Below are 115,343 nucleotides of genomic sequence, written 5' to 3'. Positions count from 1 at the left end.
AGCTATTATTGCAGCAATAAATACAACATATATACTTGAGATAATCATAGGGAATATTCCACCTTCTCTTCCAGCATCAATTGGACTTGAGAATAAAAACTCAAAGTTAATAACTGGAATTCCTTTAATAAGAATATATCCCAATATAATAATCAATATAAATAATGTAACAATACCAGATAATACAAATACACCATTCATTATTTTCTGAGAAGTTTTAGGAGAGCAAAAACTCTTCATTCAATCCCCTCCGCACCAATACCATATTTATTTTGAACATAATTTGCCACTAACAATAAAGCTGCAATTATAATAAACAATACAACAGCAGTACCAAACAATGCATTATAATGTAAACCAGTAGCATAACCCATTTCTAATGCAATATTTGTTGTAAGTGTTCTAACTGGAGCAAATATTGATCCAGGAATTTGAGCAACATTACCTGCCACCATAATCACTGCTAAAGTTTCACCAATTGCCCTTCCGATACCAAGAATAATTGCAGTAATTATCCCAGGTAATGCAGATGGAACAATTATATGGCGAATTGTTTGCCAATTAGTAGATCCCAAACCTAATGCTGCTTCTTTATACTCGCTAGGAACTGCTTTAATTGCATCTTGAGACACAGATATAATTGTTGGCAATATCATAACAGATAAAATTAAAGCAGCTGTAAATACACTAAATCCAGTACCACCAAAATTCTGACGTACAATAGGCACTAATACTGTTAAACCAAAGAACCCATAAACAACTGAAGGAATACCAGACAATGTTTGGATAACTGGTTTTAAAATCAATTTTATTTTATCAGGAGCAATTTCTTCCATAAATATCGCACATAATAAAGATAAAGGAACTGCTATTACCAATGAAAGTAACGTTACAAAAATTGAACCAACAATCATTGGGAAAACACCAAATTGACCTTCATTAGGTGCCCAATTACTACCAGTTAAAAATTGGAAAAATCCATAATCTTGAAATGCAGGAATTGCTTCACTAACAATAAATGCCAATATTATAAAAATAACAAGAATGGAAAAGATTGCTGTTATAAACAATCCTTTCTCAATTAAAAATTCACTAAAATTTTTAGTTTCCATCAAATCACTGTAAATCTATTTTGAAGATTTAATAATTTTTTCATCAGTTAATACTTTACCACCATCATCACTTAATACCCAATCGATGAAGTTTTTGGTTTCACCAGTAGGTTCACCGTTGGTTAAGAATAAAAATGGTCTTTGAAGTTCATAAGAACCATCTGCAATAGTAGCATCAGATGGTGCAACTCCATTAACATTAACTGCTTTAATATCATCACTTATATGAGCGTAAGATACAAAACCAATTGCGTTTGGATCTTGGGAAACTGATTGTTTCACTGCTTCAGTAGAACTTTGAACAACAGCATCATCTTTTATTTTACTGTCACCCATAACAATACTTTCGAATGCATCTAAAGTACCTGAACCTTCTTCACGAGTGATGACGTTTATTTCTCCATCACTTCCACCTACTTGATTCCAGTTAGTAATATTACCAGAGAAAATTCCTTGAAGTTGTTCATTAGATAAATCTGAAACTTGGTTTTGAGGATTAACAGCTATTACAATACCATCTTTACCTAATTCATATTGTTGTAAAGAACTATTATTGTCTAAAGCTTTGGAACACATACCAATATCAGCAGATCCGTCTTCAGCACTTTTGATACCTACACTAGATCCTCCACCTTGCACATTAATTTGAGCATCAGGATGGGATTGTTTGTAAACTTCGACTAACTTTTCAGCAACAGGTTGAACAGAAGTTGATCCTGCAACTTGAACCTTTGATGATCCTGCATCTGCAGAAACAATCAATGCACCTGCAATTATAACAATAATTGCGATAATACCAATTAAATATTTATTTTTCTTTTTCATTTTTCTCCTCACATAACTGTTTTAACAAACCACTATATAAATGTTGCTTTTTGTGAATTAAATTTCCTATTTTGTGAAAATTAGCTCCTATAGATAGACATATTTTATGAAATAAAATTCCTAAAATGTGAATAAAAATAGAAAAATAAAAAAAATAATAAGATTATCTAAACGTACGTGGAGTGGTAGATCTAGGTATATTCTTATGAAACTCAATAGCTACATCAATAATTTCTATAGAAATATCCCCAATTCTTTCGAAGGCTTTAACTACCCTAAATAAGTACATAAAGTAATTAGAACGTTCTTTTTCATCGAATGAATTTTCAGCCATTTGAGTCGCAATTATATTAATAGACTTACTTTGAAGCATATGCATTGATTCTTCAAAATCCATAATATCTTCTTTAAGATTTGTTTTACCTTCTAAAAATGCAAGCATAGCTGATCTAATCATTTTTTGAGCAGTTTTATTCATTTTCTTTAAATTTTTAAGAATAACTTCATCAACTTCATAAACATCCTCAATTACAAATTTTGCAATATGCCCACAATAATCACCAATACGTTCTAAATCATAAGCAACCTCATTATAAAGCATAGATTTTGATAATTCAGAATGCTGATTAATACTAACAATTGTTTCAACAGAAGTTCTTACTTTTTCAACCATATTATTAGTTGTATAATCCATTTCTAAAGCGGCATTTGCTTTTTCCTCATCATATTCATAAACTGCTGCAAATGACTCCTGCAATTGAGACTGCACATGCTGAGCCATATTAGATAACATATCATTAACTAAAACATAACCAGAATCATTTACTGGAGCATAATCTCCAAAAGATTCTGCTAATTTTTCATATGCTTTTAAATCAATCATGTATGCTCGTTTAACAGTACCTTCTTTCACAAGAGGTTGAAGTAGCTGAGTAACATAACGACGAGTTATTCCTAATTTCTCAGCTATTTCATCCTGAGTAGATGGATTTTCATATAAGATACAATCTAATATATCCTTTAATGTTTTATTTTTTTTACTCATATTAATCTACTTTTTATAGTCATCTAAAAACTCATTAGTTTCAAAGTGAATGTCCTCAGAAGATTTATTTATTTGATTTCTTCTAACATTATGTTTTACTTGTTTATTTCTATTATACTCCTCACGATTATTTCTTGAAGATACATGCATTTTTCTTGGATGAACCTGTTTAAATTTAATATTTTCCCTATTTTGAGCCATTGAAGCTGTTTTAATTTTACTTTTAGCACCATTAGCGGAGATTAATATTTTATAAATTACTCCAGACAACAATATAAATGCTATTAAAGCAATTGGGAAGTCAAAATAATGGAATATATAATATAATATTAAAAATCCAGAGTCACAAAATCCTTTAGCTAAAAATATTAATCCAATAAATGCAATTAAACCACCATGAGATTTTTTAATAAAATCAGGTGTTAGTACAAATGGATAAACACTCATAACTAAAAGAGAAAATCCTAAAACCCTATATAAATTATTATCTGCAACATTTTGAAGAGACAAATACACATTTAAAAATGTTGATGGTAACAAACCCATTTCAGACAACATAGCAAAAATTAACAATAGCTGAATTAAAGCCATAACAATTAATGGAAATGAATATGCTATTTCCCACTCAAAATTAGCTTTAAGCTTTGCATTATCTACTGGCTTTTGTAAAGCTTCTGAAAGTACATTATAAAGTACTGATGATAATACAGAACCAATAATAGTTCCTGCAACACCTAACACAGCAGTAGTAATAGCTACAAATGCTGAAATACAAGCTACCAAAATAATCTTTGAATGATTCAAATTTTCACCCTAATATAGTTAATTAATTAAAAAAAAATGTAATAAACATAATCACTTATTACATTATTATTTTTAATTAATTTATAACTTTAGGTTTATACTATATTAAATGCATTAGGAACTTTATCTAAAATTTTATTACTAATACCAGGTACAGTTGAAGAAATTATAGCGCTATCTGCTTGCTTAGCACTGTTTACATCACCATCACCAGAGATTACAGTTGCATTTAATGCATCTTGTAAATTTTCAACAGTCATACGTTGAACCCATGGATCTGCATCAGATATGATTATTTCATCAACATGTTTATCCAATTCATTAGCTATTACCCAAGAAAGGAATCTTCCACCAAGCAATGCTACACTATTTCCATTAACAGAACTTACAATATCATTCAAATCATTTTTTAAAGTAAGATTTTTATACATTTTTGAATTAATTAACGTAGCCCAATGAGCATCCCCTACAGTATATGCACCAATTTTTCTTGGATAAATATAATCTCTTCCAGCTATTTTAATAGCAGTTGTAAGTGGTATTAAATCTTCTTTCAAAACAGGAACCTGAACATTAGGATTATGAACTTCCTCTTTCATTATTTGCATTATTCTTGGAAGACCAAATTTACCTCTCCTAGCATTTCCCGGTTCATATCCACACATGTATCCATGATGATTTTTTGGAAAACCTGTTATAATAACATTTAATCCTGATCTAAGACCTATCCTACACTCATGTTCATATGCTCCATTTGTACCTACTACTTTACCAGGACATAAAATTCTAGATGCAGCTACTGCTTTTGCAAATGCTTCAGTTGGATTTTTAGCAGCATTATAAGGACCCCCTTCTAATACAAAAACATCAGCTCCAATCCCAATAGCTTTTTCAAATCCTGTAATAAGATCATCATAACCATCTCCAATAAACATAATTGCTTCAAGGCCTTTTTGATATTCCTTAGCTAAGTTAGCTATATCCTCAGCTTCCTTGTAAGGTGCAGCATGTCCTTCACCAGTTTGTTCACTAGTTAAATTAATAGCCACTGAAGAGGATAATTTCACCCATTCCTCTTTATCTGAAGCTTCTGCTTTTTCCTTATCAATCAATCTTTCATGAATCCTATCTCTCGGACATTCTTTATAAACAGGTCCTTTATTATAACATTCACCACCACAACCAACAATATTTGGAGGAAGTCTCATAGGACCATTTTCACCAAAATGATCCAAATCAAGAGGAACATCAACACTATCATATACTTTACGCATTACTTCAATTCCACGCATACCATGTTTTTCAGCAATGTCTGCAAATGCATATGCACAAATATGAATAGGCAAACCTAACATATCAGACAATCTACAATTTCCAAGCAATTCCATTAACTCTAAATCAGATGCACAAGTTCCAACTACAGCCTCAGTTAAATCACAGCCTAATGGGAATCTTTTAAACTTCATCCCTAACTTCATAGTGTCTTCTAAAGACAACTCAGAAATTGCATCAACAACTTCAACCACATTTTTATCTATTTTAGATAATTCAATAGCTGCATTGTCATCAACAATAGCTTCTTTAATTAAATCATACATTCGATTACAACCTCTAAATCTATATATAATAATATTATTTACTTAATATCCATTAAATAAATTTTGTTTTGAATCTTTAAAACAAATAAAATATTATTAAATTATATTAATAAAAAGTACGTGTTTACATTTAAATGTAATCATTGAAAAACAGATATAAAAGCTTATATATTGCTAAAAATTAAAATTATAATTGTTACTACTAATGCTGAATTCAGCAAAATTATTTAAAAATTAGGACTAATGAGCGTTTACTAAAAAACAGGATGTTCTTTTATATAATTAATAGGGAGATTATTAAGGCACATTTTAAATAATACCAATGTAGTAAATGTTTTTTAAGAAACTTAAAAAATAAAATATATATATGTTTTAAAGGAGACTAAAATAATGAAAGTAGCAATTTTAGGTGCAGGATGTTACAGAACTCATGCTGCAAGTGGTATTACCAACTTTGCAAGAGCTTGTGAAGTTGCAGAAGAAACTGGAAAAGAAAAAATCGCAATGACTCACTCTACTATCGAAATGGGTGCAGAATTATTACACCTCGCTGGAGTAGATGAAGTAGTTGTATCTGACCCAGTATTCGACAACGATTTCACAGTAGTAGATGACTTTGACTGCAAAGATGTTATCGCAGCTCACAAAGCTGGAAACCCTGAAGATGTAATGGTAGACATTAGAGCAAAAGTAAATGAGTTAGCTGAATCCCTCCCTAACCCACCTAAAGCAGCTATCCACTTTGTAGATCCAAATGATTTAGGAATGACAACCATGAGCGACGATGCTGCTGCTGTAGCTGACGCTGACTGGGTAATGACCTGGTTACCAGAAGGTGGAATGCAAAAACCTATTATCGAAAAATTCGCTGGTGAACTCAAAGACGGAGCAATCATTACTCACGCATGTACTATTCCTACCACTGAATTCAAAAAAATATTCGACGAATGTGGAGCAAACGTAAATGTAGCTTCTTACCACCCAGGTGCTGTACCTGAAATGAAAGGACAAGCATACATTGGTGAAGGATACGCTGATGAAGCATCTATCAAAACATTATTAGATTTAGGTGAAAAAGCAAGAGGATCCGCATTTACATTACCTGCAAACTTATTAGGTCCAGTATGTGATATGTGTTCCGCTGTAACTGCAATTACTTACGCAGGTATCTTAGCTTACAGAGATACTGTAACTCAAATTTTAGGTGCACCTGCAGGATTTGCACAAATGATGGCTAACGAAGCTTTAACCCAAGTTACTGCTTTAATGCAAGATGAAGGTATTGACAAAATGGATGAAGCTTTAAACCCTGGTGCATTACTCGGTACTGCTGACTCAATGAACTTCGGTCCATTAGCAGAAATCGTACCTACCGTTTTAGAAAACTTAGAAAAAAGAAGCTAAGTGAAACACTTAAAATAAGTTAATGTTGATTTTATATCAACATCCCCAACTTATTTTTTAATAATTAAGTGAAATTAGCTATTAAAAAATAAGTTCACTATTTTTATACAAATTTTTATTACAAAATTATATGCTCAACTGAGGGTGTAAAATTGATTGATGAAATTTTAAAAAAGGCTGAAAATAACAAAAAAATAAGTGATGAAGAATTTCTTCAATTATTACAAGTAACTGATGAAGAAAATTTAAAAAAACTATATTCAACTGCTGTTAATATTAGAAATAAACATTCCAAACTAATTAAATTAACATCAACAGTCCACATTACAAATAAATGCACAATTCAACCAAGATGTAAATATTGTGGATTTGCACCAAAAACATCAACTGACGGTTATTATGATTCCTTTTATAAAACAGATGATGAAATACTTAAAGCAGCAATATCCATTGAAGAAGCAGGAATTCCTAGAGTAAGTTGCTCTGGAGGATATGGATATAAAGGCAAACAAGGAGTAAATGCTACTGAAATTGTTAAAAACAATACTTCACTTGAAATTTTAGTAAATGTAGGTGGTGATTTAACTGAGGAATCAGTTAATCAGTTAGCAGATTTAGGTGCTGATACTGTTTGTTGTAATTTAGAAACAATTAACGAAGATATTTTCAACTTTGTAAAACCTGGAGAAACTTTAGAAGATAGAATTGAAACCTGCCAAATGGTTAGTGATGCAGGAATTGAACTTTCATCAGGATTATTACTCGGTCTTGGAGAATCATTAGAAGACAGAATAGCTCATTTACATTACTTAAACAAATTTGAAACATTAGGTGAAATTCCAATAATGGGATTCAATCCATATAAAGATACTCCTATGGCAAATCATCCTCCTTCACCTTTAGAAGAACAGTTGAAATTCATATCTGTAGTACGTATAATGTATCCTGAAATAAGAATTACAGTACCTACTCCAACAATAGGTCCTAAAAATGTAGAATATTCATTAAATGCAGGAGCAAATAATTTAGCTACTGTAATTGCAGATAATTATCCATTAGCTGTAAAAGGTGTAGGTTCTCCAACCTGCGGAAACTATGATGATGTAATTTCAGTTATAACAAAATTAGGTTTAACACCACAAACAATCTGAGGCAATATTATGGCTTTTGAAAAAATGATTAAAAAAGCATTAGAAGAGTCTAGAAATAATTGTCGTTTAGGAGATACATTAGAAGAAGTAACTGAAATCCAAAATTACATCAAAAATGCGAAAAAGATTTATATTCCAAATAAAAATGGAATTAAAGTCGATGTTTTAAATAAAGTTTTAAAGGAATATAATTTGCCTACTGCTAAAATACTCCAAATAAACACTAATGAAGCAGATAGTAATCGTAGCCCAGCATTTGCCAAAGCTATGATGGCGCTAGATGTATGTGATTGTGATTTAATAATAGCTAGAGGGCGTTTAGGTTTGCCAGGATCAGGGTCACTATTGCTTATTGTAGATAATAAAGGGAGAATATTAACTTGTGGAACTTCTCCATCTCATGCAGTTAGCCAAAAATCCCTTGAAGATGCAGTATATGAAGAAGCAAATGAAGCATTACAAAAAGTTGGATTTAAAAAAGAAGGCTAAAATATGAATGTTGATACTGGAATAACCTCTGAAGTTTTTACCATCAAATCTGAAACTAAGTTAATAGATATATTTAACGAAATAATCAATAAAAAATCTGATGCTTGTTTAAATTATATCAATAACTTAAATTTAGACAAAAATACTAAAATTGTTGTTGTTGGAACTTATTTTACAGGAGTAGGAATTGTTAAAAAATTAAGTGAAGAATATGAAAATATTTTATTAATAGATATTTATCCCCACTTAAAAGAATTGTTAAATACAGATATCGGTGGAAATTATAAAAATACAATTGATTTTTCAACAGATTTAACCTTAATTCACAGTGGTGATGTGGTTATAGATACTACTGGTTTTGGTGGATTAACTGTAGAACAATCATCTGAGATTAACTCTAAAGTATTTTTAATAGAAGATCCAGTAGCTGAAGATAATGATAATTTACTTCAAAATAAAAACAATATTCATGAAAGATTAAAAGTAGTAAATGCAGATAATAAAGCTATTTTAAAAACTAAAGGATTGAATACTAAAACATCTGGAACCATGACTCTTACTATTGGTGTTTTAACACAAGCTTTAACCCAATCACAAAAAAAAGAAGGGGTTCTTTACAGCGCATGTGAAATGGGATTTTTTGAAGAAGTTATTTTCAAACAAAAAAATATACAAAAATTCATAAATTTAGTTAATGTAAAAGCTATGAAAATATCTACTATCAATCCATTTAGTTGCGATGAATTAATAGACATGCAATTAAATAAAATTGAATCAAAAATGATTTAAAATGAAGCTTAAAGAAATAATTGAATTTATAGATAAAAATATACCTAAAACATTAGCTTTAAAAAATGATGAAATAGGTTTTAAAAAAGAATATGATTTAAATCAAAATATCAACTCAATTGAGATATTTATGGATTTATATCCTGAATTTGATATAAATAAATCAGATACATTAATTTTAACACACCACCCCCCACTATTTAATCCAAAAACTCCAACTTACACCATACATTCAAATTGGGATATTATCACAGGTGGTGCTAATGAAGCACTAGCTAAAAGTTTAAATTTAAAAGTTATTTCTCCTTTCGACAGAAATACAAATATAGGTAGAATCTGTAAAACTAATAAAAAGTTCAAAGAATTTAAAAACGATGTTTTAAATAAATTTGAGGAAATTAAAATTGTAAATAAACCTGATGACAATAAACAACTCAACAAAGTTGGAATTATATCAGGATTTGGCCTTAAAAACACTAATTATATTAAATTAGCTCATGAATTAAATTTGGAGTTATTAATATCTGGAGATTTAACTCAAGAAAGTGCCATTCTAGCTAAAAATTTAGATATTACTCTAATTGATTTAGGCCATCATAACAGTGAAGTTCCAGGGCTGTATAAATTAAAGGAGATATTAGAACCTCTTAATATAAAATGTGAAGTTATTAATATAAAACCTTGGAAAACATATAAGATATAATGGAGATATTAAAATGATACAAGATATAGAAAATTCAAGAATCCCAAAAGGCAGAATTGACTTAATTGGATTTGGAAGATTAGGATTGAGAGTTGGAATTAACTTAATACAAGTCCACAGAGGAGGTCCAAAAGAAATTGGAGTTTTTGATGGACAAAAAATAGATGGTGGAGACGTTATTTTCACAATGAAAGGTGCAAAAATAGGAGATTACAAAACAGACTTCTTAAAAAAACTTTGTACACATGAAGAAAATTTTAGAAAAGTAATAAGTGTTTGTGAAGATATAAATGAAAATAATTTAGATTTAATAAAAGGAGATGTAGTTGTAATACAAATAGCTGGTGGAAATACAATACCAACTGCAGCAAACATTATAAAACATGCTCATAAAAGAGGTGCAAAAACAATAAGCACTGCAGGAATATTCGGATTCGGTGATGAAAAAATAGAAGTAAAAGACATTTCAGAATTTGAAGACAATCCCGCAGTAGATGAACTTAGAAAACAAGGTATAACTAAAAATCATTTAATTGTTACAACTAATAAGTTGTTAAGAGATGAAGAACCAATTACCCCCTATACTTTAGAAGAAGTTGCAACACAAATAACCAAAACTTCATTAAAATTATTAAAAGATTCATATGATTAAAATAGCTACTGCCGAATGTTTTACACATGGGAAAATAGGAAGGGAGCTTCATGCAATAGCTCAAGGATATACTGGAAATTTTGGAAGAAATTATATAGATAACCCTAAAAAATATGGTGATTTCAACTACAATGAACTTAGTGTAACATGCAGTCTTTTTATACCCACTATTGAAGCTGTGAAAACCGTATTACAAGTTGAAAACCCACCAGAACCTACAACTTTAATTAAAGGAATTAAATGTTATGAAGAAAAAGAAGATAAAGAAGTTAGTAAAATCATGGCTGAAGCTGTAAGAAAAATAACTTCTTGCGACATAGCTATTGGAACTACTGCTGGAATCGGTAGAGGAGGAATAGCTATTGTAAGTAATAAATATACCATTATAACAACCAGTGATGTTAACAGTGATTTAAGACAAAATAATAGTGAAGAATTATTCCAAAGACAAGAAAATGGAATTGAAAAATGTGTAAAAATAGTCTTATTCCTTTTAAATAATGATTTTAATTCCATTAAATCTATGAATAATGTAGAAATTATAGAAAATTAAATTATTTTTATTAAAAATTAGTTTTAAAGAAGCCTTAGGGGGGATTCGAACCCCCGACTTCCACCTTACCAAGGTGGCGCTCTACCGGCTGAGCCACTAAGGCAAAATCGAGAAAAATACAGTTTTAAAGAATAGTGCAGGGGAAGGGATTCGAACCCTCGAAGGCCTATACCAGAGGATCTTAAGTCCTCCCCCTTTGGCCGCTCGGGCACCCCTGCATATGAGTTACATACAATATAAGATTGTATCTAATAGTATATAAATGTTATGTTTTACACATTAATTAAAACAAAACATGCAAAAAATCTTATAGAAAAGATATATTAATATTAAGTTAATTAAATATATAAATATTACGGTTTTATACAAATAATTAAAAAAGTTGGTTGATACATTGAAAATTGACAATGAAGAATGTGGAGTTTGTGAAGACTGTATTGACATATGTCCAGAAGAAGCAATAATAAAAAAAGCATTTAAAGTAGAAATTGACGTTGATAAATGTAATGATTGTGGAGAATGCGTTGATATCTGCCCAACAGGTGCTATTTTCGATGAATAAAAAAATGGTTTTGAAATTATGAAAAAAGGAATATTAAATAAACTTACAATTGTGGATTATATTATCATCCTTGGAGTAATATGTGCAATTGCATTTGCATTTATCCACATTACAACAGATGATTCAAATGATACAAAAACATCATCTTATGATTCATCAACAATGAATAAAATCGTGGAAAATTATTTAAAACTTTATAGAGAAGGAAACATAATTGAAACTAGTGTCAGCGGATACAATGCAACAACTGGTGAAAAAGTTGAATTGCATGGGAACATATCATGGATTGATGATGATAAAGGATCCAATGTAAAAGTATTAATTAATTCAAATGGAACCCAATACTTGGCAGGATTATATAAAGATATTCCATATGCAGATATTTATATAGATTCCATATCTCTTGAAAGTGATGGAAACAAATATAAAAACTTAACAGAAGTAACTATTAATCCAAAAAATATCACTTCATTAAATGAATTAATATCTGGAATTAAAAATAGTACAAATTATGAAATTACCACAACATTATCTGTAGATGAATTAAGTACTCTTGATTACCAAGAATTAAGTAATAGTCTCTACTCACATGATAAAAGAATCTCCATAAAAGGATCAAACACAGGATTATACAATCAATTAATAATAACTAGAGCAACCAGCGAAGAACTAAACCTTGCAAATGGAATTTTAGGAACTTTTGATGGTTCAACTAGCCCAATAACAATTAGAATTTATAATTGTACTGGTGAAGACTTACAAACTATTGAAAATAACTATAATGTTACAAATATCAAAACATTCTAAGATGTGTAACTTATGAGCTTAATATATACAAAATTAACTTCAATTGTAAATAAAATCTCAGATTTATTTCATGAATCCCTTTTATTTACAATTATATTTTCCATTTTGAATTTTTTTGAAAAAGAATGGGTAAATAGCTATTTTAAAGGACTCTATCCTAGTGAAAACTTTTTAGGATTTATTAAGAAAAATAAAATATTAAACTCACATGTGTTTCATCCATTAATGGTTCTTGTAGTGTTTGGTGCATTTTTAATATTATCCATAAACTCTGTTTCAAATAGTTTAGCTATTACACTAGCTATTGCATTTATTGCATTTTTTATAGGATCTACATTATTACCTAAATATTTTTTAAATAAAGAATTTAAAAAACCAATAATTCAATTTAAAAGTAAAGATTTATATTCAATCGGATTCTGTTTAGTTTTAATAAGTATATTATTCTTCTTTGTAAGTGTGGCTTCAGTTGGAGGAATTCCAATTCTTAAAACATCTTTAAGATATCAATTAAAGCCATTATTTACAATGCCCGTGTTTTTAATAATCCCAGGAGTTTGTATATTGGCCAGTGTTTATTTAAAACAATTTCAAGAACATAAAATTACCCGTTCACAAGCAAGATTTAGATTCTTAATTTTGATTGGGATTAGTTGTATGTTTTTATTAGCTTTAGGTTACAGAACACCACTACTTGCAGTTTTACTTATCATGATAATCATAGGTTACTATGGAAATATCCTAGCAGTGTGGGAAGTTGTAATTGGTGCTTTGTTTGGTGTATGTGCAATCATAGGAATTGGTTATTTTAGATCAATAGAAGAATATACTATCAGTTCAGCAACCAACCCATTTTATACTTTGGAAAGTAGAGCTGATTTCACATTAAATGTTTTAAATCTTTTAGATTTTATTGGAGGAAACTTTGGAGTAACCCATGGAAATTTAATAGCTAGTTCCATACCTGGAAGTGACTTAGGACCACGGATGTTAATTGGAAAATTAATAGCATGGAGAACAGAAGTTACTGTAACACCAACATTAATTGGACAAATGGTAATTGACTTTGGTAAAATTGGAGTAGCTATTGAAATGTGCGGACTTGGATTTATTTTAGGAATTGGATATAAAATAATGAAAAAGACCAAAGATTTTTTTTATATTGGCCTATATAGCTTACTTTTAACATATTCAATATTAGGTGTTGAAACAGGAATATTAGATATTCAGGTATTAATATACTTCATAATAGCCATATTTATCTATCTAGCATTTATTATAAAATCAAATAAATGCTAATTATTACTATTTTTCAAAATAATACAAAAAAGTATTACTTTAATAATATTTATATAACATGTTTTCCTATAATAAACATGTATCTCAAAGAATAACAATTTATTAAATACTTATTTATAAAATAATCCTTTAATAAATCATATTTTAACAGATAAAAAGAGATAAAAAGAAATAAGTAATACACATATATAAATTATTTTAAAAAAAGTATTACTTTATTTATGGAGGAAAATAAAATGCACATACCAGATGGATTTATTCCATGGAATCAATGCATAATTTATTATGTTATATTAATTGTAGCCCTTTACTTTGCAACAAGATGGGCAAGAAATAATCTTAAAGACAAACATATCCCCCTTATGGGAATACTTGCAGCAGGAATATTTGCCATAATGTCTATGAACATACCAATCCCATTTGGAACCAGTGGCCACATGGTTGGAGGATGTTTAGTAGCACTAGTATTCTGTGCTCCAGAAGCAACAATATTAATATTTACAATAGTACTATTAATACAAGCATTACTATGTGGTGATGGAGGATTTACTGCTTTAGGAGCTAATGTATTAAATATGGGAATTATAGGTGGAAGTATAGGACTATTCACATTCAAAGGTTTAAGAAAAATTATTGGAAAATATGCTGCTGTGGGATTTGCTGCATGGTTTGCAACTGTAGTATCTGCTATCGCAGCTGCTGTTGAACTCGCAATCGCAGGAACATTTCCTCTTGATTTAGGAATATACTCAATGGTATTATATCACGTATTTATAGGAATTATTGAAGCTATCCTAACTGTAATTATAATAAAGGCTTTAGAAAAATTTAGACCAGATTTACTTATGTGGAACCAAAAAGTTCAAGGAGGAAAATAAATGCATCTCAGTAAAAAAGATGGATACTTAATACTTGTCGCAGTTATCATATGTATTATAATTAGTTGTCTTTCACCATTTATTGCCTCTGGAAACCCTGATGGTCTTGAAAAATCTGCAGAAGATGCTGGATTATCTGAAGATTATAATGTTGACGGATTAAACGGAATATATTCTTCTCCATTTCCAGATTATACCTTTGAACCATTAGGATCAATTGGAGAAATTGGAGTTCTTATACTTGGTGTAGTAATAAGCCTAGCAGTTGGACTTGCTATTGGAAAAATTCTTAAAAAAAGAAGTTAAATTTATAACTTCTCATACTATATTTTATTATAGAAATTTAAAAATGGAGATTATTAATTGGTAGATATTACTCAAACTCTTAAGTTAGATGACATCGCATCTGGCGATAGTGTAATTCATAACTTAGATGGAAGAGTTAAATTAATATCTACAGTTTTAATAATTATTTTTACAGTTTTTTCAGACAAATTAATTGTTCCTATTATCATGGAACTATTTTTATTAATTATTTTATTTTTATCAAAAATACCTAAAAAAGAAATAATTAAACGATTACTATTATTACTACCTTTTGGTGGATTTATAATAATATTCCAACCTTTTATCCACTCAGGAAACATATTATGGACTTATTCATGGATGCAAATAACTGACACTGGTTTAAATTGGGGAATACTATTATTAGCCAGATTAATTACATCACTTACTGCAATTATAATTCTATCCTCAACAAGCCCTTTACAAGAAATTGTAGCTTCATTTAGAAAATTAAAAATGCCTAAAGAACTAGCAATGATTCTAAGTATTACTGTGAGATTTTTATTTGTATTTATCGATGAATTAACAACTATCAAAAATGCTCAAAAATCCAGAAATTTCAACATACACTCTAATTTAGTTTCTTACAAATGGAGATTAAGACAAGTTGGTTATACAATTGCTATGATGTTTTTAAAATCATATGAACAAGGCGAAAGAGTTCATAAAAGCATGGTTAGTCGTGGTTTTTCTGACATGTCACATTTATTTAATGAGAAAAGACACCTTGAAAAATCAGATTATATTTACATGATTTTATTAATACTTATTATGATTATTATTGAAGTTATTTTATACAAATACTCAAATCAATTAGGATATTTAGGATTAAAACTCTCAATTAACTAGACAGTGAATAACATGACAAATATACAATTATCAACTGAAAATTTAAGCTTTACATATCATGATGGTACTCAAGCTTTAAAAAATATTAACATTGAAATTCAAAAAGGGGAAAAAGTAGCTATTATCGGACCTAATGGTGCTGGCAAATCAACACTTTTCTCACACTTCAATGGTTTAAGTGAACCTACTTCCGGATGTGTTAAAATAGAAGGTAAACCTATCTCTTTTGAAAAAGAAGAGCTACTTAAAGTTAGACAAAAAGTAGGAATTGTATTCCAAAATCCTAATGACCAACTATTTGCACCAACAGTCAAAGAAGATGTAGCTTTCGGACCTATGAATTTAGGTTTAAGTTATGAAGAAGTGGAAAAACGAGTTGAAGAAGCTTTAAAAATGGTAGGTATGGAAAACTGTGAAAATAAAACACCCCACCATTTAAGTGGAGGTCAACAAAAAAGAGTAGCTATTGCTGGAATAATAGCTATGAAACCTGAAATAATGATTTTAGATGAACCTACAGCAGGTTTGGATCCAGATGGTGTTGAAAAAGTACTGGACATTATGAACCAACTTAATAAAGAAGGAGTAACTTTAATTATTTCATCCCATGACATAGATATGATTAGCGAATATGCTGATAAAATATTTATTCTTTACAATGGTGAAATAATTGAATCTGGAAATAAAAATAAAATATTTTCAAATAGAGAATTATTAAAAAAAGCTCATCTAAGAACACCTATAACTACAGAAATATTATACAATTTAAAAGAAGCAGGTTTTAATATTGATACTGAAAAAATAAGTGTCAAAGATACTTGTGAAGAGATAATAAAAGCTAAACAAATTAATGAGTAGCTTTTTTCCTGTTTTTAATTTTATCTTTAAGTTTTATAATAAAATCGAATTCTTCGTCTAATTCTGGTGAGTTACCAAATCCACAATTAGGGCAATGAACTGATTGACATCCATGTTTCCCACATCCAGAGCAACCTCTGTTAGGAACACTATTTTCGTCAAATTCATATCCACACATTCTACATTTCATAAAAATCACCAAAAAAATAATAAAAAAGGATTTATTCTACAATAATGTTTTTAGCTTCTTCTTTACGAAGGCAAACATCATATCCTTTAATTTTAAATTCAATAGGATCTCCTAAAGGTGCAACTTTTTGGATTTTAATTTTTGAACCTCTAACGAAACCCATACCTAATAAATGTCTTTTTAAATCTGTGCTTCCACCATCATTATATTTTACGATAGTTACTTCATCACCAGCATTTACATCTAATAAAGATTTTACCATTTTATCAACTCCATAGATATTATAAAAATTTAGGCTTACCTAAAATAAAGTTTTTTAGTTATACCTAATACAAGTCTAAATAATAATTTAGAATAAATAGTATATAAATATTTAGGTAATCCAAAAATTATAATAAAAAAAGGTTATTTGGAAGGAGATTTACCTTCCACTTTTTTATTTTTAGGGATTTTAATACCCCTAATACCACTGTTACTACGCAAAGTAATCACCTAAGCAAAACCTAGTAAAGAACCACCTTGATAGATTATAAGTGCAACAACATAACCTGTTACTAATGTAATAACAGACATAGTTAACGGCCATTTCCAACCATTAGTTTCCTGTTTGATTGTACCGATAGCTGCGAAACAAGGAACATACAGCAATACAAATGCCATAAATGCATATGCAGAAAGCGGAGTAAACAATTCATGAACTGCTGCATCAATACCTGCACCCTCCTCTTCTACACCGAACAGTGAACTGAATGTAGATACAACAACCTCCTTAGCAACTAAACCGAATAAAATTGCTACAGCCGGTTGCCATTCTCCAAATCCAAGAGGAGCAAATATTGGTGCTATTGCAGTACCAATTTGACCAATTGCACTTTCTTGAGATCCGTATTCAACACCAAATGGTACACTACTTAAAACCCATACAATGATGGATGCTGCAAGAATAATAGTTCCTGCTTTTCTAAGGAATCCTTTAGTTTTATCCCAAGTATGTAATAATACACCTTTTAAAGATGGAACTTTATAAGTTGGAAGTTCCATAACAAATGGGGAAGACATTCCTTTAAACATAGTTCTTTTAAGGATAGCTGCAACAACAAGTGCAACAACAATACCTAATATATAAATTGAGAATAATACTTGACCTTCATTTGCAGCGAAAAATGCTGAAATTAATAATGCATATACTGGCAATCTTGCAGTACATGACATGAATGGAACAAGCATCATGGAAAGTAAACGATCAGATTCATTTTCCATTGTCCTAGTAGCCATAATAGCTGGTACACCACATCCAAATCCTAAAATCATAGGAATGAAAGATTTACCATGAAGACCAACTAATTTATGCATAACCCTATCCATAACAAAAGCAGCTCTAGCTAAGTAACCACTGTCTTCTAAAATACTTATGAATAAGAACATGATGATAATAATTGGTAAAAAGGTTAATACTCCACCTACTCCTCCAATAATACCATCACAAATAAATGAAGATAATACAGAGTCGCCTAAAAGACCACCAATTGCTTCACCTAATAATCCAAAACCTTCATCAATCATGTCTTGGAAAGGAGCACCAATTGTAAACGTAAGTTGGAACATAATATACATAATGACTAAAAATATAGGAATTCCTAAAATTCTGTTAGTCAAATATTTATCAATTTTATCAGATACTGTTGGTTTTTCTACAGCAGGTTTTTTCACTGCTTCATTCATAAGTCCATCAATAAATGCATACCTTGCATTAGCAATTACTTCTTCAGCACCTTCATTATAAACATCTGCTAAGTGTGCTGCTACTTTATCAGTTTCTCTTAATATTTGAGAAGAGTTTTTAGATTGCTGAACTTTTTCAATTACAATAGCATCTTTCTCTAATAATTTTATTGCTGTCCACATTGAAGGAACATCAGTTAAACTACTATCTTTTTCAATTAATTGTTGGAGATCTCCTAAATGTTCTCTTAATTCATCACCATACACTAATTTTTTAGTAGTATCAATATGTTTATTAGAAACTTTTTTAACTGTATTTAATAACTCATCGAAACCACCTTTATTTTTAGCATTGATTTCGACAACAGGGAAACCTAATAATTCAGACATTAATTTAATATCAATAATATGATCTTTTTTCTTAGCAAAATCATTCATGTTAAGAGCCATTACTAAGTTTGCACCTAATTCCATCATTTGAACAGTCAAGTACAAATTACGTTCTAAATTAGCAGCGTCAACTACATTAATTATAACATCAGAATCATCATCTACAATGAAATCTCTTGAAACAATTTCTTCAATAGAATGAGCACTTAATGCATAATTACCAGGTAAATCAACAACATCGAAACGAGTATCTTCATGATTAAAATGACCTTCTGCTCTTTCAACAGTTTTACCAGGCCAGTTTCCTACATGCTGATGCATACCTGTTAATTGATTGAATACTGTAGTTTTACCCACATTCGGGTTTCCTGCTAATCCTACAATACATTCTTTCATTAACCATTCTCCCATTTTAGTTAGAAATAGATTTTTAAAACCTATTTGTATTAATTAAATAAAAATTTTGAATTTAGGTATACCTAAATCTAAGTTCAAAAATATATCATTTATTTTCAAACACAAGTACGAAAAATAAGGCTTACCTAAACCTACAGTTAGATTTGTTTTAATTCTATTTAAATGTTTAGGTAGACCAAAATAAAATACATTTATATATAATAACATAACAATAGTTATAATAATCCATTAATTATTATAATGTAATTATGTATGAAAAATTTAGGTTAACCTAAAAAAATGAAAACATTTATATACTACAACAATCAACTTAATACATAGTGGTGTAAAGTTAGGTCAGCCTAAATTACAACTACTTAAAAAACACATTATTAGTCAAAAAAAAGACAAACTCCAAAATTAAAATTATATTAAATTAATTTTCACAATTTTCTAATTTAATATAATAAAAAAAATACCCACATGGACAAAAAAAATCTGCCAAAAAAAACCTCCATGTGAAAAAAGGTGTTTAAAAAAAAATAGCTCAAAAAAAAACTTTAAACACCAAATATCTCTTTTTAAAAAAAAAACATCACAATAAAAAAATAAATTTTAGGCACACCTAAAAAAATGAAAACATTTATATACTACAACATCCAACTTAATACATAGTGGTGTAAAGTTAGGTCAGCCTAAATTTCATAGGATCCTAAATTACAACTACTTAAAAAAAAACACATTATTAGTCAAAAAAAAGACAAACTCCAAAATTAAAATTATATTAAATTAATTTTCACAATTTTCTAATTTAATATAATAAAAAAAATACCCACATGGACAAAAAAAATCTGCCAAAAAAAACCTCCATGTGAAAAAAGGTGTTTAAAAAAAAATAGCTCAAAAAAAAACTTTAAACACCAAATATCTCTTTTTAAAAAAAAAAACATCACAATAAAAAAATAAATTTTAGGCACACCTAAAAAAATGAAAACATTTATATACTAATACAATCTACAGTATAATTGGTGATGAAAATTAGGAATGCCTAAATTTAATAGGAACTTAATTTAAAATTACCTATATCAGTCAAATAAAATGAATATGGTCTCCAAAAGTAGATATTAAATTAAAATTAGTAACTCCCTAATTTAATATCAACCTCCATATTATTTTCCTCAATTAAGGTGTTTAAACTAGGACAAACATTATTTAAACACCAAATATCTCTTTTTAAAAAATAATTAATATTCAAAATATTTTATATTTTAGGTTAACCTAAAAAAACAAAACATTTATATACTATCATGACCTACACTATAATTGGTGATGAAAATTAGGTATACCTAAAAATATCTAATTTGAAATTACTAATGTGTTGTTGGTTTAAAACCATATTACTACACTCCGATTGTTATTAAATTAGTTTATACTCTCTTTCTCTAATTTAATAAAAAAGCATATAACTACTCTCACGAAATTAAATATGTATTATCATATTTAATTTCACCTATCAAAAACTAATTATTTTTATATAAATTATAGGAGATGATCTTTATGGGTGTAAGACCAAGTTGTTGTGAACCTCCAAAAGAAGAAACTAATAAAGCAAAAAAAAGCATTAAAAAAGTGTTCAACTTCTTCTTTGGATGTTGTAAAAATAAAAAATAAAAATCATCCTAATTTTAAATTTTTATAAAAGTTCTTATTTTAAACAAAATAATCTTTAATAACTTCTTCTAAAATAACAACTTAGAATAAAGATTAAGTATAATAAAAGAAATACATAAATTATAAAATTAATAAAAAATTCTAAGTAGGCGTAATATGAGAAGAAGAAAAAAACTGATTATCGTCATTTTACTTGTTATTCTAATTGGACTCATTTCAGTAATTGCTGGTACATTGTTCTTACCTCACGACAATGAATTATCCCAAGGAACAAAGAATATACTTGTATGTGCAATAGATGAAAGTGAACCAAGACCAGGAATGGGTGCTTGTGATATGGCATTTATTGTAACATTGAAAGATGGTGAACTTGTTAATTATACTGAAATATACCCTCATGGAATGACTCACCCTAATGCCTCTGAGCCCCAAATAGCTCAAGAACAAGGTGCTGGGGAAAAATTATTACTTCACGATTCTTTCTGGGACAATGACACTAAAAAATCCATGCAACTTGCAAAAGAAATTGTAGAATACAACACTAGTGAAAGTATTAATGCAGTTGTAGCTGTTAACAGTGAAGCATTAGACGCAATTTTAAGTAGTGCAGGAACTTTAGATGTTAATGGTACTCAAATGAATGCAAGTGGTATTGATTTAATAAGAGAAGAACAATACAATGGTGGTCAAACTAGAGGAGCTGCAGTAATGGATATTGTTAAAGCTGCAGGTCATGCTGCAAGTGACCCTATTAAAAAAGCAAGTATGGTTAACGCTGCATTAGATCAATATTCTAAAGGAAATATTGTAATGGATCCTGAAGGAGCATTTGTAGGTTTACTTGCTTCTAAAGGAATTAATAATTTAATATAATGGGAAATTACTTCCCAACATTCTTATTTTTTAAAAATTAATCAAAATTAAAATATTTATCAACTTTTTTATAAGAAATCTTTATATAGTATGTAAACTAATCTTTACATATGTAATGTATATATTACATTTTTGTTTTTTAAAAAATTAAATATTTTTAAATAAATAATTGCCAAAAATAATACACTCTACTTGACAGTAATGTAAAATATATATTACATTTATAATAAGCAATAACATGTTGGGCCCACATGTTATTAAAAAAAAGGTAATAACATGATTGAATATGCAATAGAAACAGAAAATCTAACAAAAAAATTCGGAAAAGATGTTGCTGTCAATTCTATCAATATGAACATTGAAAAAGGAAAAATATATGGCTTATTAGGTAGAAATGGAGCAGGAAAAACAACAACAATGTGTATGCTATTAAACCTAAGCAAACCAACATCTGGAAAAATTAATCTTTTTGGTGAACCCTATTTAAAACATCCCCAAAAAACTTATTCCAAAATTGGCTCAATAATTGAAACACCAGGATTTTATGAAAACCTCAATGCTTACGAAAATTTAAAAATAATTTCCAAACTAAGAGGAAATTACAACAAAAAAACAATAGATGAAGCTCTAAATCTTGTTTGCTTATATGATGCAAAATATAAAAAATTTAAAGATTTCTCATTAGGGATGAAACAAAGATTAGGAATAGCTGCAGCTATAATGCATAACCCTGATTTATTAATTTTAGATGAACCAATAAATGGCCTGGATCCTGTTGGAATTAAAGAAATAAGAGAACTTTTAAAAACACTAGCTCATGATTATGGAATTACAATCCTTATTTCAAGCCATATATTAAGTGAAATTGAACACATAGCAGACATTATTGGAGTAATGGATCATGGAAATCTTATCGAAGAATTATCTAAAGAAGAATTAGAAAATAAATTAAATAAATACGTGGATTTTGAAGTTTCAAATATCCGAGAAGCTTCAGAAATTCTCAAAAAATCTGGTTTTAAAGAAAACATGGATTTTATAATTAAAAAAACTCCTGAAAATGAATTGTTACTTCGTTTAATTAATCATTTAAATCTAAGAGATGAAATTAATGAAATATTTGTTAAATCTGGAATTAAAGTATCAAAACTAATTTTATGTGAAGAAAGTTTAGAAGAATTCTTTACAAGACTTATTGGTGATGAAATACGTTTCTCATAGGTGGTTATTATGATAAATTTTATTCAAAGTGAATTCTTAAAATTAAAACACTCAAAAATATTCTTATTAACTATTCTAGGAGCACTTACATTCCCATTTTTACTTTATCTAAGCCTAATTAGTGGAACTAGTGATAGTCTTGAAAGTATGATTAAGGCATGTAACCAATTTACAGGAAGTATGTTCAACATCATTTTATTTGCCATTGTAGTCTCATATATCTTCGGAAGAGAATATTCAGAACATACCCTTAAAACAATGATTACTATTCCATTATCCCGCGGAAAATTTATACTTGGAAAATATTTAATGTTTTTCATATGGATAATGATTTTAGTAACAGTCACATTTTTATCAACATGTTTATTTGGATACCTTGGAGGAGCTAGTTCTATAACATTAACTGGAGCTATTGGTGCTTGTAAAGATATGTTTATTACAAATATATTATTATTTTTAAGTTTTTCCCCATTTGTGTTCTTATCATTAGTTGTTCCAAATATGGTTGCTGCAATGGTTGTAGGAGCTGCATTTAGTATTGGAAATCTCATGATTAGTTCAACCAGTCATGCACCATATTTCCCATGGAGTAGTTCATATTTAATTGGATCAAACGAAATAGCTAATTTCAGTTGTTCATATACAACATCACTAGCTATAATATTAATTACATTTGCAATTGGACTTACAATCTCATATATCTACTTTACAAAAAAAGATGTTTCCCTCTAAAACATCTTTTTAATGGAAATGATTACAATGATAACATTTATTCAAACAGAATTTTTAAAACTAAAACATACAAAAATATTCTTATTAACTATTCTAGGAGCGCTTAGCATACCTACATTGCTATATATCGGTTTATTAACTGGAGAATATGCAAGTTTTCAAGGAATATTAGATTATTGTGCTATTTATGCTTGTGTACTATTTTATATATTATTATTTACAATCATGATATCTTATCTATTTAGTAGAGAATATATTGAACATACTTTAAAAACTATATTAACTGCCCCTACACCAAAAACAAAAATATTAACTGGAAAATATTTGGTGTTTTTCATATGGGGATTTTTAATTATTACAATCACATTTATAGGGACCATATTTTGTGCATATTTTGGTGGGGTTCAAGATATTAGTTTAACTGCTGGATTAAATAGTTACAAAGAAATGTTAATTTCAGGATTTTTACTTTGTTTAAGTTTCTCCCCATTAATATTTATTTCATTAATTATGCCAAATATGGTTTTTTCAATGATTAGTGGTGCAGTTTTCAGCATTATAAATTTATTCATATATTCAACTCAATACTCCCCATATATCCCATGGTGTAGTCCATACATAATAAGTTCAAATGAAATATTCAATTATTCATGTAATCTCACAACATCACTAGCTATAATATTAATTACATTTGCAATTGGACTTATAATCTCATATATCTACTTTACAAAAAAAGATGTTTCCCTCTAAAACATCTTTTAAATTTTTGGTTCCATTCTTTTAATAAATAACCCCATAAACATTACAATTAGTGGGAAAAAGAACATATACATAATTAATACCATGTCTCCAGATATTATATCTCCAACAACTGTTGATGCAGCCATTAACATAATCAAAATAATAACTGGTGCTAAAATAGCTACAAAAGTATAAATCAATATAAAACCATTTAATTTTTGAGAATATTCTTTTAATTTAATTTGCATGTCAAAAGAAAGATCATCAGCTATTACATTTAAACTATTAGCTAAATTTCCACCAACTCTTAAAGTCCCTACAATTTGATGGACCACTCTAGAAAGACCTTCAGATGAAACCCTATTTGACATTTCCATTAATGCATCTTCACTCGATTTACCATATTTAATTTCTTTTAAAACTCTTTTAAATTCTTTAGAAAGAGAACCATAATTTGCATTTGATATTGTTAATAATGTATCATGTAAACCTTTTCCTGCTTTTAGCTCTGTTGACATGTGTCTCAAACCATAGGGTAATTCAAAATTTAAATCATCATAAGTATGTTTTTCTTGAATTTTTGGAAAATACAACATGAAAATATATAACATGACAATTAATGTCAGATAAATTCCCGAAATTTCAAAACCCACAGCTATAAACAAAACGAAAAATATGGAAACTTCAACAAAAATTAATCTTTTATTTAAGAAATATCTCAAAAATATTTTTCTCAATTTATTAAATAATTTATTTTCAGAATTATTTTCTTTTTTAACTTCTTGAAAATTTAATTTAATAAATAATTTAGGATCAACTGCTTTTTTTGATTTATTTCGTTTATAAAATGTAATATTTTCAAAATTAAAATTCTTAAAAAAATTTAAAATATTTAAGAATATATCTGCCACAATTATAAAAAAATCCGTGAACATGAACATCACCTAGTTAAAAGGATTCTATTTAAAACCTTTTGAGGATCTAAATAATACATCTCCAACACTGCCCCGACATCTTTAATTGAGCGAATATTTTGATTAACCATATGCTGTAAAACAATTTCCCTATTTTTAATTTCATCATACAGATTATTCAATGAATTTCCACTGACATTAGCTATTTCTGTTAAAGTTTTACTTGTTATACCCACATTTTTGATAGTATCACTTTGAGGATCCCATTCAAATATTTTATTTAATTGAACTACTCCTTCTTCAATCCCTGAAACTTCAGCTACTTCACTAATCCTTCTAAAAGATACACCATTCGGTTTATAAATTCTATTTTGCATAATTATAAAATCAATAGCTGAAATCATAATATTTGGGACAGACATAGGCGCATTAGTTAATCTAGTTATTGTTTCTCTAGCATCATTTGAATGAAGTGTTCCAAATCCAGAATGTCCCGTATTTAAAGCTGTAAAAAGAGTAATAGCTTCACTACCCCTAACTTCACCAACAATTATCCTATCAGGTCTTTGTCTTAGAGAATTTTTAACTAAATCATTCATTGTTAATTCTCCTTTATTTTCAACATTTGGAGGTCTTGTTTCCATTCTAATAACATGTTCATGAGGTATTTGAAGCTCCAATGTATCTTCAATTGTAATTATTCTTTCTTTAGGATTTATAAATGAAGATAAAGCATTTAAAGTTGTAGTTTTACCTGAACTTGTCCCTCCAGAAATTATTGCATTAGCTGACCTTACACCAAGTCCATCAAAACATAACCAAAAAAATGCTGCAAGTTCTACAGAAACAGTTTTTGAATTTATTAAATCAATTATAGTTAAAGGATCTTTTTTAAATTTACGTATAGTCATCGATGGACCATCAGCAGAAATAGGAGGTATTGTTGCATTGACTCTTGAACCATCCAACAAACGACCATCTAAAATTGGAGATTCTTGATCAATTCTACGATTTATCTGCCTAGCTATTGTGTCAATTAACTTCATCAATTCATTTGCATCTTTAAAAACAATATTGGTTTTCATCATCCCATATTCTCTATGATAAACAAAAACTGGTTTATTTATACCAATTATCATTATTTCTTCCAGATTATCATCACGGATTAAAGGGTCAATTTCACCATAACCTACAAGATCCTGAAATAGTTTTCTTGCTAAGTTATCTAAATATTCATTAGAGACATTATTATTTTGAGAGTTAGATACTAATCTTGTAAATAAAAAGTTCTTAATATCATTTAATAACTTCTCTTCATTTACTTGAAAAGATTCATCAGAGGATATAGCTAAATCCACTAAATTTTCACGAAGTTCACTTAAAAGAAATTTTTCCTCAGAAGAATAATTTTGTTTAAAAACATTATATTGAGGCACAATCTCCAAATTGTTTTCTACATGCTTAAATTGCTTATCACTAACATTATTATTCATATTTATAACCTAAAACTATTTTTAATCTATTTTAGAAGTTAGTAATACTAATTAATATAATTTTTATTACTTTCCAAATAATAATTACCTACAAAAATCAATATACAAAAATATGAACCAAAAGTGCACATGTGGAAATAATTGCATTATAACAAAAGAAAATTTAGCTAAACGAACACTAAATTTAAAACCTTGTAAAAAATGTGAAGACATTACAATAAAAAAATTTAGTCCAATAAACCAAGTAATAGATCTTGACATGATAGATTCAAACTATAAAAAGTGTGAATGCGGAAAAAGACCTTTAGATATTGTAATGACACATATTTTAAAGATAATGATTGAAGAAGAAATAATTCCTCAAGATGCAACCTTAAGAAGACATAGCCCAATACCATTACCAAGTTTTTATTATTCCCATGAAGTTGAACAGTTTGTTGGAAAAGATTCATTAGTTTTAATTCACCAGAATTTCAATAAAAAAGTTGCAGACAGATTAGTAAATGAAGTAAACGAAGTTAAATGTGTTTTAAAAGGAAATCCAAATAAAATAAATGGAATGATAAATAAAAATAGTTCAATACAAAATTTCGAGCTATTGTCTGGTTGTGATAAACGAGCAGATGTTATGAGAACACTTATTAAAAATGATGATGGAAACCTTGAAAAAATAATCATAAACAAAAATCAGCACCTCCATCATATAGAAGTAGCTCCAACTACTGAAGAAAAATTAATTAAACTTCACAATTATCTTGAAAACAATAATGTGAAAAAAGGAGTGGCGATTGATGGAATGTGTGGAAACGGATCAATTGGAATTTATTTACTTAAATACGGATTTGAAAAAGTAATATTTAATGACATATATTCTGAAGCTATTGATAATTTAAAATTTAACCTTGAAATTAATGAAATAATTGGTAACTATGAAATATACAACAAAGCATTTGAAGATTTAAATATTGAAAAATGTGATTTTTGTGTAATTGACAGCTATCCTCAAACAGATCTCGAAGAAATTATCAAAAAAGCTGAAAAAATAGCTGACAATATATTAATAATCTAAATAAACATTTTCATATAAATTACAATAGCTGGAACAATTAAAACGCCCATTAAGTGAGATTTACCTACACCAATATAATGAGGTAACATTCCAAGAGCAGTTGATGTGATTAAAGCTAAAGACATGTAGAAAATTGGAGCTTTATAATAAAAAATAAAAACATATAAAATTCCAATTTGTAAAATAATCACAAATATTGATAATTTACGATAATCAACACCATCCATAATATTAGCAAATGAATCACCTAATTTTAAACATAATACTAACGATATTGAAACTGCAATTAATGATGCGAAAATAAAGATTATCAAATGATTTATATTCATATCTGAAATCAAATAAGACATATAAACTGCAATCCCACTTCTAGGATTTCCAATTATATAAATTGCCATTAAAGAAAAAAGACAATCTGAAATATTTAATCCTGAAGTAGCCAATAAAAAATTAACTGTATCGTCATCATCATTATCACTTGTACCACTAGCTGCCTGAGCAATTATAGTTCCTTGAGCAGGACCAAATCCAGGTAAAAATCCCAAAATAGCACCAGTAATTCCTCCTGCAAAAATACTTTTAAATTTATTAAAATTCAAATTTAAATCATAAAACTTATTTTGATGAGGAATTGTTGAATTATCATTTAAACTAAATAAAATAGTACTTATTCCAAAAAGACCTGAAAAAATACACATCAAAGAAACTCCTGATGAAACTGGTGTTTGGAAAATTGTCCAACCAAGAATTCCTGAAATTAAAAATAAAAACAAAGACCATAAAAAATCTTTTTTTGAATTTGTAAGCATATAAGTCAAATAAATTGAAGCTACAAGTAAAATAATCCAAGTATATGGCTTTGTAAAATTATGTAAAAACGGCAAAGTTAATGTAAAAATTGGCATCATCAAAATAGTAATTAAAATAGCTCCAAACCCACCAACAGCCACTATTCTTATAACTTCTTTTGATCTTCCCTGCAGAACCATCCTATGACCTGGAAGAATAGATGTTGCAGTTCCTTCCTGTGGAACTCCTAAAAGCATTGAAGGTACAAATTCCATTAATGCATGAGCTATAGACATTGAAACCATCAATACACATAAAAATTCTGGAGATAAAAATCCTAAAAGGAAAGTAGATGATGCAAAAAGAATTGCCCCAGCAGTATTAACATGAATACCTGGAATCATCCCAGTTAACGTTCCCACAAATATTCCTATAAAACAAGCAAATACTAATTCTAACATAGCTATTAATTGATTTAAACTTATTTATAATTTGTTTAAGTCAAATAATTATATTTATATCGTTTAAAATAATATAACTAAAATTAAAATTTTTATAAAAAAAGATAAAAATGGTTATGAGTTTAATCTTACATATTATACTCCACCAAATAATTTTGATTAATATTTAAAATTATCAATATTTTCCCTATCAAAATTCAAGGATTTTAAAGCTAATTTTTCTAAAGTTGCAAGTAATTCTTTTCTAGACATATTTATTTCACTTGCAATTTCATTTTCCCATTCAATTTCTTTATCATGTAAAAATTTAGCTAATTCCTTTCCTTTATCAGTTATATCTATCTTATATGCCCTTTTATTTTCTTCAGTATATTCCCTAGTTAAAATTCCATTTTTTTCAAGTTCACTAAATGCTCTTGACACACCAGACCTATCCATTAAACAAGCTGTTGCAATATCTGACTGAGTTGAACTTTGATTATAAAAAATATGCATTAACATATAATATTGATTTTTATTAATTTCAAGTTCTTTAAGATAATGATTGATGAAAATATCATGAAAAGAATGCAAACTAATTATATGACAAATCATATGCGGACACATCTTAATAACATCATCTGTTGTATACATTAAAAAAACACCTTCAGTTAAATAATTAATAATGCATTAACTACATCCATTATTTAATCTTATTAAAAAAATAGCATATAAATGTTGTGATGCACAACAATAGTTTTTAAAAAAAAGTAATTAAAAAGAAGATTTACATTAATCTTCTAGTATCAGTAATTTCTACACTAGCTACATCAGCTAATTTTGCCATAGCTTCTTCAGTAGATTCTGTTCCACCTTCACCATCTTCAATTATGAAAATAAGGTTTAATGCAACTAAACCAAATGCAATTGGTTCTTCTTCAATTTTATGGAATTCTGCATCAGCAGGCATAGCTGCTTGAACAGCTGCTTTTAAAGCTTCTAAATCTACATCAGGACTTTCTGGCATGATTTTTAAAGTTGCTACAACTTCACCCATCAACATTCCCCCATTAATAAAAATTTATGGTCCTTCAAAACCACATTCACATTTATAAGCATGACCGAAAGTACGGCATTTTTCACATCTTGCAATTTTTGCTCCACAAACAGGACATTCAAATTCAACGAAAGGTCCAGTTAATGGAATTTCTTGTTTACATGAAATACATTCTACTTCTTTCATCTAATCACCTATTATTTGTGTGTAATCGAAATTATAATTATCTATATTATCATCAATAAGAGATAACACCCTTTCAGGATACTTTCCATTTACAACAAAACAATTAGACCCGAATTCAAGTAAAAGAGAAGGTAACATTAAGTCAATTGATGTTTCATCAAAAGTCAGTAGTTTTTTTGCATCAATAACATTAATAAATTCAGAACCTTCTTCATTAGGTTCTCGGGTATATATACCATTTACATTTGTTACTATTAAAAGGTTTGCATTTAAAGAATGTGCAACATAAGCGGCAATTGAATCAGAAGTTACTTCCCAAGAACATTCAAAAGGATCTTCATTTCTTAAAAAATCAGAAACAATAAAAATAGGAGTGAAACCACTATTTACAATTTCCTTAGCTTCTTCAAGAGTATAAGCTAATTTAGTAGACTTAACTTTATCATTTACTAATTTAGATAAAATACCCATACACTCAATAGCAGTATTATGGCTGATTTCATCAGAAAAGTGATAATCTAAATCATATTTCCTTATTAAGTTAGCAAATTCTCCACCTCCCAAAATAATCATTGAATTCGTACCTTTCAATTTGTCAGCTAGTGATATTGCATGTTCTGGAAATAAACTTCCTCCAATTTTAACAACCTGTTCAATAATAATATCTACAACCTAAATTTCTATAGATTTAATTAAAAATAGCTATCATTAAAATGAATAAAACTCATAAAAGTTTTAAATCCCCAGTGATTTTATCAATTATTTCATCCTCATCAGGCCCAATGCCTAAAACTGTAGTGGTTGATGTAGGTAACTGAGTCCTTCCAGCATCAACTACCAAATAATTAGAAACATTGTTTTCATCAGCCTCTTTTTTAAGCTTCAATAAATCATCTAATGAATCAACTTTGCAAACAACTTTAGCATAACCATTCAATTCCCATTTTTTAATTAAACTAGAATTTGTTCTTTTATAGGAACCTATAGAACCATGACAACACTGTGCAGCTATTTTTCCTTTCCCCATTTTTAAATCTCTTCTTACAACCATAACCTGTTTCATATACACATTTTTCTATATGTCCATTTAAATAATTTTAGATTCCAGATGAAAACCCCAATTAACCAAATCTTTTAAAAATGAAAAAAAACTTATATAAAAATACTATTAATTTTTATTTTGATTATTATAATTAAGGAGATATAAATGAGTCGTATTTCTATTTTAGACAAAGATAAATGTCAACCTAAGAAATGTAATTTCGTTTGTATTGATTACTGCCCAGGAGTTAGAATGGATGAAGACACAATCATCATAGATGAGAATACTAATAAACCATTAATCTCTGAAGAATTATGTGAAGGGTGTGGTATTTGTACAAACAGATGTCCATTTGATGCTATTTCAATTATTAATTTGCCGGAAGCAATAGGGGAACCAATTCACAGATTCGGACAAAATCAATTTGAACTATTCGGACTTCCTAGTTTAACTGAAGGTAGTGTATTAGGTTTACTTGGCCCTAACGGAATTGGTAAATCAACAATAATGAATATTTTATCTGGAACATTAATTCCTAACTTAGGAGACTATGAAAACCCTCAAAAAAATTGGGAAAAAGTAATTGAACATTATAAAGGTTCAGCACTTCAAAATTACTTCACAAAACTAGCTAATGGAGAAATTAAAGCTATTTTAAAACCTCAAATGGTTGACCAACTTCCAAAGGTTGTGAAAGGTAAAGTTAGTGATTTACTCACTAATGTTGATGAAAGAGGAAAATTAGATTATGTTTGTGATGAACTAGATCTTCACAATGTTTTAGATCGTGAAATGAAAAATTTAAGTGGAGGAGAACTTCAAAGAGTAGCTATAGCTGCAACTGTTTTAAGAGAAGGAGATTTCTATTACTTTGATGAACCAACATCATGGTTAGATGTATCTCAAAGATTAAATGCAGTTAAAGTAATCCGATCACTTGCTCAGGATGGAAAAAGTGTTCTAGTTATTGAACACGATTTAGCTACTTTAGACGCATTATCCGACAATATCCATGTTTTATTTGGTGAACCTGGAGGATACGGTGTTGTATCTGGTAGAAAAGGTGTTAGACTAGGAATTAATGCTTACATCAATGGATTTTTAGCTGAAGAAAATGTAAGAATCAGAAGAAATCCTATTGAATTTACAATTAGACCTCCAACTCCAGAAGACGAAGGTGAATCATTATCCAGCTATTCAGATTTAGATAAAGATTATGGTGGATTTAAATTAACTGCAGACGCAGGAGAAATATTTCATGATGAAATTGTAACTGCATTTGGTTCAAATGGTATTGGAAAAACAACTTTTGCTAAAATGTTAGCAGGAGTAGAAGACCCAACATCTGGAGAAGTGGACAGCGAAGTTACAATAGCTTACAAACCACAATACCTAATTTCAGATTTTGAAGGCAGTGTTAGTGACTTTTTATATATGAATGCACCAAGCTTTGGAAGCAATATATTTAAAAGTGAAATTATGGAACCATTTAATTTAGGAGACATGCTTGAAAAAGAAGTTAAAAAATTAAGTGGAGGAGAACTTCAAAGACTTGCAATAGCTGCAACACTTTCAAAAGATGCTGAAATTTATCTTTTTGATGAACCTACAGCATTTTTAGATGTAGAACAAAGACTAATAGCTGCAAGAGTTATAAGAAAAATGGTAGAAAGTAGAAATGCAGCATCACTTATCGTAGACCACGATATTGTATTTATCGATTATATCTCAGATAGAGCTATGGTATTCAATGGTACTCCAGGTTTAGAAGGTCATGCCTCAAAACCAACAGATTTAAGAAGCTCAATGAATGAATTTTTAGGAAACCTAAATATTACATTTAGAAGAGATAAAGAAACAAAAAGACCAAGAGTTAATAAATTAGACAGTTATCTTGATCGTGAACAAAAAGAAAAAGGAGAATATTATTATTTATCAGATTAAATAATCTCTAATTCTTTTAAAATATAATTTTTCAAAGCCACAACGGCTTTTTCACCATCATCATCCAATCTTACTGAATCATTAGGATTTAAATCATGTTCTTTAACAATTGATTCTGCATCAATATTTTTTAACACATCAACATTTTTTTGCTTTAAAATAGTTGAAACACAATCATCCATACATCCAGTAATAGACACGATTTTTGCATCTTCCAAAATAGGATTACATTGATTAGGCTGTGCAGAATATTCGGTTATGCATGCTGCAACAATATTATCATTATCTAATGCTAATTCTACAGTAGCAGCTCTTACAACCAAACCTAATGGACTTAAACCACTACATGAAACTAAAGCTATTTTATCACCCATATACTCACCTACTTCTTTTATCATATTTTTCTTTTATATTAATATAACCTTTTTTATAAAATGGACATACCAACATACATTGACTACATCCTTCCCTATGAGCTGTACAAACTTTCTTTAAAACCAATTCCGAATCATCAAAAGCATTATAAGGACATTTTCTAATACATTTACCACAAGTTTTGCAAAATTCTTTAACCCACAACATATCATTTTGCTGTTTAACCGGCAAATTCTCAATTGAAGTATGAACCATGAAAAACCCTAAGTTCAATCCTTCTTTAAAAAGACACATATTACTTCTTGTAATAACCGCATCATTTGATTGAGTAGCTATTGCCCTTAAACTAATCTCATCATCCAAAGGATTAATAAAATCAGCTTGAAACCCTTTTTGTCTTAAAAAATCAGCAAAAGAATATACTCTGCGACCAATTTTTTGAAATTCATCATCAGTGAGTTTACATTTTAATTTTGATGGCTCCATTTCTAAAATTTCAGAAGATATCTCATATTTAAAAATAATAACATTATTAAAGTCAATATTCCATTCTTTTTTAAAATCATCACTTAATTTAGAATAACTAGTGCCTACACAATCATTTTCAATAGCTAAACTTGTTAAATCATCTAAAATATCCTTTTTTATAGTGTGTTTAGGATTAATAGGATTTGAAAATCTGTAAAAATTAGGTAAAGGATGATGATATTTAAATCTAAAATCATCATCTACAATATCAAAACTCATAATTACTTCCTTAATGCTTCAACAGCTTTAGGGAATTCTTCACAAAATACTTCTATTTGTTCAGTAGGGATAGAAAAACTTATACGTAAATATTTATCCCCAAATAAATTACTAGTATATTCCCCTTCCCTGGTGAATATTTTTCTTTTAAGTAAGTAATTTGACATATCTTTAGGATTAATATTTGCACCAGATAAATCAATAGCCATCATATTAGCATCAGATGGATAAACTGGTAAAAATACTCCATCAATTTTATCAACAACTTCTTTAATTAATTTCTGATTATGTGAAGTAATTTCTTTTATTTCATTTTCCCATTCATCTTTTGATTTTAAACCAGCTATTGCACCGTGTTGAGCAAGTATATTAACTCCCAAATCATTAACAACAGCATTCTTTAAGACATCCACAATGTCTGGAGTTGAAATTACAGCTCCAATTCTAATACCTGCCATTCCAAATATTTTAGAAAAACTATATATGGTTAATGTATGTTCAGGAGCATAATTTGCTGCCAAATAATGATCTCTTGCAAAATCTTTGTAAGTTATATCATCTAAAAGATAAATATCATTTTCAATAGCTATTTCAGCAAATTCTTTTATTTCTTCTTCACTATAACCAGAACCTAATGGATTTAATGGATCAATTAAAATTACCATTTTAGTATTTTCATCCATATTCTCACGAAGAAGATCAGGAGTTAACTTATAACCACACTCTTCATTATAAATTGGAACATACCTAACTTCCCCTGCAAACCTATTTGCAAAGTTTCCAATAATCAAATATCCTGGATCAGACAAAATTACATTATCCTCAGGTCCTAACAATGATTGCATACAAAGATATAATGATTCAGTAGCTCCAGCAGTTAATAAAACATCTAAATTTTCAAAACCTAAATCATCTAAAATCAATTGTTTAAGTTCTGAGAATCCTTCTGGAGGAGGATATTTACAATATTCTTTGTCTTTAGCACAACTAGCCATAGCATCCGCTATAACATCCCCATGCAAATGATTTGTGTTTTGACCCATCCAAATCATTTCTTTATCCATAAACACATCTTCAAAAAAATCATTTGAAGAATCATATCCTTCAGGAGGAACTCTTACAACCTTTTCATACTTTTTTTTAGGATGTTTTATATCAGTTCCCTCATCACTGCTTAAATTATCTTTCATAAGAATCACATAAAAATAAAATTCCAAAATAATTATTTATTTTAAGTTATTTATAAAATTAATGTTTAAATAATCCCATTAGAGGATATTTTAAAAGTAACTTGCTTACCTTCACCGATACTTCTATGTCTTTTTAAAGTAGCTATTCTTTTATTAAAATCGCCATTTCTTTCTAGTTGAATTATAATTTTACTCCAATACTGTAAAATAGTTCCACCAACTGCTTTTACACTATCTTTATTATCATCATCAAAAGAACTGTAAATTTGATTTGTTAATACAACAGCAACATCATAATTACGAGCTATTTTAGCTAAAATTCCCATTTGTTTACCTAATTCCTTATTAAGTCTTGAAGATTTCATGTCATCAACCCTGTACAGAGCAACTGCAGAATCCAGAACACATAAATCCACTTCTTCATGATGTTTCCTAATCCAAAGCTCGATTGTTCTGAGATTTTCATTTTGTTCTAAAAAAGAAGTTGGTTCAAAAACAATGATATTATTAACTACTTTATGAAAATCATCCCCAGATATTTGTTTGATTCTATCAATAGATATTCCACCTTCAGTATCAATATAAACAACTTTTTTACCAGTTTTAGCTACATTAACTGCTAAAACTAAAGCTATATTACTCTTACCAGAACTAGGAGGGCCAAATATCTGAGTAATAGTTCCTTTTTCTACCCCACCACCTAATAAATCATCAATAATTGAATTAGTTGGGATTTTATGATTATCTTCAAAATTAGCTAAAACTTTCATAATACTATTTAGTTATACAAGATATATATTTTTAAGTTTATCTTCTAAGAAAAATAGGTTCATCATTAGTTAAATCAATTATTGTTGAAGGTTTTTTAGAGTTTAAAGAACCTACATCAATTACAGCATCAATTTCACAATTTAATTGATTTAAAATTTCTTCAGGAGTATCTAATGTATTTTTATTTGAAATATTAGCGCTGGTAGTAGTTATAGGAAATAATTTTGCCAAATCACATGCAATTTCGCTTTTAGGAACTCTGACCCCTACATTTGTAGAACCACTTGTAAGATATCTTGGAACAATCTTAGATTTTTTTAAAATAAATGTATAAGGTCCAGGTAAATATTTATCTATAAAATTAAGCTGATTAATAGAAACTTTAGAAACCAATGAAACTGCCTCTTTTGAAGATACTAATAAAGAAATAGGCTTTAAATAACTTCTTTTTTTAATATTATAAACTTTTTTAACAGCTTTCCTATCAAAAATATTAGCCCCTAATCCATAAACTGTATCTGTAGGATATAATACTACCCCACCATTTGCCAAAATTTCTATAACCTCATCAATGATATTTTTATCTATTTTATTTTGATTAGCTTTAAATATTTTCATTAAATTACCCTAAAAATTTATAAATAATTATATATGAGTAAAATCTTTATATATAAATTATGCTTGAAAGTCTACGCCCTTTTTTAACAAAAATATTAAATCCATTAGCCAAACATTTAAATATAAATCCAAATATCGTGACAATAATTTCACCATTTATTGCAATAATTGCAGCCTATGGTTTTTCAAAACATTTATTAATAATTGGAACATTAGCTATTTTATTTAGTGGATTTTTAGATGTTGTTGATGGAGCAGTAGCAAGATACCACAATAGAACTTCCAAATTTGGAGCATTTCTTGACTCAACAATGGACAGATTTGCAGATGCTATAATATATATTGGAATAATATTTGGAGGATACTGTAACTGGTTCATTGGAGCTCTTGCAATACATTCTGCAATTACAGTTAGTTATGTGAGAGCTAGAGCAGAATCACAAGGAGTAGAATGCAAAATTGGAATAGCTGAAAGAGCTGTTCGTATGATAATTCTAATGATTGGAGCAATTATAGGTTATTTAACCACTCCTCTCTACTTTACATATACAATAATAATTTTAGTAATATTATCATACATTACAGTAGGACAAAGAATACACCATGTGTGGAGGCAACTTAAATGAATGATTTAGAAAGTGCAGAAAAAATTAGTATAGATATAAAAAAATTAGAACGTAATTTAAAACAGGTAGCTGATATAAATTTTGAAGGAAAAGAAAAAGAAGTTTATGATAGGGCTGTAGATTACATGAATGATTCAAAATATTATCTTGAAAAAAAGAAAGATATGCGTACAGCATTTGGATGTATTGAATACAGTCATGGATTATTAGATGCACTTAGAATGATTCATGGTTTAATTTAAATACCACTTAATAAACCATCACTTAAAAACAGTTAATCAAATTTTCCAAAAAAGTTAAAAAATAGAGATTAATTAAAATCTCTTAAATTTATTCCATATCCTCAAATCTGTCTTCGAGTTTGGACATTACACCAGGTAATGAAGTATATTCCATTTCTTCAGCAGGTAACCTATGAGGTTCAAATGGACCATGTCTTCTGATGTAAGATGCAATTCTTGCAGATTCTTCTCTAGTAGGATCAAATGCAGGATCATCAAATAAGTCAACAGGACCAATTAATTGAGCATCAGATACTTGGAAACCTAAACCAATTACTCTAGGTGGTCCATCAAATCTAATTGGATTTGCATCTTGTTCAGATACAGGCATCATAGGACCATTGTGAGAACCTCTCATCCATCCACTTACCATATGAGGGAATGCAAATGGTTCTACACATTCACCATTAGCTGGGAAACCAGATTGTGCTCTTACAATAGCTGCAGGGTCATCTTTACCAACATATTCTCCAGCCATTAAGTTTAATCTTTCAGTACTGATTGCTGCTGCAATTTCTCCATTTTTCTTCCATACTCTTTTAATTACATATCTTCCAGTAGAACCAATTAATGCAAGTAAATCATACATTTCTTCAGGACAGTTTAAGATAACTTTCCTGTGTTCAATTACATCAAATACTTCAAATTTGAATCCATCATGTAAACTTGGGTCAATAACGAGTCCTGCAGTATTAAATGGATCTGCAAACATTTTGAAAATAGGTAAGTTAAATGCACCAGGTTCAGTTTTGTCACAGCAGTATACTAAAACAGGGTCACTTGGCCTTTCTTTAAATTCCATTTCAGCAACACCTGGACCCATACCTTTAATATTTCCTGAGAAAGTGTCAGATAATAAATCTTGACCTGCACCATATAATTTTAATTCACGTGCTCTTTCGGTTGCTTTCATGAAAGCATCATAAGCAGTTTTGTGAACTTCTTCATTTTCTTCCCCATTTCTATGAGTCATAATCAAATCAATGTCATCTCCACAACGGGAGATGTAATAATCAGTTAAGATAGATGTGTCTACAGCTTCAGATAAAACTTCATCACAAATATCCATTAAATCAGGGTGTGCTACACAATGTCCAGACACACTTCCAATATCAGCTTTAATTACACTAACAGTTGTTTTCATTTAAACACCTCAAAATTGTATATTCTAAAGTTTAGTAGAAATAAAAAGTTAAGCAGATAGCTTAAAAAATTATTTAATATACATTGATATTTTTGGAGTGTATACTATTTAATAATTATGTTTTAAGAATTATAAAAAAAGAAAAAAAGATTAAGAAGTTATGTTTTAACTTCTTAAGCAATTACAATATTATTTGATGCAAAAGCTTCTTCATATGTTGCAGTAATGATGTATTTACCTGGCATTAACTTAATGTTCAAGTGAGCTACACCATTTGCATCAGTTGTTCTTTGATAGAAGACCCCATTAATATTAAATGTAATGTTTGCACCAGATAATGCATTTCCTTGTTTATCTACAAGAGTTGCATTAAATTGACTACCATCACCATATTTCATGGATAAATCATTTGCAGTCAATACTGGTAAAACAGTTACTTTGTTAGAAGTTTGTTCTTTATTAACTGGGTTGTATGCAGTTATAATATAAGTATCAGGCAATAAATTAATATTTAGTCTTGCTACTCCATTACTATCTGTCATACGTTGGTAGAATACACCGTTAATGTTGAATGTTACATTGGTGTTTGTTAATGCTTTTCCATTTGTATCGAGGAATTTTGCTTCATATTTGGTTCCGTTACGGAAGTATAATGTAGTGTCTTTTCCTACAATAGTGGATTTAACAATAACATTTGTATTAGCTGTTGCTTTATCTTGTGCAGCAGTTCCATTAAACACAGCAGATGCATTGTATGTTCCAGCTACTAAATTAATAGCCATAGATGCTGTACCATTAATATCAGTGATTCTTGCATAGGTTATTCCGTTTACTGTGAAGTATATTGTTGCGTTTGCTATTGGATTTCCATATGCGTCAACTAATTTAGCTGAAAGTCTTTGTGATCCACCAACATATTTTACAAGCTCTTCCATTGTTAAAGTAGTTCCAGTATTTTTATTAACAGTTATAGTTCCATTAACAATCATAGAATCATATTTATTGTCCCCAGTGTAGAATGTGACAACTTTATATGTTCCTTCTTTTAAATCAGGAATAATAACTTTAGCAACACCCTTATCAACACTACCTTTATACTCCTTACCATCAATAGTAATTATAACTTCACCACCACCATCATCAGGAACAACCACAGTCACAGTAGCATTCTCACCCTCAATAATATCCTCAATACCAACAGCCACATTATAATCAGATACTTTAGATACTGTAAGTTTAGCGGTGTTTTCACTAGCTAAGTACTTATTATCACCAGCAAATTTAACAACAACATCATAAGTTCCAGCAATCAAATTAGATACAATTAAAGTTCCTTTACCATCAACAATAGCCACATTATAAACAGCATCACCAATAGTTACACTTACAACACCAGAACTTATCTCTGGAACAGCAATACTAATAACAGCATCATCACCAACAATAATATCACTAACAGTCACACTAGTAGAAGAAGCAACCTTAGAAACACTAAACTTAGCATTACCTTCACTAGCTAAATACTTATCATCACCATCATACTTAACATTTACATTATAACTTCCTGCAGTTAATCCAGATACTTTTAAAGTACCTATTCCGTTTTTTATAGTAACATAATAATTTTTACCATCTAAAATAACCCCAGCAACACCATTTGCATCCTCTGGTAAAGAAATAGTGATTTCTTCATCCTCACCAACATTAATATTAGATGCATTTACTTTTAAAGCAGATTTAGAAGGTAATTTGCTCACAGTAAATGAAGCCATAGTATTAGAGGTATTATAATATTCATCACCATCATATTGTGCAAATACATAACAAGTTCCAGCAGGTAAATCAGTTACATTTAATACTGCTTTTCCATCAACAATAGCGACAGAATGTATTTTACCATTTATTACAAAGGTTACATTACCAGTTGCTCCAGAAGTAACAGTTGCAGTAATTACAGCAGTTTCACCAATGTTGATTTTTCCTACTTTAAGATCAATTTCAGAAACAAGTTTATCTACAGTGATTTTAGTTGAATTATAACTTTCAGTTACAATGGAGTTTCCATCATATTTAGCTTCAATATAATGTGATCCCGGAGCTACATTATCTAATTCTAATTTAGCTGAACCATTAACAATAGCAACTGTGTATTTATCTCCATCTACAATAATAGTAATATTACCAGTAGCTTTTCCATCAATTGTAACATCAATTAAAACTTTTCCTAAATCTTCAATAGTAATGTTAAATATTAAATCAGAACTTCTTGGATAGTTATTTTCAACTACATTACCAGATCCAGCTTTGATTTCAACAGCGTCATCTCCACCTAAATCACGAGTGATTAAAATATTGTCAGTTACATTACAGTTATCTGCATTTATAAATGAAACTGCATAATGTCCATCAACATATATGAAATTGTTACGTACATCAAATGAACGGTCTCCGTACATGAATTGAGCATAACTAATACCATACATATAAGCTGCAGGGTCGTAATCTCCTACATTATAAGTGTAAATAGTATTATTATATATTTTTGCATTACCATTTTGTATTTCAATACCTGAAACTAAAGCCCAACTACCACTACTGCTAGCCAAACCTGTCACATTTATGAAATTATCTGCAATGTAAAGCTCAGAACTTCCTCCACTCATACTTGCAAAGTAAATTCCTAAGTTAGGACCATTACTTACACTAGTTATATTATTTCCAGTTATATATATTTCACATTCTACTCCTTGTATTGCATATGCAGTACCTGCTGCATCTTTACCTCCAGCAGTAGACATTTTAAAGTCATTATTTGAAATTATTAAGTTTTTATTGTACCCTACATTAATTCCATAGAGGTAATTACTAGTGCCTTTTGGAGTAATTGAATCAATCATAGAGAATGTATTTCCATCAATTATACAATCATTAGATCCTACAATAAACATACATTGTAAAGTAGGGAAACTAGCACTTACATCATTAGCTGTAGTATTTACATTATTTTTAGAAAATGTTACATTTGTACATTCTTTCATTCTTACTGGATTTACAGTATTTATACCCATCATAAAGTACTTAGAATCATAATTAGATGCATATAAATAAGGTAAAATTGCAGTAATTTTATTTCCACTAATAAGTGAATTAGATACACTTTCTAAATTAATAGCTGATACTGTAAGTGAATCAGATGCAGGAGTTGCTTCAAGGAAAATATTATTGTTAACAACATTTAAATTTGAAACAGTATTTGCATTAATTACAATAGCATCAACACTTTGTTTAATAACGTAATTAATATCCATATTAGTAATATTTACATTATTTCCAGCTACTAAAATAAGTGCTCCACCATTAGTTTCGTTACTTACATTTGAAATTAAAGCCATATTATCTAATGCAACATTATCTGAAAGAATAGCAAATGCAATGTTTCTTAATATAGCATTATCTCCAGTGATTTTAAGTGCTTTATCAATAGAAATAACTCCTACAAGATTAGAGAATTCACCTTTAAAGATTAATTCATTGAAAGGAACTTCATTTCTTAATACACCATCTTCATCAAAGTAGATAAAGAATGTTTCATTAGTTACAACATTTCCATAAACTGAAACTTTAGAAGTAGCATTAACTAATGTATATGCTTTATTACTAGACACTACTTCAACATCATAGTTACCATCAGATAAACCAGAAACAGTTACACTAGCTTTTGAATCAACAAATGAAAGAACATAATCTTTATTATTAATTCTAACTGTGAAAGTTCCAGTTAAAGTGCTTGTTGAATTAATAGCTACATTGATTATTACATCATTACCTTCAAATACATTTGTCGTATTAATAGTAACATAAACGATTGCACCAGGTAAATTGTCTTTTACAGTATTAGTTTCTTGAGTTGAGTTAACTGCAGAATCACCAAGTTTATCTCCAGCTATTAAATAATTATCAGTAATAACATTAGTTTTACCAGTTGCTAAAATAGCATATTCTTCATCATTAAGAACTATATTGTTATATTTAATAGTATTTGAATCACTTTGAATGGTAAGTACATCACCAAAGGTAGAATTAATTAAAGTAGTGTTACTTGCAGCTGTTTTAATAGTTCCAGCACCTTTAATAATTACATTTTCAATAATTGTATTTTTACCATTAACATTTAAAGAATCAGCAGCAACATTAGTTATTTTTGCACCTGCTTGAACAGATAAACTACCAGTTGCAATACTATCATAAACAATAGAATTAGAACTTACACTTATAGATTTTGCAGTGTTGTTATAAGCAACTGAACCAGAACCAATACTTAAAGAACCTGAAACAGAGTTATTATAAGCAATTGAATTAGCAGCAACACTCATACTAGCTCCACCTATTAAAACATTATCACGGTAAGTGTTATTATTTGGAGAAGCTCCATATGCAGGAACAATACCTGATCCAGCATAATTAATTACATTTCCAGCAATTAAATTATTATTACCATTAATTCCAATACCATAACAAATTCCTTGAGCTGGACTTGGACCAGTAATTCTGTTGTTAATAATTTTATTATAATCATTACTTAAATCGCATCCTGCATCGTTAAAGGTATTTAAGTAAAGTAAATTACCAACATTACCTTCACCAACAATAGTGTTATTTTCAACAGTACAATTTTGAACATGAGTTAAAACAATACTACTAGATCCACCATTATTACTGGTGTAGATATAACTATTTTTAATGGTTACATTAGTAGATCCATGACGTATAGCAGTAGTTCCAACACCAGAACCAACTCTATGATCTTCTACAATTACACTAATATTATCTAAAACTACATTATGAGCATCATAAATCCAAACTTGAGTATTATGGAATATAATACCAGTTACATTAGATCCAGAACCACCATTATTTATTGTGAAACATGCTCCTGGATTTTCACCAAGTAAACTACCTGCAGTAGTGTTTAAATCAATAAATGCATCATTAGTAGTTGAAATCATATTAATAGGTTTATTAATAGCTAAATCAAATTTAACATCATCATGACTATAGAATTTACCTCTAAAATCTAAAGTGGCTCCTTCAGGAACATAATCAGCTAAAGTTCCATCAATAAAGTAATCAAAGAAAGTTCCATTAGTTACAATACCATCCAATACTTTGAATGTAGTACTATTAGTTGCTCCAGCGAATTTATCATCACCCGCATAATTTACAACAACAGTGTTAACTCCAGCAACAACATCAGATATTTTTAAAGTAGCTTTACCATCAGTTAAGTTGACAGTATAAGCTTTACCATTAACAATTATATCTACACTACCAGTTGCAGTAGAATTAAGAGTTACACCAATAATTGCATCATTACCTATCCATACAGTATCAACATCAATTAAAATGTCTGAAACATATACAACAGGCTTGTTATTTTTAATAACATTATTAGTCCCTGATTTGATTATTGCTGCATCATTACCTTTTAATTCATGTGCATATAAAGCGTTTCCAATTATCTGTGAGTCTTTAGCTGCATTTATTAATATTGCATATTGACCTTCAGAATAAATAGTGTTATTTTGAATATCAAATGTATGGTCACCGGAAGTTGATTGAACATAAGTTATTCCAGCAATATTATTAGCTTCGTTAAAACTGTTTGTATTATGAACATAAATAATATTATCATATGCTTTAGCAACAGTATCCTGGAATTCCATACCAGATACAAGTGCATAACTACCAGTTCCTGCAAAACCAGTTACATTTATCCAATTACCAATAACAGTAATATCAGTAGCACCATAATAGTTTTGTGAATATATTCCTAAATTAGGACCATTAGATTTAGTGGTTAAATTATTTTTAAGGATTTTTAAACCAGTGTAAGGTCCAGTAGCTTGAATAGCATAAGCTGCACCTGCAGCTTCCTTACCACCATTTGTATCAAGTGATACTGTATTATATTCAACAGTTACATTGTTAGATTCATATAAATCAATTGCATAAAGATAATTAGTAGTTCCAGAAGGAGTTATTAAATCTTTATGATTTACAGTATTGTTTGATACAAGTAAATTATTAGCAGTATGTGCAATAATAGCATCAAAAGTAGGGCTGGATGCACTTGTTCCTCTTGCATTAACTTCAGCACTCACTATATTATTAATGATTTTAACATCGCTAGAAGATTGAACACCAATTGCAAATACTAAATCAGTATCCATTGAACCCCAATGATTCCAATCACAATCAATAGCTGGTAAAAATGCATGGATTACATTATTATCAATAATAGCTTTATTACTTTTTTCAATTTTAACAGCTTGAGCAAATACTTTACCTGCAACATTATGACCTATAAAAGTAATTGTACTATTTAATAATTTAAAGTTATCTGCACCAGTAGCATAAACTGCAAATGCATTATTAGAACCATCTACAGCATCATAATTAATAGTTATGTTGTTTACAGTAATATCAGAAGCAATAGCCTTAATAATAGCACCATCAGTACCTTCAATATAACTAGAAACATCAAATTTCAAATTATTTAAAATAACATTAGGTCCTTCAATACTAAATGCCATATCTTTTAAAACAGAATTATTACCTGTGATAGTCATAGTTCTTGGAATAGTAATAGTATTAACACCAAGATTTGAGAATTCACCTTCAAATATTAATTCAGCAAATGAAACTGAACTTAATAAGTTCCCATTATTATCAAAGAAACCAAAGAATGTTTTATTAGTTACAACATTAGTTAGTTCTTTAACAGAAACAGAAATCCCAATAGTTTCATTACCTGATTTAACAGTGATTTGATCATTACCATTTACAGTATACTCAACAGTAGCAACACCACCAATAGTTGAAACATTATTATTTTGTAAAGTGCCCTTAATAGCAGTAAAAACAACATCAATAGTTGGAAGAGCTCTTGACAAATCAGCGATAGTTCCATAATTTGAATATTTATTGAAATTAACAGATATTGTTTTTACATCACCAACAACAGCATCATTTATAACAGTTGGATCTACACTCATAATTACCCAAGTATTTAAAGTTATCATAGAAGGTACTAAATTCTTAGGAGAGTTAGTTCCCCACCAATTATAATTAACATTGACTGATCCAGATACTGTATCTAATATAGATACTACATAATTATCTTCAGCAATATTGTTTAATAAAACTGAATAAGATACGTATGAAGCAACACTAGCTCTTGAGTATAATGCTGCACCAGCTTTAGCAGTATTATTTTTAAAAATAGAATCTGTAACATTAACAGCACCATTTAGTGAAACATAAATTGCTCCACCTTCACCACCAGAATATTTTCCAGCAACTGCAGCATTATTAATAAATTTAGATTCTTTTACTATACATTCACCACCAGAAACAAATATTGCACCACCTTGACCAGAATTTGCATTATTATTTTCAAAAGTAGTGTTAACTATTTCAACATTACCCACAGGTGCACTGGATGATTTAGTAGCATAAATAGCTCCACCATATTTAACAGAATTATTTCTAAATGCAGAATTAGAAATGTTTGTAATTGATCCCGCAGTGTAAATTATACCATAAGAATTAGAAAATGAAGTCATATCATTATTATAAAATTCAGATGCATCAATAATTGCAATTGCTGCATTTTGATTATTTAAAACACCACGAGCTGCAGAATTTTGAGTAAATTTAGACTTAATAATAGTTAAAGCATTATTGCTAGTAATAATAGTTCCACTACTACCAGTAGCTTTGTTTGAATAAAATTCAGAATTTAAAATAGTTAAATTACCATTATTTAATATAGCTCCTGCATAAGCCGCCTTACCATTTGTGAAAGACAAGTTATTTAACACAACAGCCGTATTAGCAGTTACTTCCATAATTCTTAAAGCATTACCATCAATTATTGTATTAGCACCACCTACAAAAGTTAAATTTTTAGAAATAGTTAAAACAGCACTATTTACATAAGTACCATCTGCAATATGAATAGTATAACCATCACCAGCAAGTTCAATAGCCTTAGCAATAGTAGCTACAGGATTAACCTCACTACCCTCATTTATATCATCACCAGTAGTTGCTACCCACACACCATCCGATGAAGAATCGCCAACTACCTGAAAACCATCTGAAGTTACTTGATTAGCAAATGAATCATCATCGACAGCCACATCTTCACCAATACTAACAGCATCAGATGAATTCATAACTATCCCATTACTATCTGCCGCATTTACATTAGACATAGACAATGCAATGATAGCTATGATAAAAATCATTAAAATTTTCTTATCCATCATAAACCTCCATTTTTTTATTTTTTGAAAATTTTAAATTATTTAAAAATTAATTAATACATTAAACCTCTTTAACCCTTTATATTTATCGAATCCCCCATTTTAATGAGTTAAACTAGATTCAAACTAGAAAAACATATATCCATAAATTCAAAATAACTTTATTAAAGTTAAATAAATTTTGAATATGATTTATACTATGTTATAAAGGTATATTTAATAGTTATCAAATAATTTTAAAAGTAAAAAATAGATTACATGAAACTTTAAAAAAAATAAAAGAAAAAATTAGTCAATAGAATTAAAAGCTTTTTCAATAGCTTCTTTTTGATTCATATCTTCACAAGCCTGTTCAACTCTCTCAACATCTGCTTTTGTTTCAGGATATCTTGGAACTGCATGACATCCACCATCATCTAATTTTGAAATTTCAAAAGTTCCAATGTCTTCAGCAATCCTAGTAATTTCTAATTTATCCAATCCTATTAATGGACTTAAAATAGGCATATCTACCCCATGACGAGTAGCTAATATATTAGATAATGTTTGGGAAGCAACTTGACCAACACTACTCCCATCCACAATAGCTAAAGCCCCATATTTATGAGCTAATTTTTCAGCTATTTGATACATTCCAGATTTACATAACACACATGTCATTTTCTCAGGAGCTTTATCTTTAGCTTGTTGTAAATATTCCCCATATTTAACAACTTTTTTAGTAATAGGAACGCCTTTTGCATAAGTTTGAAGTTGATTAATTATTTTATCAAAGTTTTCATGAACTTTTGGTCCAGTAAATGGAGAATTGTCACAATGAAGAGCTATAACTTCACAACCTCTTTTCATCATAAGATAAGTTGCTACAGGAGAATCAATACCACTTGATACTAAAACAACGACTTTTCCTTGTGTTCCTAAAGGAAGACCTCCAGGACCATCAATTTTTTCATGATAAATAAATGCCTCATCATCTCTTACTTCAACATAGATTTTGAGTTCAGGATTTGTTAAATCAACAGGACAACCTACTTTTTTAACAACTACAGAACCACAAAATGCAGCCATTTCTTGAGATGTGAAATCATGGTTTCCAACTCTCCTGCATTTTATTGCAAATCTTGTATTTTCACCTATAAAACCTTCTTCAACAAGATTATCAACATATTCATTTAACGTTTTTTCAATATCTTCATAATTTCCATAAGTTGAAACAGCAGGAGAATATGATACAACACCAAATACATTACTTAAATTTTCTAAACAATCATCATAATTTTTTGGGAAAATATATATTCTCCCCTGATTTCTATCAACTTCACAGTCAATAGCTGCTTTAATATTTTTAACTAATTTACGTTCAAAACGTGCCCTTACTTTTGAACTTTTTAAACCTATTTCACCATAACGTGCTATAACTACATCATAATTCATTTTATTAATCCTCTTTTAATACTTTAAGACGTCCAGCCATAAATTTAAGAGTAGATCCTTGTACCAATACAGATATACAAGTAACAACCATTACAATATCAAACATCATTTGAGCATTGAAAATATCATAAACCAATGGATAAAATGCAAATACAATAGGTACTGCTCCTTTAATTCCAGCCCATGAAATAAATGCTTTTGATGGGCGGTCTATGTCAAATGGAGCCAGTGATATATATACTGCAATTGGTCTTGCCACAAATGTTAAAATCAATGCAATTAATATTGCAGGAATAAATACTGGTATGAGTTCTTTTATTGATGAAAATGCACCAAGCAATACAAACATTACAATCTGCATAATCCATGCAATCCCTTCAAAAAAGGATAATTGAGTATATTTATATTTAATTTTACAATTACCAATAATTACTGCTGCGAGATATACTGATAAAAATCCATTTCCACCAATAACTTCTGCGACTGCAAATGAAAGAATAGCTGCAGATAATAGTAATACTGGATATAATCCTTCAACACTTAATTTAATTCTTGAAAGTAATTTTGAAAATCCTTTACCTAATATTAAACCTATTATTATACCTAAAATTAATGATTTAAAGAAATTAAGCACTAATAATACAATAGATGTTTCAGGATGAACAATTAAATAAAGTACAGATGTTACTAAAATATATGCCATAGGATCATTTGTAGCACTTTCCAATTCAAGCATATGATCCAAATTATCTTTAATACGAAGTTTTTGCGTTTTAAAAATTGAAAACACTGCTGCTGCATCTGTAGAAGATATAATTGAACCTATTAAGAATGAATCTAACCATCCTAACCCAAATAATATGTGAACTAATATTCCTACAACCATTGCAGTAATCAAAACTCCAACCGTAGATAACGAAATTCCTTCCCAAGTTACTCTTTTAATATTAACTAATTCAGTATCCAAACCTCCCGAAAACATGATAATAATCAGGGCAAATATACTTATCGATTGAATCAAACTATAATTAGTTATTGTTGATGAAATAACTGAATTAGTGTCTAATATTAAACCTACAATTAAAAAAATCAATAATGCAGGAACACCAATTTTAGCTGTGAATTTACTTAACAATACACAGACTAAAAGTAAAAATCCTATTAATAATAATACTAAATGAATATCAAACATATTATCTCAATTTCTAATTTTAACATGAAATATATTGTTAAAGGTCTTATAAATTAAATAAGACCCATAGCAACATTTAATGCTTCTTCCATGTTTTCATGTTGAGGACCTGCTCCTTGAGCAAGAGTTAAACGACCTCCACCGCCACCGCCAAGAACACTTGCGGCTTTTTTAATTATCTCATTTACTTTAATATCACAGTCAATAGCTTTTTGAGAAGCAGCTCCAACGATTTTACCTTCGTTATTACCCATTAAAACAACATCTGCCTTGTTATTATCTGTAAAGTCAGTTGCAATTTTTTGAAGTTCTTTGAAATCAGCATCGATTAACTGTTTAATAACTTTAAGACCATTAATTTCAGTAACATCATCAGTTAATGAATTCATTTTTAAACTAGCTATCTGTGATTTTAATTTATCAATTTCATTTTTCTGTGATTTCCATTCCATGAAAAATCTATCACAAGTTTTTGGAAGTTGATCATTATCTACTTTAAAGATTCCAGAACTTTCACGAAGTAATTTATTTTCATTTTGAATAGATTCAACTGCAGCAATACCTGCTGAGAAATCAATCCTTTCAACACCATCCTGAACTCTTTCAGTTTTATTAATTTTAATTGGACCAATATCCCCTGTTCTTAAGACATGCGTACCTGCACAAGCTTGAACATCAATACCTGGTATTTTAACTACACGGATTGATTTACCTGGAACAATACCTCCCTGATAAAGTTTAAATCCATATAATGATTCAGCTTCATCTCTTGTATGGAATTTAATATCTAATTCTATATTATCCATTACATATTCATTAGCTAATTTTTCAATTTCATTAAGTTCCTGTTGAGAAATACGTTTATAATGAGATAAATCTATACGGGATCTACTTACTCCTTTTTGAGCACCAGCTTGCCAAATATGTTCACCTAAAATTTTACGGGCTGCCGCCACTATTAAATGAGTTGCTGAGTGATGGCGAGCTAAAGTAATTCTTCTTTGCCAATCAATTTCACCTTCAACTTTTTTACCAACAAATTGGTCTAAATCAATGTCTTCATCTATATGATGTAAAACAACATTGTTAACTTTTTCAGCATAAACAATATTAAGCAAGTTACCATCGATAGAAATAGTACCTACATCAGAAGGTTGTCCACCACCTTCGGGATAAACTATAGTTTTATCAAATACTAATGTGTTTTTACCATCTTTATTAACAACACCTAAAACTTTTGCTTCAAATTCTTTTTGATTAAAATCTTTATAGAATAATAAATCAGTTTCAGGATAATCTATTTCAAAAGATTTCTTTTTATTAGTAGTATCTTTTTCATGAGCTCCAGCTACAAGAGTAAAGAAATTATCTGGAACATTGACTGTGAAATTATCTCCAGCTATTTCAACAACAGTTTCAGGAGGAATTCCATGAGCATCATATAAATCCATTAACATGTCTAAAGGCATTTCAGTTTCACCTTCTTTTTTAAGTCTTTTAATGGATCGTTTAACAATACTAGTTCCTTTTTTAATAGTAGATTGATATCTTTCCTCTTCAAGAGATATGATGTTCATAATATGTTCTTTAGAATCTTCAATTTCAGGATAGAATTTAGTTAAAAATTTAAGCTGAATTCCCATAACATCCTCCAAGGATTCTGTCATGTTTAATTCTTTCATAAAACGAATAGTTCTTCTTAAAACTAAACGAGCTAAGTAACCTTCTTTTACATTTGAAGGAATAATACCATCAGCTAACATGAAAGCAAGACAACGAGTATGATCAGCAATAATATAAATTGCTTCCATCGGTTCTGCAGATTCTAAAAGTTCATCTAAAGTAATGCCTAAACTATTAGCTACCTGTTGACGAAGTTCTTTAATATCACCAATATCTTCAATATCCATCATACCAGCTATTTGAGCATTACGTGCCAAAATATCAGTGTTGACTTTAACATTAGTTAAATCTTTTAATTTATCAACTACTGGAGCGAAACATGCATCGTAAGCAGTAGGAGTTCCTTGAGAAATCCAAGCAATTCTTTCCAAACCATAACCAGTATCTACAACTTTAATTGGGATTTCTTCTTTTTCACCATCGTCTAATGTTTTATATTGGATGAAAACTAAAGTAGCTAATTCCACACCACGAACACAAACTTCATAACAAGGTCCTTCATTACCTCCACCACTCCACCAAGATTTAATGAAGCATATTTCTTCGGTATTAATTCCTATATATTTAAAGAATTCATGGCAAAGTCTTATTGTCTCATCTTCCCAATAAACAAAATTATCCTCAGTATTTATTACCGTATGAGATCCCATTGTAAAACAAGTCATGTGTCTACCAGTTCTTCCAACATTATCTACATCGTTTAAACGAACTGAAGGTTGTTCTATTTCTAATGGGTTAGCTGGTGGTTTAACCATACCTGAAGTTACCCATGGTTGGAAACAAAATATTGAAGCTCCAACTAAAAATACATCATCTCTCCACCTTTTAGCTAAAATTGGATAACGTTTAATAGGAGTATGTCCTTCTTTTTCTAAAAATTCTCTGAAAACTTGTTGAATTTCATATAAAGTATAAGGTTTATCAGTTGCAGGGTTTCCAATAAATTCATATTCATCACATGGAGCATCCCCACAAGTATCCCTGTCAACTTGTGCGTAAAATTCATGTCCACAAGTTTTACATGTTTGTTTTTTATAACCAAGTTTATTGAATATTTCTAGCATTTCAATCAATTTTAAAAAATCTATTTATTATAATGTAATATTTATTTTTAATATAATAAATATATTTTTAGAAAAATTTTAAAAAATAATCTGTTAAAAACTAGAATTAATGAAATCTAAGTAAAAATAAAGCTTAATAAATAAAAATAGTTGTTTAAAAAAAGAAAAGAAAAAGATAGAAAAATCTATCCGAATAAAGCACCTAAACCTGCAGCTGCTTCTTCTTCTGCTTCTTCTTCATCTTCCTCTTCTTCCTCTTCTTCTACAGCTGCTTCAGCTGCTGCTGGAGCTGCTGCTGCAGGAGCTGCTGCCATTGCAGTAGTTTCCATTGCTTCATCAATGTCAACATCTTCTAAAGCTGCGATTAATGCTTTAATCCTAGCATCATCAGCTTCAATTCCTGCTGCCTCTATAATACTTTTAACATTTTCTTCGTTAATATCTTTATCTGCACTGTGCAAAATCATTGCCGCATATATATATTCCATGTTATCACCATTAGTTTATAATCTAATAATTTTGTAAGGTTTGTAAATAATAAAAAATTTTAATTAATTATTTTAACCGAAGAGAGCCCCTAACCCAGCTGCTACTTCTTCTTCAGCTTCTTCTTCCTCTTCTTCCTCTTCTTCTTCAACAGTTTCTTCAATAACAGGAGCTGCTGCAACTGCTACATTAGAAAGTTTATCAGCTAATTCATCATCTAAAGCACCCTCAGTATCAGATACTTCTGATGCTAAAGCTAACATTTTAGCTTGTGCAAGACCAATAATTGTTTCAGAGGTTTCAGAAGTCATTATTGCTGCATCAACACCAACATTGATTGCTCTGGTGTATGCAAGAGTAATGATTGTGGAAATAGTTTCCTCTGTAGGAATAGCTGCATTAACAGACAAGTTGAATGCATTTCTGAATGCACCTTGGATATCTGCTAAAGTTTGTTCTTCGTCGATTGCGAGTACGTCTGAAGTATAAATTGATTCATCTTCATATACTGCTCTTAAATCGATTCCAACTTCCATAGGATTAATATCCATTCTTGATAAAGTACTTGCAACAGCAGCAGATACTTCTTCACCTGCTTCTACAAGAACAGTTTCTTTAGAAACAACAATTTTACCTTTATCAATTTTAGCTGGAATTCCAACTTGTTGTAATTCACCAAGGAATGGACCTGGTTCAAAACCAGTGTCTCCTTCAGGTATAATAATATCATCAGTAGCAATAGATCCTGGTTTAGCAGGAGCTGAAGTTTTACTATCTTCTAATATTTTATACAATTTAAAAGGATTCATTTCAGTTGCGATAACTGCAACTTGACCTTCCATGTGTTCGGATAAATCAACAATGTTGTTTTTATTAGCATTACAATCTTCGAGAGCTAAATCAATAAGATTCTTTTTTGACATTCTGATTACAGCTTTATTATGAAGAGATTTCCTCATTTCTTGAAGCTGTTTTGCTGGAATGTTTAATAAATCAACAATCCCAATAACATCATATTTATCAATAAGATCTTTAAGCTCATTAACTTCTTCTTTTTTCCATTCAGCAACATGAGCCATTAGATCACCCTCACTATTGGACCCATAGTTGTTTTAATAAACATGGATTTAATTTGATTTCTTCCTTTATCTAAATGGCGGTCTAAGACTGTAAGAACAGTTTCAATATTTTCAGCTAAATCTTCATCTGACATGTCTTGGCTTCCAACAATAATCTGAATAGCAGGTTGTTGTTTGATACCAACTTTAACTGTGCTTTGTAATCTTTCTAAGAGAGGACTTAATTTGATACTAGCTGGCACTGGTTTTGGCATTTTATTACGAGGACCAAGAATTGGACCTAAAAATCTACCAACAAGTGGCATCATATCAGCTTGAGCTATAAAGAAATCAACAGAATTTGCTGCTTTTTTAGCTGCTTTCCTGTCTTTTCCTAACTCTTCTAAATCCGCTTTATTAATCACAAGAGCGACACCAGCATCTTTAGCTTGAACAATAAGTTCCCCATCAGCTATGACTCCGATTTTAACATCTTTACCACGGCCGTTAGGAAGAGTAACTTCCTCATTAAACCTATTTTCTGGTTTTTTGACATCTAAGTCGCGAATATTAATAATCATATCCACAGACTGTGTGAAGTTTCTCGGCTTTGATTGTTCTTTTGCCTCCTTCACCGCTTCTAATACTTCTTGTGTCATATTATCCCCCATGAACAAATAAGTGTTCATTGGATTAGTTTATTATTTTGGTTTCATGAGTAATCGATCAAGAAAAAATTCTTCTTCGATTGCATGAATTAAACAGTATATCAATTATAATCGCAATTATAACATCATATACACTGTTTTATAAGTTTAAATTTTAAATTTTGAATAGACAATGTTTATTCAACTAAAACATCATCATATTTTCCTGCATCAACATCTTTTTGTGCTTCTCTTGGGTCTTTACCATCAACAGAAAGTCCCATACTTACACAGGTTCCCATTACCTCTTTGACACCTGCTTTATAATCATTAGCTAATAATGAATCAAATTTCATTCTAGCTATTTTTAAAGCTTTGTCAATAGGTAAATCAGCTACAATATCTGCACCTGGCTCATGAGAAGCTTTTTCAATGCCGAGTTCTTCCATAATGAGAGAAGTAGTTGGAGGAGTACCAATTTCGATTTCAAATTCTTTAGTATCTCTATCAATACTAACTTTAACAGGTACTTTCATTCCTGCAAAGTCTGCACTTTTATTATTAATCTCTTCAACTACTTGCATCATGTTAATACCGAAAGGTCCTAATGCTGGGCCTAATGGAGGTCCAGGAGTTGCGCTTCCGCCTTCGATAAGAATTTCAACTGTATCTTTAGCCATCAGTCAGCCTCCTTTTGAATAATTCTAATTTGATCAGCTTTTACAGTAACCGGAATAGGTACTGCTGCTTCTATTAACTCTAGAACTACTTCTTCACGTGATTCATCAATACGAACCACTTTTGCTCTTTCTCCTTTAAATGGACCAGAAATAAGTTCAACAACACTTCCTTTTTGAATAGAAGAAATGATAGGTTCAGGTTTCAAGAATCTTTTAGTTTCTTCAAAGGTAATTCCATGTTTACCTTCCACAACCCCTCTTAAATGAGGTACTTTAAGATCTGGATTCCTTAAATCTATTTTTGTTGAAGATTCTACTAATATGTATCCTTTTAAAGATTCTGGGACAAGAATTGCAGAAATACCAATGCCTTCAACACTAATAGCTTTGTGAGCTAAAAGTCTAGCAACATTTCTTTCTTGGCCTGCAGAAGTTTTAAGAGCATATATGGAACTATTAGCATCTCCCATGAAAAAATCACCTATTTTTAAGTTAATAAAATCATATAGTTAAGTTAAAAGTTATTATAAAAACATAATTAAACAAGAAACGAATCATGAAATAATTAGATTCTTATAATATCTATATCTATATCAATAATAGTATTTAAAGTTTTCAAAAAAATGAAATTTTGAAATAAAAATTAATATTACAAATTAAATTTTATTATAAATTCAAGATTAAATTCGTAGCAACAATATTTATAATCCTATTAATTCACCAATTAATACTATTACAAAACCAACAACACCAATAATAGCAATTCCAATTGCTACAATTTTTGAAAATTCAAAATATTCTTCTTTATCTGGTTTTCTTGATACTTTCAATACTCTTTTACAATCTTTAATAGTCTTATTAAAACGTTCTTGAACATTCATATAAATACCCTTTTAATAAAAAACTACAGAATTTAATCCTATAGTAGTGAATTATAATAAAATAATAGTAATGAAATAATTTTTTGTTTTAATAATTAATAAAGTTTTCTATGAAAAAAAAGAAAATTTGGAATTTAAAATATTCCATCAATAAAATCATCTAATTGATCTTCATTAGATGTAGTTTCTTGTGATTCTTCAAAATCATCATCAACATCATTATCAGAATCAGATTCAGAAATACCAGAAACAACAATAGTAGTCCTAATAGTATTTTCTAAGCTTTCATCAATTTGAGCTCCCCAAATAATATTAGCTTCAGGATCTAATTTATCAGCAACAACTTGAACAATTTTTTCTGACTCATGTAAAGTCATATCTGAACTACCACAAATATTAATTAATGCACCAGTAGCATTTGAAATATCAATATCTAATAATGGACTGCTTAATGCTTCATGTACTGATTCTAATGCTCTGTCTCCAGAATCAGATTCACCCATACCAATCATAGCCATACCAGAACTACCCATGATACTTCTAATATCTGCAAAGTCTAAACTTACAAGACCACTTTTAGTAATTAATTCTGTAATTCCTTTAACTGCCCTACCTAAAATTTCATCAGAAACCATAAATGCTTTATTCAAAGGAAGATTTGGTGCTACTTCTAATAATTTATCATTTGGAATAATAATCACAGTGTCTGCAGCAGCTTTAAGTTTTTCCAAACCTTCTTCTGCATTATTTCTTCTTCTAATACCTTCTGCTGAGAAAGGCATAGTAGCTACAGCAACAGTTAATGCTCCTGCTTTTTTAGCTAATTTAGCAATAATTGGAGCTGAACCAGTACCTGTTCCTCCACCAAGTCCACAGGTAACAAATACCATATCTGCACCTTCAAGTTCATCCCTGATTTCATCTTCTGTTTCTTCAGCACATTCTTCACCAACAGAAGGATCTCCTCCAGCACCTAATCCTCCACATGTTTGTTTTCCTAAGAGGATTTTTTTACTAGATTGACTATAAAATAAATCTTGAGCATCAGTGTTTACAGTAATTGTTGTAGCTCCTTCGACACCTATTTCATTCAATCTAGAAATAGTATTATTACCTGCTCCTCCAGCACCAACAACAAAAATATTAGTTTTATTTTGTTTAAATAATTCTATTAAATCATTGTCAATATCTGAGGAAATTTTTTCAGGTGCTTTCTTTTCCATTCTTTGTTCGGATTCTTTGATTGCATCATCTATAAATTTCACGGATTAACCCCACATACTCTTTAAATATGTTAACTATTTTTGTAACAACTAATATTTAAATACCACTACTTGTCAAAAAGTAATCAAAATATAATCTATTTTTTAACTTCAATATTATTTATAATAATTTCAAAGCTAAAAATTCTAAAAAATACGTTTAATTTATTGAAAATAAAAATATCCAACTAAAACAACTATTAAGATAAAATAATAAAATTAATTTAATTTATTAATTAAACTATTTCATATAACTACTTTAAAATCAGATATTACTAAAATTAACAGAGTTTTAATTATTAATCATGATTAAATATTAACTTATTTTAAAATACCTAAAATAACCACTATTTTTTAAAAAAAATAAAATAAAAAGTTATTAAGTTAATAAAATTGAAAAACAATCAAATCATTAAAAAAGAAAAATAGATAAAAAAAATTAAATAAAAATAAACAGTTAACAAAAATTAAAACTAATAAATGAATAGTGATACAATACTTTTATATATAATTAAACATGAAAATAACAAATAGTCTCAAAAAATTATTGAAAAGACTAAATTCAAAAATAAATTTTATTGAATATTATTTAATAAAATTAAGATATTTTTATTAAATTAAAATAATATCCGAAGTTTTATTAAATAATTATTACAGAAAAATGTAATTTTGTTAAAAAATATTTGATAAATAACAAAGTACTTTTGAGATTATTAAAAATTAAATAAGGTAATTTAAATGTTTAAATTTGATAAAGAACAAACCGTATTTGACTTTGCTGGGGTAAAAATGGGTGGTCAACCTGGAGAATACCCAACAGTATTATGTGGTACTATCTTTTACGGCGGACACAACATCGTTAATGATGAATTAACTGGTGACTTTGATAAAGACAGGGCTGACAAATTACTTACTGACATGATTGAAATGTCTGATGTAACTGGAAATCCTTGTATTGCTCAAGTTTTCGGACAAACTGAAGAAGCAATTGTAAAATACCTCGAATTTGTAGGAGATAACTACGATCTTCCATTCCTTATAGATTCTACTTCTGGTGATGCTAGAGTAGCTGGTGCAAGATATGCTAATGAAGTTGGTTTAACTGAAAGAGCTATTTACAATTCAATTAATATGTCTGCAGAAAAATCAGAATTAGAAGCACTTAAAGAAACTGATATTGACTCTTCCATTATCTTAGGATTCAACCCAATGAACAGTACTGTTCAAGGAAAAATCGCAATGTGGGAAGATGGAGACGATGGATCTTATGAAAAAGGTTTACTTGAAGTAGCAGAAGATTGTGGTATTACTAAATTTATGATGGATACTGCAGTAACTCCATTAGGACAAGGAGCAGGTATTGCAGGTAGTGCTACTTTTGCAGAAAAATCTAAATGGGGATACCCAGTAGGATCTGGTATTCACAACATCCCATCAGCATGGGACTGGTTAAGAGACTACAAAAACGAAAGTGGAAACAAAACTGCATTTACTGTTTGTGATATTGGAGCAAACATCCTCCAAGTAATGGCTGGTGGAGACTTCGTTTTATTTGGACCTATTGATAACGCAACCATCTGTTTCCCTGCTATTGCACAAACTGATATGTTTATTGCAGAAGCAGCTGCAGAACTTGGTACTGAAGCTATCGAATCACACCCAATTAACAATTTATTATAGATTTAACTTAAATTAAATCAATAACCATCACCATTTTTTTAAAAAAAAAAGAATAAAAAAAGAAAGCTATTGACGTGGCATAGCTATAATTTCATGAATATTTAAATCAAAAACATTAGTCATATTAGCTGGTGTTAAAACAAGTGCAGTATCTACACCATGTGCACGACCACCAATAGCAATAATTTCTTCATCTACAGGAATTAAACCAGCATCTGCAGCCATGATAGAAATTTCTGCAGCTACTTTTACTCCATGTGAAAACATACGAAGAGTATCAGCTATAATATCTGGAGGATTAATACCACCTAATTTATTAGTTATTCCACGACCCACACCACTAAACGCATGTGAACCAATAAAAGTATCAACACCTTTCTCTTCAAGTTTATCAATCATATCATCAGATATATCTATTTCATTAGGTCCACTAAATCCTGCATGATGACTTACATTAATTATTTCTGCATCACCATCAACAGCCTCAGCTAATTTTAAAGCAGATTCACCAGAAGCTGATGCAATAAGAATATACCTAATATCATCAGATTTATCCAATCTTTGTTTAACAAGAGAAATTAATTCATCAGTATAATCTTCTCCTTCTTTTTCAAAATAGGTTATAGAATTTTCCATTGAAATCACCTTAAATAATAATAAATACAATATATTATTTATATTAAATAGTTGAAGGAATTTTATGAGCAAAAATTTAAAAGACATAAAACACGTGATAAATGGAGAATATATTGTAATACCTATTGAAACAGGATACATTAAACCTAATGAAAATTTAAATTCAATAATTAATCCTGCAAAAGAAATTATGGAAAATGGAGACTATTTAGTAATAGCAGAAACACCAATTTCCGTTTCACAAGGAAGATTAATTGATGAATCAAAATATAAACCATCACTAAAAGCTAAATTTCTTACAACTATTTGGAGCAAATATCTATGGGGATATATTTTTGGACCAATTTTAGGAATTAAAAAAAGAACTATTAAAAACTTAAGAAGACTTCCCAAAGAAACTTATGCGCATAAAGAAGTAGTTTTACAATTATATGGTTTGAAACATGCACTAAAACCAGCTTCAGAAGCAGGTATTGATTTAAGTAATGCTCCCGGAACCTGTGTTTCTTTACTTCCGGAAAATCCCAAAAAAGTAGCTGAAAATTTGAAAAAAGAAATTGGAAAAAATGTTTGTGTAATGATTATTGATACTGATGCAACATACAAAAAAAATGGAAAATACTTTACTGGATTACCAATAGCTATTGAAGGCATTGAATCTAACAAAGGAGTTTTTGGTTATGTTAAAGGACAATTAGGAGAAAATATGGGTTCAACTCCTTTAGGATGCAGTGAAGATATTAGTGTTGAAGAAGGTTTAAAAATAGCTAATATTGCTGAAGATTATCAAAAATCATTAGCTACAGAAATGTCCACCATACATAGTGTTAAATCTGTTTTAGGAACTGACGAATCTAATGTAACAATAGAAGCTTTAGATTCTATAACCCACACTCCTGCAGTAATTATAAGAAAGAGATAATATTTATATTAGAAAATACAAATCTAAATCATTGATTATTAATATTAATTATTTTTTGAAAAGCATTTTTAGGAGAAATTAGATGATAGATGACCCCTTAGTAAAGTCCTTATTAACAAATGTTGTAGAAGATGAAAGCAATTTACCTATTGTTCAAGCATTGATTGATGGTGTTGAAACCGACGAAGAAATTGCTGAAAAAACTGGAATTAAACTAAATATAGTTAGAAAAATTCTTTATAAACTTTATGATATAGGATTAGCTACATATAAAAGAAGCAAAGATCCTGAAACACAATGGTTCACATATTCCTGGAAATTTGAAGAACAAGAAGTAATTAATCATATAAAAAATGATTCAGAACAATATCTAAAAATGCTTAATGAAGAATTAGAAAAAGAAGAAGATACCATGTACTTTGTATGTCCACAAGGACATATTAGACTTGACTTTGAAAAATCAACAGAATATGATTTTATCTGTCCAGAATGTGGTGAAGAATTAGAATTCTTTGACAATACCAATTTAATTAAACAGCTAAAAGATGATATTAAAACTGTTGAAAGCAATTATAAATCATTTACTAAAAAAGTTGATGCTTAAGATAACATGGAAATTGAAATTTTAAAAAAAGAAAAAACACCTGAAAATGTAATAGCTCACTCAAAAGCAGTTTATAAAAAAGCTATGATTATTGCATCTAATTTTGAAAATGCAAATAAAGATCTTATTAAACAAGGAGCACTATTACACGATATAGGTCGTTCAAAAACCCATGGAATACATCATGCTGTTGAAGGAGCTAAAATAGTTAAAGAATATGGATATCCCAAAGAAGTTCAAAATATAGTAGAAAGACATATTGGGGCAGGACTTAGTGAAGATGAAGCTATTAAACTTGGACTTCCTAAAAAATCATATATTCCACAAACAATTGAAGAAAAAATAGTTGCACATGCTGATAATTTACTTAGTGGAACAAAAGAAGTAGATATTGATTTTGATATTGCTAAATGGAAAAGAAAAATAGATGAACCTGAAGAAAATATTAAAAGATTAATTGAACTTAATGATGAATTAATTAAACCATTTGAGGAAGATTAATATGAAAGTAATTTGTTCAAGTGAAGAATCATTATACCGTCCAGAAGCTATGAGATGGCGTCAAAGAATGGAATTAATGAAACCAATTGGAGATACAGTTGTTTTATTACCCTGCAGTATGAAAAAACCTTATTCTAATTCTAAATCACATCAAAAATTTAGAAAAGTAACAAGATCATTTCAGGAACTTATAATAACCTCTCCTTTTGGAATTTGTCCAAGAGAATTAGAAAACACTTTTCCAATTCAATCATATGATGTTGCAGTTACTGGTTCATGGTCTCAAGATGAAATTGATGAATCTGGAAAATTACTTGCAAAATATGTCAAAGGTAAAAATGTTGTAGCTAATGTCCATGGAGGATATGAAGAAGTTTGTAGACAATATCTTGATGAATGTACATATACCTGTAAAGATGGTCGTCCAACTTCCCCAGATTCCATTTACAATTTAAGAATGGAACTTAAAAATCATCAAAAAATAAATCGTAGAGATAAAGTTTTAAGTGAACTTAAATCTATTGCAGTTTACCAATTTGGCTCAAAAGCTGCCGATTTTATTCCAGAAAATGTTAAAACAAAAGGAAGATATCATAAAAAAATCATCTCAAATGGAAAACAATTAGCTTTATTAAATAAAGATACTGGATTATATAGACTTAATTTAGCTGGAGGAGAACTTTTAAAAGATTTAGGTGTTAATATTGTCAACATTGATTTTGACTTAGAAACAAATACAGTATTTGCTCCAGGAATTAGAAAAGCAGATCATAATATTATACCAAATGATGAAGTTGTTGTTGTTAAAGATGATGAAGTTGTTGGTGTTGGAAAAGCTATATTAACTGGTCATGAAATGGAACAATGTCAAAACGGAATTGGAGTTAAAATAAAACACAGACTAAAAAACAATTAAAGAGTTTTATTTTTTAAAATTTAAATTATAATCTTTTAAAATCAAAAAAGATATTGAAAAATTTAGGCTTATCAAAATATAGAAATTAATTGTCTAAATTTACTTATTTTCTTATTAAACAAACAGTATAATCAAATAACTATCTATAAATATAACAAATTTAAATAATATAAACAAGTTCTAAAAAATTTTAGGAGAACAATTATGTCAGAAGATTTAGTAAATGATATTAAAAATGCTGTTTCTGTAATTAATGATCCCCACATGGGAGTAAGTATTGTAGAAATGGGTATTGTACAAGATATTACTGTTAACGGTGATGAAGCAAAATTAACTATTAAACCAACAAATCCTGGTTGTATGAGTATCGTACGTATTGCTGCTGATGCAAAAACTGCAGCAGAAAATGTTGATGGAATTAACAAAGTAAAAATAGATGTTCAAGGACATGCTATGGCAGATTCTATTAATGAAATGTTAAACAAATAATCTTAAAAAAAACTATGTATAACCGAAAAGGTTATATATAGTAACAACCATAAGTATAATTGTTGCTTACATACAAGCGACATAATATCATAGGCTAGTGGCACAGCTTGGTTAGCGCGCTCGGCTGATAACCGGGAGGTCATGGGTTCGAATCCCATCTAGCCTACTTTTAAACTAATTTTACTAACAATTAATTTTCTTATTATTAAAATACTAATTTTTATATATCATATTCAACTAAAAAATACATCAATGTACAAAAAGTTGGAATAATGATTAAAATGTGGGAAAATATTAATGAAAAATTCAAAAAATATCCAGCACGTATGAGAGTAGCTGAAAAAATGATTGAATTAGGATTATCATTAAATGATGATGGGAAAATATATTGTGGTAATCTTAAAATAAGCGATAAAGCATTAGCTAATGCTGCAGATGTTGACAGAAGAGCGATAAAATCAACAATTGAAGTAATTCAGAATGACGAAAAATTATACAATATATTTAATAATGTTTTACCTGCAGGAACACTTCTAAAAAATATTGCTAAAAACCTAAACTTAGGAGTTATTGAAATTGAAGTAGGATCTCAAAATGAAGGTATCTTAGCTGCAATAACTAAAATAATTTCAAAAAAAGGCATAAATATAAGACAAGCTTATGCAGAAGATAATGAGCTTGAAGAAAATCCTATTTTAACAGTAATTACCGAAAACCCAATAGAAAATGAAGTTATAAATGAATTTTTAAAAATAAAAGGAGTCAATAGAGTATCAATCTATTGATTTAAATCAGCCATTTTAGCTTTTTCCATTTCTCTATCTTCTTCTTCAAGAACTTCTAAAAGTTCTTCCCAAGCTTCTAAAGATTCTTTAGCTGCTTCTTCAGATAATTTTTCTATTGCATAACCCGCATGAATAAGAACATAATCACCAATCTTCACATCAGGTAAGAGATTAATTTTTGCTTCTTGTCTTACTCCTCCGAAGTCTGCAAACAAACTTTCTTTTTCTTTGTTGATTTCAACAACCTTTGCAGGTGCTGCAATACACATAATTTTCTCCCTCTTCTTAAATTAATTCAAAAGAATAATATATTATCTATACTAAATTAAACTATATATAATTATCTATAAAAAGGTGTATACATGAAAAATATAGTTATTGGATCAGGTCCTGCAGGCAGATTAGGGTCATTAGAGCTTGGAAAGCTAGGTGAAGAAGTTACTTTAATTGAAAAAAACCATATAGCTGGAACATGCTTAAACGAAGGATGCATGGTTATATGTGCATTAACTGACATTACTAAATTTATAGAGACAAATAATACATTTAATAATCATGGATTTATTAAAAGTCAACTTGATATTTCTTATGAAAAAATAGTAGAAAAAATTACTGAAACTCAAAAGAAACTCAGAAAACTAAACGAAAGTGAAAATAAAAGTGTTGGAAATAATATTATTTATGGTGAAGCTAAAATTAACGAGTCTCATGTTGAAGTAAATGGAGAAAGTCTAAATTGGGATAATTTATTAATAGCTACTGGAGCACGATCATTTATTCCAGATATCCCCGGTAGCGAATATGGTTTAACTAACCAAGATATTTTAAAAATAGACAAAATTCCTGAAAAATTAAATATTATTGGTGGCGGAATAATTGCTGTTGAAGTAGCTAATATATATTCTACTCTTGGAAGTGAAGTTAATATAATTGCAAGATCCAAAGCATTAAAAGAAATTGATAATGATACTAAAGATTATATCTTTAAACATGCAATTCCTAAAATAAATTTAATAGAAGACACTAATGTTATAAAATGTGATAAAAATAAAGTTATTACTGATAAAAATGAAGAATTAGAAGGAATTCCATTTTTTGCAACAGGCAGAACACCTAACAGTGAAATTGTTAAAGACATTGTTGAATTAAATTCTGATAATACCATAAAAGTTAATGAAATGATGGAAACTAGTAAAGATAATATATATGCTGCAGGAGATGTTACTGGAGGATATCAATTGACACCAGTAGCTAGAATGGAAGGCATGACAGCTGCAAGAAATATGGCAAACTATCCAAATAAAATTAGCTATCGTGCAATTCCTCAAACATTAAGCTTGAATACAGAAGTAAGTTTTGTTGAAGATGAGAAAAATAACTGTTCAAATGAAGACATAGCAAATATTGGAATTCCTGGAATAGCTGGTCCTGGAATGTTTTGGGATATATTAAACGGAAAAACTGGATATACAAAAATATCCTTTGATAAAAAACAGAACAAAATTAAAAAAATAAATTCTATCTCACCATCTTCTGTAAGCGATGTTGCATATTTATCTTATTTAATGAGAATAGATTCACCATTAGATAAATATGGTGATTTCCTTGAAATACATCCTTCAACAGATGCAAATTATAAAATTATAAAAAATATGTGGTTGTAGTTTCTATTTAACCACATCAATTATTCTTTGAGCTAGTTTAGATTTAGCTTCTAAAGAATCTTTTGAATATTTAATAGCATTCTTTTTAAGTTCATCAAACTCATCAAATGCTTTGAAAATATTATCATTTAAATTATCAATATCAGATTCAATGATAGCACCTTTAAAAACACCAGCCATATTATGATATCTTCCCCATTTAACTTTAGTTACTGTTACAATTGGAAGTTCTGACGCTAAAGTTTCTTCAAGCAATACTCCATCATCAGTTAAAACAGCTAAATCAAGATAAGTGAGTAAATGATTCATCCAATCAATATAACCTAAATAAATCACATTTTCATCTAATTCATCTAAGTAATCTTCTTTTAAAGGCAAACCAACTAATAAAATATTATAATCATCTGTGATTTTTGAAAAATTATTAGCTCCTTCAATTATTCCTTTAAATATTGAAGAACCAGAAGAGAATAAAATTGTTTTTTTATTTTCATCAAATTTTGAAGATTCTTTTAATTTTTCAAGTGCAACATTAGGATTTCCGTCACCTACACCTTCTTTTAAAGGATATAATGTTTTATCCAAATTTTTTGGAAGATTTTCAGGTAATAAATATGACATTTCAGGCAATGCAAAAGATTGATTAAATTTAGGGCATATTTTAGAATCTAATGGAGTAGCAACAATTGAAACCGCAGGTTTTCTAGCTAATTTAGCACCAACAGAACCTACAATAGCTCCACCACCAATAACTCCTACAACAAAATCAGCATTTAATTTTTTAATAAGACGTCTTGCTTTAAAAGTTGCAGATATCATTTTAAATGCTGCTTTAATAGCTGTAGCTTTTGTTGCTGCGTGACCTCCAGCTTGAGGAATTTTTATTTTGTGCCAAGTCCTACCTTTTTTCTTAAATAATAAACCTGGAGCAGATTCATCTAAAGCTATTTCACATTGAATTCCTTTAGCTTCAAGACCTTCAATTATATTATTTGCTATGACTGCATCACCACCAAGGCCCCTACCAGTAATTATAACTAATGCTTTCATAACTATTCTAACCTCCATCGATTCTTAATTTATATGATTTATCATGATTATGACTACCATGAGTTGGAGAATAAGGATTATAAAGAAGTCTTCTAAATCCTAATTTTATTAAAAATGGGTTTTTTACCTCATATTGATTAGTTTTTAATAAAATTCTCCTGAATAAGTCTCCTAATCCTCCTCCAGTTAAAACATCCATAAAGAAATCCCCAAATGTAGGATTTAAAATACCCAATCTTTGATTAAAGAATATTTTAAGTGTACTTCTCCTAACGAATGCTGTAAGGCATACAGTAACTATAGATAATCCAATTAACCACCATAAACCTCCAACTAGATAGAAACAAATTCCTAAAGCCACTGCAAAGGAATGATTTCCAACTTCTCCCAACATGATTTTTCCAGCAAAATCCAATGGAGAATATGCTATACAAACAATTATTAATAATAATGGAGTGTAAATTGCAGGCAATTCTGAAACTGGAAGAGATCCAACAATCAACATACAAATTATAGTTATGACAGACATGATGACTGTAACCATACATGCTGATCCAGGTTGCATATCAGATATATTAATTGGTTGAACTAATAATGCAATGAAAACTGCAGATAATCCTAATCCTTCATAGAATCCTGCAATCATAACACACAACATTCCAATACCTCTAGAAAGTTGGCCCCATTCAATACCGATTGGAGAAGGAGTCCTTCCTAAAATATCATCAACAAGTGCAAAAAGACCCATGATTAAAACTAGTGTATTATATCCCGGTAAGAAAAAGAAACACAATATAATCCATGGAACTAAACCTATAGCACGAGGAATTCCTCCACGTACATTAGGATATAAATTTCCCAAATAACCTTTTCCACCAAAAAATCGAAATATTGCATTTAAAGCTAGTGAACCTATTGCTGATAAAATAAATACAATAATAAATGCATCAATCATCCCTGTATACAACATATTAATCACAGTTAAATTAAAAATTCTTCTTAGTTATAAGTTATAATAATTAATGTTATATATAATTTTATTAAGCTATTTCATATCTCAAAATAGCAGCCATACTTCCTAAAGCTTTAAGTTGCTCTCCACCTTCATGTTGGCTACTAATAACCATCACTTCACCATTCATATTCTCAACCATATCCATTAGATTTCCCATATCATTATTTGCTATTGCTGTATCTAATATCAATAATTGTTTAACTGCTCCAAGGTTTATTGCATTGATAGTTTCTTTTTCACCATAAGCTACTTTAGATGAATTTTTACCAATTTCTTCAAGAAGTTTATTAATAGCAACCATTTCACTGGCCACCCTATTTTCTACAGTTAATTTTTCAACTGTTCCTTTTTTAAGAACTTCATGAATACCAACTCTTCCTCCAGAACCTGTACTTTCAATAATAGCTTTAGAAGCTAACTCTTTATGTTTATTTTTTATATAATCATAGAAATCATTCTTAACAAATCCCGGGCCAGCTATTACAATATTTTGAATATCCTTAAACTTATCAATAGATTCTATGACTTTTTCATAAAATTGAGCAATTGCTTTTGAACGATTCTTATCAACGATACGTTTTCCAGAAACTGCCCCTTTAATTGGACCATAATATTCAATACCAAATTGCCTCATTAAACCTAAAGTAGCAGTATCATCTTCAAGAAGAACAATAATTGCAGCTAATTTTTTAGAAGCTTCAATAGCTTGATTGAGCCTTTTTAAAGCCCATTTCGCCCATTTGTCTTTTTTAATAGTAATTGGAGTATTCATTTTAACTTCAACTGTATGGTACGAACCTAAAGGAATAAGATCTTCAGGACCTTTTGTAATTACTCCTGTAAGTCTTAGTTTTCCAGTAAAAATATGAAATGCAATAGATTCAACATCAATTCTTAATGTGAATGTTTTTTTAATTCCCCTATCACTTCTTAATTTATCTCCAGTATTATCTTGAATACGTCTAGTAGTTTTAGAAGATATACTGTCTCCAACTTCTATAATATGAGATAAATGCCATAAATCATCAAGGGTTTCTGGAACTAATGTTACAATTCCTTCTTTTTTATCTTGTTTTATAATTTTCATATTTTCACATCTTAATTATTTATATAACTGATAACTTAAATTATTAATGATTAAAATGAAAGTTGGAATAATAGGTGGAAGTGATGGTTTAGGAAAAACCCTTATCTACTTTTTAAGGGATGATTTTGATGTAATTATCAGTGCCAGAGACCATAAAAAAGGAAGAAATGTAGCTAATGAATTAGATATTGAATATGTTGAATCAAACACACAATTAGCTGAAATGTGTAATGTTGTAATAGTATCAGTTCCAATTCATTATACACCTAGTGTTATTCGTGAAATAGCACCATTTATGAGAAAAGAATCATTAATGGTTGACGTTACATCTGTTAAAGAAATACCAAGTAAAACTATGAAAGAAGAATTAAATGAAGATGTAGAATATCTCCCAACACATCCAATATTTGGTCCCAGAACAACAGAATTAGATAACCAAGTAATTGTTTTGACTCCTGATAAAAAAGGAAAGTGGTTTGATAAAGTTTATAATTATTTAGATAATAAAAATATGAGAATAATCGAAACAACTGCCAAAAAACATGATTATATGATGAGTATTGTTCAAGTATTAACTCATTTCTCATTTATTTCAACTGCTTCAGCTATGGAAAAATTAAAAGTAGACATAGGCGAAACTGAAGATTTTGAAAGTCCAATTTACAATCTTATGATTGATATGATTGCAAGAATTGTAGCACAAAATCCATATTTAACTTATTATATCCAATCTATGAATAATAATGGTCCAAAAATAAGAAATACCTTTGCAAGTGCAGTTAATGAACTTAGGGATGTTATCAACGAAGAGCAAGAAGATAAATTTGTTGATATAGCAATTAAAGCTACCAAAAATATGGGAGACATTAAAGGAGCATTAGGTAGAAGTGATAAAGCGATTAATTCATTAAATCATGAACATAGTTTATTAAACCAATCTATAGGAAAAGAAATCGGTTTAAAACATATTTATTCTGGAAAAATTCATGTAGGGATTTTAGAAAAAGTTGATAAAGACACAGCTATTTTAAAAGATGGGAATAAAACTAAAAAATTAGTTGTAGCAAATATTGAAGTTTTAAGTGATAATGAACTTTACAATTGGAAAGTTGAAAACCTAAATAAAAAAACAGAATCAATAAGCTGTGTTTTCCCAGTGCGTGTCGATAAACATGTTATACTAAATACGATATCCCATATGGACAATATAATTGATGTTAAAATCACTGATGTTTATCAAGGCCCCCAAATTGAAAAAGATAATGTTAGTTTAACATTTGAAGTTACTGGACTTTATAAAAAAAGTATTGAAAATGTTAAATCATTATTAACTGGTTTTGGTGGAATTATACGATAAATTAGTTCGTTTGAATATATACGAAATTAATTTTTAAATTCAAAAAGCAATTATAATAAATATAATATTAAAATTAAGAATTAATTTTCTTAATTTTTTAAATTAACTCTTTAAAAATATGCAATTAAAAATTATAATTACATGACCTTATTTTTTATAAAAAAACAAGTTTTAGTAAATTTTAAATTTTACAGTTGAACCGAAACCTTTATATATTAGAACATATTAATATATAATTGTTTCCAGAAAACGAAACATAAAAAAGACAAACAGAAATTTATTTTATTATTTTTATTATTTAGTGAATTTAAAGGAATTTATCCTAGTAATATAGTTTTTAAAACTATATAATACGCCATTTAAAAAAGGAGATGATAATATGGCAAAAAATGAAATTACTTTAAAAGTAGCTGAATCTCTTTCACAAAGAGAAATTGGTCAAGGGATTGCTAGATTAGACCCTAAAAGTATGACTGAACTTGGTATCAATGAAAGAGACCTTATCGAAATTATTGGAGATAAAAAAACTGCAGCAATTGCTCTACCTTCCCAGACAGATATAGGGCTTGGAGTCATTAGGATTGATGGATTAATCCGTAAAAATTCAGGAGCAACTATTGGTGGTGAAGTAACCATTAAAAAAGCACAAGCTGTTGAAGCTAAAAAAGTTGTCCTTGCACCAACTGAAAACAATATTCGAGTACAAGGAAATGTCAATGGATTATTCCAAGGAAAAGCAATGGTTCAAGGAGATATTATTGGATCTCAAATTAGAACTAGACCTAGTATGGGAATGGGATTTAACAGCATATTTGATGACTTCATGGATTTTTCACCAATGCAAGAGATTAAATTTGCGGTAGTATCAACCAAACCTGCAGGAATTGTTGTAGTTGGACCAAACACCGAAGTAGAATTACATGAAAGTCCAGTAGATGTATCTAACATTGAAGGTGTAACTAACTTAGTTGATGTAAGTTATGAAGATATAGGTGGTCTTAAAGATGAAGTTAAAAAAGTTAGGGAAATGATTGAAATCCCTCTTAAAAGACCAGAACTCTTTGATAAATTAGGAATTGCACCTCCAAAAGGAGTGTTAATGCATGGTCCTCCAGGTACAGGTAAAACATTACTAGCTAAAGCAGTAGCTAGTGAAAGTGATGCTCATTTTATTGCAATAAATGGGCCAGAGATAATGAGTAAATATGTAGGTGGATCTGAAGAAAATTTAAGAGAATACTTTGAAGAAGCAGAAGAAAATGCACCATCAATCATATTTATTGATGAATTAGATGCAATTGCTCCAAAAAGAGAAGATACTCAAGGAGAAACTGAAAGAAGAACTGTAGCTCAACTTTTAACTTTAATGGATGGACTTAAATCCAGAGGCCAAGTCGTAGTTATTGGAGCAACAAACAGACCAGACTCTCTTGACCAAGCATTAAGAAGGCCTGGAAGATTTGATCGTGAAATTGAAATAGGTGTTCCAGATGCTGAAGAAAGAGAAGAAATTCTTGAAATTCATACAAGAAACATGCCACTTGCAGAAAATATAGATTTACATAAACTAGCTAGCACCACCCATGGATTCGTAGGGGCTGACTTAGAATCATTATGTAAAGAAGCTGCAATGAGAGTTGTTAGAAGAATCATTCCAGAAATTAAAAATGATGAAGAAATTCCAGAAGAAGTTCTTAAAAAAATCATTGTTACATCTGATGATTTTAAATCAGCACTAAAAGAGATACAACCTTCTGCATTAAGAGAAGTACTTGTACAAGTACCAGATGTTAAATGGGATGATGTTGGTGGACTTGATGATGTTAAACAAGAATTAAAAGAAGCTGTTGAATGGCCTTTAAAATATCCTGAAAAATTCGAAAAATTTGGCGTAAGACCACCTAAAGGAACTTTACTTTATGGAGTCCCAGGTACTGGAAAAACATTACTAGCTAAAGCAGTAGCTAGTGAAAGTGAAGCTAACTTTATATCTATTAAAGGTCCAGAATTACTTTCTAAATGGGTTGGTGAATCCGAACAAGGAGTAAGAGAAGTCTTTAGAAAAGCTAAACAAACAGCACCTACAGTTATATTCTTTGATGAAATAGACTCAATTGCAAGTAGCCGTAGCGCAAACGATGCAGACAGTGGAGTAACTAAAAGAGTTGTAAATCAATTATTAACTGAAATGGATGGTATGGAAGAACTTGAAGACGTTGCAATTATTGCTGCAACAAACAGGCCAGACATACTAGATGCTGGTTTAATGAGGCCTGGAAGATTTGACAGACATATCAAAGTGGATTTACCAAATGAAGAAGCTAGATTATCTATATTTAAAGTACATACTCATGATATGCCATTAGCTGATGATGTAAATCTTGAAAAATTAGCTAAACAAACTGAAGGTTATGTTGGAGCAGATATTGAAGCAGTATGTCGTGAAGCAGCAATGTTAACATTAAGAAATGATATCAATGCTGAAAATGTACCTAACAAATACTTCAAAGAAGCTCTTGAAAAAGTCAAATCATCTAACGACACTCCAGACCAGATTCAATATATGTAGATAAGAAAGAGTTTTCTTTCTTATTTTTATCTTTTTTTCGAAAATTACTTATTTTAATATTATATTATGAACAATACATATTTAATTGAATTAATTCATGACATGGTTAGATAAAAAATCTATGGACAAAAACATAGTGTATGATTCAAAAAACTAAAACAGTTACATCAGACATTGTAAATTCCAAAGAATTTATTGAAATAACTCATGTAAATTTAATTGTCACAAGCCTATCTAGGGATTTAATCTTCAACAACACCATATAATCAATTATCAAGATATCCTCAATAATACGAATCATCATAGTAAAACTATTATTATACAAAATAGTAAATTTTAACCTATTGACTAACTAATATAAAATTATGAGTGAACATATTATTGAAGCAATCGGATTAAGTAATATAACCATCAAAGATGGTAACGTAATTGATGTTACAGAACCTAAACTTGATTATTGCCCATTATTTCACCATCACAGAGGAATGGAAAAAATAACTAAAGAATCTATCTGGGATAATATACAATTCAGAATTGATGATTTTGGAATGTGTACTCCAAATAGAAAACTTAGAATGAAAGATTTCCTTTCTTTTGGAATTTCTGAAATTATGTCCACATTAGTTGAAGAAAATGTAATAGACTGTGTAGTAATGGTCTGTGAAGGTTGTGGAACATTAATAGTAACTGAAAGTGAATTAGTTCAAGGTATTGGTGGAAGAGTTTCAGGACTTGTTAAAACTGAACCTATTCCAGAATTATTTGACCAAGTAGGAAAAGATAATATCTTAGAACCAGAAACTGCTAAAATTGATCAAATAGCTGGAATCGAATTAGCTATCAAAAAAGGTTACAAAAATATAGCTGTAACAATAGCACTAGCCCAAGATGCTCTTAAAATCCAAGAACTTAAAAAATTAAATCCTGACACAAATATTTACACATTTGTTGTACATACAAGTAACAGAACAAAAGAAGATGCTAAAATTCTCTTTGACAATTGTGATGTTGCAACTGCTTGTGCATCTAAATATATTAGAGAAATTGGAGATGCTGAAAGTTTGAAAACAGTAGGCCAATCAGTTCCAATTTATTCTAAAACCAAAGAGGGTAAAAAATTCTTAGAAATGAGATTAGAAAAAATTGGGGGAGAAAAACCTAAAAAAGAAAATCCTGATATACCTAATCCATTATTATAAATATATAATGAGGGAAAAACATTGACACAAAAAAGTGAAGCTCAAAAAGGCAATATTACTTCAGAAATGGAAGTTGTTGCTCGTGATGAAAATATATCTGTTAACAAATTAGCTAACTTAATTGCTGAAGGAAGAGTTGTAATTCCTAAAAATATAAATGGCCATTCAAAAGCTTGTGGAATTGGAGACTGTCTTAAAACTAAAATTAATGCAAATATCGGTTCTTCAAGTAAAATTGATGATATTGAATTAGAAGTTAGTAAAGCTAAATTAGCTCAAGAATATGGTGCTGATGCATTAATGGATTTATCTACTGGATCAGATTTAACAACATTTAGAAAAAAAATCATGGATGCTGTAGATATAACTATTGGAACTGTACCTATTTATGAAGCTGGAGTGATTACTCTCAATAAAAACAAGGAAATTATTGATATGGATCCTGATGACCTTTTTAAAGCTATTGAAAATCAAGCAAAAGAAGGTGTGGATTTCATGACATTGCATTGTGGAATCACTAAAGATTTAGTTGAAAAACTAGAAAAAGCTAAAAGAATGATGGGAATTGTAAGTAGAGGTGGAACTTTCCTTGCATCATGGATTAAACATAATGATCAAGAAAACCCATTATATGAGAATTACGATTATTTACTTGAGTTATCCTATGAATATGATATAACATTATCCTTAGGAGATGGTTTAAGACCAGGTTGTCTAAGTGATGCTAGTGATATTCCACAAATTCAAGAATTAGTTAACTTAGGTGGACTTGTCAAAAGGGCCCAAGATGCAAATGTTCAAGTAATGGTTGAAGGTCCAGGACATATGCCATTAAACCAGATAAAAGCAAACATGGAAATACAAAAAACCATTTGTTATGGCGCTCCATTTTATGTGTTAGGTCCTCTTGTAACTGATTTAGCACCAGGTTATGATCATATCACAGGAGCTATTGGTGGAGCAATAGCTGCAAGCAGTGGAGCTAACTTTTTATGTTATGTGACTCCTGCAGAACATTTATCACTACCTTCACTTGAAGATGTTAAAGAAGGCATAATTGCATCTAAAATAGCTGCTGAAGCTGCTGATGTTGCTAAAGGTCTTGAATCTGCATGGAGTAGAGAAAAACAAATGGGCGAAGCTCGTAAAAACTTTGACTGGGAAAAACAATTTGAACTTGCTTTTGATTCATCAAAACCACGTAGTTATAGAAACAAATGCGAACTTGACGACGATGAAATGTGTGCAATGTGCGGAGAATATTGTGCAGTAAAAATAGCTAAAGGCGATTTTTAAATGAAATATCAAGAATTAGTAGATGTATATTCTGCTTTAGAAAATACAACTAAAAGGTTAGAAAAAACAGAAATCATATCTGATTTTTTATTGAAATTAGATAGCACCACTTTAGAACAAGTAGGATTAATGATTTTAGGTAGCGTATTTCCTGCTTGGAGTGATGAAGAAATAGGAATAGGGAATAAATTAGTTATGCAAGCTGTTAGTGAAGCAGTTGGTGTCACACCAGACAAAGTAGAAGATGCTGTTCGTGACGAAGGAGATATTGGTCTTGCCTGTATTAAATTATATGCTAACAAAACCCAAACTACATTTTTTTCTAAACCTTTAACAATAGATTTTGTATTTAACAGCTTAAGAAAACTTTCTAAAATAAATGGAAACAGATCAACAAAACGTAAAATTGATATACTATTAGAAATGTTATCTCAAGCATCAGCTAGTGAAGCAAAATATTTAACACGTACGATTCTTGAAGAACTTAGAATAGGTGTTGGAGAAGGTGTTGTAAGAGATGGGATAGCTCAAGCATTCAACATTGAAAAATCAGTAGTTGAACGAGCTATGATGCTTACAAATGATTTAGGTTTAATAGCAGTTGTTGCAAAAGAAAAAGGATCATTCGGACTTAAAGAATTAAATTTAACTCCAGGAACTCCAGTTAAACCTATGCTTGCACAACTTGCTCCACCACTTCCAGAAATTATTGATGAAATGGGCGTAGCTATTTGTGAGACAAAATATGATGGTATTCGTCTTCAAGTACATAGAAATGGCGATGAAATAAAAATATTCACTAGAAGACTTGAAAACATTACTCAAGCATTACCAGAAATTGTAGATTTATTTAATGAATATTTACCTCATGAAGATTATATTGTAGAAGGTGAAGTAATAGCTACAAGAGATGGAAAACCATTATCTTTCCAAAATATACTACATAGAGTTAGAAGAAAACATAATATTGATGAAGCTGTTGAAAATGTTCCTTTAAAAGTATTCTTATTTGATTTATTATATTACCAAATCCCAATGATTGATGAACCACTACTTAAAAGAAGGAAAAAACTTGAAAAAATTGTTGATACAACTCCTGATGAAATTAATTTAAGTAACATGGTTTATGGAACTCCAGATACTGTTAAAGAAGTAGAAAATTTATTTGAACTTTCACTTTCACAAAATCATGAAGGAATCATGATTAAAGATGCTGGTGAACCATATATACCAGGTCTTCGAGGTAAAAAAATGCTTAAATACAAAGCAGAACCTGAAACTTTAGATATGATTATTGTTGGTGGAACTTATGGAATTGGTAAAAGAGGAGATTTTGTTGGATCTTATTTAGTTTCCCTACGCGATGAAGACAACAACTTAAAAACAGTTGCTTATGTAGCTACTGGTCTTGATGATGCTACATTAGAATACCTTACTAAAAAAATGAAAGAGTATGAACTTTCCACAAAAGGCAGAGAAATTATTGTAGAACCAAAAATAGTACTGGAAGTTGCATTTAGTGAAATTGTTGAAAGTCCAGAATATGAAACTGGATACTCTCTACGTTTCCCTGTTGTTAAGAATATTAGAAAAGATAAAGGTTTACAAGACATAGATACTGTTGAAAGATTAATTTCAATGTATAAATCTCAGTAATCTTCTAAAGCTTTTACATCTTTAATTACTCTTCTTGTTAATGGATATATAACAATTTCATATGCTGTTTTGAATAATGCTTGTGCCACAATCATGGTAAAAAGTGTGATTACAGGCATTGTTCCTAAAAATCCGATTGTAATAAATATAAGTGCATCCATTCCTTCCCCTGCAAATGTAGATGAGATACATCTGAAAAACAACTTATTTTCATATTTTTCTTTTAAATAAACCATTAATTTTGCATTTATCAAAGAACCAATTAAATAAGCTGCAAAACTAGCTATTAATAATCTTAAAGTACTTCCCAAAACTACTTGAAAAGCTTCATCCCCAACAAAATATGATGGAGCCGGCAAAATCATAGTTATATTATAACAAATTACAGCTACCAAATTCATAAAAAATCCTAAAAGAATTGCTCTTCTAGCTTTTTTAAAACCATAACATTCAGCAAGCACATCATTAACAATATAAATTAATGGAAAAATTATAACTCCACAAGGTAAAGTTATCCAAAAAAATTCAAATGTTTTAGTTGCAATTATATTAGAAATAATTAATCCTGCACAAAATATCCCCACAAGAATTGCATATAAATCTGTTTTTGTCAAATCTGTGTTTTTAAACATATATATTAAATTATACTTCAATATAAAAAAAGATTATCCATAACAATATTTTAAAATAAAATCCTATCGCCTATTTTTAAAATGAAATTTAAGATATTTACATGGAAATTACAGATGAAAAATTATTAAAAATAGCTTTAATAACTTCACTGATTGGATTAATAGGATTAATTATATTTACACCATCAATTGAAGTTAAAAAAGTAGAAATCAAAGACATAACTCGTGGAATGATAGATGAAGAAGTTAGTATTGAGTGTGTTGTTGAAGATGTACAATCATCACAAAGTAAAAGTAGCTATTTTTTAACTATCAATGATGGAACTGGACAGATGTCCTTAATACTATTTGAAAGTCAATTAGCTAATTTAGAAGATAATGGAATAAATATTGAAAATTATAAAGGTAAAAAAGTTAATGTTGTTGGAAAAATTACAGAATATAATTCTCAATTAGAACTTATTTTATCAGATGAAAACAGTCTGAGAATAATTTAACACAAGTCTTTAATATTATTTGAAACTAAAATTAAGATAACTGGTGAAAATATGAATGTGAAAAACAGAATTGAGTATTTAGACAACTTACGATTTTTTGCAATACTTGGAATAATAGCATTTCACATTAGTATGCTATGGTATAAACCAGAAGTCTTAGGAGTAAGTATTGTAGATATTTGTGCAAAATTAGGTAAATCTGGAGTGCCTATATTTTTAATGATAAGTGGAGCTCTTCTTTTAAAGAAAAAACAATATTCTATAAAAGATTTTTACAAAAAAAGGTTTCCAAGAGTTACAATTCCTTTTTTATTCTGGATTGCAATTTACATAGTATCCATTTTATACATACATCAAATGTACAGTAATTTATTTTATGATATTGCAAAACACTTTTTTGACACTTACATGTGGTATTTTTATCTAATTGTTGGTGTTTATTTAGCACTCCCATTTATAAATGATTTTATTAATTCCAGAAATTTAAATGATGTCAAATACTTTGTAATTCTATTTATATTATCTTCAATATTTTATTTTGGATGCAGATACTTTAATATAAGCTCTTTTCTTGATTTACGTTTCTTTATAGGGGGAATTGGTTATCTAGTACTTGGTTATTATTTAGCTAATGTAAACATCAAATCTCCAAACAAAACAATAATATTATCCTTAATTTTACTTATTATTTGTTTAGTTATAAAAGTTAAATATGATAATCTAGCTATACTGGATTATATAAATGATGCATTATTCTTAAAATCAAATTTAGATATAAGTTTCTTAGAAATAGGATTATGCAGTTCAATATTTTTAATTTTTAGAAGTATGGAACTTAAGAAAATAACTACCAAAAAAATAATTAAAAAATTTGTATTGTCTATAAGTAAAGCCAGTTATGGAATGTATTTGATTCATGTAGTATTATTCATGTTTATTAAATCATGGTGGACAAAATTACCTGGAAGTGGCACTCAAATTCTTATATATTATATTGGTATAACTTTAGGATTATTCTTAATTAGTTGGATTTTAACAGTTATTTTAAGTAAAATACCTTATTTAAAAGAAATATCTGGATATCATTAACTTTTTATTTGTTGAAAATAAAAATAAATGTAATATAAAAAATTATGAGGCAATTAATAATGTCAGATAAAAAAAGATTATTCGGGACTTTTGGAGTTAGAAGAGTAGCTAATGAAGTTTTAACTCCAGAATTTGCATCAAGACTTGCAGCATGTTACGGATCAGTAGTTCAAGGAACTGTAGCTGTTGGTGGAGATACAAGAACAAGTAGTCCTATGTTAATGGAAGCTGTAAAAGCTGGACTTTTATCTTCAGGTTGTGATGTTGTAGATTTAGGAATATTACCTACACCAGGAGTTCAATATGGTGTTCGTAAATATTATGATGGTGGAGTAATGATTACTGCTTCACATAACCCTCCAAAATATAATGGAATTAAATTTTTAGATGAATTAGGTATTGGAATTCCTGATGACATGGAATTAGAAATTGAAAAGTTATATTTTGATGAAGAACCAAAAAGAGCACATTGGAGTGAAATTGGAGAATTATATCACAACGATAAAATTATTGATGAATACATCGAAGAAGCAATCAGTAAAGTAGATGTTGAAGCTATTAAAAAAGCTAACTTAAAAGTTGTTGTTGATTGTGGTTCTGGAGCAGGATCCTACACTGCACCATATTTAATTAGAAAATTAGGTTGTGATGTAACTACTCTTAATTGCCAAGCTGATGGATTTTTCCCAGGACGTGACCCTGAACCAATTGAAGAGAACTTACAAGAATTAATTAGTGTTGTAAAAGAACTTAATGCAGATATTGGTCTTGCTCATGATGGAGATGCAGACAGAACTATTTGTATTGACGAAAAAGGAAACTTTGTTCTTGGAGATAAAACATTTTCACTTGTTGAAAAACAGATGCTTAAAGAAAATAATGGTGGTACCATAGTCACAACTGTTGCAACTTCACAAGCTATTTATGATATTGCTGAAGAGTATAATGGAAATGTAATAGCTACTGCAGTTGGAGATTTACTTGTAGCACGTAAATTGAAAGATGAGGATGGGTTATTTGGTGGAGAAGAAAATGGCGGATTAATATTTCCAGACTTTGTTTATGGAAGAGATGCAGTTATGACTGTAGCTAAAATACTTGAAACAATAGCTAAAGAGAAAAAACCACTTTCAAAATTAGTTGAAGAACTTCCAGTTTACTATGCAACAAAAACAAAAATTGAATGTGCTGATGAGTTAAAAGAAGAAGTTATGAACAACATAGCTAATGAAATAAAAACCACTACAGATTTTGATCTTGATACTACCGACGGAGTTAAAATTTTAAAAGAAGATGGATGGGTAATCATAAGACCCTCAGGTACAGAACCAATTTTTAGATGCTTTGCAGAATCTGATTCACAAGAAAAAGCAGATGAAATGACCCAATGGGGTTTAAGTTTAATTAAAAAATATAAAAATTAAGAAGTATTAATTTACACCTAAAATACTTCTTTTAACCTATTTTTACTAATTGATGAGGGAGTATCCTCATTTAACCAATGTCTTGCACATGCTACTTTTTCAAGTAATACACATTGAGGAGGCATGCCCACTGTTAGTGCTTTCCATCCTCCAGAGATTAAATTTAAAGGACATGCAACACCAATAATAGCTAATTCATCTTTATCTTCAGCAGATGCATTTTGAAATGCTGAAGATTTATGTGAAACCAAATATACTTCACAATCATATTCTTTATTAATTTTAGCTATTTCACATTTATCATTACACTGGATACATACTTCCCCAAGTCTTTTTTCAACAGCCCGGCAAGTTTTTTGATTTATTTTCATACATGTTGGAAGTATTATTGCTTTTCTTTTTCTAGATTCATAATCACTTCTGGAAATTCTACCCATTATTTCAGAAGAAAGCATGTTTAAATAATATAATTCTTTAGGACTATTAAAAAATATTTTCTCTTTATTTGATTTAGGCTTATCTTCATATTTTTCTAAATAATTGTCTAATTCTAATGTATATGTTGATAAATATTTTGATGCATTTTCACAAAACCAGTCCCCCAAAATTAAATATTTAGAAAAATCAATGCTTTCCCATTTTCTTAAATAAGGAAGTTGATCATTAAAATCTCCAACATATTCCAGATAATCAATTATTTCTTTTAGAGATGAAAATTTATCACAGCAAAGATTCCAATAAACACTAACAATCAAACCTTCAAGAATAATTTCATTATCATCAAAATAAGAGTGAGCAAAATCTAAAAAATCGTCAGTTAAATGTTTAACATCTACATAATATTCATCATTAACATAATATGGAGAATCTGATTCAATCATTTTTATCAATCCTCACACTATCTAATAAGAAACTATGATACTCTTCAACTTCATCAAACATACTTTCAATTTCCTCTTTAGGAAATTCTTCATACTTTAAAAATATTTCCCATAACTTAAACATGGAAAATCCAAAATACATATTAGCTAATTTGCTAGGATTACAATCTTGTTTAATTACCTGTTTTTTTATTAAAATTTCAAAAATATTACTCCAAAAACCAATAGAATTCTCTAAAATAGTTTCTAAGAAAAATTCCTTAACTTCTTCAATTTGATACATTTGAACAAATATTAATTTTAAAATTTTCAAGACTTTACCATGGAATAATTGTTGTTTAAACATTTCTGAACCTTGATGATAAAACATTTCAGGATTTTTTTCCAAGAAAGATTTAGCCTGATTATTATCTAGTGGACTACTTTCAAAATACTCTTCAAAATACTTTAAAATAGACATTAATATTTCTTTTTTACTTGAATAATGATTATAAATTGAACTTTCTTTGATTCCTACTTCAAAAGCTATTGCTCTAATAGATACAGAATCATAACCTTTTTTAGAAAATAAATCTAATGCTGCATCAAATATTTTCTCTTTTGTTGATGTTTTCATAATACCACATAAACTAACAGTCGTTAGTTATACTATTGTTTTAATAATATATAAAACTAACAGTTGTTAGTTAAAATAATAAAAAAAATAGGAATTAACTATTCAGATACAAAGATTATAAATTTTCCAAACATTCTTCTTTTAAGAAAAATGCATCTTCATTATCAGGAGATTTAAGTAAAACCTTATTGAAACTTTCCACAGCTTCTTCAAATTTTCCTAATTCCATTAAAACTACTCCTTTATTCAATAAAAAATCAATATTATTTTTTTCTAAAGAAATAGCAGTATTAAAACATTCTAATGCTTCATCTAATTTTCCCAAATCAATATAAGCATTACCCATACGATTAATAGAACCTGCATCCAATTCAGAATCATCAAGGCAAACTTCTAAAGCTTTATCAAAAGATTCAATAGCCTCATCCAATTTACCCATATCTGACAATAAATTTCCTCTTGAGTTCCACACTTCAGGATTTTCACTATCTATCAAAATCAAATGATCATAAACATCCAATGCTTCATCAAATTTACCTAAAACTTCTAAAATAAATCCTCTCCAATATAAAACAATAGAACTATTTGGATTCACAGCAAGAGCAATATTACTAACATCTAATGCTTCATTTAATTTTCCAGAGTTAAGTAAAGCTATTGCTTTATTATTTAAAATATATTCATTATGAGGCTCAATTTCCAAAGCTTTATCATAACAATAGATTGCTTGAGTAAACCTACCTAATCTTGAAAGATTATCCCCCTGTTTATTCAATAAATAAACATCTCCAGGATCTATTTTTAATGCAGCATCATAACACATTGTAGATTTATCAAATTTTCCACTATCAAAAAGAATATCTGCTCTTTGTGTTATCATAGCTTTTTCATCAATTTTATCCCCTTTCCACTCATCAACATCCAATTTTTCAAAGTAAATAATTTGAAATTGCTCAGAATCATCAATTTGTCCAGCATACATCTTTTTAAAATCTTTTACCATTTCTTTAGCATCTTTAAATCCTTCTTTACGAGCTAAATCATCATTATCCTTCAAATCCAAATAAGGAATAGTTTGTACATCTACAACTTTAGCTTCAAAAATTTTCTTTTTTTCTTTAGATACTAAATTCCAATAGCAATAAAGCCTGTCACCTTTTTTAAGAGGAGTTTTCCAAAGCTTACGTATAGTCATAGTCTTTTTTCCAGTGATTATATCAATATCTTGACTTGAAAATGATAAGATTGGCATTTTTCTCCTCCTCGTTATTTAAATTATTTCTTCTCCAAATTCTGCAGATTTAACTTTTACAACACCATCAAAATAAGGTTTAATCATTTCAGCTAATTTCCTCAATTCATGAGGATTAGGAACTTCAACTTTTTCTAATTTAGGATCTAAAACATCCTTATTCCTAAATTGTTGAATAGTGTAAACTTCAGACTCAATGTCCATTACCAAATTAAAAATATCTTTTTTAGTATGTAAAGTTGGAACATAAGTTGTTCTAGTCTCTAAATGAACCCCATATTTATTTATTAAATTCATAGATTTATGAACTTGAGAACCTATATTAGCTCCTGTAACTTTCTTATATTTCTCAAATGGAGCTTTAATATCTAAAGATATAAAATCCAAAAGATTAAGTTTCAAAATTTCCTCAAGTTTATCAGGATAAATCCCACTAGTATCCAATTTAGTTTTAAGTCCTACTTTCCGAACATACTTCAATATTTCAATAACAGCATCATATTGAACTAATGGTTCACCACCTGAAATTACAACAGCATCAATAAAATCTGCAGATGAATCTATTTCTTGTTTAATTTCTTCAAAAGTTTGTTGAGTATTATCTTCCAAAAGTTCCACATTATGACAATAACGACAAGCTAAAGGACATTTTGACATGAAAATAACTAATGACATGTTTCCATGAAATTCAACAGAAGAAATCACAGTTCCTCCCACGTACATTAAGATAATACCTCTTTCATAATATTAATAAATTTTTCATCCTCTTCTAAAGTACAGATACTTATTCTAATCCAAAATTCATCCAAACCTTTAAATGAAGTGCAGTCTCTTACAATAACTCCGTGTTTCATGAGTTCCAACGCTAATTCAGATGCTGTAAATCCAGTATCTTTTATACCAATTAACATGAAATTAGATTTAGATGGAAAAACATTTAATGAATCTATTTTTGATAATTCATTATAAAGATATTGCCTGCTTTCAATTCCTTTTTTAATAGATGATTTTATATAGTCTTCATCTCTTAAAGTATTAAGAGCAGCCACATAAGATAACCTTGTTAATGAAAATACCGGTTTAATCCTATGCATGTATTCAATTATTTCTTCACAAGCTAAACCATAACCCACTCTCATTCCAGCAAGCCCCATTACTTTAGACATTGTTCTGATAATAAAAATATTATTAAATTCATTGATTAAATCCTTATTAGTAATTTCAGCATACTCAAAGTAAGCTTCATCCACAATAATTAAAATATCTGGATTTTGACTTGCAATTCTTTTAATATCTTCTTTGTCAATTAAAGTACCTGAAGGATTATTTGGAGTGCATAAAAAAATCATTTTTGTTTTACTATTTATAGCATCTACAATAGAATCAATGTCTAATTTATTTTCATCTAAATTCCATTTAGCATAAACTGGACGGGCACCGTACTGTTGCAATAAGTATTCATAATACATGTAAGAAGGAAGAGGTACAATAAACTCATCACCTTCATCAATAAATGTTTTCGCTAAAACATCAATTATTTCATCAGCACCATCCCCACCAACAATAACTTGAGATTGTTTAACCCCAGAGTAATTAGCTAATTCTTGTTGAAGCTCATTTAAAACAGATTCAGGATATCTATTTATATTTTTACATTCTTTTTCAATAGCCTCAATAGCTTTAGGAGAAGGGCCAAATGGATTTTCATTAGATCCTAATTTAATGATGTCTTCTTTATTTAAATTAAATTCACTAGCTATCTCATCTTGAGATTTACCTGGAACATAAGAATCCATTTCACTAACTATCATCCTTGGTTTCATTGTTTAACCTTATTTATATTGTTTTGAAAGTTCTTTATAATTATCAGCGTTTTCTTGAATATGTTGAATTTGTTCAGGAGAAACTTCTTTTATTAATTTACCTGGAACTCCTAAAATTAAACTGCCTTCAGGGAATTCTTTACCTTCACTTACAACAGCTCCTGCACCTACAATAGAATTTTTACCAATATGTGCTCCATTTAACACAGTTGCATTCATTCCAATTAAAACATTGTCTTCTAAAGTACAACCATGAACTACAGCTCCATGACCTATAGATACATTATCTCCAATTGTTATTGGAAAATCCTTACTACAATGCAACACGCAATTATCTTGCACATTAGAATTATTACCTATTTTAATAGAATCTACATCTCCCCTAAGTACTGCACCATGCCAAATTGATACATCTTCACCTAATTCAACATCACCGAATACTTGTGCACCTGGACATATTACAACAGAGTCTTTTTTATTTTCCATAATATCACCATTTAATTAATTTTTTTTCTTTTTCTTTTGAATAATATGAGTTTGTTTTTCTAATACTCTTGTATCTGAAGGTAAATCCTCATATAATAATACCCCTGATCCAATAGTAGAATTATGACCTACTTTTACACCAGGAGAGAAACTTGAATTAATACCTGTTTTAACAGAATCACCAATGATAGCTCCTAATTTACGCCTTCCACTATCAATTTTTTGATTTTTAATTTTAGTTTTAATAGTTGCATTATCAAAACGTAAATTAGCTATATTTGTTCCAGCTGCAATATTACAGTTAGAACCTATAACAGAATCCCCAACATAACTTAAGTGACTGACATTTGTATTTTCCATGATAATTGAATTTTTAATTTCAACAGCGTTACCTACATGAACATTGTCACCAAAGTAAGTATTTCCACGAATATAAGAATTAGGTCCTATGTCACAGTTTTTACCAATATATACATTTCCTTCAATATATACTCCTGCTTTAATAACACTGCCTTCATCTAAAAATACTTCACCATGAATAAATGCACCCTCTTCAATTGTTCCTTTAATTTCTGTTTTGAGTTTGCCAATTAATTCTTCATTTACTTCAATTAATTCCCATGGCCTACCTACATCAATCCAATCTTTAGATGTTTTATGTCCAATAACAGATTTACCTTCCCGGATTTGTAAAGTTACTGAATCTGTAATCTCATATTCTCCTCTTTCAGAGATTTCTGTTTTATTAATTTTATCAAATATATCTTTATTAAATATGTAAATCCCTGCATTAACAAGATTACTTGGTGCTTCTTCACGTTTTGGTTTCTCTACAATGCTTTTAATATTTCCATTTTCTATTTCAACAACACCAAATGCAGAAGGATCCTCCACTTCAGTTAAAAGCATTAATGTATCTGGTGTTAAATAATTATATTTTTTAATTATTTCATGAATAATTTCATCATCAAGAATAATATCGCCATTTAAAACTATTAAACTATCATCAATAAAATCTTCACCATATGAAATAGCATTAGCTGTTCCTAAAAAGTCTTTTTGAGTTTTATAAGAGATATTAACTCCAAATTCACTTCCATCACCAAAGTAATTTCTAACCATGTCTTCTTTATAACGTACAATAAGCAATATATCTTTTATACCATTATCTCTTAAAGACTCAATATTATACTGAATAATTGGTTTACCTGCTACTGGCAACATTGTTTTAGGTTTTGTAAGGGTTAATGGTCTCATCCTAGAACCTTCACCAGCACTTAAAATTATAGCTTTCAATTTTATTACCCCTTAAATTATTAATTTAAACTATTATACTATGTTAAGTTTATACTTATTAATTAATTTTTTTAATTGATGATGAAATCTGTCTAAAAAAAAAGATTTAAAAAAAACATGTAGAAGTATCCACATGGAAAGAAATTAAATATTTTCTTTTATAATTTTAACACAAGTTTCTTTAATAGAATGAGCTCTTGACTCATCTTTAGATTCTAAAGTTATTCTAATATAATCTTCAGTTCCAGAAGGTCTTACTAAAACCCAACTATCATCTTCAAAGGTTAATCTAACCCCATCAATTGAATTAACCTCTTTAATATCATCAAAGTTATCTTTTAACAATTCTTCCATATTTTCCATAACTGCAAATTTAGCTTCTTTAGAACAAGTTATTTTTTCACGTATATTTGGATAAGATGGAATATCTGCAAGTAATTTAGATAATTTACCTTTATTTGATACAATTTCTGCCATTCTTAAACCTGAAAGTATGCCATCAGGACACATGCAAAAATCAGGATGTAACCATGTTCCAGAAGGTTCCCCACCAAATGCAGCAGATTCTTCAATAATAACTTCAGCTACGTTAACATCTCCAACTTTAGTTCTTAAAACTCTACCATTTACTGATTCATCCATACATAAACCTGCATCTACAGTAGTAACTATATCTCCATCAAATTCTTTAGAAATTAATGCAAGTAAAGAATCAAATGGGGAAATATTACCATTTTCATCAATGGTAATCATACGATCAGCATCACCATCATGAGCAATTCCCAAATCTGCTCCAATAGATACAACAGTTTTCATCAAATTTTGTAAATTTTCAGCATTTGGTTCAGGATTTCTTCCTGGGAAAAATCCGTCAGGCTGAGAATTAAGTGTTGTTACTTCACATCCTGCTTTTCTAAAAACTAACGGAGAAATTTCACTTCCAGCACCAGAAGCACAGTCGATTACAACTTTTAATCCTGGTTTAATATCAACCATTTTAACTAAATCATCAATATATTTTCCTTTAATTTCTTCATTAACTTTTAAAGTACCTACTTTATCCCAAGTTACTGAAATATAATCCTTATTTGCATAAATTTCTTCAATTTCACTTTCTTGAACTGAAGTATATGCCATACCATTTGCATTCCAAATTTTAATACCATTATATTGTGACGGATTATGAGATGCAGTTAACATTATTCCTGCATCCGCCCCTAACTTGTTAGTTGCATAACCTACTAAAGGAGTTGGAACCATACCTATTTTAATTACATCAATCCCACTTTCAAGCAAACCTGCACAAATAGCTTGATCAAGCATTACATTAGTAGTTCTAGTATCATAACCTAAAACTACAGTTCCATCATTACCTAAATAATAAGCTAAAGATTTACCAACATTTAATGCAAGTTCACAAGTAACTTCAGAATTTATTTTTCCTCTAATTCCAGAAGTTCCAAAAAGTTTCTTAGCAACCATTAAACCAACTCATTTAAGCTCCGAATTTATGAGCATAATTCATTAAATCCATCATAATGTTCATAACATCTGATCCTCTAATTCTGCAAAGACCACCTTTTGCAACAGCTACTTCAGAATATTCACATACATCATCAACTCTTACTTCAGGACCAGTTATAATAACTGGAACTGGATCTCCAGAGTGATTCAAAACAGAAATTGGAGTTGAATGATCAGCAGTTAAAAATATATATACATCTTCAAGTTTTTTAAGTTCACTCATAACAACTTTATCAACTTTTTCAATGAAATCACGTTTCTCAATAGCTTGTCCATCATGACCTGCTTCATCTGCACCATCAATATTTATTAAAAAGAAATCATGGTCAGAATTTTTAACTTGATCAATGATTGTATCTCTAATATTTTCTAAATTAGTATCAATTCCACCAGTAACATCTTCCATTTCAATAATGTCCATACCTGCAAATCTACCAATACCCATAATAAGACCTGTTTCAGCGATACATGCAGAATTAACTTCATATTTATCATTTAAAGGTTCTACTACTGGCACTTCCCCAGCTCCACGAGGAATAATAATATTTGCTGGAGGTTCATTGTTTTCTATTCTTTTTAAGTTAACAGGATGATCTTTAATCATTTCATAAGATTTAGCTACTAATTTATTTAAAACATCTGCAGTTTTTTTAGCTTCATCAGAATCATCTAAAGCTAAAACTTCCTTAGGTTTATTTCCTTCTACTTTAGGATCAGCATCACTTACTTTATCTGAGAGACCTTCACCTCTTAATACTAAAACTGCTCTGTGACCAGTTGATTCTTTAAAAATAATTTTAATGTCAGGATAATCTTCCAAAACCATTGTATTTAACACTTCAACGATTTCATGAGTTCCCTCTCTGATTCTTCCTGCACGCCTATCAGTAACTATTCCATTTTCATCAGCTGTTGAGAAATTACATCTAAATGCAATATCTCCAGGAATAACATCTACTCCAACACCTGCTGCTTCAAAAGGACCCCTTCCAGTGTATACTTCATATGGGTCATAACCTAAAATAGATAAATGTGCAGTATCACTACCTGGTATGATACCTGGAGCTATTGAATCCATAATTCCAGTTATACCATTTTTAGCCATTTCATCCATATTTGGAGTGTTAGCTGCTTGAAGAGGGGTTTGATTATCAAATTCTTTAAGTGGACGATCCCCCATACCATCCATTACTAAAACTATTCCCTTCATAATGTCACCTTATTATAATATTTTTAAATATATTTTTCAATAGTTATAAAATTATTTAAAAAATTAGTTTAGAAACCTATTAACGGTTTAATCATAACTTTAATTAAGTTTGCAACAGAAAACAGTACAATTATCTTAACCCAAGTACGTTTATCCTTAAAAATCTCATCACCATACTTACGTTTATAATACACTACAATAATTACTGCAATAATTGCTGAAACAGCAATATCATAATTAAACTCTGCCATTGACATGATTTTACTATCTGTTTTAACTTATTAAAATAATTAATCAAACAAGCAAAATACCAATTAAAGCACCAGTAATAGTAGCTATAAGATTTACATGTTCATTAGTTAACAAATCTTTTCTTTCAAAAAGAGCTCCAAGAAAACTATCCATAAAACAACCTAAAGTTCCAGGAATAACTGCTAAAATAATAGCTAAAATAGGATCATGAACAATTCCAAGGAAAAATGCACAGATACCAACAATAGCTGCACCAACCATACCTGCAACAGTTCCTAAAACAGATACTGCACCATCAGTTCCAGGTTCTACCTTTTTAAAAGTAGTGATTAATCTAGGTTGATGTAAAACACCAATTTCACTAGCTAAAGTATCTGCTGTTGCAGTAGCTATTGCTCCAATAAATCCTCCAACAAAAGAAAGATAATAACCGCCAAATGCAGCCATCATAACTGCTACAATACCATTTGAAATAACATTTTTAGTTGTTCTCCTACCTTCAAATTCTCCTAAAGATCTTTTATAAGATTTTGAGAATTTTGTAGCTACCAAGCTTAAAATAAGAAATATTAAAATTAATAACAACCAATTAAATCCCGCTGAAAAAATAATGATAATACCCATTACAATCATGACAATTGAACCTAGAGCATCCAATGATTTTCTTTTGTATGTTAAAAATCCCAATAAAAATAGTATTAAAACATAACCCCAATTAATCATTATTAATTTTTCAACCATAATATCAACATAATAGTATTTCTAATGAATAATATAAAAATATACCTAATTTTAACCATATAATTAATATAATATATTAACCATATTCCATTATATGAGAACATTATACAAAATAATTATTATAATAGCTATTTTATTTGTAAGTTTTGAATTAAGTAGTCTATTTCAAGGTAGTTTCTTCTATATTTTAATTACATTAATTCTCCTTGCAGGTATCAGTAGTTACACAATTTCAATTTATAATGATTTAATAACTAAAAGAAATCAAGTTAAAAGTTCATGGAGTAAAATCGATGTTCAATTAAAAAGAAGAACTGATTTAATTCCAAATTTAGTGGAAGTTGTTAAAGGTTATGCAAAACATGAAAATGATACATACGCTCAAATAAGTTTAGCTAGATCATCATTAATGAATGCTAAAAGCATTCCTGATATGCAAGAATCTAATGCCCAATTATCTAGAGGTATTGCTAATTTATATGCAATTGCTGAAAGATATCCTGAATTAAAAGCAGATGCAAACTTTTTAAATCTACAAGGACAATTAACTGACACTGAAAATAAAATTGCAATTTACAGAGAAAGATTTAACAATTTTGTTTTAATTTATAATAACAGTTGTGAACAATTTCCAAGCAATATAGTTGCTCAATTATTTGGATTTAATAGTGCAAACTTTATTGAAGTTCTTGAAGAAGAAAAAATAGTACCCAAAGTTCAATTTTAATTAAATCCGTTTTTATTTTTTAGAAAAAGAAAATTTAAGTAAAAGTATTTAATTTAATACTTTACTTTTAATAATTTCCACTCTTTTAAGAGGGTAGATTTTTTTAGCATTGTGGTAAACTTCAGATGCTAATTTACCATTTACTACAAGTTTAATTAATTCATCAAATGATTTTTCAGCTGCAGTTTCAGTTAATAAATCATTGATAACTTGTCTCATGTATTTTTGTTGGGAAGATTTAGCTCTTCTTGTAGTTACTGCAAGTACATGGAGTTTAAGTTTACGATCATCTTTAGTTTTAACAACACAAGAAGCATCGATTCTACTGGTTCCTCTTCTAATCATACTTCTTACATAATCAGTAGTAGTTTTGTGACCTGTAAATTTAGTGTTTGCAGTATCTCCTGCTACATTATCAATTTCAAATCTGAGTTTAATATATTGTTTAGAGAAGTCTCCAGATAATTCCCTCATAGTAACTTCTACTCCTCTACCAATAAGGTAATCAGGATCTCTTGCTGGAGTTTCTCCAATTTCTTTATCTTCAAAGTTAACTGGTGTTTTAATAGTATACCAAGATTTTTCTTTCCATGTATCACGTACTCTACGCCTTGTTTTTGCTTTTGCCATTATATCAACCTTTTAATATTTTCCGTAATTTTTATTATCATTAAAATATAGCTATCGCTATAGTAAATTTAAAAATAGTCCACTAAATACTGCATTTGCTAAATTAACACTATACAGAATGTAAAATAAGATTATAATTAATTATAATTTTATAATCTGTTAATCGACTACTGTGAGCTCTACTCACTTCTTTTAAAGAATAATTTGTTATAAAGTTTTAAATTATTAAAACCCGCCCTTAAAGGTTATTATTACTTTTTTTCTTCATGATATATAAAACTTATCAAATAAGTAAAGATTTATATACTATAAAATTTATAACAATTGTTATTAATATTATAACTCGTGTTATTTAAATTATAGGTAGGAGGACTGAAAAAATGTGTGAAATATTTTGTTTTAATTCAAATAAAGCTACAAAAGTAAATGAATGTCTTAAATGTTTTTATGAACATTGTGATGAACATCCACATGGTTGGGGATTAGCAAATATGCATCCCAATGGAACAAAAATAAGTAAAGAACCAATTAAAGCAAAATGTAGTAAAAACTTAAAAAATATTTTATCTAACCCCATTGTTGGTAAAAATATTTTTGCACATATCAGACTAGCTACAATAGGAGAATTAATAACTCCAAATTGTCATCCTTTTACTCAGGCAGATGATAATAATAGGAGTTGGATATTAATACATAATGGAACAATCTTTGATTATCCACCATTAAACGAATATAAATCAAAAGAATATGGTGATACTGACTCTGAAAGAATTTTACTTTATATTATAGATAAAGTGAATGAAGCAGAACTTAAAAAAGGTGAACCTTTAAATACATATGAACGTTTTAATCTACTTACCAACATCCTATCAGACATGTCATTGAATAATAAATTAAACCTAATGATTTGTGATGGTGATCAAGTATACATCCATTCAAACTTAGAGGGTTCATTATATTACTTAAAAACTAATGATGGGTTGCTTTTTACAACAACTCCAATATCTAACAATGAAAACTGGGCAAAACTTCCAATAAATATATTATTTTGTCTAAAAGATGGTGAAATACTTTACAAAAGTGAAAGACACGACAATGAATATATAGAAACTCCTGAACAATTAGAATATTTAAATAAGTTTATTGATTCCATTGAAAAAAATGATGGTGAGGAAGTATGGTAAACTCTAAAATCACACCAGGAATGGTCAAAAATAAATTATATCAAGAATTTATAAATCCCACACTTCAAGGAGAAAAAGATTACATAGGCATCGAGATTGAAATTCCTATACTAAATCTTAATAAAAAAGCAGTAGATTTTAATATCGTCCACCAGATAACAGATAATTTCCAAAAAGAATTTAATTCTTTTAAAATAAATGGAATAGACTACGAAGGAAATACATACTCCCTCAAGAATAAAACCAGTGAAGATATTATTTGTTATGACTGCTCATACAATAATATTGAATTTGCAATGGGGAAACATGAAGATTTATTTGTTATTAATGAAAGGTTTTCCACTTATTATAAATTCATTAAAGAGAATTTTGAAGAATATGGGTACACATTAACTGGAATGGGGATAAATCCATATAGAAAATATAACAAAGAAATACCAATACCAAATGAACGTTATTTAATGTTATATCATCATTTAAATTCTTATCCAGAATATAAAAACTGTCAAATGCATTTTCATAAATATCCCGGATATGGAATGTTCTCTAGTGCTTCACAAGTTCAATTAGATGTTTCATATGACAATCTTGTAAAAACAATTAATGTATTTTCTAAAATAGAACCAATAAAAGCATTATTATTCTCAAATTCGATTTTACTTGAAGAAAATAATAATATAATTTGTTATAGGGATGCTTTATGGGAATACAGTACCCATGGAGTAAATCCCCACAACATTGGAATGTATGATATTAATTTTAAGAATGTTGAAGAATTAGAAACATATCTTGAATCATTGAATATTTACTCAATAATGCGTAATGGGAAATATATTAATTTCCCAACAATGAATTTACAAGATTACTTTAAACAAAAAACCGTAAAAGGAGAATTTTATAATGGGCATGATTATGAAAGTATTGAAATAAAACCATCCCTAAATGACATTAATTATTTAAGAGCATTTAAATTTATTAATTTAACATTTAGAGGAACAATTGAATTTAGAAGTGTGTGTACTCAGCCAATTCAAGATTCTATGAGCGTAGCTGCTTTTCATTTAGGGCTTAAACATAATCTTGATAATTTAAATGAATTAATTGAAACTGACAATATACTTTATCATAAAGGTTACACAGCTAATGAACTTCGTAAATTATTAATTAAAGAAAACCTACCAAGCTTTATAAATAAAAATGATGCTTATAAACTAGCTAAAGAAGTTCTTGATTTATCTAAAGAAGGTCTTGAAAAACGTGGGAAAGGTGAAGAAAAATTCTTAAAACCTTTATATAAACGGTTAAAAATCAAACAAACCCTGGAAAAGATATGTTAAAATCAATAAAAAAAGGAATCCATTTAGAAAAACTTATAAAAGAATATGGTAGATTAAGAGGTACAGCATGAATCCCTTTTGTTTAAGTAACATTAACAAACATTTAACAAGTGAAGAATTGTTAAAAGGCTCATTTGGTATTGAGTGGGAAAGCCTAAGAGCATATTCTGATGGAAAATTGTCTCTTAGGCCCCATCCTTCTGTTTTTGGAGATAAATCTAGTAATCCTTTTATCACAACAGATTTTTCAGAAAGTCAAATAGAAATCATAACTCCAACCTTTGATTCTATTGATGAAGCCTATGAAATTTTTACATTACTATCTGACCTTGTAAATATTTCACTTCCTGAAGATGAATATCTATGGTTTCAATCTCTCCCATGTATTCTTCCATACTTCGATAAAATCCCTATTGCAAAGTATGATGAAACAAATAAAGACAATGAAAACTATAGAAAAAAATTAGCTAGAAAATATGGTGTTCAAAAACAGTTGATCTCTGGAGTACATTTCAATTTTTCATTTAAAGAAGACATAATAAAAAAATTATACAAAAAAACAAAAACAAACTATACATACAAAGAATTTAAAAATGAAGTCTATTTAAAAATAGCCCGTAATTATTTAAGACATGTGTGGCTTATAATTTATCTTACAGGATGTTCAATAGGTGCTCATAAGACATTTTCTCCCGAATGTATACACCTAATGAATAAAAAAGACTTCAAAGGTAGTTTTTATAGTAAAAATGGACCTTCATTTAGAAATGCATCATGTGGTTATAAAAATAAAAAGCACTTATATCCCTCTTACAAAACAGTTGAGGAATTTACTCATGATGTTCAAAAGTACATAAATACTGGAATACTTTCAAAACCAAAAGAATTATATACACAAATCCGATTGAAACCTAAAAATCCTTTAGATTTATTAGAATCTTTAAAAAAGGATGGTATTGAGTATATTGAAATAAGAACTTTAGATATAAACCCTTTTTATAAATGGGGTATGCCGAAAATTGATATGAAGTTCTTACATTTATTCATTTTATATATGCTCATTAAAGATGAATCAGATTATGTAAATTGGCAAAAAGAAAGTATAATAAATGAAGAACGAAGTGCTGAACGAGCATATGATGAAAATATGAGATTGATTAAGGATGGTGATGAAATAACCTTAAAAAAATGGGCTTTAGAGCTAATTAATGAAATGGATTATGTACTCAATCAATTAAACATCAATGAACATTTTCTTTTAAATCAAATGAAAGCAAGAATTGAAAATCCTCACTTAACATATGGAAAAAAATTGTTGAAAATGATTGAAAAAGAAGGTTATATAAACAGTCAAATGAAATTATTTAAAAATAATAAAAAATCAAGCAAAAACTCATTAAAACAAAAAGAGTTAATTGCAAAATATGCTCCAGTAGCACTAGCTGGAAAATAAGGAGTGTTAAAACTCCTTATCCCCATTTAATACATAGTAGGCAAATATTTTTGGTCTGAACTGTAAGAAGATCCAATTAAATTTCCACTAGAAGTATTATACTGTCTAGAACCCCCATCAGAATAAGTTACTTCACGATAATAACTACCATCATCAGCTTGATAATTATATTTTACTACCTCACTTACAATATAAACTCCAGAGTCAGATTGTGATTCTGATTGAGAATCCTCATTCGTAGTACTTGCAGTCGTATCATTAACTACATTTTCAGCAGTACAATTAGTAGATACCATGTCTTTTGTATCATCATGCATATCACCAACAAAAACCGTTATTAATGCTATAATACATGCTCCAGCAATAATTGCACAAACTATTATAATTAAATCTTTAGATTCCATACTAAAACCTCAAAATTAATTATTTAAAAAAAAGCCCATATGGGGAGTCGAACCCCAGACCTATTGATTACGAGTCAATCGTTCTACCATCTGAACTATATGGGCCTAATCAGTTTCATGTTCTATATTTATAATTAAATAATATACAAACATTCCTATAAAATAACATAAAACATCCCACCAATCAGAAACACTACCTGGCCTTAAATAGATAGCAACATATTCTCCTAAAAATGCCAATAATATAGTAATAAAAATTAAATATTTTAAAGAAGTTACCTGTTTATTTGTATTATACAAAGAAATAGTATTTATTAATGCAAAGAATAATGGTACAGCTAATAAATCATTTAAGTGATTATTAAAAAATAAAATCCCCAAATGTTTTAAAAATAGCTGATTCAATATATAAATCGTTAATACTATAATTAATATCCAAATATTCTTTTTATTCTCCATATTATCCACAGATAGAAAATATCACCAGTGCAATAAGCACCCCTAATACAATTGTACATAATTCATTCATAATATTAATATAGGTTAATAATATATAAAAGTTGTTAAAAATGAAGAAATTTAACTATTCATAAATTTATAGTGAGCAAGATATCTTTGTAAAACATCTTCAACAGGACCTTCATCACCAACCAATTTAATTCCAGCATCTTCTGCTTTAATTTTAGATTTAAAACCATACTGAGTAGCTATTATAACATCACAATCACTGCATTCATTAATAACCTCTCCACCCTGATGTTTGGCTTCTTTATCAATATTTATATTTCTTGTTTCAACAAAATTAGATTCATCATCAAGTATATCATAAATAACTAATGATACAGCTTTTCCCAAATGTAAATCTACAGTTTTTCCATTTGAAGATGCAAGAGCAATTCTCATTTTAATCAACTAATTTTTTAATTATTTTAGCAACATTTTCACCAAATAAACGAATAGTATTTATTCCTTCATCATCATTTAAAGCTGTGCCTTCAGGACCTGCAAACACCATATTCCAATAAGTACTTCCAGCCATTATCATATTATTAATTGGGAAGAACATTGCCATTTCCTGTAATGTTAAAGTTTGACCTCCACGCCTTGCAACAGCAATTGGGCCTCCAACCATCCATTCCAAGAATTTATCTCCACCTCTTGAAACTTTACCAATTCTTTGAAGGGCAGCCATTATATCTCCTCTTGCTGTTCCAAAGTAAACTGGAGCTGCTGGAATAAATCCTTCAGCATTTCTAATTTTTTCAATGATTTCAGCCAATCCATCATCTAAAACACAATTTCCAGCTTCACTACATGCATTACATGCTATGCAAGATTGAATTTGTTTTCCTCTCAATGATATGATTTCAGTTTCAACACCATTTTTTTCTATCTCTTTAGCACAAATTTCCAAAACATCTTGAGTATTACTATTAACTCTCGGACTAGCATTTAACAATATAACTTTCACCATAATACCAACTCCATAATATTAATTTAAACTTCAGCACCATTTAATGCATGATGACAACTGCAGTCACAATCATCTAATTTTTTAATAACATCATATATTAAATCCAATAATTCTTTTTCTTTTGCTTTAACTGTTTCAAATACTTCATCAATAGTTAAATTATCTTCAGAAATACCTGATGCATAATTTGAAACTATACAAATTGAATTATAACAAATCGCCCTTTCACGAGCAAGAGTTACTTCAGGAACCCCCGTCATACCTACTAAATCCCCACCAAGAATTTTAAACATTTTAATTTCAGCAGGAGTTTCAAATCTAGGACCTTGAGTACATACATAAGTCCCACCAACAATAACTTCACCACAACTAGATATCACTTCTTTTAAACGATTACAGTATGGTTCACTCACATCAATATGAACCACTTGATTTTCATAGTATGTTTTATCCCTATTTTCAGTGAAGTCTAAAAAGTCATCAGGAATAACAAAAGAACCTGGAGACATATCTAAATTCATGGATCCTACAGAATTAGTAGCTATTATTTGTGTAACTCCAACTTCTTTAAGTGCATCAATATTAGCTCTAAAATTGATTTTATGTGGAGGAATACTATGTCCTGCAGCATGTCTTGGAATAAAAGCTACTTTTTTATTGAAAATATCCAAAATAGAAACTTCAACATCCCCATATTCTGTTTTTATTAATTTTTTTTCAAGACTATCTGCTTTTTGAGTTATTTCATAAACTCCACTTCCACCAATAATTCCAATCATATTATCTATCCTTTTGTAACTGCTAATGGTTTTACTTTTGCAACAAGTTTAGCTATTCCAGTACTATCAGATACTCTAACTACACTATCAACATCTTTATATGCTCCAGGTGCTTCTTCAGCTATTACATTTTCAGTAGTTGCTCTGATTTTAACACCATTTACAGCTAAATCATTTTTGATATCTTCCGGAGCATAATCTTTTTTAGCCTGTGATCTTGAAAGAACTCTTCCAGCACCATGTGCAGTAGATCCAAATGTTTCATCCATAGCTTTTTGAGTTCCATGTAAAACATAAGATGCAGTTCCCATAGTCCCAGGAATTAATACTGGCTGTCCAACTTCCCTATATTTTTCAGGGATTTCATCTCTTCCAGGACCAAATGCACGAGTAGCTCCTTTTCTGTGTACAACTACTTTCATATCATTGCCTTTGAATTTATGTGTTTCCTGTTTAGCAATGTTATGAGCTACATCATAAACAATATTCATTTTCATTTCTTTGGCAGATTTACCCAATACATTTTCAAATGTTTCTCTTATCCAATGAGTCATCATTTGTCTATTTGCCCATGCATAATTAGCAGCAGCATACATAGCTTTTAAATAATCCTGAGCTTCCTTTGAATCAAATGGTGCGCAAGCTAATTGTCTATCTGCAAGGTCAATGTGATGATTTTTATAAGCTTTATCCATTACTCTCAAATAATCAGAACATACTTGATGTCCACAGCCCCTAGAACCACTGTGAATCATAATTACAATCATTCCTTTTTCAAGACCATATACTTTAGCTACTTCATCATCATATATCTCATCAACAACTTGGATTTCTAAAAAGTGATTTCCAGAACCTAAAGAACCTAATTGAGGAATTCCTCTTCTTTTAGCTTTATCACTGACTTTAGTAGAATCTGCTTGCTTAATTCTCCCATTTTCTTCTAAAACTTCCAAATCTTCCTGCCAGCCATAACCATTTTCAACAGCCCATTCAGCTCCAAAGTTTAAAACATCATCAATCTCATTTTCTTTAAGTTTAATTTTTCCTTTACTTCCCACACCAGAAGGAATATTTTCAAATAAAGCTTCAATTAATTCATCTAATTTATCTTCAATATCTTCTTTTTTAAGATTAGATTTAATTAATCTAACTCCACAATTAATATCAAAACCAACACCACCAGGAGACACAATTCCATTTTTTTCACTAAATGCAGCTACACCACCTATTGGAAATCCATATCCAAAATGAATATCAGGCAATCCTATTGCATATCTGTGAACTCCTGGAAGACAAGCAATATTTACAATTTGATCAATAGCTCCATCTTCCAAGTTTTCAAAACTATCATCATCAATATACAATCTTCCAGAAGCCCTCATTTTTTTATTAACGCTTCCTGGAATTTCATAAACATTATCCCTAATTTTTTTAACTTTATCTTTAATACTCATAGAAATCACAAACTAGTTTATACATTTATAATATATGAAATAAATAATTTTTTGGTAAAAAATAGAAATTTAAAATAAAAATTCAAAGGATATTAAGAACAATAATTGTCCCTAATCATTAATCAGCAATTCCAAACTAAAAATATGTTTAAAAGATTATTTTCTAAATAATGCAGAAATTCCTGCAACAAGTAATAACAATGCCCCAACAACCCCATAAGATGATGTGAAACCAATCAACACTAATATTGTAGACACAATAAATAAAAATCCACCAACATCACTATCTTTAAACACATGAATTGATGCAAAAATACCTAAAAATGAACCTATAATAGCTACAATCCCTAAAAAGGATGTTGCTTCAAATCCAAAATTCCCTATTAATAAAATAAATGAACTAGAAAATAAACTTATAAGTGAACCTAATCCACCTACAATTAGTTCAAATATTCTTGAAACTGATCTTCTTCTTTGCATGTGTACTTATATAAAGAATATTTATTTATATATGTTTTCATAAATCTACAATAGTTGAAAGTTGTACAATTTTTTCTTCAATAACATTCATTTTGTGAAATGTTATTGCTTTAACTTCATCACCACGATAATGTTTATCCCAATTTATTTCTTCGCCTTTAATAACTGCATTTAACTGATAACCATTATTAATTTTATCAATAGTTACTTCAAATTGTGAAAATAACATGAATTCAATTTCATGCAAAAATAAAAGTTCTTCTAAAAAATCATATAATAATGATACTTTATCTTCAGATTCTATTTCAAATGATTTGACTATTATCGGTTCTATATTGTCAGTTCTAGAAATTATATTAAATAAAGCCAAAGCAGCATTTTCAAAAGCTTCATTTAAATTATTACCATATGCATAAAAACCAATATCTGCAGTTACATCAAAAAATTCAAATTTTTTCATAATTATTTTTCCTATAAATTACTTTTCAAATGGGGTCTTTCTCTTTCTTTATATTACACTTTTAAACAATATTAACTTAGCGATGTGATAGAAATGTTAAAAAATTCAGATACTTCAATAAAAGCTGATTTAAGAAAGAAAAGTTCTATATTAGATGAAATACAATATAGTGATTATAATATTCAAGCTTGCATGGCGATACTTGTTATAATGATAGTATTGCTTTTATCAATAATATCTGTTGTAACTGCGCAAAATCCCAATTTAGTATAATTGATTTTTTCTAATTATATGCTACCAAACCCTTAGCGCAGAAAAAAGCATTAGATTAAAAAAAGCAAGTTGAACCATGCAAATCTAATGTTATGAAAAGTAAGTGATTTATATGGAATTTAATGAAAATACAAAATTTTGCCAATCTTGTGCAATGCCAATGACTGAAGAATTATATAGTAACAATAAAGATGGAAGTAAAAACGAAGATTATTGTGTTTATTGTTACAAAAATGGAGAATTTACAGCAGATATTAATATGGACGAAATGATTGAATTTTGTGTTCCAAAAACTGTTGAAAATACCAGTATGGATGAAAAAACAGCTAGAAAAATGTTAAATGATGTATTTCCACAACTTAAAAGATGGAAATAAAAAAAATTAAATATTAAAATCACAAGGGTTGAAACGTAAGATAATTTCTCTGGAATTTCCTCTAGACCCTTTTCCTGTAAATTTTGTATCAATTAATCTTAAAAATTCTAATTTTTCAAGAGTTCTATTAAAGGTAGCATAACTTACATTTTCTTTTTGTTTAAACAATTCAGATAATTCGCCTGCTGTGAAAATTTCATCTGAATCTACAATTATTTTTAATAAAGATCTTTCAATATCATTTAATGATTTTAAAGTTTCAGATATTTGTACTGAAACTAAAGAATCCACTGCTTTTTGAAAATGTTTTTCAGTAATCTCTCTAGATGCATTAGCTTCAGCAATATTACCACAAGACCTTAAAAGATTAATACCCACTCTTAAATCTCCAACTTCATAAGTATGACTAGCTACTAGTTCCAATATATCATCACTCATTACTCCTGGGAAAAATCCTGCATTAACTCTGTCTCTTAAAATATCTTCAATTTCAGAGTAAGTATAAGGTTGAAATGTTATATCCTGAGGAATAAAAACTGTATTTACATTTTTATCAAAAGCATATCTAAATTCTAAATCAGACAATATTGCAAAAATTCCTGTTTTAACTCCAGGATATTCTTCATATGCTCTTAATAGATCATAAAATACTTTATTTGCTGTTTTACTCTGGAATAAATAATTAACATCATCCAATGCTACAATTAATGCTTTTTTATCTGATTGAAGTTTATGCATGATTTGATCATAAATTCTTGAAAATGGAACTCCTGTTTCTGGAGGAATATGTCCAAATAACTTTTTATAAATCTGAGAAAATATTCCAAAACGAGTTGTGTGAAGTTGACAATTTATATAAACACAAAGAACTTTTTCAGTGCTTTTTTCAACTAAAGTAAATACTTTTCTAATAGCTGTTGTTTTCCCAGTTGCACATGAACCTAAAACAACAGAATTTGATGGTTGACCACCACCCATAGCTGGTCTAATCGCCATAGCCATTGCTTCCATTTGTGTGTCTCTATAATTATAGTTTGGAGGCACATAATCTGGATCAAAAGCATTTATATTTTGAAAAAGACTTTCATCATGCATTAAAATATCTTCAATTCCCATATTATTATTTATATTAAAACTATTATAAAAAAATTATTATAATTTTAAATTAATAATTTTAACATCCTTATTTTCAGCAATCCAACTTGTAAAAGCTTCAGCATACTCTAATTTTTTTAATTTAATATCATCTGCTTTTGCAGTTTCGTTTTCAATATTTGGTCGTGAATATTTAGTTACTCTATCCCCAAAATCCATTCCAGCCAATATCAATTCTTTAGCTCCAAGTGCAATAGCTAAAAACATAGCTCTATCCCCATCGGTAAATCCTCCAAAATTATAAAGGTTTCCATGTGCTTGAGATTGTGTTGTTCCCAAAACATTGTCAAAAAATGGAGTGTATTTCAATATTGCTTCTAAGTTATTCCCATGCCCATGAATAACTAAATTTGCACCCATTGTATTTGCATATAAAATATCATCTATTTTACCATCTAAATCTGTAGCTATTATATCCGGAATTATTTTTTCTTCAATTAAAGCTGTTGTTGCTCCATCAGCTGATACCAATACATATTTTGTTAAGTCATATTCTTCTTTTATTTTTTTAATATGCTTTTTTAAAGAGGGTCCTGCTCCAAATATTATAAATCTATTAGAAAAATTTATCTTTTCATATAAATCTTCCAATGTCAAACAACCTTCATCAAAAAGAATATCATCAAGTACCTGAGCTGTTTTTTCATCATCCTTTCTTTCAAATCCAAAATCATCTAAAATTTGTTTATAATAATTTTCCCAAAGCCCAAAATCCATTTAAATCACCATACATATGATTTTAATTATAAATCATTAATATTTTTTATTCTTTATTAACAACCCTAATATCTTTACCTGTGAAATATTTATATAAATCATGGAATTGCCGTACAACAAAACCTGTAGAAGCTGCAGAAATCACTGTTCCTATACTTACACTTCCTAAAACATCATTTAAAAAAATCCAACATAAAATAATTGTTATTATAACCATTGATGAATCAATACAAATTTTAACTGATGAAAATTTCTTATCAAGAGTTATAGCTATTGCTTCAATAAGTCCTTCTCCTGGAAGTGGCGCAATATTTGCTGGCATCATTATTAAAATTCCAATAGCTATAAGAACTATACTTAATGCCAGCATCAAAAATTTACATATCATTGAAAGGTTCTGGATTGGAGATAAAACCCACAATGAAAAATCAACAAAATATCCGAATAAAAAAGCACTAGCTAATTGAAGAAGCCTTTTTGGATGATAATTATTGCCTAAAATAGGTTTTTGTATAAAAATAACCACCAAATAAAATAAAACTGAGGATAATCCTACATTAATATTTGTAATTAATGCAATTGCATAAGGAATAGAATTAATTGGAGTAACACCCAATTCAGACTTAATTGAAACTCCTACAGCAAAAGATAATAAGCATACTCCGATTACATAATATATTATTCTTTTAATTAATTCTTTTGTGATTTTAATTTTTTCATACTCCTAATTTTCTTTATTAACCACAGTGATTGCTTTTCCAGTTATTTTTTCATATAAATTATTAATATGTTTTATAATAATTCCTATGAATATCGCTGCAAGAATTGTACCTATGCTTACACTACCAAAAATATTCTCTGTAAAAAATACACAGATGATTAAAGATAATACAACCATTGATGTATCAAAACATACTTTAACATTTGAAAAACGTTTATCTGATACCAAAGACACAGCTTCCACAACCCCTTCTCCTGGAAGCGGTGCAATATTTGCTGGCATATATATTAAAATACCAATAGCTATTAAAAACATACTTACAATTAAAAGTAAGAAATCAAAGCCTAAAGATAATTTAGGAAAAGGAGATAAAATCCACAATGAAATATCTGTAAAATAGCCAAACATAAATGCATTTATTAACTGTAAAAGCCTTTTTGGATTGAATTTTTTTCTTAAAATTGGTATCTGCAAAAATACAAGAAATGCATTGAAAACAACCGTTGTAATTCCAATATTTACATTTGAAGCCAATGTCAATGAATATGGAATCGAACTAATGGGAGTAACACCTAATCCAGATTTAATTGATAATCCTACCCCTACAGACATTATGAATAAACCACCTACAAATAAGACAATTCTTTTAATCCACATTTTAAACACCCCATAATTGTTTTAAATCTACATAACAACCAGTTAACATTTTAAATCCTTTTACTATATGCTCTAAAACTGTACCTACCAAAACTGCTATAATAATCATTCCAATTCCAACACTAACTAAAAGATTTCCAATAAATATCCAACATATAATTACATAAGTAATTACCATAATTGTTGTATCAAATAAGGAAAATGCAATACCTACAGTCATTACAAATAAATCATAAACATATATAATGAAATTTTTTTAACCATACTCATATTTATCATCAATCTACATTTGTTTAAAATCTACAGATTCCCCTGTCAAATAGCTATTAATTTTATGAATATACTTTAATACAACTCCAACAAAAATAGCTGAAAGAATTGTTCCAATACCTACACTACCTCCAATTACTCCTAAAAAAACAAAACATGAAACTAAAGAAATTACAAGCAAACTACAATCCTGAAAAATCTTTGTTTTTGAGAAATTCGTGTTAAATGCAATAGATAAAGCTTGTGTCAGTCCATCTACAGATAGTGGAATAATATTTGTAGGCACATAGAAAAATAATCCTAAAGCTACAAAAAATATACTTATAACTGTTAAAATTAAACTTAAAACAAAATTTGCAGGATCAGGAATAAAATTCATTAACCCTACTGAAAAACTTGTGAAATATCCAAATAATACTCCAACAAAGACCTGTAAGAAATGTTTAATTTTAAAATCTTTTCTTAACAAGATTAATTCTATTAAAACTAAAATTGCATGGAATAATATTGTAGCCTGACCTATTTCAATCCCACAAATTAAATTTAAAGTATAAGGAATTGAACTAACAGGTGTTGAACCTAAATTAGATTTTATTGAAAAACCTATCCCTAAAGTTATAAACCATAACCCTAGAATATAGTTAAAAACTCTTTTTAATGTTAATTTATCATTTCCAAAAAAATCCATATTATACTATATGTACTACACAATATTTAAAAACTATAAAAATAAGAAATTTACATAGCTTTATCATAAGCTAAATCATAAAAATTTTTTTAGATATGGAGGAAATTTTAAATGGATGAAATTTTATTAATGCTTCCAGGTCCAACAACAGTACACCCAAGAGTACTTAATGCAATGTCTCAAGCTGTTGTAAATCATAGAGGAGCTAAATATGGAGAAATCTTAACAGAAACTAGTGAATTAATGTCTGATGTTTTCCAAACCTCTAACCAATCCTATTTATTAACTGGATCTGGAACTGCAGCAATGGAAGCAGCTATAAGTAATGTGGTAAATTCCGGAGAAAAAATTTTAAATGTAGTAGGTGGAAAATTTGGAGAACGTTTCATGAAAATAGCAAATGCTCATGGAATTACCACCGAAGAATTAGCAGTAGAATGGGGAACTGCAGTAACTCCAGAAGCTATTAAAGCTGCACTTGATGCTGATGAAGACATCAAAGCTGTGTCTGTTGTTCATAACGAAACTTCAACTGGTGTAGCAGCACCTATTGAAGCAATCGGTAAAGTAATGAAAGATTATGATGCATTATACATCGTAGATACCGTATCTTCTCTTGGAGGAGACTATGTAGATGTAGATAAATTCGGAATTGATGTATGTATCACAGGATCCCAAAAATGTATTGCAGCACCACCAGGAATGGCTGCTATTACATTAAGTGACGATGCATGGGCTGCTGCAGACAAAGTAGATTCACATACATTCTACTTAGATATGCAAGCTACTAAAAAAAGTGGAGATAAAAACCCACCACAAACTCCATACACCCCTTCTGTATCATTAACTTATGCAATGAACGAAGCATTAAAAATGGTTATGGAAGAAGGATTAGAAAACAGAGTTGCACGCCATCATAAAGCTGCTAAAGCTAGTGTAGATGCTGTAAAAGCATTAGGTTTAGAATTATTTGCAGATGAAAAAGTATCCTCAGCTACTGTAACTGCAGTTAAAATGCCAGAAGGTATAACTGATGCAGACTTCAGAGGAACTACTCGTGACAAATACGGAGTAGAATTAGCTGGTGGACAAGATCACTTAAAAGGAAACATATTCAGAATAGGACATATGGGAAATATTTCCTACAAAGAATTAGTACAAACCTTTGCAGCTATTGGAATGACTTTAAAAGGTCTTGGTGCAATCGAAGATGCGGGTGCTGGAGTAGCATCCATTACAGAATCATACTTATGATTCTACTTTTTTCTTTTTTTAAATATATGTTATATTTTTCAACAGCTATTAAAATTTTATCGAATATACTCGATAAATTTTAAAAAATAGTAAAAATTTCTTTTATACTCGATAAAAATTAATCATTAAATAATCTCATTTTTTAAAAATTCAATTATATTCATATGTTTTATACCTTTATTTGAAAAATCTAAATTATCCATACTTAAAACATATTTTTCATAATCATCCCCAATTGCACTTAACGAACCAAATTCACGTTTAATTGTTTCATTACCTGACAATAAATAAGTAACCTGAACATAAACCTTCCTATCTGCTTTAGTACAAACAAAATCCACTTCCTTACCATTTATATCTCCAACTTTTACATCATAACCTCTTCTAAGTAATTCAATATAAACTATATTTTCCAGTATCTGACCAGTATTTTCCATGTCTTTACCAATGATAGCTTGATTAAATCCATGATCCACTAAATAATATTTTCCATTGGTTTTTAATATTTTTTTACCTTTTAAATTCTCTTTTTTAGCTTCATGAATAAAGCATGCATTTTGAGAAAAAGACAAGTAATTTAAAACTGTATCTGCAGATACTCTTAAATTTTCATGCTTTAAATATTTGGATATTCCATTAGCTGAAACTGGTTGGCCGACATTTGAGATTATGAATGTTAGAATCCTGTTTAAAATTTCCACATTTCTTAAATTATGTCTGGAAATAATGTCTTTTAAAAGTATAGTACTATAAATATCTCCCAGATATGAAAATTTATCAATATCATGCACCTGCTGTAAAGAAGGCATTCCCCCATATTTTACATATTCATTAAACAATTGCAATTCTTTACTTTTAGTATCCATATTGTTTATTTCTTTTTTATATTGTAAAAACTCTTTAAATGAAAATGGATAAACATCTATATGAAAATATCTTCCTGCAATTAATGTAGCCAATTCTCCAGAGAGTAATTCAGAATTAGAACCAGTTATATAAATATCACAATCAAAATCTACCCTATATGAATTGATACTTTTCTCCCAACCATCAATATTTTGGATTTCATCAAATAATAAATATATTTTACCAAAAGTGTTTTTTATTAAATTATTAACACATTCATCCAATTCTCCAAAATTTTGGATTTTATTGTATTTTTGAGATTCGAATGATATTAAAAATATGTTTTCTTTAGAAATACCCTGCTCAACAAGTTCTTCTTTTATACTATGCAATAAATAGGTTTTACCGCTTCTTCTAACTCCAGTAATGATTTTAATCGGTTCTGTGTTAATTAATCTCCTGATTTTTTCCAAATATAATTCCCGTTTTATCATCTGAAAACACCTATTTTTAAGTTATATATTCAAAATATATAAATTTTATCGACTATACTCGATAAATTTTAAAAAATAGTAAAAATTTCTTTTATACTCGATAAAAACCCAAGAGTATAAACTTATTTAAAATCATTATTTTATTGATTCAAGAATGTAAAATTGTTTTTATTGAAAACTAACTATTTTATAAATCATGAAAAAAATATGATACTGAGTACCCAATAAAAAAAAAGGAGGTTATAAATACAACATACCATATTTTAGATATGACCTTTAAAGACATAGCAAATAATCCTATAAACGAACTTTTAGAATTTGTAAACATTGCCTACCAAGTTATAGAATCTGTAAAAACAGAATTTAGTGAATTAAAAAATAAAAGATATCATTAGATTATGTAGGAAAAACAAAAGATAAAATTTACATCCATCTAGAATTCCAGGCTAAAATTCCTACAAAAGAAGATTTAAAAAGAATTTTTGCTTATGCTGCACTACTACATGAAATAACTGGTTGTTATGTTGAAACATACATAATTTGCGTCCAACCAATAGCAAAAGACAAAATAATTTACAAATACAGTAAAAATAATGTCTTTAAAATCACCGTTATATCCTTAAAAAGCATGAACGGAAATGAAAAAATAAATAGTATAAGTAAAAAAATAGAAAATAACAAAGAACTAACTAAAACAGAAATATTATCCTTGAAATTAATGCCATTTACAAGTTACAGTGAAACAGTTGAAGAGATGACTTTGAAAACTGCTCAATTAACTAATAAAATAACAACATTAACACCTTCAGAAATTAATAAAATCAAATACATCCAACAAGCAGTATGTTCCAAAGTAATCGATGAAGATAATCAACCAAGGATAATGGAGGAAATAAAAATGAGAAACACACTATACGACCAAGCATGGACACAAGCACAAGAAATAGGAAAAATAGAAGGACAAAAAATAGGAAGAAAAGAAAAAGAAATAATAAACGAAATAAACAAAAAACAAAACAAGGAATACCCCTCGAAGAAACACTAAAACAAATAGGACTGCTAAAAAACACCAACAACAAAAAATAAAAAAAATAAATCTTTAAATTGGCTTAATAACATCATAAGTTATTAAGTTCAAATTTTTTTAAAATAAATAAAATATTTAAGATTAAAACACCTAATAATATAATTAACTATAAAAAAGGATGTGTCAAAATATGGCTGAAAATATTAAAACAAGTGTAGAAGAATTACGTAAACTCATTAGCATTGAAAATGTTGTTGGAAAACCTATTGATGCTGGAGATCAAATTTTAATTCCAGTAATGAGAATGGGTGTTGGTTTTGGAGCTTGCGAAAATATTCTAGGTAATGATGGAAATGATACAGTAGGTGCTGGAGCTGGTGTTGAACCTGTTTCCATGGTAATCATACCTAAAAATGCTAAAAGTGGAGAAGGAGTTAAAGTTGTTAACTTAACTAAAGGAACTGAAACTAATAAAGCATTATCTGATTTAGGATTAATCGTGTCTGATTTAGTTAAAAACTACTTCTCACAAAGCTCAGAAGATTACGATGAATCTGAATACATTGAGCCAGAGTTCACAACAACTGAAAATGAAGAATAACTTTAAAAAAGGGATATTTTGAACACCATATACATCCTAGGAATGATTTTTGCTTTAATCCTTCTAATTATTATTTTTTTATATATGGGTCTTAGAATATCACTTAGCTTTGAAAAAACTGGAAGCAATATTTCAACAATTATTAAAATAAAAATTTTTAAAAAAATAACTATATACATTTCTTCAAAAGAAAAAGAATCCGAAGAAGAAGATGACAAAAAAGACCAAAAAAATTATGGAAACTTAATAAAACCTCTTAAAAATGCATTACCTCATATTTGGATTTTCTTAAAGAAAAGTACTAAATCTATTAAAGTTAACAAACTAGAATCTCATCTTAAATTTGGACTAGCTAGTTATGCAGATACTGCACAATATATTGGTTATATTTGGACAATTATTGGTTTTATTAAAACATTATATCCTATTTCTAAATTAAGTGCTGAACCTATTTTTGGCGATCCCATAATTGATTTTAAAGGTAGTGGAGATATTGATATTAATCTTTTAAAATTAATTTTTCCAGTTATTAGTTTAATTTCTAAAAAAGAAATTAGAACCTTAATCAAATCATTTAGAGGTAATGACAATGAACAATGACTTTTCAAGATTTATTCAACACCATAAAGAGTTTTTTGATAAATATTTTGAAAAAGATGAAAAATTAACCTTTAAAAAAGTATCTGTATATGATGATGACTTTTATTTTATTTATAAATCAAAAGTAGTCATTACGAAAGGCACTATAGCTAGTTATGAATTAATACCTGTTGGGTTTATCCATAATCAAGATGATAAATATTATTATTACTCTTTTAATGGAAATTGTCATGGTTATGAAGATATTGTTAAAAAATTTGTTGAAGAATGTCTTATTTAGGTAATGGAATATCTTCAGCCCTAACTATAACTTCAACAACATCATAATCATTTATATTTTTTAAATCATTTAGTGTTTCTACTTTTTTTGCTTTTAATCCATAAGCATCAGCTATTTTTACAAAATCAGGATTCTTTAAATCTATTTGATAAGGTTCCATATTATATTTATTAACTTCATGTTGCCTTATAATACCATATTGTGAATTATTTATAATAAAAATTGAAATATTCAAGTTATATTGCTTTATTGTAGCTAATTCCTGAATATTCATTTGGAAATCTCCATCCCCATTAATCACTATAATTTTTTTATCAGGGTTTGCGATAGCTGCTCCAATAGCTCCTGGAATCCCATAACCCATTGGTCCAAGTCCTGCTGGAAACAGTAGTTCTCCAAAGTTAAATGATTTTTTAAGAAGTGTTACCCAAGTAATATGACTTCCTGCATCACCAATTATTATATTATCCTCATATTGATTTAATATTTCATTAATAGCTACTTGTGGTCGTAATGGAAGTGTTGTATCATCTAAACCATCAATAAATATAGTGTTATCTATTTTTAATATTTCATTTAACCAGTCTACTTTTTTAAAGTCAACTTCAAATAAGAAGTCTTCAACTGTTCCTTGAATTGGATAATTTCCTTTTAAATCTTTATTATTAATATTTACATGAATTAATTTGTCTTTTATTTCTTCAAAATCTGTGAATGTTCTCTCACAAGCTTTTGCTCCTAATGCAATAATACAGTCAGAGTTTTTTAGTGCATAATTTGCTCTAGGTGTACCTCTTGAACCTACCAATCCCAGATTCAACGGATTATCTTCGGAGATAATTCCTTTTGAATTAAATGTAGTAGTTACTGGAATATTATTAGTAGTGACTATTAATTCTAAAGCGTCTTTTTGTGATATAGCTCCAGAACCCAATACAAATAATGGTTTTTCAGCTGCATTTATTAGTTCTTGAGCCTTTGAAACATTTGATAAGTCATTTTCACATAAATAACATACATCAAAGTCTTGGAATTCTTCACTTAACAGTACATCATTTGAAAGATTTATGTGAACTGGTCCTTTTGGGTCATGTTTAATCTTATAAATAGCTACTCTTAGTGCATATACTGCTTCAGTTCCATTTAATGGATTAAATGTTTTATCAGTTATATTTTTAAAGATTTCAGATGTTGGAACTGATTGAAAAACATCTTTATTCCTTATATCAGTAGAATTATCTCCTGTTAAAACTAATACAGGCACACTATCTTTATATGCTCCAGCCAATGCCATTGTAAAATTCAAAGCCCCTGGTGCTGCAGTAGCTACACATGCACTTAATTTATGGGATGATTTGTAATATGCATCTGCTGCATGCATTGCTGCTTGTTCATGCCTTACTAAAATATGGTTTATTTTAGAATTTTTTAGAGCTCTATAAAAAGGTAAAATTTGTTCTCCAGGAAGTCCAAAAATGTTTTCCAAACCTTCCTCTTCAAGGATTTTAACTAAATAACTAGCAACATTCATTATTTATTCCTCTTCCTGATATGAACCATTATATTCTCCAGAACCTTCAACTTCAAATACAACTCCCTGAGCTATCCTGTCCCCTTTCTTAATTTTATATTCAAAATCCCCATGATTATAAATCATAAACATCAAAGTTCCAAAAAATCCAGGATCACCAACAGCTGTCTGAACAGATACAAAAGATCTTAAAAGAGTTGATCTTGGTAAATACAACATAGAATAACCTTTAGGAATCTTAATTTTTCTATCAATTGAAGCAAGATAAGCACTGTGAGGTTTTAAAGTGTAAACTGGTCCTTCAAGTTCTTTAATTTCAGGAAGATTTTTTTCATTATCAATTAAAGAACCTTCACTTTCCTGAACATATACTTTATCTAAAGCCAAGTCAATTCCAGATGGCTGAACTAAATCTTTAAAATCTGGAAACAATTTAACAAGTTCCTTTTCACCAAGCATAATAATCACTAAATAGATAATTTATTATACATAGTTAATAAACCTTAAAATACGGAGGAAAAAATATGCCTGTAATAACAATAGCTGGAAATGACGGAATTAATGTTGAAGCTAAAAGAGAAATGGTAAAAAAAGTAAGTGAAATAGTAGCCAAAAGCTATGGATTGCCAATAGATGCAATAACAGTACTTGTACAAAGTTATCCAAAAGAAAGTATTGGAGTAGCTGGAGAGCTATTAAGTGATAAAGAATAAAACTCTTTATCACTAATCATAATATTCATACCATCCACTACCATCTTCAGTATAATGAACTTCCCGCTCACCACTCGGAACTTCATCCATACTATGCATACGCTTATGTGGCCTTTCATCTAGATACCATTCAGTATCTGCATCCATAGGTTCATCATTATAATCAACTGCATAGTAGTCTTGATTTATAGTCTCAACATTGTTCGATACATCATCTGTTGAATTATTTGTTGCATTATTTGTTATGTTAATTGCTGGAGGATTCTTATTTTCTTGCATATCCATTGATAAAAACATATAAGCAATTGACAATAAAAGTGCAGAGACTATAACTACAATTATTATCTTAATTTTCTTGTCCATTAAACCACCATAACATTATCTTCAAAATAATCATACAACTCATCTTTAACTGAATTATGAAGTTTATATTTAATATTAACAATTGGTAAATCTTCTTCATTGTTTTTAATAGTTGTTTGAAGAAAGTCCAATGGCTCAACTTGACCCATATAATAGAAATCTTTACCTTCATCATCATTTTTCTTAATGAATAAATGTATCTTTAAATTAGTTTCTTGATAATTTTTAATAGCAACAACTTCTTTACTATCTAATTTAATCCTACTTCTAGTCATCCAGCTGAAGACATCTTTACTTATAAACTCATCCTGATACTTAGTACTATCTGAAATATCATCTTTTTTATCATAAGTTACAAAAATTGGACAAGTATCATGTTTTATTCTATAACCATACATTGTAGAACTATCATCATTTTGCCAATTTAGTAATCTACAAACATCTTTCCTAGAATATTTACCATATAATGTTAAATTTTCACCTTCAACTTGCGAATTATATTCTGTTTTGTATTTAAGTAACCCATAATCAATTAAATCTAAAATATGTTTTCTATAAGTTTCATGTGACAAATACTCTTTAAAATCTATTGAAATTTTGAAATCATCCATGAAAGATAAATTTGGAAAATCTTTTTTATCCTTTTTACTAAATTCAAGATTTAAAATATTAATTGCACTTTTAATTGATTTTACATCATTTTGAATATTATACTCCTCGTTTAATAGTTTTTCAATAATTTCAAGTGAAAAATAATTATTAAAAATTAAATATTTTAAAATTAATAACTCGTGAGGTCTTTTTCCATTAGCTAAATTTTTAGATAAAAATTTTAAGCTAGCAATCTCATCTTCTGACAAATACTCTTCATAATCAGCATCCACTTTCTTTAAAAATGAATAATAACAATCTATAGTGTTATGATTTAAAATTAAAAGTGGATCCATTTCCCCATTTTCATAGAAATCCAAAAGCATAGGAACTTTACCTAATTTAAACTTTAAATTATTATTAGCAATTATGGATATGTCTTAGTAAATCTTTTTTAAGTATGAATTAAAGCAAAGTTATAAATATAACAGATAAATTGATATTTTTTATAATTTCGAGTCTGTAAAATTTTATAGGCTTATTTGATTTTAATGTGTTTTTCAGTCCAATTTTGCATTTGATAGTCTAAAAAT

122 protein-coding genes, 4 tRNA genes and 1 pseudogene (1 of these 127 running past the window's edge) are annotated in these 115,343 nt (G+C 29.0%); 53 read left to right on the top strand and 74 right to left on the bottom strand.

The window, feature by feature from the left end:
- From pstA to hmdC, 6 genes are all read right to left on the bottom strand, one after another.
- On the bottom strand, positions 1–240 hold the 5' portion of the coding sequence (pstA, locus tag Q0984_RS07250; protein ID WP_299525750.1) for a phosphate ABC transporter permease PstA. It extends 609 nt beyond the left edge of the window; only the first 240 of its 849 coding nucleotides appear in the window; the start codon lies at positions 238–240; its stop codon lies beyond the left edge, outside the window.
- Positions 237–1,112, bottom strand: coding sequence for a phosphate ABC transporter permease subunit PstC (gene pstC, locus Q0984_RS07245; protein WP_299525747.1), 876 nt, complete (start codon positions 1,110–1,112; stop codon positions 237–239). Before pstC ends, pstA begins: the two co-directional genes overlap by 4 nt.
- A 15-nt stretch (positions 1,113–1,127) precedes the next feature.
- Positions 1,128–1,937, bottom strand: a complete 810-nt coding sequence (locus Q0984_RS07240; RefSeq protein WP_299525744.1) for a phosphate ABC transporter substrate-binding protein — start codon at positions 1,935–1,937, stop codon at positions 1,128–1,130.
- Between the two features lie 163 nt (positions 1,938–2,100).
- Positions 2,101–2,982, bottom strand: coding sequence for a phosphate uptake regulator PhoU (locus Q0984_RS07235; RefSeq protein ID WP_299525742.1), 882 nt, complete (start codon positions 2,980–2,982; stop codon positions 2,101–2,103).
- A 6-nt stretch (positions 2,983–2,988) separates the two neighbouring features.
- The gene (locus Q0984_RS07230; protein ID WP_299525739.1) at positions 2,989–3,786 is read right to left on the bottom strand and encodes a hypothetical protein; all 798 of its coding nucleotides are present in this window, start codon (positions 3,784–3,786) and stop codon (positions 2,989–2,991) included.
- A gap of 95 nt (positions 3,787–3,881) precedes the next feature.
- The gene (gene hmdC / locus Q0984_RS07225; RefSeq protein WP_299525736.1) at positions 3,882–5,384 is read right to left on the bottom strand and encodes a 5,10-methenyltetrahydromethanopterin hydrogenase cofactor biosynthesis protein HmdC; all 1,503 of its coding nucleotides are present in this window, start codon (positions 5,382–5,384) and stop codon (positions 3,882–3,884) included.
- Between the two features lie 390 nt (positions 5,385–5,774).
- Between hmdC and hmd the strand changes: the two genes are divergently transcribed.
- The 7 genes from hmd to Q0984_RS07190 all read left to right on the top strand — a co-directional run bounded on the left by hmd (position 5,775) and on the right by Q0984_RS07190 (position 11,125).
- Positions 5,775–6,788 carry a 5,10-methenyltetrahydromethanopterin hydrogenase gene (hmd, locus tag Q0984_RS07220; RefSeq protein ID WP_299525733.1) on the top strand — a complete coding sequence of 338 codons (1,014 nt, stop codon included), beginning with the start codon at positions 5,775–5,777 and terminating at the stop codon, positions 6,786–6,788.
- 152 nt (positions 6,789–6,940) lie between these two features.
- The gene (gene hmdB / locus Q0984_RS07215) at positions 6,941–7,939 is read left to right on the top strand and encodes a 5,10-methenyltetrahydromethanopterin hydrogenase cofactor biosynthesis protein HmdB (protein WP_299525730.1); all 999 of its coding nucleotides are present in this window, start codon (positions 6,941–6,943) and stop codon (positions 7,937–7,939) included.
- 9 nt (positions 7,940–7,948) lie between these two features.
- On the top strand, positions 7,949–8,428 hold the full coding sequence (locus Q0984_RS07210; RefSeq protein WP_299525727.1) for a DUF3236 domain-containing protein: 480 nt from the start codon (positions 7,949–7,951) through the stop codon (positions 8,426–8,428).
- Positions 8,429–8,431: 3 nt separating this feature from the next.
- Positions 8,432–9,217, top strand: a complete 786-nt coding sequence (locus Q0984_RS07205) for an SAM-dependent methyltransferase HcgC family protein (RefSeq protein ID WP_299525724.1) — start codon at positions 8,432–8,434, stop codon at positions 9,215–9,217.
- 1 nt (position 9,218) lies between these two features.
- Positions 9,219–9,920 carry a Nif3-like dinuclear metal center hexameric protein gene (locus Q0984_RS07200; RefSeq protein ID WP_299525721.1) on the top strand — a complete coding sequence of 234 codons (702 nt, stop codon included), beginning with the start codon at positions 9,219–9,221 and terminating at the stop codon, positions 9,918–9,920.
- 13 nt (positions 9,921–9,933) lie between these two features.
- Entirely contained in the window at positions 9,934–10,572 is a 639-nt protein-coding gene (locus Q0984_RS07195) for a hypothetical protein (RefSeq protein ID WP_299525718.1), read from the top strand.
- Positions 10,565–11,125: a UPF0254 family protein gene (locus Q0984_RS07190; protein ID WP_299525715.1), complete on the top strand. Its 561-nt coding sequence runs from the start codon at positions 10,565–10,567 to the stop codon at positions 11,123–11,125. The genes Q0984_RS07195 and Q0984_RS07190 overlap by 8 nt, the downstream gene beginning before the upstream one ends.
- A 30-nt stretch (positions 11,126–11,155) precedes the next feature.
- On the opposite strand, the gene Q0984_RS07185 is transcribed toward Q0984_RS07190, so the two are convergent.
- Positions 11,156–11,228 (bottom strand) — tRNA-Thr (locus Q0984_RS07185).
- A gap of 32 nt (positions 11,229–11,260) precedes the next feature.
- Positions 11,261–11,343, bottom strand: a tRNA-Leu gene (locus Q0984_RS07180).
- A 176-nt stretch (positions 11,344–11,519) separates the two neighbouring features.
- On the opposite strand from Q0984_RS07180, the gene Q0984_RS07175 reads away from it, so the two are divergent.
- The 7 genes from Q0984_RS07175 to Q0984_RS07145 all read left to right on the top strand — a co-directional run bounded on the left by Q0984_RS07175 (position 11,520) and on the right by Q0984_RS07145 (position 16,723).
- Positions 11,520–11,687 carry a 4Fe-4S binding protein gene (locus Q0984_RS07175; protein WP_299525712.1) on the top strand — a complete coding sequence of 56 codons (168 nt, stop codon included), beginning with the start codon at positions 11,520–11,522 and terminating at the stop codon, positions 11,685–11,687.
- Between the two features lie 18 nt (positions 11,688–11,705).
- The gene (locus tag Q0984_RS07170; RefSeq protein WP_299525709.1) at positions 11,706–12,494 is read left to right on the top strand and encodes an adhesin; all 789 of its coding nucleotides are present in this window, start codon (positions 11,706–11,708) and stop codon (positions 12,492–12,494) included.
- A 12-nt stretch (positions 12,495–12,506) separates the two neighbouring features.
- The gene (locus Q0984_RS07165) at positions 12,507–13,793 is read left to right on the top strand and encodes an oligosaccharide repeat unit polymerase family protein (RefSeq protein WP_299525706.1); all 1,287 of its coding nucleotides are present in this window, start codon (positions 12,507–12,509) and stop codon (positions 13,791–13,793) included.
- A 236-nt stretch (positions 13,794–14,029) separates the two neighbouring features.
- Positions 14,030–14,671: a cobalt transporter CbiM gene (gene cbiM / locus Q0984_RS07160; RefSeq protein ID WP_299525704.1), complete on the top strand. Its 642-nt coding sequence runs from the start codon at positions 14,030–14,032 to the stop codon at positions 14,669–14,671.
- Entirely contained in the window at positions 14,672–14,977 is a 306-nt protein-coding gene (locus Q0984_RS07155) for a PDGLE domain-containing protein (protein ID WP_299525701.1), read from the top strand.
- A gap of 57 nt (positions 14,978–15,034) precedes the next feature.
- Positions 15,035–15,865 carry a cobalt ECF transporter T component CbiQ gene (gene cbiQ / locus Q0984_RS07150; RefSeq protein WP_299525698.1) on the top strand — a complete coding sequence of 277 codons (831 nt, stop codon included), beginning with the start codon at positions 15,035–15,037 and terminating at the stop codon, positions 15,863–15,865.
- 12 nt (positions 15,866–15,877) lie between these two features.
- Positions 15,878–16,723, top strand: a complete 846-nt coding sequence (locus tag Q0984_RS07145) for an energy-coupling factor ABC transporter ATP-binding protein (protein ID WP_299525695.1) — start codon at positions 15,878–15,880, stop codon at positions 16,721–16,723.
- Here the strand turns inward: Q0984_RS07145 and Q0984_RS07140 are convergent.
- The 3 genes from Q0984_RS07140 to feoB all read right to left on the bottom strand — a co-directional run bounded on the left by Q0984_RS07140 (position 16,713) and on the right by feoB (position 19,421).
- Complete coding sequence (locus Q0984_RS07140; protein WP_299525692.1) at positions 16,713–16,913, bottom strand: hypothetical protein; 201 nt, start codon at positions 16,911–16,913, stop codon at positions 16,713–16,715. The two genes, Q0984_RS07145 and Q0984_RS07140, sit on opposite strands and share 11 nt — an antisense overlap.
- 31 nt (positions 16,914–16,944) lie before the next feature.
- Positions 16,945–17,175, bottom strand: a complete 231-nt coding sequence (locus tag Q0984_RS07135) for a FeoA family protein (RefSeq protein WP_299525689.1) — start codon at positions 17,173–17,175, stop codon at positions 16,945–16,947.
- 230 nt (positions 17,176–17,405) lie between these two features.
- Positions 17,406–19,421, bottom strand: a complete 2,016-nt coding sequence (gene feoB / locus Q0984_RS07130) for a ferrous iron transport protein B (protein WP_299525687.1) — start codon at positions 19,419–19,421, stop codon at positions 17,406–17,408.
- Between the two features lie 1,827 nt (positions 19,422–21,248).
- Here feoB and Q0984_RS07125 point away from each other — a divergent pair.
- The 4 genes from Q0984_RS07125 (at position 21,249) to Q0984_RS07110 (ending at position 24,668) form a co-directional block, all read left to right on the top strand.
- Entirely contained in the window at positions 21,249–21,965 is a 717-nt protein-coding gene (locus tag Q0984_RS07125; RefSeq protein WP_299525685.1) for a DUF4012 domain-containing protein, read from the top strand.
- 276 nt (positions 21,966–22,241) lie between these two features.
- Entirely contained in the window at positions 22,242–23,186 is a 945-nt protein-coding gene (locus tag Q0984_RS07120; protein WP_299525683.1) for an ABC transporter ATP-binding protein, read from the top strand.
- Positions 23,187–23,195: 9 nt separating this feature from the next.
- Positions 23,196–23,918 (top strand): ABC transporter permease, encoded by a 723-nt coding sequence (locus Q0984_RS07115; RefSeq protein WP_299525681.1) that lies wholly within the window; start codon positions 23,196–23,198, stop codon positions 23,916–23,918.
- Positions 23,919–23,945: 27 nt separating this feature from the next.
- Complete coding sequence (locus tag Q0984_RS07110; RefSeq protein WP_299525778.1) at positions 23,946–24,668, top strand: ABC transporter permease; 723 nt, start codon at positions 23,946–23,948, stop codon at positions 24,666–24,668.
- 8 nt (positions 24,669–24,676) lie between these two features.
- On the opposite strand, the gene Q0984_RS07105 is transcribed toward Q0984_RS07110, so the two are convergent.
- Entirely contained in the window at positions 24,677–25,594 is a 918-nt protein-coding gene (locus Q0984_RS07105) for a type II secretion system F family protein (protein ID WP_299525678.1), read from the bottom strand.
- Between the two features lie 5 nt (positions 25,595–25,599).
- The gene (locus Q0984_RS07100) at positions 25,600–27,066 is read right to left on the bottom strand and encodes a CpaF family protein (RefSeq protein ID WP_299525675.1); all 1,467 of its coding nucleotides are present in this window, start codon (positions 27,064–27,066) and stop codon (positions 25,600–25,602) included.
- 112 nt (positions 27,067–27,178) lie between these two features.
- Here Q0984_RS07100 and Q0984_RS07095 point away from each other — a divergent pair, with 112 nt between their 5' ends.
- Positions 27,179–28,135, top strand: a complete 957-nt coding sequence (locus Q0984_RS07095; protein WP_299525672.1) for an SAM-dependent methyltransferase — start codon at positions 27,179–27,181, stop codon at positions 28,133–28,135.
- Here Q0984_RS07095 and Q0984_RS07090 read toward each other — a convergent pair.
- The 6 genes from Q0984_RS07090 to pth2 all read right to left on the bottom strand — a co-directional run bounded on the left by Q0984_RS07090 (position 28,132) and on the right by pth2 (position 31,670).
- Positions 28,132–29,385, bottom strand: a complete 1,254-nt coding sequence (locus tag Q0984_RS07090; protein ID WP_299525669.1) for a tripartite tricarboxylate transporter permease — start codon at positions 29,383–29,385, stop codon at positions 28,132–28,134. The genes Q0984_RS07095 and Q0984_RS07090 overlap by 4 nt on opposite strands.
- Before the next feature lie 159 nt (positions 29,386–29,544).
- Positions 29,545–30,018 carry a MarR family winged helix-turn-helix transcriptional regulator gene (locus Q0984_RS07085; protein WP_299525666.1) on the bottom strand — a complete coding sequence of 158 codons (474 nt, stop codon included), beginning with the start codon at positions 30,016–30,018 and terminating at the stop codon, positions 29,545–29,547.
- Positions 30,019–30,151: 133 nt separating this feature from the next.
- Positions 30,152–30,421: an elongation factor 1-beta gene (locus Q0984_RS07080; protein WP_299525663.1), complete on the bottom strand. Its 270-nt coding sequence runs from the start codon at positions 30,419–30,421 to the stop codon at positions 30,152–30,154.
- 24 nt (positions 30,422–30,445) lie between these two features.
- Positions 30,446–30,607, bottom strand: a complete 162-nt coding sequence (locus tag Q0984_RS07075) for a zinc finger domain-containing protein (RefSeq protein WP_011954006.1) — start codon at positions 30,605–30,607, stop codon at positions 30,446–30,448.
- Positions 30,608–31,264: a delta 1-pyrroline-5-carboxylate synthetase gene (locus tag Q0984_RS07070; protein WP_365907203.1), complete on the bottom strand. Its 657-nt coding sequence runs from the start codon at positions 31,262–31,264 to the stop codon at positions 30,608–30,610.
- Positions 31,265–31,331: 67 nt separating this feature from the next.
- A complete protein-coding gene (pth2, locus tag Q0984_RS07065; protein ID WP_299525660.1) occupies positions 31,332–31,670 on the bottom strand; it encodes an aminoacyl-tRNA hydrolase in 339 nt (112 codons plus the stop codon).
- A gap of 144 nt (positions 31,671–31,814) precedes the next feature.
- Here pth2 and Q0984_RS07060 point away from each other — a divergent pair, with 144 nt between their 5' ends.
- Positions 31,815–33,593 (top strand): ribosome biogenesis/translation initiation ATPase RLI, encoded by a 1,779-nt coding sequence (locus tag Q0984_RS07060; protein ID WP_299525657.1) that lies wholly within the window; start codon positions 31,815–31,817, stop codon positions 33,591–33,593.
- Here the strand turns inward: Q0984_RS07060 and Q0984_RS07055 are convergent.
- From Q0984_RS07055 to Q0984_RS07035, 5 genes are all read right to left on the bottom strand, one after another.
- Positions 33,590–33,967 carry a putative zinc-binding protein gene (locus Q0984_RS07055; RefSeq protein ID WP_299525654.1) on the bottom strand — a complete coding sequence of 126 codons (378 nt, stop codon included), beginning with the start codon at positions 33,965–33,967 and terminating at the stop codon, positions 33,590–33,592. The two genes, Q0984_RS07060 and Q0984_RS07055, sit on opposite strands and share 4 nt — an antisense overlap.
- Positions 33,968–33,971: 4 nt before the next feature.
- Positions 33,972–34,715 (bottom strand): DUF362 domain-containing protein, encoded by a 744-nt coding sequence (locus Q0984_RS07050; protein ID WP_299525651.1) that lies wholly within the window; start codon positions 34,713–34,715, stop codon positions 33,972–33,974.
- A gap of 2 nt (positions 34,716–34,717) precedes the next feature.
- Positions 34,718–35,905, bottom strand: a complete 1,188-nt coding sequence (locus tag Q0984_RS07045; protein ID WP_299525648.1) for a pyridoxal phosphate-dependent aminotransferase — start codon at positions 35,903–35,905, stop codon at positions 34,718–34,720.
- A gap of 65 nt (positions 35,906–35,970) precedes the next feature.
- Positions 35,971–36,675, bottom strand: a complete 705-nt coding sequence (gene radB, locus Q0984_RS07040) for a DNA repair and recombination protein RadB (RefSeq protein ID WP_299525645.1) — start codon at positions 36,673–36,675, stop codon at positions 35,971–35,973.
- Positions 36,676–36,712: 37 nt separating this feature from the next.
- Positions 36,713–37,294 carry an L-threonylcarbamoyladenylate synthase gene (locus Q0984_RS07035; protein ID WP_299525642.1) on the bottom strand — a complete coding sequence of 194 codons (582 nt, stop codon included), beginning with the start codon at positions 37,292–37,294 and terminating at the stop codon, positions 36,713–36,715.
- Positions 37,295–37,353: 59 nt separating this feature from the next.
- Here Q0984_RS07035 and pgsA point away from each other — a divergent pair, with 59 nt between their 5' ends.
- Together pgsA and Q0984_RS07025 are read left to right on the top strand one after the other, a co-directional pair.
- Complete coding sequence (gene pgsA / locus Q0984_RS07030; protein ID WP_299525639.1) at positions 37,354–37,920, top strand: archaetidylinositol phosphate synthase; 567 nt, start codon at positions 37,354–37,356, stop codon at positions 37,918–37,920.
- Entirely contained in the window at positions 37,917–38,162 is a 246-nt protein-coding gene (locus tag Q0984_RS07025; protein WP_299525636.1) for a DUF357 domain-containing protein, read from the top strand. The genes pgsA and Q0984_RS07025 overlap by 4 nt, the downstream gene beginning before the upstream one ends.
- A gap of 88 nt (positions 38,163–38,250) precedes the next feature.
- Here Q0984_RS07025 and fbp read toward each other — a convergent pair whose 3' ends face one another.
- From fbp to ftsZ, 12 genes are all read right to left on the bottom strand, one after another.
- Positions 38,251–39,345: a fructose-1,6-bisphosphate aldolase/phosphatase gene (fbp, locus tag Q0984_RS07020; RefSeq protein ID WP_299525633.1), complete on the bottom strand. Its 1,095-nt coding sequence runs from the start codon at positions 39,343–39,345 to the stop codon at positions 38,251–38,253.
- 173 nt (positions 39,346–39,518) lie between these two features.
- Positions 39,519–47,675 carry an S-layer family protein gene (locus Q0984_RS07015; RefSeq protein WP_299525630.1) on the bottom strand — a complete coding sequence of 2,719 codons (8,157 nt, stop codon included), beginning with the start codon at positions 47,673–47,675 and terminating at the stop codon, positions 39,519–39,521.
- Positions 47,676–47,963: 288 nt separating this feature from the next.
- Complete coding sequence (gene thiI / locus Q0984_RS07010; protein WP_299525627.1) at positions 47,964–49,109, bottom strand: tRNA uracil 4-sulfurtransferase ThiI; 1,146 nt, start codon at positions 49,107–49,109, stop codon at positions 47,964–47,966.
- 4 nt (positions 49,110–49,113) lie between these two features.
- A complete protein-coding gene (locus Q0984_RS07005) occupies positions 49,114–50,301 on the bottom strand; it encodes a potassium/proton antiporter (RefSeq protein ID WP_299525624.1) in 1,188 nt (395 codons plus the stop codon).
- Between the two features lie 53 nt (positions 50,302–50,354).
- A complete protein-coding gene (alaS, locus tag Q0984_RS07000) occupies positions 50,355–53,048 on the bottom strand; it encodes an alanine--tRNA ligase (protein WP_299525771.1) in 2,694 nt (897 codons plus the stop codon).
- A gap of 185 nt (positions 53,049–53,233) precedes the next feature.
- Entirely contained in the window at positions 53,234–53,536 is a 303-nt protein-coding gene (rpl12p, locus tag Q0984_RS06995) for a 50S ribosomal protein P1 (protein ID WP_299525620.1), read from the bottom strand.
- Between the two features lie 72 nt (positions 53,537–53,608).
- Positions 53,609–54,613, bottom strand: coding sequence for a 50S ribosomal protein L10 (locus Q0984_RS06990; RefSeq protein WP_299525618.1), 1,005 nt, complete (start codon positions 54,611–54,613; stop codon positions 53,609–53,611).
- A complete protein-coding gene (locus tag Q0984_RS06985) occupies positions 54,613–55,281 on the bottom strand; it encodes a 50S ribosomal protein L1 (protein WP_299525615.1) in 669 nt (222 codons plus the stop codon). The genes Q0984_RS06990 and Q0984_RS06985 overlap by 1 nt, the downstream gene beginning before the upstream one ends.
- Positions 55,282–55,436: 155 nt before the next feature.
- Entirely contained in the window at positions 55,437–55,919 is a 483-nt protein-coding gene (locus Q0984_RS06980; protein ID WP_004032376.1) for a 50S ribosomal protein L11, read from the bottom strand.
- Positions 55,919–56,389: a transcription elongation factor Spt5 gene (locus Q0984_RS06975; RefSeq protein ID WP_299525611.1), complete on the bottom strand. Its 471-nt coding sequence runs from the start codon at positions 56,387–56,389 to the stop codon at positions 55,919–55,921. The genes Q0984_RS06980 and Q0984_RS06975 overlap by 1 nt, the downstream gene beginning before the upstream one ends.
- Positions 56,390–56,620: 231 nt before the next feature.
- Complete coding sequence (locus tag Q0984_RS06970) at positions 56,621–56,800, bottom strand: protein translocase SEC61 complex subunit gamma (RefSeq protein ID WP_299525608.1); 180 nt, start codon at positions 56,798–56,800, stop codon at positions 56,621–56,623.
- Between the two features lie 134 nt (positions 56,801–56,934).
- Positions 56,935–58,065, bottom strand: coding sequence for a cell division protein FtsZ (ftsZ, locus tag Q0984_RS06965; RefSeq protein ID WP_299525605.1), 1,131 nt, complete (start codon positions 58,063–58,065; stop codon positions 56,935–56,937).
- Positions 58,066–58,800: 735 nt separating this feature from the next.
- Here ftsZ and mtrH point away from each other — a divergent pair.
- Complete coding sequence (gene mtrH / locus Q0984_RS06960) at positions 58,801–59,742, top strand: tetrahydromethanopterin S-methyltransferase subunit H (protein WP_299525602.1); 942 nt, start codon at positions 58,801–58,803, stop codon at positions 59,740–59,742.
- A 66-nt stretch (positions 59,743–59,808) separates the two neighbouring features.
- On the opposite strand, the gene Q0984_RS06955 is transcribed toward mtrH, so the two are convergent.
- On the bottom strand, positions 59,809–60,378 hold the full coding sequence (locus Q0984_RS06955; RefSeq protein ID WP_299525599.1) for a pyruvate kinase alpha/beta domain-containing protein: 570 nt from the start codon (positions 60,376–60,378) through the stop codon (positions 59,809–59,811).
- Between the two features lie 64 nt (positions 60,379–60,442).
- Between Q0984_RS06955 and Q0984_RS06950 the strand changes: the two genes are divergently transcribed.
- The 7 genes from Q0984_RS06950 to Q0984_RS06920 all read left to right on the top strand — a co-directional run bounded on the left by Q0984_RS06950 (position 60,443) and on the right by Q0984_RS06920 (position 64,595).
- On the top strand, positions 60,443–61,300 hold the full coding sequence (locus Q0984_RS06950; RefSeq protein WP_299525596.1) for a coenzyme F420-0:L-glutamate ligase: 858 nt from the start codon (positions 60,443–60,445) through the stop codon (positions 61,298–61,300).
- An 82-nt stretch (positions 61,301–61,382) separates the two neighbouring features.
- Complete coding sequence (tfe, locus tag Q0984_RS06945) at positions 61,383–61,904, top strand: transcription factor E (protein WP_299525593.1); 522 nt, start codon at positions 61,383–61,385, stop codon at positions 61,902–61,904.
- Between the two features lie 6 nt (positions 61,905–61,910).
- The gene (locus Q0984_RS06940; RefSeq protein ID WP_299525590.1) at positions 61,911–62,405 is read left to right on the top strand and encodes a TIGR00295 family protein; all 495 of its coding nucleotides are present in this window, start codon (positions 61,911–61,913) and stop codon (positions 62,403–62,405) included.
- Position 62,406: 1 nt separating this feature from the next.
- Positions 62,407–63,321: a DUF5591 domain-containing protein gene (locus Q0984_RS06935; RefSeq protein ID WP_299525587.1), complete on the top strand. Its 915-nt coding sequence runs from the start codon at positions 62,407–62,409 to the stop codon at positions 63,319–63,321.
- A gap of 204 nt (positions 63,322–63,525) precedes the next feature.
- Positions 63,526–63,810 (top strand): iron-sulfur cluster assembly protein, encoded by a 285-nt coding sequence (locus Q0984_RS06930; protein ID WP_299525584.1) that lies wholly within the window; start codon positions 63,526–63,528, stop codon positions 63,808–63,810.
- Between the two features lie 91 nt (positions 63,811–63,901).
- Positions 63,902–63,976 (top strand) — tRNA-Ile (locus Q0984_RS06925).
- A gap of 103 nt (positions 63,977–64,079) precedes the next feature.
- Positions 64,080–64,595 carry an amino acid-binding protein gene (locus tag Q0984_RS06920; protein WP_299525768.1) on the top strand — a complete coding sequence of 172 codons (516 nt, stop codon included), beginning with the start codon at positions 64,080–64,082 and terminating at the stop codon, positions 64,593–64,595.
- On the opposite strand, the gene Q0984_RS06915 is transcribed toward Q0984_RS06920, so the two are convergent.
- Complete coding sequence (locus tag Q0984_RS06915) at positions 64,589–64,864, bottom strand: HypC/HybG/HupF family hydrogenase formation chaperone (protein WP_299525580.1); 276 nt, start codon at positions 64,862–64,864, stop codon at positions 64,589–64,591. The two genes, Q0984_RS06920 and Q0984_RS06915, sit on opposite strands and share 7 nt — an antisense overlap.
- Before the next feature lie 93 nt (positions 64,865–64,957).
- On the opposite strand from Q0984_RS06915, the gene Q0984_RS06910 reads away from it, so the two are divergent.
- Positions 64,958–66,259 carry an NAD(P)/FAD-dependent oxidoreductase gene (locus Q0984_RS06910; RefSeq protein WP_299525577.1) on the top strand — a complete coding sequence of 434 codons (1,302 nt, stop codon included), beginning with the start codon at positions 64,958–64,960 and terminating at the stop codon, positions 66,257–66,259.
- Between the two features lie 3 nt (positions 66,260–66,262).
- On the opposite strand, the gene Q0984_RS06905 is transcribed toward Q0984_RS06910, so the two are convergent.
- The 3 genes from Q0984_RS06905 to Q0984_RS06895 form a co-directional block, all read right to left on the bottom strand.
- Positions 66,263–67,309, bottom strand: a complete 1,047-nt coding sequence (locus Q0984_RS06905; RefSeq protein ID WP_299525574.1) for a glycosyltransferase — start codon at positions 67,307–67,309, stop codon at positions 66,263–66,265.
- Positions 67,310–67,316: 7 nt separating this feature from the next.
- On the bottom strand, positions 67,317–68,279 hold the full coding sequence (locus Q0984_RS06900; RefSeq protein WP_299525570.1) for a cell wall biosynthesis protein: 963 nt from the start codon (positions 68,277–68,279) through the stop codon (positions 67,317–67,319).
- Between the two features lie 70 nt (positions 68,280–68,349).
- Entirely contained in the window at positions 68,350–69,411 is a 1,062-nt protein-coding gene (locus Q0984_RS06895) for an mRNA surveillance protein pelota (protein WP_299525567.1), read from the bottom strand.
- A gap of 46 nt (positions 69,412–69,457) precedes the next feature.
- Here Q0984_RS06895 and Q0984_RS06890 point away from each other — a divergent pair, with 46 nt between their 5' ends.
- From Q0984_RS06890 to Q0984_RS06865, 6 genes are all read left to right on the top strand, one after another.
- Positions 69,458–70,768: a prephenate dehydrogenase gene (locus Q0984_RS06890; protein WP_299525564.1), complete on the top strand. Its 1,311-nt coding sequence runs from the start codon at positions 69,458–69,460 to the stop codon at positions 70,766–70,768.
- Positions 70,769–71,147: 379 nt separating this feature from the next.
- Positions 71,148–73,337: a CDC48 family AAA ATPase gene (locus tag Q0984_RS06885; protein ID WP_299525561.1), complete on the top strand. Its 2,190-nt coding sequence runs from the start codon at positions 71,148–71,150 to the stop codon at positions 73,335–73,337.
- Positions 73,338–73,477: 140 nt separating this feature from the next.
- A complete protein-coding gene (locus Q0984_RS06880) occupies positions 73,478–73,603 on the top strand; it encodes a hypothetical protein (protein WP_299525559.1) in 126 nt (41 codons plus the stop codon).
- A gap of 99 nt (positions 73,604–73,702) precedes the next feature.
- The gene (locus tag Q0984_RS06875) at positions 73,703–74,536 is read left to right on the top strand and encodes a methanogenesis marker 8 protein (protein WP_299525556.1); all 834 of its coding nucleotides are present in this window, start codon (positions 73,703–73,705) and stop codon (positions 74,534–74,536) included.
- A 21-nt stretch (positions 74,537–74,557) separates the two neighbouring features.
- Positions 74,558–75,832: a phosphomethylpyrimidine synthase gene (gene thiC, locus Q0984_RS06870; protein WP_299525553.1), complete on the top strand. Its 1,275-nt coding sequence runs from the start codon at positions 74,558–74,560 to the stop codon at positions 75,830–75,832.
- Complete coding sequence (locus Q0984_RS06865; protein ID WP_299525550.1) at positions 75,833–77,488, top strand: ATP-dependent DNA ligase; 1,656 nt, start codon at positions 75,833–75,835, stop codon at positions 77,486–77,488.
- On the opposite strand, the gene Q0984_RS06860 is transcribed toward Q0984_RS06865, so the two are convergent.
- Complete coding sequence (locus Q0984_RS06860; protein ID WP_299525547.1) at positions 77,482–78,120, bottom strand: queuosine precursor transporter; 639 nt, start codon at positions 78,118–78,120, stop codon at positions 77,482–77,484. The two genes, Q0984_RS06865 and Q0984_RS06860, sit on opposite strands and share 7 nt — an antisense overlap.
- 101 nt (positions 78,121–78,221) lie before the next feature.
- Between Q0984_RS06860 and Q0984_RS06855 the strand changes: the two genes are divergently transcribed.
- The 3 genes from Q0984_RS06855 to glmM (Q0984_RS06845) are packed head-to-tail and all read left to right on the top strand — an operon-like array spanning position 78,222 to position 81,130.
- Complete coding sequence (locus Q0984_RS06855) at positions 78,222–78,617, top strand: OB-fold nucleic acid binding domain-containing protein (RefSeq protein WP_299525545.1); 396 nt, start codon at positions 78,222–78,224, stop codon at positions 78,615–78,617.
- A 51-nt stretch (positions 78,618–78,668) separates the two neighbouring features.
- Positions 78,669–79,706 (top strand): acyltransferase, encoded by a 1,038-nt coding sequence (locus Q0984_RS06850; RefSeq protein ID WP_299525542.1) that lies wholly within the window; start codon positions 78,669–78,671, stop codon positions 79,704–79,706.
- A 44-nt stretch (positions 79,707–79,750) separates the two neighbouring features.
- The gene (gene glmM, locus Q0984_RS06845) at positions 79,751–81,130 is read left to right on the top strand and encodes a phosphoglucosamine mutase (RefSeq protein WP_299525539.1); all 1,380 of its coding nucleotides are present in this window, start codon (positions 79,751–79,753) and stop codon (positions 81,128–81,130) included.
- Positions 81,131–81,147: 17 nt separating this feature from the next.
- On the opposite strand, the gene Q0984_RS06840 is transcribed toward glmM (Q0984_RS06845), so the two are convergent.
- The 11 genes from Q0984_RS06840 to Q0984_RS06790 all read right to left on the bottom strand — a co-directional run bounded on the left by Q0984_RS06840 (position 81,148) and on the right by Q0984_RS06790 (position 91,211).
- Positions 81,148–82,011, bottom strand: coding sequence for a DUF116 domain-containing protein (locus tag Q0984_RS06840; protein WP_299525536.1), 864 nt, complete (start codon positions 82,009–82,011; stop codon positions 81,148–81,150).
- A complete protein-coding gene (locus tag Q0984_RS06835; protein WP_299525533.1) occupies positions 82,004–82,627 on the bottom strand; it encodes a TetR/AcrR family transcriptional regulator in 624 nt (207 codons plus the stop codon). The genes Q0984_RS06840 and Q0984_RS06835 overlap by 8 nt, the downstream gene beginning before the upstream one ends.
- Positions 82,628–82,742: 115 nt before the next feature.
- On the bottom strand, positions 82,743–83,879 hold the full coding sequence (locus Q0984_RS06830; protein WP_299525530.1) for a tetratricopeptide repeat protein: 1,137 nt from the start codon (positions 83,877–83,879) through the stop codon (positions 82,743–82,745).
- Between the two features lie 18 nt (positions 83,880–83,897).
- On the bottom strand, positions 83,898–84,602 hold the full coding sequence (locus Q0984_RS06825) for an anaerobic ribonucleoside-triphosphate reductase activating protein (protein ID WP_299525527.1): 705 nt from the start codon (positions 84,600–84,602) through the stop codon (positions 83,898–83,900).
- Positions 84,602–85,702, bottom strand: coding sequence for a histidinol-phosphate transaminase (hisC, locus tag Q0984_RS06820; protein ID WP_299525524.1), 1,101 nt, complete (start codon positions 85,700–85,702; stop codon positions 84,602–84,604). The genes Q0984_RS06825 and hisC overlap by 1 nt, the downstream gene beginning before the upstream one ends.
- A gap of 9 nt (positions 85,703–85,711) precedes the next feature.
- Positions 85,712–86,188: a gamma carbonic anhydrase family protein gene (locus Q0984_RS06815; protein WP_299525521.1), complete on the bottom strand. Its 477-nt coding sequence runs from the start codon at positions 86,186–86,188 to the stop codon at positions 85,712–85,714.
- A 15-nt stretch (positions 86,189–86,203) separates the two neighbouring features.
- Entirely contained in the window at positions 86,204–87,490 is a 1,287-nt protein-coding gene (glmU, locus tag Q0984_RS06810; protein WP_299525765.1) for a bifunctional sugar-1-phosphate nucleotidylyltransferase/acetyltransferase, read from the bottom strand.
- Between the two features lie 138 nt (positions 87,491–87,628).
- The gene (glmM, locus tag Q0984_RS06805; RefSeq protein ID WP_299525518.1) at positions 87,629–88,966 is read right to left on the bottom strand and encodes a phosphoglucosamine mutase; all 1,338 of its coding nucleotides are present in this window, start codon (positions 88,964–88,966) and stop codon (positions 87,629–87,631) included.
- Positions 88,967–88,979: 13 nt separating this feature from the next.
- The gene (locus Q0984_RS06800) at positions 88,980–90,218 is read right to left on the bottom strand and encodes a 2,3-bisphosphoglycerate-independent phosphoglycerate mutase (RefSeq protein ID WP_299525515.1); all 1,239 of its coding nucleotides are present in this window, start codon (positions 90,216–90,218) and stop codon (positions 88,980–88,982) included.
- 68 nt (positions 90,219–90,286) lie between these two features.
- On the bottom strand, positions 90,287–90,475 hold the full coding sequence (locus Q0984_RS06795) for a hypothetical protein (protein WP_299525512.1): 189 nt from the start codon (positions 90,473–90,475) through the stop codon (positions 90,287–90,289).
- A gap of 37 nt (positions 90,476–90,512) precedes the next feature.
- Positions 90,513–91,211, bottom strand: coding sequence for a TIGR00297 family protein (locus tag Q0984_RS06790; protein ID WP_299525509.1), 699 nt, complete (start codon positions 91,209–91,211; stop codon positions 90,513–90,515).
- Between the two features lie 94 nt (positions 91,212–91,305).
- Between Q0984_RS06790 and Q0984_RS06785 the strand changes: the two genes are divergently transcribed.
- A complete protein-coding gene (locus Q0984_RS06785; RefSeq protein ID WP_299525506.1) occupies positions 91,306–91,938 on the top strand; it encodes a LemA family protein in 633 nt (210 codons plus the stop codon).
- 48 nt (positions 91,939–91,986) lie between these two features.
- On the opposite strand, the gene Q0984_RS06780 is transcribed toward Q0984_RS06785, so the two are convergent.
- On the bottom strand, positions 91,987–92,568 hold the full coding sequence (locus Q0984_RS06780) for a 30S ribosomal protein S3ae (RefSeq protein ID WP_299525504.1): 582 nt from the start codon (positions 92,566–92,568) through the stop codon (positions 91,987–91,989).
- Positions 92,569–92,948: 380 nt separating this feature from the next.
- Here Q0984_RS06780 and Q0984_RS06775 point away from each other — a divergent pair, with 380 nt between their 5' ends.
- The 3 genes from Q0984_RS06775 (at position 92,949) to Q0984_RS06765 (ending at position 96,542) form a co-directional block, all read left to right on the top strand.
- Positions 92,949–93,752 carry a class II glutamine amidotransferase gene (locus Q0984_RS06775; RefSeq protein ID WP_299525502.1) on the top strand — a complete coding sequence of 268 codons (804 nt, stop codon included), beginning with the start codon at positions 92,949–92,951 and terminating at the stop codon, positions 93,750–93,752.
- Positions 93,746–95,089: a hypothetical protein gene (locus Q0984_RS06770; RefSeq protein WP_299525500.1), complete on the top strand. Its 1,344-nt coding sequence runs from the start codon at positions 93,746–93,748 to the stop codon at positions 95,087–95,089. The genes Q0984_RS06775 and Q0984_RS06770 overlap by 7 nt, the downstream gene beginning before the upstream one ends.
- Positions 95,090–95,156: 67 nt before the next feature.
- On the top strand, positions 95,157–96,542 hold the full coding sequence (locus Q0984_RS06765; protein WP_299525499.1) for a glutamate--cysteine ligase: 1,386 nt from the start codon (positions 95,157–95,159) through the stop codon (positions 96,540–96,542).
- A gap of 26 nt (positions 96,543–96,568) precedes the next feature.
- Here the strand turns inward: Q0984_RS06765 and Q0984_RS06760 are convergent, their stop codons facing one another.
- The 9 genes from Q0984_RS06760 to Q0984_RS06720 all read right to left on the bottom strand — a co-directional run bounded on the left by Q0984_RS06760 (position 96,569) and on the right by Q0984_RS06720 (position 101,593).
- Positions 96,569–96,946: a flagellar protein, FliL gene (locus tag Q0984_RS06760; RefSeq protein ID WP_299525497.1), complete on the bottom strand. Its 378-nt coding sequence runs from the start codon at positions 96,944–96,946 to the stop codon at positions 96,569–96,571.
- 32 nt (positions 96,947–96,978) lie between these two features.
- Positions 96,979–97,051 (bottom strand) — tRNA-Thr (locus Q0984_RS06755).
- Entirely contained in the window at positions 97,052–97,405 is a 354-nt protein-coding gene (locus Q0984_RS06750; protein WP_299525494.1) for a hypothetical protein, read from the bottom strand. It lies immediately after the preceding tRNA gene.
- Between the two features lie 120 nt (positions 97,406–97,525).
- A complete protein-coding gene (locus tag Q0984_RS06745; protein ID WP_299525492.1) occupies positions 97,526–97,849 on the bottom strand; it encodes a NifB/NifX family molybdenum-iron cluster-binding protein in 324 nt (107 codons plus the stop codon).
- A gap of 1 nt (position 97,850) precedes the next feature.
- Positions 97,851–98,420 carry a flavodoxin family protein gene (locus tag Q0984_RS06740; protein WP_299525489.1) on the bottom strand — a complete coding sequence of 190 codons (570 nt, stop codon included), beginning with the start codon at positions 98,418–98,420 and terminating at the stop codon, positions 97,851–97,853.
- A gap of 23 nt (positions 98,421–98,443) precedes the next feature.
- Entirely contained in the window at positions 98,444–99,199 is a 756-nt protein-coding gene (mtnP, locus tag Q0984_RS06735) for an S-methyl-5'-thioadenosine phosphorylase (protein ID WP_299525486.1), read from the bottom strand.
- Positions 99,200–99,204: 5 nt separating this feature from the next.
- Positions 99,205–100,653 (bottom strand): RtcB family protein, encoded by a 1,449-nt coding sequence (locus Q0984_RS06730; RefSeq protein ID WP_299525483.1) that lies wholly within the window; start codon positions 100,651–100,653, stop codon positions 99,205–99,207.
- Positions 100,654–100,809: 156 nt separating this feature from the next.
- Positions 100,810–101,133: a hypothetical protein gene (locus tag Q0984_RS06725; protein ID WP_299525480.1), complete on the bottom strand. Its 324-nt coding sequence runs from the start codon at positions 101,131–101,133 to the stop codon at positions 100,810–100,812.
- A gap of 37 nt (positions 101,134–101,170) precedes the next feature.
- Complete coding sequence (locus tag Q0984_RS06720; protein ID WP_299525477.1) at positions 101,171–101,593, bottom strand: archease; 423 nt, start codon at positions 101,591–101,593, stop codon at positions 101,171–101,173.
- Positions 101,594–101,686: 93 nt separating this feature from the next.
- On the opposite strand from Q0984_RS06720, the gene Q0984_RS06715 reads away from it, so the two are divergent.
- On the top strand, positions 101,687–101,866 hold the full coding sequence (locus Q0984_RS06715) for a hypothetical protein (RefSeq protein ID WP_299525474.1): 180 nt from the start codon (positions 101,687–101,689) through the stop codon (positions 101,864–101,866).
- Between the two features lie 112 nt (positions 101,867–101,978).
- On the top strand, positions 101,979–102,242 hold the full coding sequence (locus Q0984_RS06710) for a zinc ribbon domain-containing protein (protein ID WP_299525471.1): 264 nt from the start codon (positions 101,979–101,981) through the stop codon (positions 102,240–102,242).
- 6 nt (positions 102,243–102,248) lie between these two features.
- Here Q0984_RS06710 and Q0984_RS06705 read toward each other — a convergent pair whose 3' ends face one another.
- The 6 genes from Q0984_RS06705 to Q0984_RS06680 form a co-directional block, all read right to left on the bottom strand.
- A complete protein-coding gene (locus Q0984_RS06705; RefSeq protein WP_299525468.1) occupies positions 102,249–103,358 on the bottom strand; it encodes an ORC1-type DNA replication protein in 1,110 nt (369 codons plus the stop codon).
- Between the two features lie 36 nt (positions 103,359–103,394).
- Positions 103,395–104,114, bottom strand: a complete 720-nt coding sequence (locus Q0984_RS06700; protein WP_299525465.1) for a 6-hydroxymethylpterin diphosphokinase MptE-like protein — start codon at positions 104,112–104,114, stop codon at positions 103,395–103,397.
- Between the two features lie 46 nt (positions 104,115–104,160).
- Positions 104,161–104,805 carry a YitT family protein gene (locus Q0984_RS06695; RefSeq protein ID WP_299525762.1) on the bottom strand — a complete coding sequence of 215 codons (645 nt, stop codon included), beginning with the start codon at positions 104,803–104,805 and terminating at the stop codon, positions 104,161–104,163.
- Positions 104,806–104,838: 33 nt separating this feature from the next.
- Positions 104,839–105,492, bottom strand: coding sequence for a YitT family protein (locus Q0984_RS06690; RefSeq protein ID WP_299525461.1), 654 nt, complete (start codon positions 105,490–105,492; stop codon positions 104,839–104,841).
- A 1-nt stretch (position 105,493) separates the two neighbouring features.
- Entirely contained in the window at positions 105,494–105,712 is a 219-nt protein-coding gene (locus Q0984_RS06685; protein WP_299525458.1) for a hypothetical protein, read from the bottom strand.
- A gap of 63 nt (positions 105,713–105,775) precedes the next feature.
- Positions 105,776–106,450 (bottom strand): YitT family protein, encoded by a 675-nt coding sequence (locus Q0984_RS06680; protein ID WP_299525456.1) that lies wholly within the window; start codon positions 106,448–106,450, stop codon positions 105,776–105,778.
- A gap of 111 nt (positions 106,451–106,561) precedes the next feature.
- On the opposite strand from Q0984_RS06680, the gene Q0984_RS06675 reads away from it, so the two are divergent.
- Positions 106,562–107,704 carry an alanine--glyoxylate aminotransferase family protein gene (locus Q0984_RS06675; protein WP_299525454.1) on the top strand — a complete coding sequence of 381 codons (1,143 nt, stop codon included), beginning with the start codon at positions 106,562–106,564 and terminating at the stop codon, positions 107,702–107,704.
- A 125-nt stretch (positions 107,705–107,829) separates the two neighbouring features.
- On the opposite strand, the gene Q0984_RS06670 is transcribed toward Q0984_RS06675, so the two are convergent.
- A complete protein-coding gene (locus tag Q0984_RS06670) occupies positions 107,830–109,044 on the bottom strand; it encodes an ATP-binding protein (protein WP_299525451.1) in 1,215 nt (404 codons plus the stop codon).
- Between the two features lie 269 nt (positions 109,045–109,313).
- Between Q0984_RS06670 and Q0984_RS06665 the strand changes: the two genes are divergently transcribed.
- The 5 genes from Q0984_RS06665 to Q0984_RS06645 all read left to right on the top strand — a co-directional run bounded on the left by Q0984_RS06665 (position 109,314) and on the right by Q0984_RS06645 (position 111,552).
- A complete protein-coding gene (locus Q0984_RS06665; RefSeq protein ID WP_299525448.1) occupies positions 109,314–109,439 on the top strand; it encodes a hypothetical protein in 126 nt (41 codons plus the stop codon).
- A gap of 233 nt (positions 109,440–109,672) precedes the next feature.
- Positions 109,673–110,089 (top strand): hypothetical protein, encoded by a 417-nt coding sequence (locus Q0984_RS06660; protein ID WP_299525445.1) that lies wholly within the window; start codon positions 109,673–109,675, stop codon positions 110,087–110,089.
- A gap of 172 nt (positions 110,090–110,261) precedes the next feature.
- Positions 110,262–110,672 carry a GerW family sporulation protein gene (locus Q0984_RS06655; protein WP_299525442.1) on the top strand — a complete coding sequence of 137 codons (411 nt, stop codon included), beginning with the start codon at positions 110,262–110,264 and terminating at the stop codon, positions 110,670–110,672.
- Positions 110,673–110,756: 84 nt separating this feature from the next.
- Positions 110,757–111,272, top strand: a complete 516-nt coding sequence (locus tag Q0984_RS06650) for a DUF2953 domain-containing protein (protein WP_299525439.1) — start codon at positions 110,757–110,759, stop codon at positions 111,270–111,272.
- A complete protein-coding gene (locus Q0984_RS06645) occupies positions 111,262–111,552 on the top strand; it encodes a hypothetical protein (protein WP_299525436.1) in 291 nt (96 codons plus the stop codon). The genes Q0984_RS06650 and Q0984_RS06645 overlap by 11 nt, the downstream gene beginning before the upstream one ends.
- Here Q0984_RS06645 and Q0984_RS06640 read toward each other — a convergent pair.
- The gene (locus tag Q0984_RS06640; RefSeq protein WP_299525433.1) at positions 111,545–113,083 is read right to left on the bottom strand and encodes a thiamine pyrophosphate-binding protein; all 1,539 of its coding nucleotides are present in this window, start codon (positions 113,081–113,083) and stop codon (positions 111,545–111,547) included. The genes Q0984_RS06645 and Q0984_RS06640 overlap by 8 nt on opposite strands.
- Positions 113,084–113,086: 3 nt before the next feature.
- Positions 113,087–113,542, bottom strand: a complete 456-nt coding sequence (locus tag Q0984_RS06635; protein WP_299525431.1) for a deoxyuridine 5'-triphosphate nucleotidohydrolase — start codon at positions 113,540–113,542, stop codon at positions 113,087–113,089.
- A gap of 65 nt (positions 113,543–113,607) precedes the next feature.
- On the opposite strand from Q0984_RS06635, the gene dmpI reads away from it, so the two are divergent.
- The gene (gene dmpI / locus Q0984_RS06630) at positions 113,608–113,796 is read left to right on the top strand and encodes a 4-oxalocrotonate tautomerase DmpI (RefSeq protein WP_299525428.1); all 189 of its coding nucleotides are present in this window, start codon (positions 113,608–113,610) and stop codon (positions 113,794–113,796) included.
- Positions 113,797–113,808: 12 nt separating this feature from the next.
- Here the strand turns inward: dmpI and Q0984_RS06625 are convergent, their stop codons facing one another.
- Both Q0984_RS06625 and Q0984_RS06620 read right to left on the bottom strand, forming a co-directional pair.
- Complete coding sequence (locus Q0984_RS06625) at positions 113,809–114,159, bottom strand: hypothetical protein (RefSeq protein ID WP_299525425.1); 351 nt, start codon at positions 114,157–114,159, stop codon at positions 113,809–113,811.
- Positions 114,159–115,169: pseudogene (locus Q0984_RS06620) on the bottom strand (DUF3427 domain-containing protein); the annotation flags it as partial. The gene Q0984_RS06625 and the pseudogene Q0984_RS06620, both read right to left, overlap by 1 nt.
- Positions 115,170–115,343 lie beyond the last annotated feature (174 nt).

Source organism: uncultured Methanobrevibacter sp. (assembly GCF_934746965.1).
In the GTDB taxonomy this organism is placed as follows: Archaea; Methanobacteriota; Methanobacteria; order Methanobacteriales; family Methanobacteriaceae; genus Methanocatella.
This window is presented reverse-complemented; position numbering and strand designations above follow the sequence as displayed.

Coding starts and splice junctions, on each gene's coding strand:
- Q0984_RS06690 (WP_299525461.1), bottom strand. CDS start 105,492: ATGTGGATTAAAAGAATTGTCTTATTTGTAGGTGGTTTATTCATAATG.
- Q0984_RS06975 (WP_299525611.1), bottom strand. CDS start 56,389: ATGGGAGATGCTAATAGTTCCATATATGCTCTTAAAACTTCTGCAGGC.
- Q0984_RS07240 (WP_299525744.1), bottom strand. CDS start 1,937: ATGAAAAAGAAAAATAAATATTTAATTGGTATTATCGCAATTATTGTT.
- Q0984_RS07155 (WP_299525701.1), top strand. CDS start 14,672: ATGCATCTCAGTAAAAAAGATGGATACTTAATACTTGTCGCAGTTATC.
- Q0984_RS06910 (WP_299525577.1), top strand. CDS start 64,958: ATGAAAAATATAGTTATTGGATCAGGTCCTGCAGGCAGATTAGGGTCA.
- mtrH (WP_299525602.1), top strand. CDS start 58,801: ATGTTTAAATTTGATAAAGAACAAACCGTATTTGACTTTGCTGGGGTA.
- Q0984_RS06670 (WP_299525451.1), bottom strand. CDS start 109,044: ATGATAAAACGGGAATTATATTTGGAAAAAATCAGGAGATTAATTAAC.
- fbp (WP_299525633.1), bottom strand. CDS start 39,345: ATGAAAACAACTGTTAGTGTAATTAAAGCTGATATTGGAAGTGTGTCT.
- thiI (WP_299525627.1), bottom strand. CDS start 49,109: ATGAATTATGATGTAGTTATAGCACGTTATGGTGAAATAGGTTTAAAA.
- Q0984_RS07205 (WP_299525724.1), top strand. CDS start 8,432: ATGAATGTTGATACTGGAATAACCTCTGAAGTTTTTACCATCAAATCT.
- Q0984_RS07100 (WP_299525675.1), bottom strand. CDS start 27,066: ATGAATAATAATGTTAGTGATAAGCAATTTAAGCATGTAGAAAACAAT.
- Q0984_RS06800 (WP_299525515.1), bottom strand. CDS start 90,218: ATGAAGGGAATAGTTTTAGTAATGGATGGTATGGGGGATCGTCCACTT.
- Q0984_RS06875 (WP_299525556.1), top strand. CDS start 73,703: ATGAGTGAACATATTATTGAAGCAATCGGATTAAGTAATATAACCATC.
- Q0984_RS07025 (WP_299525636.1), top strand. CDS start 37,917: ATGAATGATTTAGAAAGTGCAGAAAAAATTAGTATAGATATAAAAAAA.
- Q0984_RS07210 (WP_299525727.1), top strand. CDS start 7,949: ATGGCTTTTGAAAAAATGATTAAAAAAGCATTAGAAGAGTCTAGAAAT.
- Q0984_RS07190 (WP_299525715.1), top strand. CDS start 10,565: ATGATTAAAATAGCTACTGCCGAATGTTTTACACATGGGAAAATAGGA.
- Q0984_RS06715 (WP_299525474.1), top strand. CDS start 101,687: ATGTTAAAAAATTCAGATACTTCAATAAAAGCTGATTTAAGAAAGAAA.
- Q0984_RS06745 (WP_299525492.1), bottom strand. CDS start 97,849: ATGAGAATTGCTCTTGCATCTTCAAATGGAAAAACTGTAGATTTACAT.
- Q0984_RS06635 (WP_299525431.1), bottom strand. CDS start 113,542: ATGCTTGGTGAAAAGGAACTTGTTAAATTGTTTCCAGATTTTAAAGAT.
- pstC (WP_299525747.1), bottom strand. CDS start 1,112: ATGGAAACTAAAAATTTTAGTGAATTTTTAATTGAGAAAGGATTGTTT.
- glmM (WP_299525518.1), bottom strand. CDS start 88,966: ATGGTTGCTAAGAAACTTTTTGGAACTTCTGGAATTAGAGGAAAAATA.
- Q0984_RS06850 (WP_299525542.1), top strand. CDS start 78,669: ATGAATGTGAAAAACAGAATTGAGTATTTAGACAACTTACGATTTTTT.
- Q0984_RS06795 (WP_299525512.1), bottom strand. CDS start 90,475: ATGTCAATGGCAGAGTTTAATTATGATATTGCTGTTTCAGCAATTATT.
- Q0984_RS07075 (WP_011954006.1), bottom strand. CDS start 30,607: ATGAAAGAAGTAGAATGTATTTCATGTAAACAAGAAATTCCATTAACT.
- Q0984_RS07110 (WP_299525778.1), top strand. CDS start 23,946: ATGATAACATTTATTCAAACAGAATTTTTAAAACTAAAACATACAAAA.
- Q0984_RS06940 (WP_299525590.1), top strand. CDS start 61,911: ATGGAAATTGAAATTTTAAAAAAAGAAAAAACACCTGAAAATGTAATA.
- Q0984_RS06985 (WP_299525615.1), bottom strand. CDS start 55,281: ATGAACACTTATTTGTTCATGGGGGATAATATGACACAAGAAGTATTA.
- Q0984_RS06790 (WP_299525509.1), bottom strand. CDS start 91,211: ATGGTTGAAAAATTAATAATGATTAATTGGGGTTATGTTTTAATACTA.
- Q0984_RS07085 (WP_299525666.1), bottom strand. CDS start 30,018: ATGTATACAACAGATGATGTTATTAAGATGTGTCCGCATATGATTTGT.
- Q0984_RS06705 (WP_299525468.1), bottom strand. CDS start 103,358: ATGGGAATTGAAGATATTTTAATGCATGATGAAAGTCTTTTTCAAAAT.
- Q0984_RS06885 (WP_299525561.1), top strand. CDS start 71,148: ATGGCAAAAAATGAAATTACTTTAAAAGTAGCTGAATCTCTTTCACAA.
- feoB (WP_299525687.1), bottom strand. CDS start 19,421: ATGAAAGAATGTATTGTAGGATTAGCAGGAAACCCGAATGTGGGTAAA.
- hisC (WP_299525524.1), bottom strand. CDS start 85,702: ATGAAACCAAGGATGATAGTTAGTGAAATGGATTCTTATGTTCCAGGT.
- Q0984_RS06865 (WP_299525550.1), top strand. CDS start 75,833: ATGAAATATCAAGAATTAGTAGATGTATATTCTGCTTTAGAAAATACA.
- Q0984_RS07170 (WP_299525709.1), top strand. CDS start 11,706: ATGAAAAAAGGAATATTAAATAAACTTACAATTGTGGATTATATTATC.
- Q0984_RS06725 (WP_299525480.1), bottom strand. CDS start 101,133: ATGCAAAGAAGAAGATCAGTTTCAAGAATATTTGAACTAATTGTAGGT.
- Q0984_RS06970 (WP_299525608.1), bottom strand. CDS start 56,800: ATGAATGTTCAAGAACGTTTTAATAAGACTATTAAAGATTGTAAAAGA.
- Q0984_RS06890 (WP_299525564.1), top strand. CDS start 69,458: ATGATTAAAATGAAAGTTGGAATAATAGGTGGAAGTGATGGTTTAGGA.
- Q0984_RS06730 (WP_299525483.1), bottom strand. CDS start 100,653: ATGAGTATTAAAGATAAAGTTAAAAAAATTAGGGATAATGTTTATGAA.
- pth2 (WP_299525660.1), bottom strand. CDS start 31,670: ATGAAACAGGTTATGGTTGTAAGAAGAGATTTAAAAATGGGGAAAGGA.
- Q0984_RS06770 (WP_299525500.1), top strand. CDS start 93,746: ATGGTAAACTCTAAAATCACACCAGGAATGGTCAAAAATAAATTATAT.
- dmpI (WP_299525428.1), top strand. CDS start 113,608: ATGCCTGTAATAACAATAGCTGGAAATGACGGAATTAATGTTGAAGCT.
- Q0984_RS06740 (WP_299525489.1), bottom strand. CDS start 98,420: ATGGTGAAAGTTATATTGTTAAATGCTAGTCCGAGAGTTAATAGTAAT.
- Q0984_RS06700 (WP_299525465.1), bottom strand. CDS start 104,114: ATGGATTTTGGGCTTTGGGAAAATTATTATAAACAAATTTTAGATGAT.
- Q0984_RS07035 (WP_299525642.1), bottom strand. CDS start 37,294: ATGAAAATATTTAAAGCTAATCAAAATAAAATAGATAAAAATATCATT.
- alaS (WP_299525771.1), bottom strand. CDS start 53,048: ATGCTAGAAATATTCAATAAACTTGGTTATAAAAAACAAACATGTAAA.
- Q0984_RS07120 (WP_299525683.1), top strand. CDS start 22,242: ATGATTGAATATGCAATAGAAACAGAAAATCTAACAAAAAAATTCGGA.
- Q0984_RS06665 (WP_299525448.1), top strand. CDS start 109,314: ATGACCTTTAAAGACATAGCAAATAATCCTATAAACGAACTTTTAGAA.
- Q0984_RS06625 (WP_299525425.1), bottom strand. CDS start 114,159: ATGGACAAGAAAATTAAGATAATAATTGTAGTTATAGTCTCTGCACTT.
- Q0984_RS07055 (WP_299525654.1), bottom strand. CDS start 33,967: ATGGGTGATAAAATAGCTTTAGTTTCATGTAGTGGTTTAAGTCCATTA.
- Q0984_RS07050 (WP_299525651.1), bottom strand. CDS start 34,715: ATGAGTTTTGATATTGTAGATGATGATTTTAGATTTAAATATCATCAT.
- Q0984_RS06980 (WP_004032376.1), bottom strand. CDS start 55,919: ATGGCTAAAGATACAGTTGAAATTCTTATCGAAGGCGGAAGCGCAACT.
- Q0984_RS07015 (WP_299525630.1), bottom strand. CDS start 47,675: ATGGATAAGAAAATTTTAATGATTTTTATCATAGCTATCATTGCATTG.
- Q0984_RS06765 (WP_299525499.1), top strand. CDS start 95,157: ATGAATCCCTTTTGTTTAAGTAACATTAACAAACATTTAACAAGTGAA.
- Q0984_RS06675 (WP_299525454.1), top strand. CDS start 106,562: ATGGATGAAATTTTATTAATGCTTCCAGGTCCAACAACAGTACACCCA.
- Q0984_RS07080 (WP_299525663.1), bottom strand. CDS start 30,421: ATGGGTGAAGTTGTAGCAACTTTAAAAATCATGCCAGAAAGTCCTGAT.
- Q0984_RS06950 (WP_299525596.1), top strand. CDS start 60,443: ATGAGCAAAAATTTAAAAGACATAAAACACGTGATAAATGGAGAATAT.
- Q0984_RS06680 (WP_299525456.1), bottom strand. CDS start 106,450: ATGGATTTTTTTGGAAATGATAAATTAACATTAAAAAGAGTTTTTAAC.
- Q0984_RS07095 (WP_299525672.1), top strand. CDS start 27,179: ATGAACCAAAAGTGCACATGTGGAAATAATTGCATTATAACAAAAGAA.
- Q0984_RS06990 (WP_299525618.1), bottom strand. CDS start 54,613: ATGGCTCATGTTGCTGAATGGAAAAAAGAAGAAGTTAATGAGCTTAAA.
- Q0984_RS07115 (WP_299525681.1), top strand. CDS start 23,196: ATGATAAATTTTATTCAAAGTGAATTCTTAAAATTAAAACACTCAAAA.
- Q0984_RS07005 (WP_299525624.1), bottom strand. CDS start 50,301: ATGTTTGATATTCATTTAGTATTATTATTAATAGGATTTTTACTTTTA.
- Q0984_RS07135 (WP_299525689.1), bottom strand. CDS start 17,175: ATGGTAAAATCTTTATTAGATGTAAATGCTGGTGATGAAGTAACTATC.
- Q0984_RS07195 (WP_299525718.1), top strand. CDS start 9,934: ATGATACAAGATATAGAAAATTCAAGAATCCCAAAAGGCAGAATTGAC.
- Q0984_RS06860 (WP_299525547.1), bottom strand. CDS start 78,120: ATGTTTAAAAACACAGATTTGACAAAAACAGATTTATATGCAATTCTT.
- cbiM (WP_299525704.1), top strand. CDS start 14,030: ATGCACATACCAGATGGATTTATTCCATGGAATCAATGCATAATTTAT.
- Q0984_RS06840 (WP_299525536.1), bottom strand. CDS start 82,011: ATGATTGAATCAGATTCTCCATATTATGTTAATGATGAATATTATGTA.
- Q0984_RS06760 (WP_299525497.1), bottom strand. CDS start 96,946: ATGGAATCTAAAGATTTAATTATAATAGTTTGTGCAATTATTGCTGGA.
- Q0984_RS07125 (WP_299525685.1), top strand. CDS start 21,249: ATGAGAAGAAGAAAAAAACTGATTATCGTCATTTTACTTGTTATTCTA.
- Q0984_RS06905 (WP_299525574.1), bottom strand. CDS start 67,309: ATGAAAGCATTAGTTATAATTACTGGTAGGGGCCTTGGTGGTGATGCA.
- hmdC (WP_299525736.1), bottom strand. CDS start 5,384: ATGTATGATTTAATTAAAGAAGCTATTGTTGATGACAATGCAGCTATT.
- Q0984_RS07145 (WP_299525695.1), top strand. CDS start 15,878: ATGACAAATATACAATTATCAACTGAAAATTTAAGCTTTACATATCAT.
- Q0984_RS06830 (WP_299525530.1), bottom strand. CDS start 83,879: ATGCCAATCTTATCATTTTCAAGTCAAGATATTGATATAATCACTGGA.
- Q0984_RS06640 (WP_299525433.1), bottom strand. CDS start 113,083: ATGAATGTTGCTAGTTATTTAGTTAAAATCCTTGAAGAGGAAGGTTTG.
- Q0984_RS06825 (WP_299525527.1), bottom strand. CDS start 84,602: ATGTACGTGGGAGGAACTGTGATTTCTTCTGTTGAATTTCATGGAAAC.
- Q0984_RS06785 (WP_299525506.1), top strand. CDS start 91,306: ATGAGAACATTATACAAAATAATTATTATAATAGCTATTTTATTTGTA.
- Q0984_RS07200 (WP_299525721.1), top strand. CDS start 9,219: ATGAAGCTTAAAGAAATAATTGAATTTATAGATAAAAATATACCTAAA.
- Q0984_RS06955 (WP_299525599.1), bottom strand. CDS start 60,378: ATGGAAAATTCTATAACCTATTTTGAAAAAGAAGGAGAAGATTATACT.
- Q0984_RS07060 (WP_299525657.1), top strand. CDS start 31,815: ATGAGTCGTATTTCTATTTTAGACAAAGATAAATGTCAACCTAAGAAA.
- pgsA (WP_299525639.1), top strand. CDS start 37,354: ATGCTTGAAAGTCTACGCCCTTTTTTAACAAAAATATTAAATCCATTA.
- glmM (WP_299525539.1), top strand. CDS start 79,751: ATGAGGCAATTAATAATGTCAGATAAAAAAAGATTATTCGGGACTTTT.
- Q0984_RS06900 (WP_299525570.1), bottom strand. CDS start 68,279: ATGTTGTATACAGGGATGATTGATGCATTTATTATTGTATTTATTTTA.
- Q0984_RS06650 (WP_299525439.1), top strand. CDS start 110,757: ATGGGTCTTAGAATATCACTTAGCTTTGAAAAAACTGGAAGCAATATT.
- Q0984_RS07105 (WP_299525678.1), bottom strand. CDS start 25,594: ATGTTCACGGATTTTTTTATAATTGTGGCAGATATATTCTTAAATATT.
- rpl12p (WP_299525620.1), bottom strand. CDS start 53,536: ATGGAATATATATATGCGGCAATGATTTTGCACAGTGCAGATAAAGAT.
- Q0984_RS06780 (WP_299525504.1), bottom strand. CDS start 92,568: ATGGCAAAAGCAAAAACAAGGCGTAGAGTACGTGATACATGGAAAGAA.
- Q0984_RS07090 (WP_299525669.1), bottom strand. CDS start 29,385: ATGTTAGAATTAGTATTTGCTTGTTTTATAGGAATATTTGTGGGAACG.
- Q0984_RS07235 (WP_299525742.1), bottom strand. CDS start 2,982: ATGAGTAAAAAAAATAAAACATTAAAGGATATATTAGATTGTATCTTA.
- Q0984_RS06880 (WP_299525559.1), top strand. CDS start 73,478: ATGATTCAAAAAACTAAAACAGTTACATCAGACATTGTAAATTCCAAA.
- Q0984_RS07165 (WP_299525706.1), top strand. CDS start 12,507: ATGAGCTTAATATATACAAAATTAACTTCAATTGTAAATAAAATCTCA.
- mtnP (WP_299525486.1), bottom strand. CDS start 99,199: ATGATTGGAATTATTGGTGGAAGTGGAGTTTATGAAATAACTCAAAAA.
- Q0984_RS06710 (WP_299525471.1), top strand. CDS start 101,979: ATGGAATTTAATGAAAATACAAAATTTTGCCAATCTTGTGCAATGCCA.
- Q0984_RS06660 (WP_299525445.1), top strand. CDS start 109,673: ATGAACGGAAATGAAAAAATAAATAGTATAAGTAAAAAAATAGAAAAT.
- Q0984_RS06750 (WP_299525494.1), bottom strand. CDS start 97,405: ATGGAGAATAAAAAGAATATTTGGATATTAATTATAGTATTAACGATT.
- Q0984_RS06855 (WP_299525545.1), top strand. CDS start 78,222: ATGGAAATTACAGATGAAAAATTATTAAAAATAGCTTTAATAACTTCA.
- Q0984_RS06720 (WP_299525477.1), bottom strand. CDS start 101,593: ATGAAAAAATTTGAATTTTTTGATGTAACTGCAGATATTGGTTTTTAT.
- Q0984_RS06645 (WP_299525436.1), top strand. CDS start 111,262: ATGAACAATGACTTTTCAAGATTTATTCAACACCATAAAGAGTTTTTT.
- tfe (WP_299525593.1), top strand. CDS start 61,383: ATGATAGATGACCCCTTAGTAAAGTCCTTATTAACAAATGTTGTAGAA.
- Q0984_RS06835 (WP_299525533.1), bottom strand. CDS start 82,627: ATGAAAACATCAACAAAAGAGAAAATATTTGATGCAGCATTAGATTTA.
- Q0984_RS06655 (WP_299525442.1), top strand. CDS start 110,262: ATGGCTGAAAATATTAAAACAAGTGTAGAAGAATTACGTAAACTCATT.
- Q0984_RS07045 (WP_299525648.1), bottom strand. CDS start 35,905: ATGAAAGATAATTTAAGCAGTGATGAGGGAACTGATATAAAACATCCT.
- Q0984_RS06935 (WP_299525587.1), top strand. CDS start 62,407: ATGAAAGTAATTTGTTCAAGTGAAGAATCATTATACCGTCCAGAAGCT.
- Q0984_RS06895 (WP_299525567.1), bottom strand. CDS start 69,411: ATGAAAATTATAAAACAAGATAAAAAAGAAGGAATTGTAACATTAGTT.
- Q0984_RS06815 (WP_299525521.1), bottom strand. CDS start 86,188: ATGGAAAATAAAAAAGACTCTGTTGTAATATGTCCAGGTGCACAAGTA.
- Q0984_RS06930 (WP_299525584.1), top strand. CDS start 63,526: ATGTCAGAAGATTTAGTAAATGATATTAAAAATGCTGTTTCTGTAATT.
- radB (WP_299525645.1), bottom strand. CDS start 36,675: ATGAAAGTTTTAGCTAATTTTGAAGATAATCATAAAATCCCAACTAAT.
- Q0984_RS07140 (WP_299525692.1), bottom strand. CDS start 16,913: ATGAAATGTAGAATGTGTGGATATGAATTTGACGAAAATAGTGTTCCT.
- Q0984_RS06915 (WP_299525580.1), bottom strand. CDS start 64,864: ATGTGTATTGCAGCACCTGCAAAGGTTGTTGAAATCAACAAAGAAAAA.
- Q0984_RS06775 (WP_299525502.1), top strand. CDS start 92,949: ATGTGTGAAATATTTTGTTTTAATTCAAATAAAGCTACAAAAGTAAAT.
- Q0984_RS06685 (WP_299525458.1), bottom strand. CDS start 105,712: ATGACTGTAGGTATTGCATTTTCCTTATTTGATACAACAATTATGGTA.
- hmd (WP_299525733.1), top strand. CDS start 5,775: ATGAAAGTAGCAATTTTAGGTGCAGGATGTTACAGAACTCATGCTGCA.